138 protein-coding genes, 1 tRNA gene and 1 pseudogene (1 of these 140 only partly in view) are annotated in these 114274 nt (G+C 33.7%); 22 read left to right on the forward strand and 118 right to left on the reverse strand.

What is annotated here, in order from left to right; translation table 11 throughout:
- Positions 1-171: 171 nt before the first annotated feature.
- The 10 genes from ftsZ to bshC form a co-directional block, all read right to left on the reverse strand.
- Entirely contained in the window at positions 172-1356 is a 1185-nt protein-coding gene (gene ftsZ, locus JMUB898_RS08470; RefSeq protein ID WP_002442422.1) for a cell division protein FtsZ, read from the reverse strand.
- Between the two features lie 32 nt (positions 1357-1388).
- Complete coding sequence (gene ftsA, locus JMUB898_RS08475) at positions 1389-2789, reverse strand: cell division protein FtsA (protein ID WP_002442420.1); 1401 nt, start codon at positions 2787-2789, stop codon at positions 1389-1391.
- 103 nt (positions 2790-2892) lie between these two features.
- Positions 2893-4308 (reverse strand): cell division protein FtsQ/DivIB, encoded by a 1416-nt coding sequence (locus tag JMUB898_RS08480; protein WP_044466292.1) that lies wholly within the window; start codon positions 4306-4308, stop codon positions 2893-2895.
- Positions 4309-4323: 15 nt separating this feature from the next.
- The gene (gene murD / locus JMUB898_RS08485) at positions 4324-5673 is read right to left on the reverse strand and encodes a UDP-N-acetylmuramoyl-L-alanine--D-glutamate ligase (protein WP_002442417.1); all 1350 of its coding nucleotides are present in this window, start codon (positions 5671-5673) and stop codon (positions 4324-4326) included.
- Between the two features lies 1 nt (position 5674).
- On the reverse strand, positions 5675-6640 hold the full coding sequence (gene mraY, locus JMUB898_RS08490) for a phospho-N-acetylmuramoyl-pentapeptide-transferase (RefSeq protein ID WP_044466293.1): 966 nt from the start codon (positions 6638-6640) through the stop codon (positions 5675-5677).
- A 181-nt stretch (positions 6641-6821) separates the two neighbouring features.
- Positions 6822-9158 (reverse strand): penicillin-binding protein, encoded by a 2337-nt coding sequence (locus JMUB898_RS08495; RefSeq protein WP_126501976.1) that lies wholly within the window; start codon positions 9156-9158, stop codon positions 6822-6824.
- Entirely contained in the window at positions 9139-9540 is a 402-nt protein-coding gene (gene ftsL, locus JMUB898_RS08500; protein WP_002442411.1) for a cell division protein FtsL, read from the reverse strand. The genes JMUB898_RS08495 and ftsL overlap by 20 nt, the downstream gene beginning before the upstream one ends.
- A 12-nt stretch (positions 9541-9552) precedes the next feature.
- Positions 9553-10488 (reverse strand): 16S rRNA (cytosine(1402)-N(4))-methyltransferase RsmH, encoded by a 936-nt coding sequence (gene rsmH, locus JMUB898_RS08505; RefSeq protein ID WP_037541375.1) that lies wholly within the window; start codon positions 10486-10488, stop codon positions 9553-9555.
- Positions 10489-10502: 14 nt separating this feature from the next.
- Entirely contained in the window at positions 10503-10934 is a 432-nt protein-coding gene (mraZ, locus tag JMUB898_RS08510; protein ID WP_002442408.1) for a division/cell wall cluster transcriptional repressor MraZ, read from the reverse strand.
- A 143-nt stretch (positions 10935-11077) separates the two neighbouring features.
- Entirely contained in the window at positions 11078-12691 is a 1614-nt protein-coding gene (gene bshC / locus JMUB898_RS08515) for a bacillithiol biosynthesis cysteine-adding enzyme BshC (protein ID WP_002442407.1), read from the reverse strand.
- Positions 12692-12879: 188 nt separating this feature from the next.
- On the opposite strand from bshC, the gene JMUB898_RS08520 reads away from it, so the two are divergent.
- The gene (locus JMUB898_RS08520) at positions 12880-13320 is read left to right on the forward strand and encodes an N-acetyltransferase (RefSeq protein WP_002442405.1); all 441 of its coding nucleotides are present in this window, start codon (positions 12880-12882) and stop codon (positions 13318-13320) included.
- Positions 13321-13554: 234 nt separating this feature from the next.
- On the opposite strand, the gene JMUB898_RS08525 is transcribed toward JMUB898_RS08520, so the two are convergent.
- The 5 genes from JMUB898_RS08525 to JMUB898_RS08545 all read right to left on the reverse strand — a co-directional run bounded on the left by JMUB898_RS08525 (position 13555) and on the right by JMUB898_RS08545 (position 15036).
- On the reverse strand, positions 13555-14241 hold the full coding sequence (locus JMUB898_RS08525) for a YjjG family noncanonical pyrimidine nucleotidase (RefSeq protein ID WP_002442403.1): 687 nt from the start codon (positions 14239-14241) through the stop codon (positions 13555-13557).
- Positions 14242-14360: 119 nt separating this feature from the next.
- On the reverse strand, positions 14361-14495 hold the full coding sequence (locus JMUB898_RS08530) for a beta-class phenol-soluble modulin (RefSeq protein WP_002442402.1): 135 nt from the start codon (positions 14493-14495) through the stop codon (positions 14361-14363).
- Positions 14496-14543: 48 nt separating this feature from the next.
- Complete coding sequence (locus tag JMUB898_RS08535; protein WP_002442400.1) at positions 14544-14678, reverse strand: beta-class phenol-soluble modulin; 135 nt, start codon at positions 14676-14678, stop codon at positions 14544-14546.
- Between the two features lie 53 nt (positions 14679-14731).
- Entirely contained in the window at positions 14732-14866 is a 135-nt protein-coding gene (locus JMUB898_RS08540; RefSeq protein WP_002442398.1) for a beta-class phenol-soluble modulin, read from the reverse strand.
- Positions 14867-14901: 35 nt separating this feature from the next.
- Positions 14902-15036, reverse strand: a complete 135-nt coding sequence (locus JMUB898_RS08545; protein WP_126501978.1) for a beta-class phenol-soluble modulin — start codon at positions 15034-15036, stop codon at positions 14902-14904.
- A gap of 372 nt (positions 15037-15408) precedes the next feature.
- Here JMUB898_RS08545 and JMUB898_RS08550 point away from each other — a divergent pair.
- Both JMUB898_RS08550 and JMUB898_RS08555 read left to right on the forward strand, forming a co-directional pair.
- Positions 15409-15482: transfer RNA gene (locus tag JMUB898_RS08550), tRNA-Arg, on the forward strand.
- A gap of 311 nt (positions 15483-15793) precedes the next feature.
- On the forward strand, positions 15794-16966 hold the full coding sequence (locus JMUB898_RS08555) for an MFS transporter (RefSeq protein ID WP_002442393.1): 1173 nt from the start codon (positions 15794-15796) through the stop codon (positions 16964-16966).
- 200 nt (positions 16967-17166) lie between these two features.
- Here JMUB898_RS08555 and JMUB898_RS08560 read toward each other — a convergent pair whose 3' ends face one another.
- From JMUB898_RS08560 to JMUB898_RS08820, 59 genes and pseudogenes are all read right to left on the reverse strand, one after another.
- The gene (locus JMUB898_RS08560; RefSeq protein WP_002442391.1) at positions 17167-18549 is read right to left on the reverse strand and encodes an N-acetylmuramoyl-L-alanine amidase; all 1383 of its coding nucleotides are present in this window, start codon (positions 18547-18549) and stop codon (positions 17167-17169) included.
- Positions 18549-18815: a phage holin gene (locus tag JMUB898_RS08565; RefSeq protein ID WP_002442389.1), complete on the reverse strand. Its 267-nt coding sequence runs from the start codon at positions 18813-18815 to the stop codon at positions 18549-18551. Before JMUB898_RS08565 ends, JMUB898_RS08560 begins: the two co-directional genes overlap by 1 nt.
- Positions 18816-18866: 51 nt before the next feature.
- Positions 18867-19262: a hypothetical protein gene (locus JMUB898_RS08570; RefSeq protein WP_002442387.1), complete on the reverse strand. Its 396-nt coding sequence runs from the start codon at positions 19260-19262 to the stop codon at positions 18867-18869.
- Positions 19249-19671, reverse strand: coding sequence for a hypothetical protein (locus JMUB898_RS08575; RefSeq protein ID WP_002442385.1), 423 nt, complete (start codon positions 19669-19671; stop codon positions 19249-19251). Before JMUB898_RS08575 ends, JMUB898_RS08570 begins: the two co-directional genes overlap by 14 nt.
- A gap of 37 nt (positions 19672-19708) precedes the next feature.
- Positions 19709-19849, reverse strand: coding sequence for an XkdX family protein (locus JMUB898_RS08580; protein ID WP_002442383.1), 141 nt, complete (start codon positions 19847-19849; stop codon positions 19709-19711).
- Positions 19833-20189: a hypothetical protein gene (locus tag JMUB898_RS08585; RefSeq protein ID WP_002442381.1), complete on the reverse strand. Its 357-nt coding sequence runs from the start codon at positions 20187-20189 to the stop codon at positions 19833-19835. Before JMUB898_RS08585 ends, JMUB898_RS08580 begins: the two co-directional genes overlap by 17 nt.
- 14 nt (positions 20190-20203) lie before the next feature.
- Positions 20204-21922: a BppU family phage baseplate upper protein gene (locus tag JMUB898_RS08590; RefSeq protein WP_126501979.1), complete on the reverse strand. Its 1719-nt coding sequence runs from the start codon at positions 21920-21922 to the stop codon at positions 20204-20206.
- Positions 21922-24585 (reverse strand): peptidase G2 autoproteolytic cleavage domain-containing protein, encoded by a 2664-nt coding sequence (locus tag JMUB898_RS08595; protein ID WP_002442377.1) that lies wholly within the window; start codon positions 24583-24585, stop codon positions 21922-21924. Before JMUB898_RS08595 ends, JMUB898_RS08590 begins: the two co-directional genes overlap by 1 nt.
- 11 nt (positions 24586-24596) lie before the next feature.
- Complete coding sequence (locus JMUB898_RS08600) at positions 24597-25040, reverse strand: hypothetical protein (RefSeq protein WP_002442375.1); 444 nt, start codon at positions 25038-25040, stop codon at positions 24597-24599.
- Positions 25033-26604 carry a phage tail protein gene (locus JMUB898_RS08605; RefSeq protein ID WP_126501980.1) on the reverse strand — a complete coding sequence of 524 codons (1572 nt, stop codon included), beginning with the start codon at positions 26602-26604 and terminating at the stop codon, positions 25033-25035. The genes JMUB898_RS08600 and JMUB898_RS08605 overlap by 8 nt, the downstream gene beginning before the upstream one ends.
- Positions 26605-26612: 8 nt before the next feature.
- On the reverse strand, positions 26613-27449 hold the full coding sequence (locus JMUB898_RS08610) for a phage tail domain-containing protein (RefSeq protein WP_002442372.1): 837 nt from the start codon (positions 27447-27449) through the stop codon (positions 26613-26615).
- A gap of 14 nt (positions 27450-27463) precedes the next feature.
- A complete protein-coding gene (locus JMUB898_RS12830; RefSeq protein ID WP_044466295.1) occupies positions 27464-33640 on the reverse strand; it encodes a phage tail tape measure protein in 6177 nt (2058 codons plus the stop codon).
- Between the two features lie 14 nt (positions 33641-33654).
- Positions 33655-33813, reverse strand: coding sequence for a hypothetical protein (locus JMUB898_RS12655; protein WP_002442368.1), 159 nt, complete (start codon positions 33811-33813; stop codon positions 33655-33657).
- Between the two features lie 50 nt (positions 33814-33863).
- Positions 33864-34205 (reverse strand): phage tail assembly chaperone G, encoded by a 342-nt coding sequence (gene gpG, locus JMUB898_RS08620; protein ID WP_044466296.1) that lies wholly within the window; start codon positions 34203-34205, stop codon positions 33864-33866.
- 41 nt (positions 34206-34246) lie between these two features.
- Entirely contained in the window at positions 34247-34474 is a 228-nt protein-coding gene (locus tag JMUB898_RS08625) for a hypothetical protein (protein ID WP_002442364.1), read from the reverse strand.
- A gap of 11 nt (positions 34475-34485) precedes the next feature.
- Complete coding sequence (locus JMUB898_RS08630) at positions 34486-35142, reverse strand: major tail protein (RefSeq protein WP_044466297.1); 657 nt, start codon at positions 35140-35142, stop codon at positions 34486-34488.
- Between the two features lie 41 nt (positions 35143-35183).
- Positions 35184-35579 (reverse strand): DUF3168 domain-containing protein, encoded by a 396-nt coding sequence (locus tag JMUB898_RS08635; RefSeq protein ID WP_002442358.1) that lies wholly within the window; start codon positions 35577-35579, stop codon positions 35184-35186.
- Position 35580: 1 nt separating this feature from the next.
- Positions 35581-35982, reverse strand: coding sequence for a hypothetical protein (locus tag JMUB898_RS08640; RefSeq protein WP_044466298.1), 402 nt, complete (start codon positions 35980-35982; stop codon positions 35581-35583).
- Complete coding sequence (locus JMUB898_RS08645; protein WP_002442353.1) at positions 35979-36341, reverse strand: hypothetical protein; 363 nt, start codon at positions 36339-36341, stop codon at positions 35979-35981. The genes JMUB898_RS08640 and JMUB898_RS08645 overlap by 4 nt, the downstream gene beginning before the upstream one ends.
- A complete protein-coding gene (locus JMUB898_RS08650) occupies positions 36322-36621 on the reverse strand; it encodes a hypothetical protein (protein WP_002442352.1) in 300 nt (99 codons plus the stop codon). Before JMUB898_RS08650 ends, JMUB898_RS08645 begins: the two co-directional genes overlap by 20 nt.
- A gap of 68 nt (positions 36622-36689) precedes the next feature.
- Complete coding sequence (locus tag JMUB898_RS08655) at positions 36690-37826, reverse strand: phage major capsid protein (protein WP_002442350.1); 1137 nt, start codon at positions 37824-37826, stop codon at positions 36690-36692.
- A 28-nt stretch (positions 37827-37854) separates the two neighbouring features.
- Complete coding sequence (locus JMUB898_RS08660; protein ID WP_002442348.1) at positions 37855-38604, reverse strand: head maturation protease, ClpP-related; 750 nt, start codon at positions 38602-38604, stop codon at positions 37855-37857.
- Positions 38591-39751 carry a phage portal protein gene (locus JMUB898_RS08665; protein WP_002442346.1) on the reverse strand — a complete coding sequence of 387 codons (1161 nt, stop codon included), beginning with the start codon at positions 39749-39751 and terminating at the stop codon, positions 38591-38593. Before JMUB898_RS08665 ends, JMUB898_RS08660 begins: the two co-directional genes overlap by 14 nt.
- A gap of 15 nt (positions 39752-39766) precedes the next feature.
- Positions 39767-41407, reverse strand: coding sequence for a terminase large subunit domain-containing protein (locus JMUB898_RS08670; RefSeq protein WP_002442344.1), 1641 nt, complete (start codon positions 41405-41407; stop codon positions 39767-39769).
- Entirely contained in the window at positions 41404-41706 is a 303-nt protein-coding gene (locus JMUB898_RS08675) for a P27 family phage terminase small subunit (RefSeq protein WP_002442342.1), read from the reverse strand. The genes JMUB898_RS08670 and JMUB898_RS08675 overlap by 4 nt, the downstream gene beginning before the upstream one ends.
- Positions 41707-41854: 148 nt before the next feature.
- Complete coding sequence (locus tag JMUB898_RS08680; RefSeq protein WP_002442340.1) at positions 41855-42190, reverse strand: HNH endonuclease; 336 nt, start codon at positions 42188-42190, stop codon at positions 41855-41857.
- Positions 42191-42324: 134 nt separating this feature from the next.
- Positions 42325-42759 carry a transcriptional regulator gene (locus JMUB898_RS08685; RefSeq protein WP_002442338.1) on the reverse strand — a complete coding sequence of 145 codons (435 nt, stop codon included), beginning with the start codon at positions 42757-42759 and terminating at the stop codon, positions 42325-42327.
- 12 nt (positions 42760-42771) lie between these two features.
- Positions 42772-42918, reverse strand: a complete 147-nt coding sequence (locus JMUB898_RS12660; protein ID WP_002442336.1) for a hypothetical protein — start codon at positions 42916-42918, stop codon at positions 42772-42774.
- A 17-nt stretch (positions 42919-42935) separates the two neighbouring features.
- Positions 42936-43535, reverse strand: coding sequence for a hypothetical protein (locus JMUB898_RS08690; protein WP_002442335.1), 600 nt, complete (start codon positions 43533-43535; stop codon positions 42936-42938).
- Positions 43536-43691: 156 nt separating this feature from the next.
- Positions 43692-43862 carry a transcriptional activator RinB gene (gene rinB / locus JMUB898_RS08695; protein ID WP_002442333.1) on the reverse strand — a complete coding sequence of 57 codons (171 nt, stop codon included), beginning with the start codon at positions 43860-43862 and terminating at the stop codon, positions 43692-43694.
- Between the two features lie 36 nt (positions 43863-43898).
- Positions 43899-44324 (reverse strand): dUTP diphosphatase, encoded by a 426-nt coding sequence (gene dut / locus JMUB898_RS08700; protein WP_002442331.1) that lies wholly within the window; start codon positions 44322-44324, stop codon positions 43899-43901.
- A complete protein-coding gene (locus JMUB898_RS12665) occupies positions 44324-44494 on the reverse strand; it encodes a hypothetical protein (protein ID WP_153227380.1) in 171 nt (56 codons plus the stop codon). Before JMUB898_RS12665 ends, dut begins: the two co-directional genes overlap by 1 nt.
- 43 nt (positions 44495-44537) lie before the next feature.
- Positions 44538-44630, reverse strand: a complete 93-nt coding sequence (locus JMUB898_RS08705) for a DUF1024 family protein (RefSeq protein ID WP_126493813.1) — start codon at positions 44628-44630, stop codon at positions 44538-44540.
- 1 nt (position 44631) lies between these two features.
- The gene (locus JMUB898_RS12670; protein WP_002442327.1) at positions 44632-44808 is read right to left on the reverse strand and encodes a hypothetical protein; all 177 of its coding nucleotides are present in this window, start codon (positions 44806-44808) and stop codon (positions 44632-44634) included.
- A complete protein-coding gene (locus JMUB898_RS08710; RefSeq protein ID WP_002442325.1) occupies positions 44795-45073 on the reverse strand; it encodes a hypothetical protein in 279 nt (92 codons plus the stop codon). The genes JMUB898_RS12670 and JMUB898_RS08710 overlap by 14 nt, the downstream gene beginning before the upstream one ends.
- Positions 45074-45151: 78 nt before the next feature.
- Positions 45152-45529 carry a YopX family protein gene (locus JMUB898_RS08715; RefSeq protein ID WP_002442323.1) on the reverse strand — a complete coding sequence of 126 codons (378 nt, stop codon included), beginning with the start codon at positions 45527-45529 and terminating at the stop codon, positions 45152-45154.
- On the reverse strand, positions 45526-45963 hold the full coding sequence (locus tag JMUB898_RS08720; RefSeq protein ID WP_002442321.1) for a DNA N-6-adenine-methyltransferase: 438 nt from the start codon (positions 45961-45963) through the stop codon (positions 45526-45528). The genes JMUB898_RS08715 and JMUB898_RS08720 overlap by 4 nt, the downstream gene beginning before the upstream one ends.
- The gene (locus JMUB898_RS08725; protein WP_002442319.1) at positions 45960-46367 is read right to left on the reverse strand and encodes a hypothetical protein; all 408 of its coding nucleotides are present in this window, start codon (positions 46365-46367) and stop codon (positions 45960-45962) included. Before JMUB898_RS08725 ends, JMUB898_RS08720 begins: the two co-directional genes overlap by 4 nt.
- Positions 46368-46380: 13 nt before the next feature.
- Positions 46381-46539 (reverse strand): hypothetical protein, encoded by a 159-nt coding sequence (locus JMUB898_RS12675; protein ID WP_002442318.1) that lies wholly within the window; start codon positions 46537-46539, stop codon positions 46381-46383.
- A gap of 2 nt (positions 46540-46541) precedes the next feature.
- A complete protein-coding gene (locus JMUB898_RS08730) occupies positions 46542-46730 on the reverse strand; it encodes a hypothetical protein (protein ID WP_002442316.1) in 189 nt (62 codons plus the stop codon).
- A pseudogene (locus tag JMUB898_RS08735) lies at positions 46720-46938 on the reverse strand (DUF3310 domain-containing protein); the annotation flags it as partial. The pseudogene JMUB898_RS08735 and the gene JMUB898_RS08730, both read right to left, overlap by 11 nt.
- A gap of 212 nt (positions 46939-47150) precedes the next feature.
- Positions 47151-47516, reverse strand: a complete 366-nt coding sequence (locus JMUB898_RS08745) for an SA1788 family PVL leukocidin-associated protein (RefSeq protein ID WP_049388114.1) — start codon at positions 47514-47516, stop codon at positions 47151-47153.
- On the reverse strand, positions 47517-47711 hold the full coding sequence (locus JMUB898_RS08750) for a hypothetical protein (RefSeq protein ID WP_002442308.1): 195 nt from the start codon (positions 47709-47711) through the stop codon (positions 47517-47519).
- Positions 47704-48111, reverse strand: a complete 408-nt coding sequence (locus JMUB898_RS08755) for a DUF1064 domain-containing protein (RefSeq protein ID WP_002442307.1) — start codon at positions 48109-48111, stop codon at positions 47704-47706. Before JMUB898_RS08755 ends, JMUB898_RS08750 begins: the two co-directional genes overlap by 8 nt.
- Before the next feature lie 8 nt (positions 48112-48119).
- The gene (locus JMUB898_RS08760; protein WP_002442305.1) at positions 48120-48365 is read right to left on the reverse strand and encodes a hypothetical protein; all 246 of its coding nucleotides are present in this window, start codon (positions 48363-48365) and stop codon (positions 48120-48122) included.
- A gap of 2 nt (positions 48366-48367) precedes the next feature.
- On the reverse strand, positions 48368-48523 hold the full coding sequence (locus tag JMUB898_RS12680; RefSeq protein WP_002442304.1) for a hypothetical protein: 156 nt from the start codon (positions 48521-48523) through the stop codon (positions 48368-48370).
- Complete coding sequence (locus JMUB898_RS08765) at positions 48517-49287, reverse strand: ATP-binding protein (RefSeq protein ID WP_037541374.1); 771 nt, start codon at positions 49285-49287, stop codon at positions 48517-48519. The genes JMUB898_RS12680 and JMUB898_RS08765 overlap by 7 nt, the downstream gene beginning before the upstream one ends.
- Positions 49288-49297: 10 nt before the next feature.
- Entirely contained in the window at positions 49298-50107 is an 810-nt protein-coding gene (locus JMUB898_RS08770; protein ID WP_126514793.1) for a conserved phage C-terminal domain-containing protein, read from the reverse strand.
- Positions 50094-50855, reverse strand: a complete 762-nt coding sequence (locus JMUB898_RS08775) for an HNH endonuclease (protein WP_002442301.1) — start codon at positions 50853-50855, stop codon at positions 50094-50096. Before JMUB898_RS08775 ends, JMUB898_RS08770 begins: the two co-directional genes overlap by 14 nt.
- Positions 50848-51054, reverse strand: a complete 207-nt coding sequence (locus JMUB898_RS08780) for a helix-turn-helix domain-containing protein (protein WP_037541373.1) — start codon at positions 51052-51054, stop codon at positions 50848-50850. The genes JMUB898_RS08775 and JMUB898_RS08780 overlap by 8 nt, the downstream gene beginning before the upstream one ends.
- Before the next feature lie 5 nt (positions 51055-51059).
- The gene (locus tag JMUB898_RS08785) at positions 51060-51290 is read right to left on the reverse strand and encodes a helix-turn-helix transcriptional regulator (RefSeq protein WP_002442299.1); all 231 of its coding nucleotides are present in this window, start codon (positions 51288-51290) and stop codon (positions 51060-51062) included.
- Positions 51287-51955: a putative HNHc nuclease gene (locus JMUB898_RS08790; protein ID WP_126501983.1), complete on the reverse strand. Its 669-nt coding sequence runs from the start codon at positions 51953-51955 to the stop codon at positions 51287-51289. Before JMUB898_RS08790 ends, JMUB898_RS08785 begins: the two co-directional genes overlap by 4 nt.
- Complete coding sequence (locus JMUB898_RS08795) at positions 51956-52504, reverse strand: NUMOD4 domain-containing protein (RefSeq protein ID WP_002442297.1); 549 nt, start codon at positions 52502-52504, stop codon at positions 51956-51958. It abuts the gene before it with no gap.
- A 12-nt stretch (positions 52505-52516) separates the two neighbouring features.
- Complete coding sequence (locus JMUB898_RS08800) at positions 52517-53071, reverse strand: single-stranded DNA-binding protein (protein WP_002442296.1); 555 nt, start codon at positions 53069-53071, stop codon at positions 52517-52519.
- Between the two features lie 26 nt (positions 53072-53097).
- Positions 53098-53874, reverse strand: coding sequence for an ATP-binding protein (locus tag JMUB898_RS08805; protein WP_002442295.1), 777 nt, complete (start codon positions 53872-53874; stop codon positions 53098-53100).
- Positions 53875-54360: a siphovirus Gp157 family protein gene (locus JMUB898_RS08810; protein WP_002442294.1), complete on the reverse strand. Its 486-nt coding sequence runs from the start codon at positions 54358-54360 to the stop codon at positions 53875-53877.
- Positions 54326-54607, reverse strand: a complete 282-nt coding sequence (locus tag JMUB898_RS08815) for a hypothetical protein (RefSeq protein ID WP_002442292.1) — start codon at positions 54605-54607, stop codon at positions 54326-54328. The genes JMUB898_RS08810 and JMUB898_RS08815 overlap by 35 nt, the downstream gene beginning before the upstream one ends.
- 61 nt (positions 54608-54668) lie before the next feature.
- Positions 54669-54842: a hypothetical protein gene (locus JMUB898_RS12685; RefSeq protein ID WP_162837223.1), complete on the reverse strand. Its 174-nt coding sequence runs from the start codon at positions 54840-54842 to the stop codon at positions 54669-54671.
- A gap of 13 nt (positions 54843-54855) precedes the next feature.
- On the reverse strand, positions 54856-55065 hold the full coding sequence (locus JMUB898_RS08820; RefSeq protein WP_002442287.1) for a hypothetical protein: 210 nt from the start codon (positions 55063-55065) through the stop codon (positions 54856-54858).
- 88 nt (positions 55066-55153) lie between these two features.
- Between JMUB898_RS08820 and JMUB898_RS08825 the strand changes: the two genes are divergently transcribed.
- Positions 55154-55630 carry a hypothetical protein gene (locus JMUB898_RS08825; protein ID WP_002442285.1) on the forward strand — a complete coding sequence of 159 codons (477 nt, stop codon included), beginning with the start codon at positions 55154-55156 and terminating at the stop codon, positions 55628-55630.
- Here the strand turns inward: JMUB898_RS08825 and JMUB898_RS08830 are convergent.
- Genes JMUB898_RS08830 through JMUB898_RS08840 form a run of 3 tightly spaced genes read right to left on the reverse strand, consistent with a single transcriptional unit; the run spans position 55593 to position 56850 of the window.
- Positions 55593-55826 carry a hypothetical protein gene (locus JMUB898_RS08830; protein ID WP_002442282.1) on the reverse strand — a complete coding sequence of 78 codons (234 nt, stop codon included), beginning with the start codon at positions 55824-55826 and terminating at the stop codon, positions 55593-55595. The genes JMUB898_RS08825 and JMUB898_RS08830 overlap by 38 nt on opposite strands.
- 38 nt (positions 55827-55864) lie before the next feature.
- Positions 55865-56656, reverse strand: coding sequence for a phage antirepressor Ant (locus JMUB898_RS08835; RefSeq protein WP_002442280.1), 792 nt, complete (start codon positions 56654-56656; stop codon positions 55865-55867).
- On the reverse strand, positions 56656-56850 hold the full coding sequence (locus JMUB898_RS08840) for a helix-turn-helix domain-containing protein (RefSeq protein ID WP_009382133.1): 195 nt from the start codon (positions 56848-56850) through the stop codon (positions 56656-56658). The genes JMUB898_RS08835 and JMUB898_RS08840 overlap by 1 nt, the downstream gene beginning before the upstream one ends.
- Positions 56851-57113: 263 nt before the next feature.
- Here JMUB898_RS08840 and JMUB898_RS08845 point away from each other — a divergent pair, with 263 nt between their 5' ends.
- The 6 genes from JMUB898_RS08845 to JMUB898_RS08865 all read left to right on the forward strand — a co-directional run bounded on the left by JMUB898_RS08845 (position 57114) and on the right by JMUB898_RS08865 (position 61166).
- On the forward strand, positions 57114-57452 hold the full coding sequence (locus tag JMUB898_RS08845) for a helix-turn-helix domain-containing protein (RefSeq protein WP_002442276.1): 339 nt from the start codon (positions 57114-57116) through the stop codon (positions 57450-57452).
- 13 nt (positions 57453-57465) lie between these two features.
- A complete protein-coding gene (locus JMUB898_RS08850) occupies positions 57466-58137 on the forward strand; it encodes an ImmA/IrrE family metallo-endopeptidase (RefSeq protein WP_037541370.1) in 672 nt (223 codons plus the stop codon).
- Between the two features lie 26 nt (positions 58138-58163).
- On the forward strand, positions 58164-58739 hold the full coding sequence (locus JMUB898_RS08855) for a hypothetical protein (protein WP_002442272.1): 576 nt from the start codon (positions 58164-58166) through the stop codon (positions 58737-58739).
- 233 nt (positions 58740-58972) lie between these two features.
- Positions 58973-59404 (forward strand): Abi family protein, encoded by a 432-nt coding sequence (locus tag JMUB898_RS12835; protein WP_269471251.1) that lies wholly within the window; start codon positions 58973-58975, stop codon positions 59402-59404.
- Positions 59334-60056 carry an Abi family protein gene (locus JMUB898_RS08860; RefSeq protein ID WP_269471252.1) on the forward strand — a complete coding sequence of 241 codons (723 nt, stop codon included), beginning with the start codon at positions 59334-59336 and terminating at the stop codon, positions 60054-60056. The genes JMUB898_RS12835 and JMUB898_RS08860 overlap by 71 nt, the downstream gene beginning before the upstream one ends.
- Before the next feature lie 63 nt (positions 60057-60119).
- Positions 60120-61166 (forward strand): tyrosine-type recombinase/integrase, encoded by a 1047-nt coding sequence (locus JMUB898_RS08865; protein WP_002442268.1) that lies wholly within the window; start codon positions 60120-60122, stop codon positions 61164-61166.
- A 258-nt stretch (positions 61167-61424) separates the two neighbouring features.
- On the opposite strand, the gene JMUB898_RS08870 is transcribed toward JMUB898_RS08865, so the two are convergent.
- The 12 genes from JMUB898_RS08870 to zapA form a co-directional block, all read right to left on the reverse strand.
- Entirely contained in the window at positions 61425-61934 is a 510-nt protein-coding gene (locus JMUB898_RS08870) for a YfcE family phosphodiesterase (RefSeq protein WP_002442266.1), read from the reverse strand.
- Entirely contained in the window at positions 61927-62514 is a 588-nt protein-coding gene (locus JMUB898_RS08875; RefSeq protein ID WP_037541367.1) for an XTP/dITP diphosphatase, read from the reverse strand. Before JMUB898_RS08875 ends, JMUB898_RS08870 begins: the two co-directional genes overlap by 8 nt.
- A gap of 21 nt (positions 62515-62535) precedes the next feature.
- The gene (gene racE, locus JMUB898_RS08880; RefSeq protein WP_002442262.1) at positions 62536-63336 is read right to left on the reverse strand and encodes a glutamate racemase; all 801 of its coding nucleotides are present in this window, start codon (positions 63334-63336) and stop codon (positions 62536-62538) included.
- Between the two features lie 222 nt (positions 63337-63558).
- Positions 63559-64395, reverse strand: a complete 837-nt coding sequence (gene sdhB, locus JMUB898_RS08885) for a succinate dehydrogenase iron-sulfur subunit (RefSeq protein ID WP_002442260.1) — start codon at positions 64393-64395, stop codon at positions 63559-63561.
- Positions 64395-66161, reverse strand: a complete 1767-nt coding sequence (gene sdhA / locus JMUB898_RS08890; RefSeq protein ID WP_002442258.1) for a succinate dehydrogenase flavoprotein subunit — start codon at positions 66159-66161, stop codon at positions 64395-64397. The genes sdhB and sdhA overlap by 1 nt, the downstream gene beginning before the upstream one ends.
- A gap of 57 nt (positions 66162-66218) precedes the next feature.
- Complete coding sequence (locus JMUB898_RS08895; RefSeq protein WP_002442256.1) at positions 66219-66833, reverse strand: succinate dehydrogenase cytochrome b558 subunit; 615 nt, start codon at positions 66831-66833, stop codon at positions 66219-66221.
- Positions 66834-67225: 392 nt separating this feature from the next.
- Positions 67226-69010 (reverse strand): excinuclease ABC subunit UvrC, encoded by a 1785-nt coding sequence (uvrC, locus tag JMUB898_RS08900; RefSeq protein WP_002442255.1) that lies wholly within the window; start codon positions 69008-69010, stop codon positions 67226-67228.
- A 104-nt stretch (positions 69011-69114) separates the two neighbouring features.
- The gene (trxA, locus tag JMUB898_RS08905; protein ID WP_002435174.1) at positions 69115-69429 is read right to left on the reverse strand and encodes a thioredoxin; all 315 of its coding nucleotides are present in this window, start codon (positions 69427-69429) and stop codon (positions 69115-69117) included.
- A 199-nt stretch (positions 69430-69628) separates the two neighbouring features.
- A complete protein-coding gene (locus tag JMUB898_RS08910; RefSeq protein WP_002442252.1) occupies positions 69629-71977 on the reverse strand; it encodes an endonuclease MutS2 in 2349 nt (782 codons plus the stop codon).
- Between the two features lie 9 nt (positions 71978-71986).
- Positions 71987-73699 (reverse strand): DNA polymerase/3'-5' exonuclease PolX, encoded by a 1713-nt coding sequence (polX, locus tag JMUB898_RS08915; protein WP_044466299.1) that lies wholly within the window; start codon positions 73697-73699, stop codon positions 71987-71989.
- A gap of 73 nt (positions 73700-73772) precedes the next feature.
- Positions 73773-74294, reverse strand: a complete 522-nt coding sequence (locus JMUB898_RS08920) for a CvpA family protein (protein ID WP_002442248.1) — start codon at positions 74292-74294, stop codon at positions 73773-73775.
- Positions 74295-74561 (reverse strand): cell division protein ZapA, encoded by a 267-nt coding sequence (gene zapA, locus JMUB898_RS08925; RefSeq protein ID WP_002442246.1) that lies wholly within the window; start codon positions 74559-74561, stop codon positions 74295-74297. It abuts the gene before it with no gap.
- 294 nt (positions 74562-74855) lie between these two features.
- Between zapA and rnhC the strand changes: the two genes are divergently transcribed.
- Positions 74856-75791, forward strand: coding sequence for a ribonuclease HIII (gene rnhC / locus JMUB898_RS08930; protein WP_002442243.1), 936 nt, complete (start codon positions 74856-74858; stop codon positions 75789-75791).
- Between the two features lie 120 nt (positions 75792-75911).
- Here the strand turns inward: rnhC and pheT are convergent, their stop codons facing one another.
- The 10 genes from pheT to isdC all read right to left on the reverse strand — a co-directional run bounded on the left by pheT (position 75912) and on the right by isdC (position 86117).
- Positions 75912-78314: a phenylalanine--tRNA ligase subunit beta gene (gene pheT / locus JMUB898_RS08935; RefSeq protein WP_002442240.1), complete on the reverse strand. Its 2403-nt coding sequence runs from the start codon at positions 78312-78314 to the stop codon at positions 75912-75914.
- On the reverse strand, positions 78314-79372 hold the full coding sequence (gene pheS / locus JMUB898_RS08940) for a phenylalanine--tRNA ligase subunit alpha (protein ID WP_002442238.1): 1059 nt from the start codon (positions 79370-79372) through the stop codon (positions 78314-78316). Before pheS ends, pheT begins: the two co-directional genes overlap by 1 nt.
- 401 nt (positions 79373-79773) lie before the next feature.
- Positions 79774-80514 carry a TrmH family RNA methyltransferase gene (locus tag JMUB898_RS08945; RefSeq protein ID WP_037541359.1) on the reverse strand — a complete coding sequence of 247 codons (741 nt, stop codon included), beginning with the start codon at positions 80512-80514 and terminating at the stop codon, positions 79774-79776.
- Between the two features lie 236 nt (positions 80515-80750).
- The gene (locus JMUB898_RS08950; protein ID WP_002442234.1) at positions 80751-81074 is read right to left on the reverse strand and encodes an antibiotic biosynthesis monooxygenase; all 324 of its coding nucleotides are present in this window, start codon (positions 81072-81074) and stop codon (positions 80751-80753) included.
- Positions 81075-81093: 19 nt separating this feature from the next.
- On the reverse strand, positions 81094-81822 hold the full coding sequence (srtB, locus tag JMUB898_RS08955) for a class B sortase (RefSeq protein ID WP_002442232.1): 729 nt from the start codon (positions 81820-81822) through the stop codon (positions 81094-81096).
- Entirely contained in the window at positions 81815-82597 is a 783-nt protein-coding gene (locus JMUB898_RS08960; protein WP_044466301.1) for an ABC transporter ATP-binding protein, read from the reverse strand. Before JMUB898_RS08960 ends, srtB begins: the two co-directional genes overlap by 8 nt.
- Positions 82587-83555 carry a FecCD family ABC transporter permease gene (locus JMUB898_RS08965; protein WP_037541355.1) on the reverse strand — a complete coding sequence of 323 codons (969 nt, stop codon included), beginning with the start codon at positions 83553-83555 and terminating at the stop codon, positions 82587-82589. Before JMUB898_RS08965 ends, JMUB898_RS08960 begins: the two co-directional genes overlap by 11 nt.
- Before the next feature lie 11 nt (positions 83556-83566).
- Positions 83567-84448: a heme ABC transporter substrate-binding protein IsdE gene (gene isdE, locus JMUB898_RS08970; RefSeq protein ID WP_002442228.1), complete on the reverse strand. Its 882-nt coding sequence runs from the start codon at positions 84446-84448 to the stop codon at positions 83567-83569.
- The gene (locus JMUB898_RS08975; protein ID WP_002442226.1) at positions 84445-85512 is read right to left on the reverse strand and encodes an NEAT domain-containing protein; all 1068 of its coding nucleotides are present in this window, start codon (positions 85510-85512) and stop codon (positions 84445-84447) included. The genes isdE and JMUB898_RS08975 overlap by 4 nt, the downstream gene beginning before the upstream one ends.
- Complete coding sequence (gene isdC / locus JMUB898_RS08980) at positions 85512-86117, reverse strand: heme uptake protein IsdC (RefSeq protein ID WP_037541354.1); 606 nt, start codon at positions 86115-86117, stop codon at positions 85512-85514. Before isdC ends, JMUB898_RS08975 begins: the two co-directional genes overlap by 1 nt.
- A 247-nt stretch (positions 86118-86364) precedes the next feature.
- On the opposite strand from isdC, the gene JMUB898_RS08985 reads away from it, so the two are divergent.
- The 3 genes from JMUB898_RS08985 to JMUB898_RS08995 all read left to right on the forward strand — a co-directional run bounded on the left by JMUB898_RS08985 (position 86365) and on the right by JMUB898_RS08995 (position 91632).
- A complete protein-coding gene (locus tag JMUB898_RS08985) occupies positions 86365-87633 on the forward strand; it encodes a YSIRK-type signal peptide-containing protein (RefSeq protein ID WP_126514794.1) in 1269 nt (422 codons plus the stop codon).
- Between the two features lie 178 nt (positions 87634-87811).
- On the forward strand, positions 87812-89293 hold the full coding sequence (locus JMUB898_RS08990; protein WP_095323390.1) for an NEAT domain-containing protein: 1482 nt from the start codon (positions 87812-87814) through the stop codon (positions 89291-89293).
- Between the two features lie 182 nt (positions 89294-89475).
- Complete coding sequence (locus JMUB898_RS08995) at positions 89476-91632, forward strand: NEAT domain-containing protein (protein WP_002442222.1); 2157 nt, start codon at positions 89476-89478, stop codon at positions 91630-91632.
- A gap of 145 nt (positions 91633-91777) precedes the next feature.
- Here the strand turns inward: JMUB898_RS08995 and rpmF are convergent, their stop codons facing one another.
- Positions 91778-91951 carry a 50S ribosomal protein L32 gene (gene rpmF, locus JMUB898_RS09000; RefSeq protein ID WP_002442221.1) on the reverse strand — a complete coding sequence of 58 codons (174 nt, stop codon included), beginning with the start codon at positions 91949-91951 and terminating at the stop codon, positions 91778-91780.
- A 76-nt stretch (positions 91952-92027) separates the two neighbouring features.
- A complete protein-coding gene (locus tag JMUB898_RS09010; RefSeq protein WP_002442220.1) occupies positions 92028-92585 on the reverse strand; it encodes a YceD family protein in 558 nt (185 codons plus the stop codon).
- A 126-nt stretch (positions 92586-92711) separates the two neighbouring features.
- On the opposite strand from JMUB898_RS09010, the gene JMUB898_RS09015 reads away from it, so the two are divergent.
- A complete protein-coding gene (locus tag JMUB898_RS09015) occupies positions 92712-93845 on the forward strand; it encodes a nucleotidyltransferase (RefSeq protein ID WP_002442219.1) in 1134 nt (377 codons plus the stop codon).
- A 78-nt stretch (positions 93846-93923) separates the two neighbouring features.
- Here JMUB898_RS09015 and coaD read toward each other — a convergent pair whose 3' ends face one another.
- Both coaD and rsmD read right to left on the reverse strand, forming a co-directional pair.
- Complete coding sequence (gene coaD / locus JMUB898_RS09020; protein ID WP_037541352.1) at positions 93924-94409, reverse strand: pantetheine-phosphate adenylyltransferase; 486 nt, start codon at positions 94407-94409, stop codon at positions 93924-93926.
- Between the two features lies 1 nt (position 94410).
- Positions 94411-94953, reverse strand: coding sequence for a 16S rRNA (guanine(966)-N(2))-methyltransferase RsmD (gene rsmD / locus JMUB898_RS09025; protein WP_002442216.1), 543 nt, complete (start codon positions 94951-94953; stop codon positions 94411-94413).
- 68 nt (positions 94954-95021) lie between these two features.
- Here rsmD and JMUB898_RS09030 point away from each other — a divergent pair, with 68 nt between their 5' ends.
- Positions 95022-95411, forward strand: coding sequence for a DUF7147 family protein (locus tag JMUB898_RS09030; RefSeq protein ID WP_002442215.1), 390 nt, complete (start codon positions 95022-95024; stop codon positions 95409-95411).
- Positions 95412-95422: 11 nt separating this feature from the next.
- On the opposite strand, the gene JMUB898_RS09035 is transcribed toward JMUB898_RS09030, so the two are convergent.
- Positions 95423-95674, reverse strand: coding sequence for a DUF2129 domain-containing protein (locus JMUB898_RS09035; RefSeq protein WP_002442214.1), 252 nt, complete (start codon positions 95672-95674; stop codon positions 95423-95425).
- 219 nt (positions 95675-95893) lie between these two features.
- Between JMUB898_RS09035 and JMUB898_RS09040 the strand changes: the two genes are divergently transcribed.
- Positions 95894-96820, forward strand: a complete 927-nt coding sequence (locus JMUB898_RS09040; protein ID WP_002442213.1) for a lysophosphatidylglycerol phospholipase D — start codon at positions 95894-95896, stop codon at positions 96818-96820.
- 314 nt (positions 96821-97134) lie between these two features.
- Here the strand turns inward: JMUB898_RS09040 and JMUB898_RS09045 are convergent, their stop codons facing one another.
- The 6 genes from JMUB898_RS09045 to JMUB898_RS09070 all read right to left on the reverse strand — a co-directional run bounded on the left by JMUB898_RS09045 (position 97135) and on the right by JMUB898_RS09070 (position 100309).
- On the reverse strand, positions 97135-97563 hold the full coding sequence (locus JMUB898_RS09045) for a DUF1433 domain-containing protein (RefSeq protein ID WP_037541351.1): 429 nt from the start codon (positions 97561-97563) through the stop codon (positions 97135-97137).
- 65 nt (positions 97564-97628) lie between these two features.
- Complete coding sequence (locus JMUB898_RS09050) at positions 97629-98066, reverse strand: DUF1433 domain-containing protein (protein ID WP_002442210.1); 438 nt, start codon at positions 98064-98066, stop codon at positions 97629-97631.
- A gap of 65 nt (positions 98067-98131) precedes the next feature.
- A complete protein-coding gene (locus JMUB898_RS09055; RefSeq protein WP_002442209.1) occupies positions 98132-98569 on the reverse strand; it encodes a DUF1433 domain-containing protein in 438 nt (145 codons plus the stop codon).
- A gap of 296 nt (positions 98570-98865) precedes the next feature.
- A complete protein-coding gene (locus JMUB898_RS09060) occupies positions 98866-99303 on the reverse strand; it encodes a DUF1433 domain-containing protein (RefSeq protein WP_002442208.1) in 438 nt (145 codons plus the stop codon).
- A 67-nt stretch (positions 99304-99370) separates the two neighbouring features.
- Positions 99371-99799: a DUF1433 domain-containing protein gene (locus tag JMUB898_RS09065; RefSeq protein WP_037541350.1), complete on the reverse strand. Its 429-nt coding sequence runs from the start codon at positions 99797-99799 to the stop codon at positions 99371-99373.
- A gap of 69 nt (positions 99800-99868) precedes the next feature.
- On the reverse strand, positions 99869-100309 hold the full coding sequence (locus JMUB898_RS09070; protein ID WP_002442206.1) for a DUF1433 domain-containing protein: 441 nt from the start codon (positions 100307-100309) through the stop codon (positions 99869-99871).
- A 40-nt stretch (positions 100310-100349) separates the two neighbouring features.
- Here JMUB898_RS09070 and JMUB898_RS09075 point away from each other — a divergent pair, with 40 nt between their 5' ends.
- Together JMUB898_RS09075 and JMUB898_RS09080 are read left to right on the forward strand one after the other, a co-directional pair.
- Positions 100350-101885 (forward strand): hypothetical protein, encoded by a 1536-nt coding sequence (locus JMUB898_RS09075; protein ID WP_002442203.1) that lies wholly within the window; start codon positions 100350-100352, stop codon positions 101883-101885.
- Positions 101886-101898: 13 nt separating this feature from the next.
- Complete coding sequence (locus tag JMUB898_RS09080) at positions 101899-102198, forward strand: hypothetical protein (protein ID WP_037541348.1); 300 nt, start codon at positions 101899-101901, stop codon at positions 102196-102198.
- Positions 102199-102369: 171 nt separating this feature from the next.
- Here JMUB898_RS09080 and JMUB898_RS09085 read toward each other — a convergent pair whose 3' ends face one another.
- The 4 genes from JMUB898_RS09085 to cyoE all read right to left on the reverse strand — a co-directional run bounded on the left by JMUB898_RS09085 (position 102370) and on the right by cyoE (position 105455).
- Positions 102370-102804 (reverse strand): YlbF/YmcA family competence regulator, encoded by a 435-nt coding sequence (locus JMUB898_RS09085; RefSeq protein ID WP_002442199.1) that lies wholly within the window; start codon positions 102802-102804, stop codon positions 102370-102372.
- A gap of 18 nt (positions 102805-102822) precedes the next feature.
- Entirely contained in the window at positions 102823-103866 is a 1044-nt protein-coding gene (locus JMUB898_RS09090; protein ID WP_002442198.1) for a CAP-associated domain-containing protein, read from the reverse strand.
- 190 nt (positions 103867-104056) lie between these two features.
- Positions 104057-104518, reverse strand: a complete 462-nt coding sequence (locus JMUB898_RS09095; RefSeq protein WP_037541344.1) for a DUF420 domain-containing protein — start codon at positions 104516-104518, stop codon at positions 104057-104059.
- Between the two features lie 25 nt (positions 104519-104543).
- A complete protein-coding gene (cyoE, locus tag JMUB898_RS09100; RefSeq protein ID WP_037541341.1) occupies positions 104544-105455 on the reverse strand; it encodes a heme o synthase in 912 nt (303 codons plus the stop codon).
- Between the two features lie 333 nt (positions 105456-105788).
- On the opposite strand from cyoE, the gene JMUB898_RS09105 reads away from it, so the two are divergent.
- Positions 105789-106697: a COX15/CtaA family protein gene (locus JMUB898_RS09105; RefSeq protein ID WP_037541339.1), complete on the forward strand. Its 909-nt coding sequence runs from the start codon at positions 105789-105791 to the stop codon at positions 106695-106697.
- Positions 106698-106904: 207 nt separating this feature from the next.
- Here JMUB898_RS09105 and JMUB898_RS09110 read toward each other — a convergent pair whose 3' ends face one another.
- From JMUB898_RS09110 to JMUB898_RS09120, 3 genes are all read right to left on the reverse strand, one after another.
- Positions 106905-110354: a pyruvate carboxylase gene (locus JMUB898_RS09110; RefSeq protein ID WP_037541338.1), complete on the reverse strand. Its 3450-nt coding sequence runs from the start codon at positions 110352-110354 to the stop codon at positions 106905-106907.
- Between the two features lie 387 nt (positions 110355-110741).
- Positions 110742-111965, reverse strand: coding sequence for a cell division peptidoglycan polymerase FtsW (gene ftsW, locus JMUB898_RS09115; RefSeq protein WP_002442184.1), 1224 nt, complete (start codon positions 111963-111965; stop codon positions 110742-110744).
- A 329-nt stretch (positions 111966-112294) separates the two neighbouring features.
- Positions 112295-112570, reverse strand: coding sequence for an Fpa/YlaN family protein (locus JMUB898_RS09120; RefSeq protein ID WP_002435383.1), 276 nt, complete (start codon positions 112568-112570; stop codon positions 112295-112297).
- A gap of 144 nt (positions 112571-112714) precedes the next feature.
- Between JMUB898_RS09120 and JMUB898_RS09125 the strand changes: the two genes are divergently transcribed.
- Both JMUB898_RS09125 and JMUB898_RS09130 read left to right on the forward strand, forming a co-directional pair.
- Complete coding sequence (locus JMUB898_RS09125; protein WP_002442182.1) at positions 112715-113197, forward strand: hypothetical protein; 483 nt, start codon at positions 112715-112717, stop codon at positions 113195-113197.
- Position 113198: 1 nt separating this feature from the next.
- Entirely contained in the window at positions 113199-113411 is a 213-nt protein-coding gene (locus JMUB898_RS09130) for a YlaI family protein (protein ID WP_002442179.1), read from the forward strand.
- Between the two features lie 58 nt (positions 113412-113469).
- On the opposite strand, the gene typA is transcribed toward JMUB898_RS09130, so the two are convergent.
- On the reverse strand, positions 113470-114274 hold the final stretch of the coding sequence (gene typA, locus JMUB898_RS09135; protein ID WP_037541334.1) for a translational GTPase TypA. 1043 nt of this gene lie beyond the right edge of the window; 805 of the gene's 1848 nt are visible here — the last part of the coding sequence; its start codon lies beyond the right edge, outside the window; it ends in the stop codon at positions 113470-113472.

The raw sequence follows: 114274 nt of genomic DNA on the forward strand, positions 1-114274 counted from the left end.
ACTGCAAGTATATGTATGAGTTTACTTATTTTTAAAGGATGACATCTTACTCACTATTTAAACAAATATTATTTGCTAACCTTCTTCAAATTTGTAAAAAGTAAAAAGCACAAACTAAAAAGCCATCAGACATTTAACTGATGGCTTTTTAAGTGAGTTGTTAAGTATATATTAACGTCTAGTTCTTCTAGAACGTCTTTCTTCTCTATTTCTAATAAAGCTAGGAATATCGTCATCTTTAGTAGTATGACTTCTTTCGCTTACACCTTCTGAAGCTTGTGAGCTAGAAGAATTTGTAGCAAATGAATCCTCTTTCGGTGTAGAGTGACTTTGGCTTGTAGAACCACTGTTCACGCTTGAACCGAAACCAGTGCTTGTAGACTTACGACCTTGAGAAGAAGGTTTATCTTCAAAGCCTGTTGCAATCACTGTAACAACAATTTCATCTTGTAGTTCAGGATTAATAACTGTACCAAAAATCATGTTTACATCTTCATCAGCTGCATCTTGAACAATATCCGCTGCTTCTTGAGCTTCGAATAATGAAAGTGATTCTCCACCTGTAATATTCATTAGCACACCTTGTGCACCAACAATTGAAGTTTCTAATAATGGAGAAGAGATTGCTTTTTTAGCTGCTTCTACTGCTCTATTTTCACCAGAAGATACACCGATACCCATTAATGCAGAACCTTGATTTGACATAATTGTCTTAACGTCAGCAAAGTCTAAGTTCACTTCACCAGATACTGCGATTAAATCTGAGATACCTTGTACACCTTGACGTAATACGTTATCTGCTTCTTTGAATGCTTCCATCATAGGTGTTGATTTATCAACGATATCTAATAAACGATCATTAGGGATAACGATTAATGTATCTACTGCTGCTTTCATAGCTTCAACACCAGCTGCTGCTTGTGTTTGACGCTTACGACCTTCGAAGCCGAATGGACGAGTAACAACACCTACAGTTAAAGCACCCATCTCTTTAGCAATTTTAGCAACAACAGGAGCTGCACCAGTACCAGTACCGCCACCCATACCAGCAGTTACGAATACCATATCTGCACCTTGGATAGCATCTTCAATTTGTTCACGAGATTCTTCAGCTGCTTTTTTACCAATTTCAGGGTTAGCACCTGCACCAAGACCACGTGTCAATTTTTCACCGATTTGGATTTTTGATTCTGCTTTAGATAAGTTTAAAGCTTGTCCGTCTGTATTGATTGCGATAAACTCAACGTTATTCATACCATGGTCAATCATACGATTAACAGCGTTGTTACCGCCGCCACCTACACCGATGACTTTCAATGTAGCTAAATGATTAAATCCTTGTTCAAATTCTAACATTTAAATTTCCTCCTAGTCTTAATGGCCAATAATCATTCAAATAGAGATTTCATTAATTTTTTAAATTTACCTTCTTCTTTTTCTTTACCTTCTGATTGATGATGTTCATCTTCGTGTTGATTTACGCGGTCTTCGTATGTTTCTTCATGAGGTGCTTCAGGCTCTTCCTCATAAGTATCTTTCTTATTTGATTTACGTTTAAACCAATCAAAACCGCTTGATTTAGATTCGTTATCTTTATCATTAGACTCGATAACTTCCTCTTCAAATTCTTCATTATCATGATAACTAATTGTAACATAATCTAATAACTCGTCAAAAGCGATACTACTAGAAATTGTTGAAATTGCAGAAGAGAATTCAGGTTTTCTAATTCCCATTTGTGAAGGTGTATGAATTCTAACTTTTTCACTTACCATATCTTGTAATAATTCTTTTACTCCAAGTAGGTTAGCAGAGCCACCTGTCACAATAAATCCGCCATTTACTTTTGTTAAACCAAGTTCTTGAAGAACATCGAATACTTCAAAGAATATGTCTTCAACGCGTTGCTCAATAAAATCGCTTAAGTCCTTTTGAGTATATTGAACATGTTCTTCACTATCAATTTGGTCTACTGAAAATACATCCTGCTCTGAAGCTGAGTCATAGAAAGCATGACCATATTGATGTTTAATCTTCTCGGCAGTATCATATGTAGTATTTAAGCCTTGAGCAATATCATCTGTAATATCACGTCCAGCCATTTCAATAGAATCTGCATCTACTAATTCGCCACGTTCATAAAATGCGATTTGAGTTAAATCTTCACCAATATCGATGACACATGCGCCTAACTCTTTTTCAGTAGCTGTCAAAATAGATCCATAGTTATAAGCATCAGAGTAAACATCTAATACGTCAACACCACATGCTTCAACACATTTAATCATATTGATTAAAATAGATTTTTGAATGGCTATCACGCCTGCATCTACTTTTAAAGAGTGTCTTGCAATTAATTCTTTAGGGTCTGAAACTTCATTATCTTTATCTACCACGAATCGGATAGGAAAGACATTGATAACTTCTGTCTCAGCTACATCATTTTTATCACGGATACCATCTAACACCGTTTCGATGTGTGTTCCATTAATTTCAGTATCTTCATAAAATTCAATTTCATTTGATTCATCGTATACTTCGGTACCAATGATAGGTAACTTCAAGAATACTTCTTTTATATCTACACCTGAGGCAATTGAAGCCTTCTTAATCGTATCTTTAATTGCTTGTCTCGCAATATCGAAATCGTCAATCAGACCATTTTTGATACCGCTAGTGTAGGTTTGTCCTGTACCTATCACATTTATTCCATTGTGAAATTTTTCGCCTACTATTGTTTTTACACTTGATGAACCTATATCTATACTTACATAGTAATGTTCCTCCATAGATAGGCACCTCCTGACAAATTACTATTAAAATACACTATGTTTAGTTTACAATACGTTGAATAGCTTGTGAACTATAAACACATACTATTACCGAATTTTTTTAATTATTATCTTTTGATTGTTTATTAATTTTATTCAATACACTTTGTAACTCTTCTTTTGCTTCACTTTCTTGTTGTGTCGATTTTGTTACATTCTGATCAGTTTCTGATTCAGCTCCTGATGAACCTCCATAAGGAATAAATGATGCACCTACTGATAAATCAATGTATCCATCCGTTTTAAGGTTACCAGAATCGTCTCTACTTAGCGATTGAGACATCTGCGGATAATATTTCATTTTATTAGCAATTGTTGTAATATCTCCTACAACTTGAATATCATCCTTTGTAAAAATCTTTATTCTATTTTGCTTATTCTTTGCTGGGGCATAGCTTACTTCAGCAATCATGCTCCTAACTTCTGGAGACATTTCAGATAAAGCTTTAATCATATTTGTTTTTTTGTTGCCTTTGAAACCGTCAATGATTGGACCATCGTGTGAAACATCATCACTATAGTCTTTTAATTCTTTACCGTCTTCGATGATTGGCACATAATTATCTTTGTTTTTTTCTAAACCGACTACCTGATACTCTGTCACTTTAACATTTAAAGTATTAGGTAATTGTTTATGAATTTCTACGTCTTTGATTAAAGGGTTTTTCTTTAAATTATTAATTGCTTTACGTTTACTAAACGTATACATTCTAGAATGAGAAGTAACATGAAGTTCTTTATTAATTTTACTAGTACTCACGTTATTATTACCCTTTACATTCACATTTGAAATCTTGCTCAGTGGTGTGAACATATATAGTAAGAAAATAACAATCAATAGTACTAATAGCGTAATAATTGTATATTGAATCCTCTTATGTCGTTGTCGACGTAACGCTCTTTTTTCTTCAAGCGTCATAGGTCTATTAGGCTCGACCTGTTGATCTTTATTACCTGACGAACGCTTATTTTTATTTATAAACGGTAATGAGCCAAGCAAACCTTTCTTTTTATCCTCTTTTTTATCTTGCGCATTGTCCTCAGTTGATTTGAGTTCATTATCGCTATCAGAAGAAGCCTCTTTATCTTCTTGTTGATCAGTCTCGTTCTTCTCTTCAAGATTGTCGTTATGTGCTTGTGATTCATTGAGATTGTCATCACTATCCACATCGATCGTCTCATCTTGTTTAGTATCATTACTTTTATCTAAGGCATCATGAGGTGAATCTTGATTTGAACTATTCTCAACATTTCGTTCTAAATGCTTATCTTGAGTATCGTCCTCTCTTTGATGTTCATGATTTGCCAATTCCTCTTCGTTCACTTTATCGCCGAAACGTTTTCTTTTACGATTTCGAAAGTCTTTATTTCTTCTGAAAAGCCCTAAATCATCGTTATCGTTTTCTTCTCTTTGATGTGAAGTGAAATCTTCTATACGCGACACTTTATCATTACTATGTTTATTTTTTTCATCCATGAGCATTCACACTCCTTAATAAGATGGCAAGTGTGCTCGGAATCTTTCGATAAATTTCTCACCACGTTCTTCAAATGTATTATATTGATCCCAACTTGCACAAGCTGGTGATAGTAACACCACATCATTTGGTTCAATTACTTCTTGAATCTTATCAACAGCATCTTCAACGTCTGTAGCTTTGATTACGTATTTACCTTGGCTATTACCTAGTTTAGCAAACTTTTCCTGAGTTTCGCCAAAAACAACCATAATACGAACGTTATTCATATATGGAATTAACTCATCAAAGTCATTGCCTCTATCTAATCCACCACATAACCATATAATAGGTTGTTTAAATGAATTTAAAGCAAATTGTGTAGCTAAAGTATTAGTTGCTTTGGAATCATTGTAGTATTTATTCGTACGATTTGTACCAATGTATTGAAGTCTATGATCAATTCCTGAGAAAGTTGTCAGACTATCAACGATGGCTTTAACTGGTACGCCTGCCAAAATGGCAGCTAATACTGCAGCCAAAATATTTTCTAAGTTGTGCTCGCCTGGTAAAACTAAATCTTTAACATTTATGATACGAATGCCATTATATACAATGAATCCGTCTTTAATATAAATACCGTCCACTTCTTGCTGAGTAGAAAAATACATGGTTTTCGCCTTAAGATTTTCTGACTCAATTAAATGTCTTTGATGATAATTGCAAATTAAGTAATCATCTTTAGTTTGGTTTTTATAAATTTGTTTCTTCGCGTTTTGATAGTTCTCTAATGTTTCATGATAATCGAGATGTGCTGAGTAAATATTAGTAATAATTGCAATGTGAGGTTTATACTTTTCAATCCCTAATAATTGGAAAGAAGAAAGCTCTGTAATTAAATATTCATCAGGACGAGCCTCTTGAGCGACTTTAGAAGCAACATATCCAATATTTCCAGATAGACGACCTGTTAATACACTTTTTTTAAACATATCACCGATAAGTGACGTGACAGTTGTCTTACCATTTGTACCAGTTACTGCAATAATTGGCGCTTCTGATATAAGATAACTTAATTCTACTTCAGTTAATATTTTTAATCCTCTACGTACAGCTTCGTCGATAATTGAAACAGTGTAAGGTATACCAGGATTCTTAACAATAATTGGATTATTATCTAGCAAAGATAAAGGATGTCCGCCGCTTACAACTTCGATGCCCATTGATTCGAGATCTTTAGCGTGTGCATCCTGTGAAAGATCCTTGCCATCATTCACGATGACATTCGCACCTAATTTAGCTAATATTTTTGCTGCTTCATATCCACTTTTAGCTAATCCTACTACTAGAACATTTTTATTTTCTAATTCTGTGTAATTTAGCATTCTAATGCACTCCAATCCATAATCCGATTAATCCTGAAATTAAACCTACCGTCCAAAATACAGTTACAACTTTCCATTCTCCCCAACCACTTAATTCGAAATGATGGTGAATTGGACTCATTTTGAAAATGCGCTTTTTAGTTAATTTATAAGAAGCAACTTGTAACATCACTGATAAGGTTTCAATAACGAAAACTAAACCGATAAATATAAGTGACAGCTCTTGATTAAGCATGATTGAAATGGTAGCAAAGATACCACCTAAAGCTAAACTACCTGTATCACCCATAAATACCTTTGCAGGATTTAAGTTATAAGGAAGGAATCCTAATAAAGCAAACACCATGATAATACAGAATATACCAATAGCTGGTGAATCAAGAATAAAACTCATAATCGCATACATTGCAAATCCTATAATAGATAATCCTGTAGCTAATCCGTCTAATCCATCAGTTAAATTCACCGCATTTGAAAATCCAACTTGCCAGAAGACAATGAATAAGACATAGGCAAATGATAATGGGATATCGAAGTTAGAAAATGGAATATGTAAATTTGTAGTAAAATTGATTAAATGAAATACGTCACTTAATACAAAGAAAATAACTGCAATTATTATTTGAGCTAAGAATTTTTGTTTACTTGTTAAACCTTGGTTGTTCTTTTTAACTACAATAATGTAATCATCAATGAATCCGATTAATCCAAAGCCTATAGTAACAAATAATAACAAGATGATTGGATTTGATTTATCAACAAAAATAATCGCAATCACAGAAGTAATAATGATACTAATTAAAAATGTAAGCCCACCCATCGTAGGTGTTCCTGTTTTTTTCATGTGGCTTTGTGGACCTTCTTCTCTAATGCTTTGTCCAAACTTCATTCTTTTTAAAGTTGGAATAAGCACTGGAACTAATATAAATGTTATGAGTAGTGCGATGATCGCATATATAAAGAACATATGAATCTCCTTTTCTTCACTTTCTAATTTTTACTCGTTTGATTGTAAATAACCTTTAATAGTTTATCAGTTTTCTCTTTGTTTTCATATAAAACTTAAAATATTAATAAATAAGGTTGGGACCATTTCTAAGTTAATCCCTAAAATGATAATCCCAACCTCATTTGTTTACTCAGTTCCATTAACTATCGTCATTGGAACTTGATTTATTATTTGAATTGCTATTGGAGTCTTTTTTAGAGTCAGAACTTGAACTATTCTTTGAATCTGATTTTGAAGATGAGTCTGATTTATGCTTATCTGATGATTTATCGTCAGATTTTGATTGTTTATCAGAACCCGTATCGTCAGACTCGTCATCGTTTTCATCTGTCTTGTCTGCTGATAAAGTTACTTCAATTTTGTCTTTACTTTTCAATGTTTGACCTTTAGTTACATTTTGATTTGTAACGAAACCATTACCTTTAGTTGAAACTTTGATGTGGGTCAGGTCTTCGAATGCTAACACATCTTCCTTAGTCCAACCTGTCATATCAGGCATTGTTACATCACCATCAGTGAGTAATAATACTTTACTGTGTGGCAATATTTTAGTGCCTGCTTTTACAGATTGCGCTTTAATTTGTTTGCCACTACCGATTGTAACTGGTTTAAGCGATTGAGCATTCAAGCTATCCTCTGCTTTTTGCATTTCTTGACCTTCAACATTCGGTACCTTGCTGTAATCTGCTTTTGATGTAGAGTCGCTTGATTTACCAACATTTAGATACTTAAGTGTATTCTCCATGATTGGTTTAAATGCTTTACTTACACCCATTTCATAAGCTTCTTCATCATTTTTCTGAGCTAAACTCATACCAGCATAAACAATGACTTTCGGGTTCTTCTTAGGTGCATCACCGATAAAGCTTACAAAGTATGGATTTTCACCTTTAACGTAACCTCCACCATTTGAATCGGCCACTTGTGCTGTACCTGTTTTACCCTCAATATCATAGCCTTTAACACGATAATTCATTGCATGACTTTGTTTACTGTTAACAACTTTATCAAGTTCGTTTTCTACTTTTTTGGCTGTATCTGCAGTCACTGGTTTACCTGCATATTGTTTTTCCCCACTATAGTAATTTTTCTTAGTGACAGGGTTGTCAATACTACTAACAAACCAAGGTTTTAGCATATTTCCTTTATTAAAGAAAGCTGATTGCGCTTGAATCATTTGTACCGGCGTTACTGTCGTAGATTGTCCAAATGCAGTTGTTTTTTGTTGCAATTCATTAGACCAACCAATATGCCCAGCTGCTTCGCCATCAAACATTCCACCTGTTTTTTTACCAAATCCAAAGCGTTCATACCAAGATTTCATTTTATCTGCGCCTACTAAGTCTTGTAAGTGCATCATCAATGTATTGGATGAATAAGTAAATCCTAGTGACATTGGGATTCTACCCCAACCTGTTTTATTCCAGTCTGAAATCTCGGAGCCCATGATGTCTCGATGTCCTGACTTATATTTTTCATCTGGTTTAAACTTACCTTCTTGAATTGCTGCAGCTAAACCGTATGTTTTAAATGTTGAACCAGGTTCATACGTGTTTTGATATAAGTCATTTGCCCACTTTTTACCAAAGTCTTTTCCTGTTTCTGGATTAAAAGTAGGACGCTGACTGTAAGCGAGAATTTCTCCTGTTTTTGCATCCATCACTACAGCGAATAAGTCTTTAGGAGCATATTTTTCTACCATACCATCGAGCGCTTCTTCGACGAAGACTTGAATATTAGAATCAAGTGTTAAATGAACGTCATCTCCACGCTTAGGTTGTTGTTCCTTTTTAGTATTAGGAGCAATATAACCCCAAATATCTTGAATATATTTAAGTGCGCCTTGTGTACCGTTTAAATAACTATTGAAAATCTTTTCAACACCTAATGCTCCGTTTAATTGGCCAGTGTCTGGATCTTTTTGTGCCATTCCAATTAAATGGGAAGCAAAATTGCCATTAGGATAGAAACGTTCTGTCTCTGGATATAGTGAAATACCAGGCATATCCATTTTTTCAATTTTTTCTTTATCTTGATAAGTCAGATTTGTACCTTTTTGACCGAATTCCACTTGGAAGGCTTTTTTCTGATTTAAACGTTTTTCAATTTCACTAGGTTTCATATCTATAACTTTAGATAATTGTTTTGCTGTTTTCTTTTTATCAACGACATGACGTGGTTTTTTACTATTCTGACTCGCCTTTTTATCCACGACTGCTACTACCTTGTATCTTTCGACATCTTCGGCTAGAACTTTACCATTTCGGTCATATATCTTTCCTCGTTCTGGTTGTTCCGAATTTTTTACTAAATACTTTTCATTTGCCTTCATCACTAAATCCTGACCATTAGAATGACCAGTAATCATAATGTATGAGAACCTTAAAACCAATATAAAAAAGAGCAGTCCGAATAAACCAACTAGTAGGACTGCCCCTATTTTTTTTTTTTTAATTTTAATTTTTCGCTTCGCCATTATTACGCACTACCTTTACATTGTCGTTCTGTAGGCTCATACCTTGTTTTTTAGCCTTATCGTAAATGCGTTCATAAGAAGAGTTTTTCTTGATTTCAGATTTTAATGCGCTGTTTTCACTAGATTGTTTCTCTATTTTTTGATCTAAATCTGCAATTTTTCCTCGCGTGTCGTACGCATCCATTTTTAAAGATAGCATATATATACTAATCATGGCAATTACAGTAATAAGTGTTATGTATAAAACTTTTTCGAATCTAGTTAATTGTACAACCACTTTTCTTTTGACTGTTTGTTTCTCAGGACGAGATTGCGGTTGTCTTTGTGGGATACTGGTTTGTGTTGCTTCATCATAGGGTTGATAAATTTTTTCTACAGCCATTTCAATTACTCCTTATTTTAAAATTTCTGCAACACGTAGTTTTGCACTACGCGCACGATTGTTTTCGTCTAAATCTTCTTCAGTAGCGGTTATCGGTTTGCGATTTACACGTTTTAATTTCGGCGAGTATGCTTCAGGAATAATTGGTAATCCTCTCGGAACTTCCGGTCCTTTTTCGTACTCTTGAAAGATTTGCTTACATAAGCGATCTTCCAATGAATGGAACGTGATGACCGAAATTCTTCCGTTCACCTTTACATTTTCAATTGCTTGTTCAATTGAATCTTCAAACGCGGATAATTCATCGTTAACAGCTATTCGAATTGCTTGAAAAACTCTCTTAGCAGGATGACCGCCTTTACGTCTTGCTTTCGCGGGTATGCCTTCTTTGATGATATCGACAAGTTGTAAAGTCGTCTCAATCGGTTGTTGTTCACGATTCGCTTCAATTCTTCTAGCAATTTGCTTTGAGAACTTCTCTTCTCCATAACGATAAAAAATCTTAACTAATGCTTCGTAGGACCATTCATTCACTACTTCGTATGCAGATAATGATTGAGTTTGATCCATACGCATGTCTAATTTCGCATCATGATGATAACTAAATCCTCTTTCAGGGACATCTAATTGTGGACTCGAAACACCGAGGTCATAATAGATGCCATCTACCTTTTCAATGTTGAGTTCTTTTAAAATATTCGTTAATTCTCGAAAGTTGTTATGAACAAAAGTGACTTTGTGCAAATGTTCTTTTAAAACTTCCTTTGCATTTTCTATGGCTGTTAAATCTTGATCAATCGCTATAAGTCTACCTTCATCATTTAATTGATTAAGTAAATAAAGGGCGTGCCCTGCACCACCAAGCGTACAATCAACATACACACCATCTTCTTTTATATTTAAATAATCAATGGTTTCGTTTAACATAACGCTGACGTGATGAAACACTTTAATTCCTCCATTTAAAAATCAAAATCTATTAAATCTTCAGCAATATCTTCGAAACTATCTTCAGATTCTTCATAGAAATCGTTCCAAGTTTCTCTGTCCCAAATCTCAATACGATTTGAAACCCCAATTACTGTACATTCTTTGGTTAAATTAGCGTATTTCCTTAAATTTTGAGGAATGTTAATACGCCCTTGCTTATCTAGTTCAACTTCAACAGCACCAGAGAAGAACATACGCATAAATTTACGTGCATCTTTTTTAGTCATAGGTAAGGTCTTCATCTTCTCTTCAATTTGTTGCCATTCTTCAAGCGTGTATCCAAACAAGCATTTATCAAGGCCTCTAGTGATAATAAAACGTTCATTTAAGTCATAACGAAACTTGGACGGTATAATCATACGTCCTTTTGTATCTAATTGATGATCGTATTCTCCCATGAACATTTTTTATCACCTCACCTTATTTATAATTTACCACATCTCCCCACTATCCTCCACTAATTATGCAAAAATAGTTCAAATTATTTGATCAAACACAAAAAAGCCCATTTTATCGAAAAGATAAAATGGGCTTAAACGCCGTTATATCAAGGTTTTATAATAATATGATCAAAAGTGTAATGAAGTGGTGGATAGGTGGAGGGACAGAACACATTTTTCCCAAAATCATTCATAATTTGTAATGAATTCCAAATTCTTTCTTGTAATCCACCCATTGGATGGAGAACTTCATTAATTTCTCTAAATTGACGCATGCTAATATCATTTTCTCTTTCTACATTTAGCAAATACCGTTTTAATAAGTAATCGTATTGTTTTTGATGAATTTCATTATTCTTTTCAATTAGCATTTCATTATCATGGTTTCCAGCAACTTGTAATTTGAGTTTATCTGTAAGTTGCTGTTGTTGAACTTTCATTTCTTCCACTTGTGAAATAAGTTCATTAGAAGCTTGTTCACGTACAAATCGTTGTCTATCATTCTCCACACCGTTTGAAATAATTGTTTCGGTAGTTAAATCATATTGAGAGAGCAATTTCTCAGTTCTTTCATACATATAACTTATTCTTAATCTTGGTAATACTATTGGCATTTCGACTTTTAAAAGTTGAAAAACTTCTTTAAGTTCGGCCCAATACTTAATTTCACTTGGTCCACCAATAAATGCCACTGTATTAAACAACCATTCTTCCATTATAGGACGTGTTACTACATTATTAGATATTCTTTCAGGTTCATTATCAATGATTTCTAATAATTCTTCTTTTGAGTAACTATTTTCAGATTTACTTGTAATAAACTTCCCATTTTTATAAGTTAGCAACTGTCTCATGTTATCTTCGTGAATGAATAAATGAGTATTTGTCTCAGTTTGAATCATAGGAGTTAAACCTTGCGCTTCTGTATTGTTTTGTGTCTCACGAAAAGCTTGATCTAACTCGTCGTGCTGTTCTAACATTTCCTTAAGAATTGGTCTTTCCATACGTCTTAAATCTGTATATTGTGCATCTATAAACAGAACGCCATATTCTTTAAACACCTCATGTAAAAGGCCTTTGAAAATATCGGTCCAGTTATTATAGCGATGAATTATGTTCTTGCACATTTCATATACTTCTAAACTATGCGTCGTCTCCTTTAATTCTTTAAAAAAGCTATCTAACGCATCAATCAAAGCATCTTTATCAGGAGTAAAACGAGAGACATTACTTTCAGGTGGAGTCATAGTATGATATTTGATTTTATTAAGAGAGGCTTTTTTATCATTGAATACATAGGTATGATTCACTTCATCAAAATCATGATCCTCTCCAGCAATCCAAAAAACAGGAACAATTTGTTTATGATATTGTTCTGACAATTCATTACACAGCGTTACGATTGAAAATATTTTATGAAAAGTATACAAAGGACCACCAAACAATCCTGCTTGTTGTCCACCAATGACTACTTTCGCACCATTTGCCAAGGCATCTATGTTCTCAATTTGTTGTTTTGTTAAATCCAAATCATTCATATAAGATTCTATGACTTGGGCTAACTCTGCTTCTCTTCCATTATTTGGCGTCGCTAATCTTCTTGCAAAGCTATCTTTCTTACTTGCATCGTATTCGAAAAATCGTGTGATTTGAGAATCGCCGTTTTTTATTTTATTGATAAACTGATTATCTTCATTTAACTTTATTACATTGCAATTCATGTTTTTACTCCTTCAGTAGCACTATTACTCATATAGTATAAAGACTAAGCGCTTTGATGACAATTTAACGGCTTAAAAGAATTTATATAAACACTTATTAAAACTTAAAATTTCTATTATTTTAAATAAATGAAACTTACCTTTAAAATAGGGTATAATAAAGAAAAGAAACAAAGGGGGATTAAAATATGAGTGAGGTAAAACATTTAGAGATCAATTATAAAACAGACGAACTTTTCGAAGATTTTAGAGAGTTCGGAAATAAAGATCTTTATATGGTTGAAGAGTTAAAAGGACAAATGATTGACGCAAGTTCTGACTCACCTTTTTATGGTATCTTTGTCGGAGATAAATTAGCAGCAAGAATGGCATTGCTTGATAAAGGTGAAGTTGAAGAAACCTATTTCCCAGATTGCGAAGACTATATTTTATTATGGAAATTAGAAGTATTAGAGAAATACCAAGGTCGCGGTTATGCTAAAAAACTCATCGACTTCGCTAAGGAAAAAGACAAACCAATTAAAGCAATTGCGCGTAATAATTCAAAGGATTATTTCTTGAAACAAGGTTTTGAAGATGTAGAAGCTAAAAATCCAGAAGGTCATGATATTTTAATTTGGAAACCGTAATTATAACTATGCCTTTGATTAAAGTGAACATTGTAATTTAAATTCTTTGTTCAAATGTCATTAAAAAACTGAATAAAAATGTCTTATTATTAATTGATAAATAACGCATTATTACAAAAATAGCCCTTAAAATGAACTTTTAAATACACTCACTTTATGGGCTATTATTTATGTGTAATAATCTTACGCTATCATTTTTTGTCGGAAAGAAATTAATTTTCATTTTCTCATTTATTATTCAACTATATCGATAAGTTCTGATAAATCACTTATTTCATAATGTGGTTGAATATCAGTTTGATTTATTTTATTCCGTTTATTAAACCAACACGTTGCAATATTTGCATTTAATCCTCCCATAATATCAGAAGTCAATGAATCCCCAACTATTATTGATTGTTCCCTTTCATTTTCTCCGATTTTTTCGAAAATGTAATCAAAAAACTCAGGCATAGGTTTTTGATAACCTGTTTGTTCCGAAATAAAAATCCCATCAAATATCTCATTAAAATTTGTCTGTGCAATTCGACGCTGCTGCGTTATTGTCACTCCATTAGTAACAATATATAAACAGTGATTGTGTTGAAGCTGTTCGATTGTTTGAATAGTATGATCAAAAAATTTTAAAGGTGCTTTGGCTAATTCGTCTCGAAATATTTCATCAGCTTCTTTACCATTAACTTCAATTTGATAGTCTTTAAAATAATTGATGAATCTGTGTGATAAAACTTGTTCTTTAGTTAATTTATTTTGTTGAAAAGCTTCCCAATGCGCTTGATTGACCTTTCGAAAATGTAGAAAATCTTTTTCACTAGGAAAATGGTGATACTGATGTGCCATATTATAAAAAGCCTTCTCCTCAGCATCAAAAAAATCTACAATTGTATCATCAAAATCTAAGAATATATTTTTATATGTCATTACTAATTCTCCTAGTCCAAATATGATTAAAGTAGTTCATACATTTCATATTATCAAATATTTTGACATTAAAAAAAAGACCAGAGCGCTTGCCCTGGTCCATTTATATATTAAGAAAATTAGAATCCGAATACTTTACCTAATAAGCTGATTCCATTTTCTGCAATTCCTACGATGCTTGTACCTAATTTTGCCCAGTCTTGATCTTGTCCTGCTTTAACTGCATTTGCAATTGCGTCTGCTAATTTTGTCATGAAAATCTCTCCCTAACTTTTAATAAGATTGATAATTTAGTGTGAAAATTAACCGCCAAATACTTTGCTTAATAAACCAATACCATTTTCAGCGATACCAACGATACTAGTTCCTAATTTTGACCAATCGTGGTCTTGTCCTGCTTTTACTGTATTTGCGATTGCTTCTGCTAATTTTTCCATTCTTATCTCTCCCTTTAGTAATTGATTATTGTAATATTTGTAATTTGTTTAACTTAGAATCCGAATACTTTACCTAATAAGCTGATTCCGTTTTCTGCGATTCCTACGATGCTAGTTCCTAATTTTGCCCAATCGTGATCTTGTCCTGCTTTTACTGCATTTGAGATTGCTTCTGCTAATTTAGTCATGAAAATTTCTCCCTTTCTTTATTTAAATTTATTTATTATCCACCGAATACTTTAGTAAGTAAGTTAACACCATTTTCTACGATATCTACAATGCTTGTACCTAATTTAGTCCAATCGTGGTTAATACCAGCATCTACAGTATTTTTAATTGCGTCGAATAATTTTTCCATTACAAACACTCCTTATAGTATATTAGAATAATGCGTGAGTTAATTAATTTAAAACGATGAATGAACTTGTGTTGTTTGTTTATCTATCGTTTTGTTACTTATACTATAAAGCCCATATGGCACAATTTGTTCATATTTTCTTAAGACGGCAATTAAAGGTCATAACTGTCGAATGTAAACGTTTACACAACAGTTTGGCATTCGTCACTGTATTGTTTGCAATTTAATTGTTAAAAATTCCTTGCATCTTTACAATTAATTAACATTTAAGGATAAAATGCACTACTATAGTGAAAAATATAAACATTTTTTATAAGTCAGCTATTGCTAAAAGCCTCCTGTTTAGATATAATAATTCTTGTGTTAAAAAATGTCCTGGTAGCTCAGCTGGATAGAGCAATGGCCTTCTAAGCCATCGGTCGGGGGTTCGAATCCCTCCCAGGACGCTATAGAATTTTTTAAAATAGCCGAAAAGCCTTTAAATAAAGGGTTTCGGCTATTTTATTTTATAAGTAAATCTAAAAAAATATAACTATTTTGACACGTATTTGACACGTGGCAATACATAAAAAGTGAAGCTATTATAATAAATGAGGGGGGATTCAACTTTAAATTATATATATTTTAAAGTTAGAACGCTGTAATAAAGGTGTTTATTTATTAAACTTAATACCAAACTATATAAAATGAATTTTTAGGAACCCGAGTCCATAAATTTTATAGAGTTTTATAATGATGTATAGGAAGGAGAATTCTTATGGAAAAAACAATTGGCTATAATAAAATTACTACTATTCTCTTTTTCTCAGGGATACTAGTAATGTGTAGTTTGTATACTGCACTTCCATTAACTGCTACTTTTTCTAAAGAGTTTAAGGTAACTGAAGGTTTTGCTGCTTTAAATGGTGTCGTTTTCTCTGTAATGTATTCAATTAGTTGTCTGTTCTATGGAACAATTTCAGAAAAGTTCGGACGTATAAAAACTATTGTTTTTAGCTTGGCTGGTCTTACTATCATTTGTCTTTTAATAGGCTTTGTTAATTCATTTACTTTACTTTTGTTACTAAGGGCGTTTCAAGGGGTTTTTGCAGCATCATTTTCTCCGATATCCATAACATATGTAACTGAAACTTATACTATATCTAAACGTGTTACCGCTATTAGCTTTATAAGCATAAGTTTTATGTTAGCTGGTATTATAGGTCAAAACTTAAGTGAATTTATCATAAGTTATTTTGATTGGCATGTTGTTTATTTTGTGTTGACAGCTTTCTATGTATTATTATCTATTTCTATCCATAAATATGTTCCTGAAAGTCCTATTAAAAATGCTGACATTAAAGTAACTCATTTTTTAAAAAACTTTAAGAGTTTTAAAACTAATCTTTATGTACTATTATGTTACGGAATTTCCTTAACTTTATTGATAATTTTTATAAGCATGTATGATGTTTTTAATAGATATATTTCTTCAAGCGATGTTGACGCTTCCGATATGTTAGAAAGTAATGCTAGACTGTTTGGTATTGTGGGGATGTTGATTGCATTATTAGCAGGTAGAATTAGTGAAAAGATTGGCGTTAAAAATCTTATAATAATGTCATTAGTAATGATTTCTATATGTTTAATTCTAATGCCGTTTTTAACAAATTTAGCAATGCTAGTTTTTTTAAGTGTCATTATAGTAAGTGGTGTAGCTTTTGCAATTCCTACTACTATTTCCGAAGTAGGAATTTTGGTTAATGAAAACCGAGGCTTTTTCCTATCAGTGAATACATTCATTCTATTTTTAGGAACAGCAATCGCTCCTGTTTTAAATATATTTTTACAAGGCTTGTCGAACTTCAAACTACAATTTATAGTTATTTTTATTATAAGTTTCATTGCACTCGTTTTCTCTATCTTTTTACCTAAACAAACTTCAAAATAAAAAATAACCACCCAAGTTTTAAATGGGTGGTTAAAAATATTGTCAAGTAAAAATAGCAGAGCCACGCTCAAAAAGAGCGTGGCTAGAAAGATTATTTAATGAGATAAATTCGAATGGAGAAAAGGTCTCCTCTTTAGATATAACAAAAATTTAGGGCAGTCGCTAGGACTACCCTTGTATAATAAACCCGCTTAATATAGTTATTTCCACTTTATCTTTCCGTATAATTTCTCCTCTTTTTTTATTCGCTCTTGTTTGTCGGTAATTTCACCCAAAGCGCAATAAAAATAACCAGCATTAGGGTTAGTAGGATATTTAAATTTACCCCACCACAACTTTTTCTTTGTGTCTTTGTATAATTGAACAACATCTACCCAATCATCTTTTCCGTACAACCAAGAACCTTTTTCCACAATTTCACCATTTGGTTTTTTTCTGACTTTAATTGTTGTATTCGGGTAAAATCTACCCTTCCAATCCCATGTTTTTTTTACACTTTTAACTTTACCAGCACTTGCGCCTCCAATTGGCTTACCATTAATAGCGCTTGCTATTGATTTAGTAAAAGGTTTTAAATTTTTCTTAATATACTTCATATCTTTATTTGAAGTAATGAAACCTAATTCGACAAGTCTATAGTCAATACCTATGTCATTAGCAACGTTACAGTTTAATAAATCGTTGCGTTGTGTTATACCTCTTATAACTCCAATACTTTCTTTTAGTGCGTTTTGAATGTTTTTATCTATTGTATTAGCCGGATAACCTGCAGGTATTATAGTGTGACCGCCTGTGGCTTTAGGTCCTGCGCTGTCTAAATGAAATTCAACAACAGTATCATAGCCTTGTGATTTTACCCAATATAAACCGTAGTCTTTGTGATTACCTACACGTTGACCATATGCCGTATCTTGATACATATCTTGTTTTTTACCGTATATTTTTACAGTATGTCCTGCGTCTTTAAGATAATTTGCTACGTTATCAACAATATTTTTTCTAATGAAGTCACGTTCATTAGTGTCGTTACCAACAGCTCCAGGATCATTGTATCCATGCCCTGCAACAATCATAATCTTTTTCTTTTTAACGTTCTTAATCGGTTTAGGTTTAACCATTCTCGCTTTAGTTTTACTTACAATAGTTTCTTTTCCGTATAAAGGCTCAATAAAATACATATCCTTGTGGTATTCGTGATAAATAGTTTGTGCTACCTCTGGTGGATTATTTTGAGCGCCCCCATACCAGTTTTGATCTAAACTATAGAAATAGTTTTGAGTTGCACTTTCAATAATTGCGACATGCCCTGAACCATTACCGTATTCATAAGGAAAAATAACTAATGTACCTTTTTTAGGTACATATGAGCTATAGTTTTTAACCACATTAGCATATCCGTCAAAGTTGTTTGCAAATGGTATATCTTTCGCATATAAACCTCTCAGTGCGTGACCAGTAACGTAGTACCAATATTGGTTTGCCAAATCGAAGCATTGTGCACCATATACTCCGTCGAAGTCCCACCAATAACCTTTTAACTTTCTTAAATAAGCATGTGCTTGTGCTCTTGTTTTATTAGTCACTATTCGTTACCTCCTATAGGTGCTTTGCCGTTTGTGTTTTCTGTCCCTGCTTTAACTTCATGTATTTTTTCTTGCCCTTTTTTAGCTGCATGAGTAAAGTTATTATTCTTCCACCATGCCCAAAGTGAGAACACGCCTGTAATCACAGTACTTATTGTCATCTCATCAACCGGAATAGGCGAAATGTGATTCATAGCTAAAATTTGGTTAACCCAAGCTAGTATTAATAAAATAGTTCTTACTAGTGTTCCGTTATCTATTTTCATTTTCCATAATCTCCCTTTAATAAATTAAAAAGCCGACGTATATACGCCGACTTAAAAAAGTAATTTTGCTAAACCGAAAGCTGCACTTATAACCGTTGCGCCTCCACCGATTAATGCAATTGTGATATTCGTATTATTCTTTTGTCTCTCTTTAACCGAGCCTTTGACTTCTTCAATATCTTCTTCATGGTTTTTAACCACAAATTTTATTTCTTTGATTGCGTCCCATTGTTTACCGTTGGTTTCGTTCAACTGTTTCATTTGTTGGTTTGTATCTTTTTGCACCTCATAAGATTGTTTCTGATATGCGTTGCCCTCTGCTATTTTCTCACTCAACTTACCATAATTAATTGTATGTTTAGAATCGACATTGTTTATTCTATCGATTAATTCTTCTCTTGATTCTTGCCACTTTGCTTCAGTGACGAAGTGCTTATTTTCGGTCATACAAATCTGCGCCCCCAAGGAAACCGATTATTCCACATACAATTGTAAAAATTGTGAATTGTAGTGTTGAAAGCCAATTGATTGCATGGTAAATACTAGCCGAGGTCATTAAGAAATATACAAACGCACTTCCAAAGCCACCTATAAACAATAACCAGTTACATGTATTATTGATATGATGTTTAGGAATAAAGTAAGCGGACAACCCTAAAATCAAACTCACTATCATCATAATAATGCCCCATATCCATATAGGTAAGATGTGATGTAGTGCTAAGTAGAAATCACTATCACTTAAAACATTTTCTTGTTCTTTTGCAAAAAAGAAACCTCTAGAGAAACCTAAACCTGCTATACCTTCTATAGCAACGAATAGTAGAAGTCCTTTTGTATCTTTTTGTTTATCCATATGCCACCTACTTTATTTAATAATAAAACCCCAAGCGTTAGGCTTGAGGTCGTTTATATTCTTCTCCTGTAATATCTTTATACTGGTCTGCAGTAATCCAGTTGTATTTAACCGTTTCTGCTAATTTTTCTTTAGTAAATAATTTCATGATATATAAATTTTTAAGAGTTACGTACATTTGTAATCTCCTCCTGTTGTTGAAGTAATTGGTTTGTTAAGCCTGCAATCGCTTGTTCTAACATTTCTAATCTAGCGTTATGCTCTAGATCATTCATGAGTAATTGTGCAATTGTTTCAGATGTAGCGTCTGGTTTAACTTCTACTGGCTTTTGTGATTTCAACCATTCTTCACGTGTAGCACACACCCATTTATTACCATCAAAGTGCATAGGCTGATATCCTCCAGCTGGTGGTGGTGTTTCAGTCCATTCATCTTTTGGATATTGATACTCTCCATCTTCACCCTTAAAAGCTAAGTAGGGTTGTCCGTTTGTAAGATATACTTGTTTAAAGTCCATTCTGTGTGCCTCCTTTATAATGGTATAACTGCATTGATTGGATAAAAGTCATCTGCAGTCATTAAACTATTTGAAAAACTGACTCCATCTAATCTTAGATCACCTGAAGTTGTAACACTCCATCGGGCAATTGTTGCATTACCACTTTTAACTGAACTGTTCTGTACAAACGCTGAATTCATCGTCACCTGACTTGCTATATTACTTGGTAACGTTGCTATAGCTACCCCACTAGTAGTTATGTTTTTAACTGCGCCTTTGAATTTTAAAGTTACATCCCCGTTGTTATTAACCAGCTTATATTGAGGTGTGTAACCAGTTGAATAAGGTTGAACACCGTTACTTAACACTAAAGGTAACCAACCTGTGTCAGAAAATGTAGGTTGTGCGTTCATTAATTGCCAACTCGACCACGTTGAGTTTGTATAAGTCATAACGTAAGTATCTTTTGTGTTATAAGGCTTCAACTCAATACGTTTGATAGTGTTGTCTGCTCTTGAAACTACCTCTAAGAAACCGGCAGGGACAGGCGCATTAATAAAGTTGTTGCCATAATACATTCCTGGCTTCAAACTATTTAAAACTGTAGTAGAACTTAAATCTAAACCACTCACACTTGTTAGCGTCCCATCATCATTTGTTAGTTTATATTTTTGCCAATTTAAAGTCTTACTATAGTCAGGGTTTACTAAAGACCAACCATGCCAAGTACTCAAATATTTCATATTAATATATAAGACATTTGAGTTGTATTCTCTATAAATAGCCCATCCTGCTGAACTGCCTTGATTATATACATTTATATATCCAAACTTACTTCTTCCGTCTGGGGTGTTAATTAAATTACTACAATAATAAGGACCTGTATTGCTTATATTATTCAATGTATTCATATCAACGACATCTTTAACTGTTACTATGGATCCATCATCATTAGTCAATTGAAATTTCTGCCATTTAAGTGCATTGAACTGATTAGGTAAATCGGCTGTCTTAACAACTTGATTGTTTTTAATGGCGTTCAACACATCATCTCTTGCTTGTGTAACGGTGTTAACAGCGTTATTACTAGTTGTTGTTATACTATTATTCGCATTTGTAGCTGTGTCGTTCACATCTTTTTTAGCTTGAGTGACAGTTGTGTTGATTTGTTTTAACCCGTCAGCTAAAACGTTTTTCATTTGTGCCACATAATCTGAGCCGTTTGCGATAGCGTCCTCAATATCTTTGACACGTTGCTTAATTTCGTCTTTCAACTTATCAAACATACGAATATATTCAATTTTCGTAACAGCTGAAACGCTATTGATCAATGCGTCTTTAACCGTGAACTTGAATTCATTCAATACAGCTGTGTCTGCTTTCGTTTCTGGCACTCTATTTCCTTTATGCACGCCAATGTACATTTGACCTGTAACAGTTGAGTTGTTGACTGCTTTTAAGTAATCATCTGGAACAGTTAAACGTACCAATCCTTTAAATGGGTCTACATACTCAACATCTAATTGTCGACCATAACTATTGCCGTTTTGGTCTGTACCTTCTAAATACACATAAGTATCAACGTTCTCATCACTGATTTGTAACGGGAAGTTATTTTTGCTTATCGTGAATTCTAGTACAGCCGTATTAATATCAAGATTATAAAAGACGATACCTGAATCAGATACCGTCTTTTCATAAGGCTCGTCATATAACGTTAAGCGCCCAACCTTTTTGATTTCATCTTGCATTAGCCTACACTCCCTTTATTGAATAGTGAAATTGGATGAACGTAACAAACTGCTACTCCGTACCCTTTTTCTTGTGAATAAGGTGTAGTGACTTGCATAACTCTGTAGAAGCCATTGACATTATCTTTTGTACCTACACCATTGTTAGGTTTAATATAATCATTAGCGCTTACTGTTTCATCCACACGAATAAATACTTGTCCGATTAACCCTATAATGTTCCATTCTGGACGTTCAGAGCGAGAGAGGTATTCTTCTTCATCATAGTTTTCGTTAAAGTCAGGGTTGGGTATAGGGCGTTCAACTTCTTCGGAATACACGTTACCTTCGTCATCTTCCCATGTGTGTTCCTCAGATTGTGTGAGCGTTACGCCGAATTCATCTTTTAGATATTTATCTTTGTGGTGGAACATTTGGTCACCTAATACAACGCCCGCTGTACCGGAAACAACACCAAGTGGAATATCATTTGTTTGTGCTTTTCTTACGTAACGACCGTCTAAGGTAACAATTGTACCAGTAGGGATAGGTTGTCCGGATTGTGATTCAAAATACTCGGCATAGTCACCAAAGTTTTGACCGGATTGTACAGTCCCTTTAGTTCTAATATTCCCGCTTGTACTCACCATATCAATCGTTGTAGCTGATTCTTTTGGTGTGCCGTCTGCGTTATAGCCCATTTGGAAATGATAGTTACCTAATGACTTCACACCTCGACTGTTTACAATAGTTTGTACATAGTTTGATGGATTAGTCATACTTTCAAGAGAGTTCATAATCCCTGAACGTGAGCCACTAGCTGTACTATTCGCACCAACACCTAATAACCATGAACGGTTACTTGTTGCAAAACTATTACCAGTTGTCGCCATAACTGCTGAACGTTGAGCAATTGCAGCACTCCCCGTTGCACCACCTGTAAAGCCACCTTTATGAACAGATGGAACATAGAAATATTCCTTTCCTGAAATCACTGCCGCACGATTATAGTTTTCTGCGTTCACACCGATAATCTCAGCTGTGTTGTTGTACATCTCAATTGCGTTACCTGTACCTGTACCTTGTAAGTTACCTCCGATGATTTTAGTGTCATACACACCGCCGCCACCTGCGATACCGATATTTTTAGATGATTCAACAATGTTTACATTGCTAATCGTAACTTTCTTAGGTCTGTTCGCACCACCGAAGATTTTAATATCAGCCATTGCATTACTAAAGCCACGAATATTAATATTGTTTAAATTAACGTTTTCAGCTCTGTACTGAACAACAATCACAGGCATACCTGCCATGAAGTTGCCATCTCCAATAGCTGTGAAGTTATTAATATTTACATTACGGTAAGCACAAACAACTAATGCACGTGGTGTAGCACCTTCATATGCGCCATTGTATTGTGGATATAAAGCAACACAGTTGTTAAGTGTGACGTTGTAAGCTGTTTTAGATTTAGCGTCTGTCGCTTTATGGTGTCCGATATGACGAATATTATAACTTCTAATGCTTCTAATATCTAAATGGTTATTAAATACGACATCACTTGCAGCACTTGTCGGCTCATGTGCTTTAATTTCTAAACCACCGAAACAATTTTCTGTTTTGTTATTTGCACCAAAGACATGTTGTGATCCGTCGTCAATCTCCATACCGTTATGGTTACCACTGTCAGGTGTAGGATCATGTGAATAGTTATTTGTAAGTAATAAATATCTACTATGGTGTGTCGTAATACCATCATCACCGAAACCTGTTGCTTCACAGTTATCGATATGAATATATTTACTTTCTAAGGCTTCTTTCACTCTTACACCGTCACCTGCGTAATAATAATCATCGCTAGCATATGTCACATCAAATGAATGTAATAAACTATCGTATGATTTAATGCGACGCATAAAGCCACCTTTAACACCTGCAAAACGAATGTTACTAGAACGTGAGCCCCCTGCAGGTTGTAATGATTTATTTTGTCTAAATTTATTACCGTCTATTGTAAAATCTTCTACACCAATATTCTCAGCTGTACCGTCCATATATAAGTTAGTGATACCAATCGTTTCAGCGGGTGCGTCATCTGCAATTCTTAAGAATGTAATACCCTTACCTTCACCACTTAATATAGTGTTGTTAGGAAGTTTCAAGCCTTTAATAACATACGTGCCTGCTGTCATATGAACGTGTACGTTACCTTTACCAAAAGCTTTAACAAATGCTTGTGTTGAATCTGTTTGACCTGTAGGATCACCGCCGAAATCATTCACATTAACAATACGTTCAATTTTAGTGTTTAATAAGTTATAATTTTCCTCAATTTTATTACTTAACTTACTAAAATCAGCGTCTAAACGTTGAGAAAGTAAATCTTTTGCCACTCCGTCAGTCGTAACACGTGAGTTTTTAACTTCTGCAATTCCGTCACCGTTAGCACCAATAACCATATTGTCATGTTCAGCTTTAAGTTTTTTAATAGCCTCATCAATTGTGTTCGAATAATCTGTTACATAATCAATCTGATTTGCATTGTGCGCGTGTTTGTCTGTTTTCTGATGATCAATTAATTTTTGTTTCGCTTCATCAAAGTAATACTTTAATTCTCTGAAATTCTCTATTGTATATCTTCTGAACACTTCACCTAATTCAATAGGAAAATTAAATTTCATTTCCTCACTCCTTATTCAATCCACGTGTATTGTGAATAGATGTAATCTGTTGTTGTCCAATTTGAATCTTTATTGTAGAAATATAGTGTGCCGTCAGGTCGTAATGTCACAATACCTGCTTGCCTTGTGCTAGGCGTACGTACATAAAATGATTGTGGTGTTAACGGTAAATCAAAATCATCTGACAGTGTAGTTAATAGTTGACCGTCTTTTACATTACTTGCATTAATTCGAATACTTTTCACTTTCAAATCAAATAGTTCAAGTGTCTTGTATGAACAATCAAAACCTTGTGGCGTTTCATCTTTAAAAGCTGTATTTTGTGTTGCTGGTTTGTCTAAGTTGAACTTAGTCCAGTCATCAACACTTGTACCTGCAATAGCGTCAACATGCGTGACGGGATAATACCTATCTCCGTCATTATCTTGTAAGTATCTAATATTAATCTCAGTCATCTGATAGCACCACTCCCACAATATCTGAATAGTTTTTAGGCATAGAAATAGTGGCACCTTTACTCAAAGCACCACTTTTAACTAAGCTATTTACATTTTTAATATTTCTATTAATTTGATTTTGTATCTGTACGATATCTTTACTTGCATTACTAAACTCAACTTGTACTGATTCATTCACATATGCATGTGGTGCCGATAGCTTCACAACTTTCAAATCTGTATTGAAACCTAACGGCTTGTGTATGAAACGTATCATGTTGTTATCTTTGATTTGTTCTAAACCTAAATAGTTTGTTGCAAGCTCCACTGTTGGTTGATCATTGAGTTGTGCTTTCAAACTTTTAAGCAACATATCATTGTCTAGTGCCGTATCATCAAACACAGTTGGAGCGACCATTTCCCCGAAAATATCATAATTTGGAGACTTGTACTCTTGATATGCGTAATACATGTCCTTTCCACTAAGTACTGCTGTTAAGTTAAGTACCGTTGATTTTTCAGTACCTACATACATGCACGGTTTAGACTTTTTATAATCCACACCTGATTTCTTACCAGTGAACACAACTTTAAAGGTATGTGTGCCTTTCGCTAAGTTTTTACTAATTGTGATTTGTTCTGATTGAGCCGACTTACTGTAACACTCATAACTACCAACCTTTTTATCATCTAGATAAACATCAACTAAACCACCTTTAGCCATTTTCTTAAGTGTCCACACTAGCGTTTCATTACCCCACTTACACTCAAATTGTTTCGAATAGCTAGCACCAACTGTTGTTGTCGACCACGTACCTGATTTATCAAATGTACCTGAATAGGTTAAGTCTTTAGGCTTAATTGGATTATAGTTTTTCGTGTCTGACTTCTCTTTCTTTTTACCATAACCTTTAATAACTGTTTTAGTATCTAAGGTGGATATCGTAGCGCTGACCTCATCTGTATTGTAGTGATAGATGAATGGTTCGTCTGACATTTCATAAAAACTTGCATCGTCATGAATGTAAACCGTTTTATTATCTGCATAGTAGATATAACCAAACAATTCAGCCCCTTCAGTTAAATACTCCATACCGTTTTTATTACCTAACTCATCGACTGCGACACGCTCTTTAAATGTCCCTTTAATGACAAAAGTAAAACCTAGTTTATTCCCTTTGAAACCAAAATCTAAGTATTGTTGTAAAGTGTATGTCGGTTTAGCTTCATCGTTATTTGAATCTTCATTGTCTGAGTTCATTTGTTCATCGTCTACATCTTTATCAATATAATGGTTTTGAAATTCCATAAAGATGTGTTTCGCAGTGACTTCATTTGAGATCATTACGCCATCATACTTAATTGCAGTGGACTTAATTACATATGTTTGAGTCTGATAAACTACATACATTTCATTTTTAACATTATTGAATATATCCTCATTCAAATTAGTTTTATAAATAGTGAAGGTGAGGGAACGTTCATTATTTTTTTCATAATCATATTTAAAGGTACTATAATCAATATCATTTAAGATTTCAGCATATGTACCTTCTTTGTTTTTTAAAACAACATGATCCATTCTCTCACCTACCTATAAATATAATTAAATACCCATTTAGAATTTGTCTTACCTAAGTTACTTCCTGTAATTTCAATCTCGTTATAGCCTGGTGCAAGTGTTAAGAAATTGAAATTCGTATCAATACCAACACGCTGACCATTTAAAATAGGATGTACACCCTGCAATATTAAAGTTTGCTTACTAGTAATAGGTTTTGTATATTCAAATACATCGCCTGTAGTAGTATTCGTTAGTTTAAAACCTTTGGGCGCATCCACATTTAAATATATATTGAGATGGTGCCTCATAATCGGATTGATTACATCGTCCGACCCATTATAAATTTTGAATCCTGAAGTTGTATGATTGTACTTAATTGAATCATCAACCACTAAACCACTCTCAAATTGCCATTTGCCATTAGATAAAGAAAAATTATCAGTGGCATATAGTGATTCAGAATAACCTTTATAAACTGAGAAAGTCAATTCAAACTTAACTGCCATATAATCCCCGTAATCTGGACTAATGTCAGGGTTTTTGACAGCATATTTAATGTTTGGATTGTCTGAAGTTATAACATAATAAGGTTTTCTCTTGTTGAATATACTTCTTAATTTATTTTCTGCTAAAGCTGCGTCAATGAGGTCTAATCCATCATATCCACATTTAACAACTAAACTAAAAGGTGCAAATGAAACAGAGCCCGGAAGCTCTCCATCTACACCTTTAATAGTTATATTGTCGTTATTTGAAGTAGGAAATGACGCTTTAGCTTCTAAAAATAGGAAGTTAGGAAGTATATCATTGATGTTAACTGTACCTTCATCAGTAATGATTTTTAACCATCTATTTTCATTCATTCTTTACCTCCGTTTTATAATCCCATATTAAAAGCTGTTTTTGAGTAACGATCGCCTTGCAATTGAGATAATAACTGTTCTGCTGTTCTTGGGTCTGTGCTTTTACTTGGTTGTTTAAGTAGCCCAACAATAGCTTCTGTTAAACGGTTATTTCTATCACTCATTGCTACCATTTGGCTTAATAGCTTTTCAATAAGTGAATTATCGTTGTTAACAGTTACATTTGTAGATTTGCTATCCATTCCTACATAACGCATAGCTTGTTCTATCAATTGAACAGCTCTGTTACGTTTTGTTAGAGGTACAACCATTTCTGGTTTGTTACCTTCTCCAATTTCAGCTATTTGATGCTTAGTAACTAGTCCGCCATTCTCATAACCGTGACCATGACCAATAACGCTTAGCATTCTACCGCCATACGTTCTTTTTGCATATCTTATTCCGGCGAGTAAGTTATCTAAACCATTTAAGATATTGCCATGACCTGGGAATTTATTAGCTCTAAATGTGCTAGGTACAACCTGTACTAAACCTTGAGCCTCATTACCTCCACTATTGATGTCAATTACTCCTTGATGCGCTCCAGCATTCCCTCCACTTTCAGATTGAATTTGTCTAATCCAAGCATTTACATACGCACTAGATGCCGGTAAACCATTCATTTTTAAAGCTTTGATGACTTCAGGTCGCCATGCACTTGCTGCACGACTTCCGCCACCTTTACTACCATTATGTGTTTTCAGCCATTTCACTGGGTCGATTGAATGGCCTGTCATAGAACCAAATCCGTGTTTATTCATTTCATAGTGAAGGTGAGGCCCTGTACTTGAACCTGTACTACCCGAGATACCTAATACCGTACCTGGATGTACATGTTCACCATTTTTAACTAGCCATTTACTTAAATGACCATAAATAACGTCGTATGGTTTACCTTCAACTACGATATGGTGACCGAAACCTACATTACCTGTATCTTTTGTTCGTGCAATACCTGATGTTGTAGATTGTACTTTCTCATAATGGTAAGGCAAGTCGATACCTGGATGAGCCCAATGGAATGCATAACCCGGAGGCGGACCATTAGGGCTATAAGGTGTAGTAATATTGTCTAGATATTTAATATATCCACCGTCACCATCGCCACCATAATCTTCAAACCATTGTTTTACTTTATCTACTAATGATTTTTTTAATTTTTCATATGATAGCTTAGCCATCGTAACTGTAGTGTTAGCGCCTTGGCCGAAGTTAACCTTCATGAAGTCCATCACTTTATCCACTAATTTGCCTGGATGTTCTAAGAATTCTCCAACGTCTTTAGTTACGCCTTTAATACCGCCCCATATACCCATTGCAGCATCTTCAGCACTTTCAAGGGCATCTGTGCCGATTTCTTTGGCCTTATCTATAACGTTTTTAGTTTTATCTTTGGCTACGTCTTTTGCATGACTAGTACCTTTAGAAGCACCTTTCAACATACTTTGCGCTACATCTTTAGCACTATCCGTAATATTCTCTAACCAGTTTTTCTTTTTAGATCCACCTGCAAATCGAGGTATCATACCCATATTCTGCATTTTCTTAGTGTCTCTAGCATTTATAACGCCATCACCTTTATTAAGGTGAACGATTGTGTTACGACCTTGAGGAGCTTCTAAACTACCATCAGCTCTATGAATGACTTCTTGAACGCCACCGCCTGCAGCGTTACCTGAGCCTCTATCATTAACAACTGCTAACGTTGGTGAAGATACGCCACCATTTGAGTCAGTCGCAACTGAGGCCCCGCTATAAGTACCTGTTGACAACGTAGGAATAGGTTTGATTAAGTTCTTATCAGTGATAGCTTTAGAAATCTTGTTAATACCACCAATCATTCCGTTTAATCCAGCTATCGCTTTATTGGCAACAGACTTACCTAAATCTGCTGCAGCATCTCCCATATCTTTTCCTACGCTTCTAATCCAACTAAGTGTATTGCTTAACCAAGTTTTAAAGCCTTTATATACAGATTTCGCATTTGACCATGCGTCTGATGAAATACGGTCAAAACGATCATGAGCTTTGTCATACATGCTTCCAGTCCAAGATTTCAAACTACTATAAGCGTTCCCAAACCATTTAGATGTACCTTTATACACTGATTTAGAATTAGACCAAGCTGTATCTGAAATTTTGTTCCATCTAGACCTTGCATTGCTTAACATATTTCCCATGTTGCCTTTTAAGCTTTTAAATGCATTACCAAACCATTTAGATGTACTTCTAAATACTGACTTGGAATTACTTGATGATGTATCTGAAATTCTATTCCAATACTTACGTGCATTACCTAACATGTTGGATAGATTTCCTCTAGCATTGCCTGATGTTTTACCAAACCAAGTTTTTACAGAACCAAAAATGTGCTTAGACTTACTAGCAATCGTACTACTCATTGACCCCCAATGTTTACCTGCGCTATTTTTAGCACTTTTAAAATTAGAGATTGCGTTTGAAGTTGTTTTACCTAGCCATGATTTAGCATGACCATAAGCAGTTTTTGTTTTGCTAGAAATAGTACTGCTAATGTTACCCCAATGCTTACCTGCACTGTTCCTAGCGTCTTTGAAATTGCTAACTGCATTTTTAGTAGTCTTGCCTAACCAGTTTTTAGCGCTATTGTAAGATGATTTGGAATGTTTAGCTATTGTAGCATTCACATTACCCCATGCTTTAGATGCTGAACTGCCTAAGCCTTTAAACCACTTTCCTGCACCTGACATGAGTTTTCCGAAGTGTTGAGCATTTTTACCCATCTTGTCCCAAGCTTTTTTGCTATCAACAGTTAAGCCGTGGAACCATTTTTGCATACCACTCATTACTTTACCGTTAGACAGGTTGATTTCTTTTTCTACATTCTTATTAGACTTTTTAACATTGTTTAAAGTGGTACGATGATGCGCATTAGCTTTCTTAACATCTTTGTTGTATTGGTCCTGTGCTTCATTAAGTAGCTTATTCTTTTCTTTCTTAGATAGACCAACCATTTGATTAATCTCATCTACTTTAGCATCATATTTCTTTTTCGCATCTTTAATAGCTTGCTTTCGAGCTTTAATTGATTCTTGGATTGTCTCAGAAGCTTCTTTAATCGACATTGCTCGACGGTTAGCCGACATACGCGACATAATACGTTGTTGTTCTTTTTCGCCTTTAGATAAAGACTTAACAGCTAAGTTGTTACGCTGTTCATATAAACGTTGTAACTCTTTAGTTTCTGACTTAGAAAGCTTTCCGTTTTTAGCTGCTTTTTCTTCTAGAGCCTCAATACGTTTATTTAATTCTTTAGCTTTTCTAATTCTGATGTTGCCTTCTTCAGTAGCTTTTTGCAAAATCGCTTGTTTACGTTTTTCAGATAACGCTTTAGATCCATCTAACACGTCATGGTCAAGTTTAAGCTCTTTGGCTTTTCTCTTTTCAAGCTGACTAATTAATTCTGAACTCATTTTTTTATTAATAGAGATTAATTCATTTGCTTGTTTCTTAGTAATTTGACCGTGATTATAACGAATTTGTTCGAATATTTTATCCGACTGATCTGAGTATTTAACGTATGTACCTAAAGCGCTTTTAGTTTCTTTAGAAACACCTTTACCTAACACGTTAACCTTATCTGAGGCTTTAGATGCTGCGGAATGTATTCCATTAAATAATTTATGAATACCTTTAAATAACAATCCATCTTGTAAGCCTTTAGCCATGTCATTTTTGAAATCGTCCCATGCTTTACCCATATTAGGAATCCAAGAAAAATCAATACTTTCTCCTACTTGATTAACAAGTTTTCCCATATCTGAAAAGCCTCTACGGAACCAGTCCATTTTTTCATAAGCTACGCCAAATATAGTAGTTGCAATAGTTAAAGGAATAGTTAACTTACCTAAAAATTTAATTCCTACTGAAATTGCTCTGCCTAGTCCACCAAATCGATCAATCGTTGTTAAAAGTGAGCCTCCAAGTCTACCAAACCAACCTGATGCACCTTTACTTGCTTTACCTGATAAAGCTAATGATCCAGCAGTTTGAGTATTGGCTTTAGCGTTTAATTTAGTTTCAACTGTATTAATAGCCATTTGTCTATTAAGAGAAGCATAGCCTTGTGCGGCTTTAGATACTGCACCAGCTAGCAAACCACCAGCTACTAACATAGGCCCAATTGTAGCGGTTAAAATAGTTAGGGCTATAGCTGATTTACGTACCCAACCAGGTAACGCTGTAAAGCCTTCAGTAAATTTCTGAACGAAGCCTGCCGCTCCTCTAATTGCAGGAGTTAAATCGCTACCGATTTTAATACCTAAAGACTCAAAAGCTCCTCCTAATTGTTCAAGTGCACCTTTTAAGTTGTCTCTCATTCGTTTAGCAGCTTTTGCACTTGCACCGTCTGAGTTTTGTAATGACTTACTATACTTATTGATTTTATTAGGTCCTGCATCAATTAACGCTAAGAAACCACTTGCCGCCTCTGTACCTACAATTTGAGCTACGTTAGCAAGTTTTTGTTCCTTAGTCATTCCTTTCATGCCATCTCTAAACTGCTCAATTAGTTTAGGCATGCCAACAAATTTACCTTTAGAGTTAGTTAAAGAAACACCTAACTCATCCATAGCTTTTTGAGATTTCTTAGTAGGATTAGATAACCTAATGAAAGAGGCACGTAATGCAGTACCAGCTTGAGAGCCTTCTAAACCTGCATTTGACATAACTTCGATTGCGGCTGACGTATCTTCTAGGCTTATACCTAATGAGTGTGCAGGCGTACCCGCATATTTAAGTGCATCGCCCATATAGTTAATATCTGCAGCACTATCATTTGCAGCAGTCGCTAATACATCGGCAACATGTCCTGAGTTTTCGGCTTTTAAGTTAAAGGAATTAATAGATGATGCCATAACTTGAGCTGTAGTCGCCATATCTGCACCACTTGCTTCTGCTGCACTAATAACACCGGGCATAGCTTTCATAACTTGGTTTGCATTAAAACCTAATTGTGCAAGCTCATTCATACCTTTAGCAACTTCTGAGGCTGATTTTGATGTTTTAGCACCTAACATGACCGCTTCATCTGACATCGCTTTTAGTTGTCTGCCACTAGCTTGAGAAACTGCACCGACTTTAGACATTTGTTCTTCAAAGTCTGCACTTTTCTTAACTGCTGCACCTAAACCTAAAGTTAAAGGCGTTGTCACACCAACCGTCATTGAGCGACCTGCTGAAGTCATCTTTTGACCCATCACACCAAATTTCTTACTTACATTATCAGCTTGATTGGCTGTTTTAGTAAAATGGCTATTTGATATAAGTTGTTCTTTATTAAACGCGCTCATATCCGCTTTAACTTTACCTAAAGAACGTTCTAAATTATTTAATGATGTACGTTCACTGTTGACTGCTTTTTCTGCTTTAGCTAAGTTCGCACTATGATTTTTAATCGTGTTGTTTAGTTGTTTATACTCATTCTCTGCTTGTTTTAATTCTGTATTCGTTTTATCATAAGTTGACTTAACTTTATCATTAGAATTCGATAATTCTTTATTTTGAGATCTAAGCTTTTGAACTTGCGCGCCTTCTTCTTTATATCTTTGCACTAGCTCTTTATGCTTAGTTGCCTGTTTTTGAACAGCATCATTGGCACGTTTAAGTTGAGATGTGGTCGCTTCAGTATTATTTTTTAAATCTTTTTCTGCTTGTCTAAGTTGTTTTAATTTTTGCCACGCTTCATTACGACGCTGATTTGTACGCTTATATTGGTTTTCTGCTTTTTTAAGCTCTGAATTGTTTTCTTTCAAAGCTTGATTGGATTTATCTAAAGCTACTTTATCTTTTTTATTCGCTTCGGCTAAATTAAGATAGGCTTTTTCTACGCCTTTAATCCTAGTTTGAGCTGTTTTATAATCCGAATTAAGTTTTTTAAGTTCACTTTCAGCTTGATTAAACATCTGCTTTTGAACTTCCAAACGATTAGATAAACCTTTTATTTGAGCTTCATACTTAGCCATAGACTTTTCAGACTTACCAAAAGCTGAAAGGTTAGCTTTCATTTCGCTATTTACAACGCCCAATTGACGTTTTAATCCTTTCATTCCTTCTTGTACGCCTAAAGAATCAAGCTTCATCTCTAAGGTTAAGCCTTGCAACTTTTCCTCCATGTTTGCCCTCCCTTCTATCCACCGAATAAGTATTTAAGGTCTGTGCCTGTATATACTTTTTGTTCGGCTTCAGATTTTTCTTCCTCTTTGTTTCCTTCATCTTGTAAGACTTCTAGCAATTGGAAGTATGGTTGTTCTTTTACTTCGGTGAGCGTCCATCCGTATTGCTCCATACAGAAACGTTGGATCTTTTTAATGTTTGATAAAATTTCTTGTGATGTTATTATTCTTCTGTCTTTCCCACTTCTTCTGATGCATCTTCTGAATCTGATTCATCTTCGCCTTGCACTTCTCGAAACAAGTCGTTTACAACTTTTGAATAAGTTTTTGTGCTCATATTTTCTAAAATAGATTCTTCAGTTAAGCCTTGATCTGCGAAGAAATCAACAACTAATTGACGTTCCATACCTCTTACTTTTTTAGTATCTGGATTAGATTTTTCATTTTCTTTTTCAACTTTAGCCATAAAATCCCAAAATTTTTCCGCTTCGCCCATAGTTACAAAATCTTTTTTATAGCTTTCAGTTTTTCCAGTTTTAGCGTCTTTAATTTCAAATTTAATCATTAATATTTCTCCTTTTTATCAAATAAAAAAGACACAGTGTATTACTGTGCCTTCGATTTGCTTTTAGATGGTTTAGTTTTAAATTCTGGTACGTCTATTAATTCTGATTGTGCATTATTTTCAACATGTGCAACTTTAAAAGTGCCTTTAGGGTAAGTTGTATCTGGCTCTAAGTCATGAATCGATACTTTAGTCGTACCATCTTTATTTAACTCTGCCTCTCCGACAACATTACCTTCTTTATCAAATACTTGTAATTTAGTAGACATATAAATCACCCTTACTGTTCTGAAGTAACTGTAGCACTATTTGTGTTACCTGTTGCGCTAACATTTGAAGGTGCTGAAACTGATCCGTCAAAACCAACGAATACTTTTTTCATGAATTCATCTGCACCTTGTTTACCTTCATGGTATCCGTAAACAATACCTTTAGTGTCTCCATCTACTTCGATGTTACGGTTCATCCAGTCACCAGTTAATTTAGTAGTTTCTGGTTGTTCCTCTTTTTCACCTTTAGTTTTGAATTCCATAGAATCTAAACTGAAAGTACCTTTCATTAATGCACAGTATACTGGCTCACCTGTCATACCGTCTGCTGATTCACCAATCACAGTAACATATGGTGCTCTAGTTTCTTCACCAACCCATGCTGTACCGTTTTTGTCTTTTGAACGTCCTAATACTGCGTTTAATTCTTCACTAGGAATATTGAATAGCTCAATATCAGATTTAACTTCGTTCGTACCTTGTTTTTTCATCCAAACACGTTTGTTTGAAGCAAACATATCAACCATATCAGGTGCTAAACCTGTTACGTTCATGTTTACTGTACCGCCGTTTTCATCTTCCCAAATATGTTTGCTAATTACTTTATCCGCTTTGTCATTGAATACACCGACATGTAATCTTTTAAAACCTGCTACATATGAACCCATAATGTAAATTCCTCCTAATTTTTGATATAAAAAAAGCACATCTAAAAGATGCGCTCACCTTTATAAAATTGATTTTTTGGTATGCCCCTATATCGTCGGGACATGACATATCGTTTTGTCTCTTTAAAATAATCGTCCAATTGGCTTGAGGTTTGGTACATATTCATTTGAAATAATAAATACCTAATCCTCTTAGTTACATCAATCGTAGTTTGATGTTTATACGTTTCTACATCAACTTGTACAAAATAGCTTTCGCTTAAATACTTATCAGAAACAAAGCTTGATGGATCATCATTGATAGGTGTCAAAACTACGAACGGTTTAGAAGTATCTGACGTTTCAGGGACTTCATAGTAATACACTCTAGAGCCTATAATCTCCTTGAGTTGAGCATCAGACACAATTAATTCTCTTAATATATTCAGTATATTCACTTTATCTGGTCAACTCCCTTTTAATTATCTCTCTATACCTGTATTGGCTCGCTTGTAATGCCTTCGCTATAACAGCGAAACCTCTAGGCGTGTATTTCTTACCATTTCTCGTATAGCCATGTTCATTTAAATGTATTATGTTTTTTCGGTTCATTGGACCGACCCACTCGATTAAAATAGCCCTATCATAGATAGAACCTTTAGAATATGGCTTTGTTTTTGTCATCTCATCAATTGAAGCTCCGGTATCTTTGAAACTTTCAAACTCTTTTTTTAAAGTATTTAAAAAATAATCGGAAGCCTCGTTTAAAGCTTTATCGCTTTTCTCACGCATTGCTTCTCTTCCGTATCGGCGCTCAATTTGTTTTAAAACTTCGGACACACCTTTTATTTCTACGCTCATGTTGTGCCTAGAACCATAGTAATGAAGCCTATTTCCGGAGTATCAAGTCGAATATCTTTAATGTTATAAATATCTTGCTCTAAACGGTAATCTTCTACTTTAACTTTATGTGTAGCTCTAGGTATATAAGTTTGTAACGGATCACGTATAACTATAGTTAACCCTACCTCATTATTTGCTACGTCTAGAACTTCACTATCACGCATAGAAGGTGCGTACGTTTCTGCAAAACATTTAAACAACTCATCCTTTTCAACTTCATCAGGATATGGGCCATCATTAACATATGTGAAGAATTGTACTGGCGTACGAAAATCTCCCGACTGTAGTTTTTTACGCTTATAAATCGTCGTCGCCATCGTTATAGTCCTCCTTCATCACTATGTTTTGTATTCCGAAGTTATTTAATTCAGTAGAAAAGTTTTTGAGGAAGTATTGAAGCTGTTCATTATAAACGTATCTTGTACGTTCAAACACAAGCTCTTTACCTTCCTCATTTGTGTTAATATCAAACTCACCGTAGTCTCTCTTTAAGACTGAATACGACATATCTAAGTCGTTTTTTAATCTCTCATCTTCAGCTGAATGAAAGATATGCATACGAGATTTAAATTGTTCTAAGATTTCGTCGCTTATCATTTCATCACCCCTATTCCGTAGTGACAACTGCTGATCTTGTGTTAGCAGTTACGTCAACGTTTTGGGGATTACTTGGGTGTAGCTGAAGATTTTGGCGCGTTAGCTAAATCTAATTTATGAACTGCAGCTGCTTTATTATCTTTTGCTTTACCATAAGCAAATTGTTTAGCAGTGTATAAGTCTAAATCTTCTAAAGCTAAAGTTTGGTCAAATTTCTTAACGTTAATTCCACCACCTAAGTAAGCATCGTAACGACCTTTAACAAATGTTAATACTTGGCCTGCTTCTTGAGCTACAGACTCAATTACATTTAAATTGAAAGGTAATGCAGTTACATAAACACCTTGAGCGTTTAAATGTGTGTATTGAGCTTGAATATCAAATGCGTCACTAGGGTTAACAACTAAGTTAACGTTGCCTTTAACTGCAACTGATTTTCCTTTTTCATCTGTAGAATGGTATTTAAATACTTGAGTTAACTCAGCTACAGTAGTGTCTGGATCTTTGAATGTTAAAGTAGAGAACGCTTCTTTAACTGGATAAACACCACCAGTTACAGATACACCATCTTGTACTTGACGATTTAATCCAATAGGTTGTTCTTTACCTGTACCTGCTAAGAATGCAGCTTCTAAAGCAACAGCGAACGCTTCTTCGATTTGTAAACGTACAAAACGTTCAATCCATGCAGGCCCGAAGTCTTCTAAGTCTTTAGGTAATACAACAAATGCTGTCAATTTGTTTTGGATAGCTGTTTCATCGCTGAATGCAGCATCTAATTGACCTTTAATTTCACCAAAGATTTGACCCCATACTGCAGTACCTGATGTTTCAGATTTTAAGAATTTTAATCTTAGTCCTGCATTTTTAAGACCAATTTCTGATAAAAGTGGATGTTCAGTTGTTAAATTCTCAAAAATACGGTCAATAGTTTCTTCAGGGATTAAAGTTTCCTCTTTATACCCTACATTTTTGTTAATTTCATTATAGAACTTACGGTCTGCAGCATTTAGTTGTTTATCATTAGTAGTTAATGATGCCACTTTTTCCGCTTCTTGAGCCGCTTGTTTTTTAGATTCTTCGAATAATTCGTTAAGCATACCTTCATATAATTTTGCTTGTGTTTCTTCTGACTCGCCATTTTTAATTGAGTTAATTAATTCTTGACGAGCTGACTTAAAGTCTTCCGATAAATTAATAGTCATTGATTATGACCCTCCTTATTTTTTGTAATTAAAAAACGAATCTACCAAAGCCATTTTTAGCCGATGGAGTTTTCTCCTCGTGCTTTTCAAGCTTTTTAGATTCGTCAATTTCTTTATTCATTAAATTGTATAGTTTCTCTGCGATTTCATCCGCATCGAAATTAACTTGTGGTGCTGTCGCCTTAAGTGATGAAATGCGATTTTTTGCATCTTCAGAAATCATCTGACCTGAGTTAGCAACAAGTTGTGGTGTGTTTTCTTCGAACATTTTCGCATCTGCGAAACCTTTTTCGACTGCGTCTTGTGCATTTAACCAAGTTTCTTCATTCATTAGATTTAAGATAGTTTCTTCTGATAAGCCTGTTTTAGCAATATATGCGTTTGCAATACCTCTGTTAGTACCGCTTAGCATTTCAGAAGCTTTGCTCATGCCGTTACTATCTCCAATTGCTACAGTCCATGCGTTATGAATCATCATTTGAGCAGTTGGGCTCATTTCTACATGGTCGCCAGCCATAGCAATCACAGATGCAGCACTTGCAGCAACACCTACTACTTTAACGTTCACTTTTCCAGGGTACGCTTTTAATGTTGTATAGATTTCACTACCTGAGTAAACGTCTCCGCCACCACTATTGATGATAACTTCTAAATCTTCATTGTCAGAAGGTAGCGCATCAATAACGTCATTCGGTGAAGTTGCGTCCATTCCTAAGAAATCATACACCCATTTATCATTATTTGGGATAATTGCGCCTTTTACGTTAATCTTCGTCATTTGTCTCACCACCTTTCAAAGCGTTCTCACTATTAGAAGTGGTATAGTTTTTCGTAACAAAGTATTTATCCATGTTAGGGTCATCTGATGGATCTTCACCTAACAAAATAAGCACTTGGTTTGGTGTAAATGTGCTAGATGACACTAACTTGTCTATGGCTTCAGCCATTTCTAGAGGATCTTTCTTGTCTATACTGATTGCTTTAATTCTTTTACCTTTTAAGAGTTTGTTTTTAGGTATCAATTTCGCATTCAATTCGTCCTCAATCTTCTTAAGTAAAGGTTTAATACAAAACTTAATGTATGACTCCATAGCATTTTCCAAATCAGCCATGTCACCATGTATTAATGACGGTGGAATACCAAGAATTTTAGCAACTTCATCAATCATTGCCTTTTTAAGATTTGTAATGTCACTGAATGGCGCCGAATTACCTTTGTTCGCATTACTTGACTCTGTGTAATCAAACATATTAGTTAAAGGTGCCACTGCGACTGAATTTTCCTCAAATACTTTAAGAAGTTTATTAACGTACTCTTGCACTTTTTCTTGTTCGTCTTTTTTACCTATCTTAGATGTGTCCATTTTAAGCACACCACGAATTTGATAGTTACGCATTTGTGCTTTTATCATACGCCCAAAGATTTCACCATAGTCACCGAACATATCTTCTATAAAGGTGTTTAATTGATTGTTGTTGTATGTAAGATATATAACATCATCCATCAAAAATGAACGTTCAAATTCATACTCACCAATCGTGACGCCTTTAAAAATGTCAGGGTACAAAGCATACTCAACACGTTCAAAACTATCAGCAATCAATAAATCTTTAGTGTCATTTACGACAATTAAAACTTCATTATTATAAATTAATTTGTATATTACCCTTTGCCAAAAATCTGCTGCTGACATATCGGTATTAGGCCTAACGTTTAACTTATAAAATGTATCGTCTTTTATAGCTTTATGATCTTGAGTCACTTTGAAATTAGTTTGCGATAATGTTCTTGCAATAAACTCAATACACGTTTGTAACGTTGTACGTTTCAAATATGCGTTTTTTGTATCATCTTCGAACATATCTAGGTCATACATCCAAGTTAGCTCTTTATTACGTCTAAGAATGTTGTCTAGTAAGCCCATGTTTTACCTCCTCCCTTAAAAATTAATTGCGTTTAAGAAATCTAAGCTATCATTCATATCAACTTCTAACAGCTCATCTGCTCTATATAACGCATGCACCAACGCTTGAAAACCATCTGTCTTACGTCTCACTTCATCTTTTTTAATATATTCTTTATTGCCATCTGGCTTTATCTTCACTGCAACGTTATTTGTGTACCAACGCATAAGTGGGTTGTCATCGAATACAATATGATGATTAGCGAACATGGTTTCAATTCGAGGTGCAAGTAATGATTGGATTGCTCTAGGATTTTTAATTACTTCAATTTCAATGCCATAATCTTCAAATAAAGGTCTCAGTAAATCCATTCTAAAGTTATCGGCTATAACTTTTTCTAGTCCATACGTTTCACGCATACGGTCGAACCATAGCACTATATGGAGAGGGTCTATTGATGGCTCATCAACAATTGTTAACAAACCTTGTTCTTCCCAATCGTGGATAGGTGCTTTCAACTTCACTGAATCTAAAAAGCCTTTACGTACAAAGGAATGAGATTTCCAAATGTAATCATCACCATCACGGAATAATAGTCCTACTGCTGCAAAGTCTTTAATACTTGCATAGTCTAAACCGCCTATACATTGTTTTCTTTCGAGAATTGGAAACGGTCGGTTTGTAGCTATAATTTCCTCCCATGGTGCGACAACTTTCTCTAAATCAACCTCAGGTAGATTCATCCGCTTTGTCATAAACTCTTGACGCTTCGTCGGACTGAATGACATTTCATTGTATTGGTTTTTAACCTTTCTAAATAAACCTTGTGCGTAATCACTCATAGGCTTACTAAACATTGGATTGGCTTTCTCCCACATTTCTGGATTATCAACCTCTAATGGATCATCTAATTTACAGATGAAAGGGAATAATCGGTCGTCTGGTGTTTCACCATTTAAAATAGACATTGAACGCTCTTTGAGTTTGTCTAAGAAGCCCTCACGCACATATCCATCTGTACCGATGAAAAATTCTCTAGGCCATTTAACTTTACCTAGCCCTGAACTAAATACATCAACGGTTTCACTATCCTCATATCTGTGTACCTCATCATAAATCACACAGCCTTCTCGTCCACCGTCTTTTGTTCCGGCGTTAGATGTTCTAAATCTAAAGCGTGATTTTGTTTCTGTATCAGTTATCACTAGCTTAGTTAAATAGAACATATCTTCTAATTCATTACGCTCAATCATATTGTAGGCTTCTTCAAATGACGTTTTGGCTTGATCTTCCGAATTGGCTACAACTGAAATATCGTAATTCGGCACACCGTGAAGATAACTTATGAAGTAGTTAGATAAAGCTGTAATTAATCCGTTTTTTCCTCCACCACGTCCAAGCGTAATAAAAAACTGCTCGTAGAATAAGAAGTTACCTTCTTTCTCGAACAGAAATACAAAAGGGACTATGAATTTTTGGAATGATTGCAATGGGAAGTACCATTTTTCAGTAAATTTGATGAAGTTTTCAATTTGTTCCTCATCAAAATATAGGTCGTCACGACTTAAAATGTGTTTTTCTAAATAAGCTATGAGCAAGATACGTTCTTTATTAAGAAGCACTTTGCCTGTTTTCCAAAGATTAATATAGTCATCAACGTGCTTATTACGTATCATACTAAACCACGTCTTGGTGATGGCTCATCTTCATTTTGCTTATTCAGTCCTAACGATTTTTCAATCGAAATTAGCGATGTATTGACTTTATTTTTCTCAGCAATAGCCGGATTAGGTTTTAGGAATGTTTGTGAAGCATTAACCGTCTCAACCATTAAGCCTTTTGCTTTAATATCTTTGTCTAAATCGTAGAAAATTGTAAGTAAATTTAAGTAGCGCTCAACTTTTTCGACTTGAACTGGATTGTCTTTTTCTATCTTTTCAAGCAGATAATTCTTGATTTTGGCTTTATTTTTCACTTTTTAACCCCCTTTTGTATAAATTTTTTATTTAAATCTGCGGAGTAGATTCCCTACCACCGGTTCCCCGCGCGGTTTTCTTCCCAAAACTTTTAGACCGGGGGGTATTACAGAATTAAACATTTATTTTATATAAGTTAAAAGTTTTTTACCATTTTTCATCATTCCATTTTGGAATTTTATTTTTATATTTTGTTTTAAAATTTCTGTCATGAATTTCATTGTGGCACTCAACACAAAGCGTTTCTAGGTTGTCACTATCCAATGCATATTCTGGATGGTCTGCTAGTTCTTTAATATGATGTACTACTAACTTTATCTTCTTACGGTTATTCTTCTTTATCTCTAGTTCATCTATAGTGACCTTACCTAGTCGTTTACATCGTTGGCATTCGAAGTGATCACGTTGCATGACCTCACTGCGTTTGTCTCGCCATGCCATTGAGTTGTAGAACGTACGACGTTGCTCTTTAGTCAGTGCCATTGACTTGCTCCTTTGTTATGCATAACAAAAGACACACCACGTTAGTGATGTGCCTCATGACTAAGAATATAATTTGTTGATACTATCATATTACTACAGATTTGTAAGCCTTTTGCACAATCTTTGCACAATGTTTATTTAATACCTGCATGCATAGCTACTGCTTTAACATAGTTCTTTCTTATTGTTGTTACTGTATTACGATGCATATGACATGCTTCACCTATCTGATCCATCTTAAGCTTATGGTCTTTGTTCCAATACTTCAATCGTATAACCTTCTTATGTTCTTCAGGTAGTTGCTCATACACATACTCCACTGCTTCAACCATTTCTTCTAAGTTACGTAACATCTTATTAGTTAGTAATCGTGTAGCCATTAGTTCTGTAGTTCTTACTGGCTCACCTTTCTGTAATGGTCCGTACACAATGTTTGTGTCTACCTCTTTAGTTGGATTAAGTATCTCTAGTCTTAATCTGTTAATCTCTTTCTTATTCTCGTGTAGATTATATATCTCTGATTCAATATACTTGAATGTTCCTGGTTTAATATCATATGCAGTACTCATCTACTACCTCCACTACTTACTTTTACTATTATGATTATTATAATATCTCAAAGCGTTAATATAATAATCACGTTCCTTTATCATCTTACGTTGTTCGTGTTGTACACCCATAGAAATGAGTAAGACTATAGCTAATAGTATTGAAGTAATCATCCACATATATGACTAACCTCCATTTATATTTTAAATTTTTTCTTGAATTCTTTATTAAAGTCGTCTAAGTAACGTTCGTATACTACTAATTTATCTTTGTAGCTTTGATTTATAATTTTATCTTCAACATCTGTTGAACCTTTTTCTAAGTGAGACTGTATTTCTTGATCTAACATATTCAAATCATCGCTCATAACCGAATCGATGCTTATCGTTTTCTTAATAAACTGTTCATCAAAACAAAATTGATTTACACTAAACAAGTTATTAAATTCCTTTTTTAAACCTCTCATTTTTTCCAAGTGATAAGAAAGGTTTATCAGATAACGAAAATCTATATATTCTTTGTAACCATTAATAATTTCTTTTTCTAATTCATACTTCTTTAGAACTTGAACATCTTCATATTTTAATGTTTCGGGTTGAAGTATAGGTGTTGCATATGATCCAATAAACATTTTCGCTGCCTTATACACATCTGAATATATCGGATATATATTAATGAGATTAGCTTGTTTACGATTTAAATTAGCATCTACAATAAATCTTATTATTTCTTTTACTGTGTACAAAGCGAAACCTCCAGCTAATGTGTATATCCCGCCTAACAATTCATGATTCATTTCACTCACCTCTAATTATATTTTCGACAAAGGAATCTATTAATTTATAAGTTCCAAATATAGCCAATGTATTGATTATAATTAAACTAGTACTAGAAATGAATAAAGTTATTATTAATGCTATCAATATTACGGTTAAATCGTAGACAAAGTTCACTATTCACTCACCTCTGCATTCAAATGAATATGATCATAATTTTTAAAATCTAGTGGCGCCTTATCCACTTCATCATTCGCGCTTAACTTGTAATACAACTCTCTACCCAACCACTTACCTAACTCATACACCGAGATAGTAAACCAAATCTTTAATATACGTTTAATCATTTCCCTAACACTTCCTTTATACGTTCCACTATATCTTTATTCTCCTGTGCTTCCGTATGCTCCTCTGTCGCTTTCATTTTCAAACTCCTTAACTTCTTTGGGTGTAGGATATACAACTGGTACTACAACTAACTGAGCTAGTCTTTCACCTTTTTCTACTGTGATGTCTTCATCACCTATATTGTCTGTGATGATACCTATTTCTTTATGATATGTTTTGTCTATTGTTCCTAGTGCTACACGTAATTTAGTTTTAAGTGATTTACCTGATCTAGGCCTTACTTGTGCCTCATATCCGTATGGTAAGTTGATTGCTATATCTGTTTTAACTATTGTTGTTGTATGCGCTGGAATAGTGATTGTTTCTGATACATATAGGTCTAAACCAGAGTCACATTCATTAGCACGCGTTGGCATTGTTGCGTTTTCTGATAATAATTTGATTTCTAGTTGATTAGTCATTATTCTTCCTCCAATTGAATTAGTATTTTAAAAAGTAATGCGTTGTTTAACAAATTAATTACAAAGCCGAATATTGCACTATAGATAATTATCTCCGCTGAATTTCTTATAATAAAATTACCTTTAGGTTTAGCTATATATTCTTTTGGTTTTACTACTTTTCGTTCCATCACTATCACACTCCTCATCGTATTTACTTGCTTTCTCATACACTCACTCTATCTCACTTAACAACGTCTCTGTATCTTCGCCTGTGAATGCACCTGTACTGATGATTGCCTGTTCAATTTGTTCGCGTTTACTCATTTTATTCGTCCTCCCAGTATTTGATTAAGATGTGTGAACAGTGTTGTTCATAACCTTCAACCCAAATAGATTGATACCCACAGACTTGATATTCTTTAATGTTATTTTCTTTTACAAACCTATTTACAAGATCGTCTGTTTTTGTTGCTTCCTGCTCAAACTCTTTAACTTTCCACATCACTATCACTCTCCAAATCGTTCATTTTATCTTCAATAACGTCTATTAAGTCACTATCCGAAAAATTATCTACATCATTGTAAATTTCTACAATCTCATCAAACGCCCTAGCCTTGCGTTTTAACTCTTTGACATATTCTGGGCTTGTAATACTGTGATTTTCAACATTGATTTGTTCTAAAAATTCATTTGTAACTGCGACATAACCTTCTCTTAAAACATTTCCGTTACCATCACTAAAAGTCATTTTTACTAATTCATCCACTTTTCATATATTCTCCTTACACAGTATGAAATACATGCACCAACTAAAAGCAAACATAATGTATGAAGTATATCCATTTTAATCACGCTCCAATAAGTGAGGGTGTCTGTAAGTGTTGCCAATAATTTGTATATCTTTATCAATTTCCCACAACTGTTCTGACACACCTCTGAAATTCACTTTAAATTGACCTTCATCGAACTCGACTACACCTAGTTCTTCACTATCAATATTTTTTACAATATCTTTGTCAAATATTTCTACACCATCAAAATCAGTTAATCCAGATGAATAAACCAGATGTTTTTTTGATGTTTCTAATACGATCATACCGTCAGAAACTTTAACATCACTATCTAATAACGGGCTAATTTTTAATAAAAAACCCCACTTATCACTATCGATCTGTAACCATTTATCTCCGTTTTTTACATACGCTCTTAATTTAGGCATCATTTTAATCCATCCCCTTTAGGTTTAAATACTACGATCGCACTTGGAAACGGCGCACTGTTTACCGCCCCTCCGAATTTTATACGACCTTTTAAAAATTTTATGTTATATGCATTGTTAAAGATGTAATCGTGCCAATACGTCGTGTCTGTTCTTGCTGGTATCAAACAAACAACTGTTGCACCTTTAACACTTTCCTCATATGCTTTCTTAATCCAATGTTTTATGTTGCGTCCATATGGTGGATTCATGAAAACTATATCTTTAGACCAATCTTTCGTTAAACCGTCGTCTTCAATAGTGAAATATTTATCACATTTAGCATTTTCATGACTTGCACACGGATCTAAGGTGAATTGATATTTTTCATTCAACTCGTCGAATAAGTATTGAGGTGTATACCACTCGTTCGACTTCGAACTAAAGTGAACGCTCATTCCACCATCTCCCCGTTACGCCATAGTAAAATCATTGTGCCGTCTACTTTCAAAATATGAAAAGATAGTATTTTAGTTAAAACGGGTGTTTCTTTTTGTATAATTTCGTTTATACTTGCATACCTATGCTGATAAATATGTTTACGTGGTTTTATTGTTTCCTCCTCAACAACTTGCACTAAATAAGGTAATATTGTATTTTCTGTAACTTCTATCTCATCCTCAACTGTGAAAGTATCATCTTCAGAAATCCAACCATGTGAACAAAATTTTCCTTCAGTATCAAATACTACTTCACCATTTTTATGTCGACATTTAAACACTCTTCTTTTTAAGCTGGTTTCTTTTGCATATTTTATTAATTCTTCTAGATTCATTTGCTTTTCTACTTTAATCTTTGGCATTATTTCTCCTCCTCTACGCTTGCGTATCTTCACTACTTAAAAAATTATATTCACTATCAATGCTGTATTGCTTGATTTCTTCAAATTCCTCTTTAGTGATGTTTATGGTGTTGTCATTGCTATCGTAAATAGTGTATGTGCCATCTGTTTGTATTTCTTTTATCTTGACCATATTTAATCCTCCAATTCCGCAATAGGTACTTTAATAGCGACAATCGTGCGTCTGTTCGATTTGTCTGCTTCATAAGCTCTTTTATGCGTTTCTGTGATACCCATCTTCTCTATAATTTCGTTTGCAGTTCCTGCGCTTAATATCTCATCACCTTTATAAACAACGTACTCATATTTTGCTTTAACGCCCATCGTCCTCACTCCATTTTTCAATTGCTCTGTCGATATACCAGCGTGCTTTTTTAAGATCTTCCACACCATTTTTATAAGGTGAACGACTAATATACTTGGTTGCATTACCTATCACAAAAGCTAATTCGGACGGATATTCTTTTGTTATCATCTCTATTACATCTATGATTTCTATATCTCCATACGTATAATGTGGTGGTTGATTTATCATGTCTGTCATTTCTTAATCCTCCCGAATAAATGTGTAGTTCTCATAAGCTCTTAGAACCGTTTCTACGCCCACTTTTACATTTACGTATGTTTACCCTCAAAATTAAAATTAAGGCTCTCTACGGTCCCCCAGTGGCTATATGAAGTATATGGACTTTTAAACCAAATACTATCTCCTACTTTAAGGTCCTGAAATAATGTGTTTTCCAATTATCTAGCCACCTTTTTAGGGAAAATATCGTTTTCCATTAAATGACTGCACCACTTACCCCTACCGTGTTTCTGTGGCACTGTGAATAAATGAGGTTTCTTACGTCTAAGTTCTTCCATTCTTCGTCTTTGGATACGTTCTTTTAAACTTTCGGCTTCTTCCATTTCATTTAATCGTTCCATTCTTTTTAATTTATCCCATTCCTTGCGACGCATACCTGCTGGTGCTTCTATAGCTTCGTTGTAATCCCAACCTTTTTTAATTCTTTGTCTAACAACGTAAATATCGATAAAGTTTTCTTCCATTTTTTTTTCATCTTTTTCAGTCATCACAAAAGTTTGTTTGCCCACTCTAATATTTTTCATTTACTCCACCTCAACTAAATCTATAAACTCAAAGTTCTCATTCATCAATTCTTTTTCTGGGTTCTCCGCAATCACATCGAGTAATTTCTCTTTTTCATCTTCTACAGTAGTATGCTTATTAAGCCATACCGGAAACTTGCATTTGATTTTCACTGTAGCGTTTACCGTGACGGTTTCCTCTCTAGGTTCAGTCATTCTTCTCCCTCTTTCTCTTTCGTCTGACTTTTATTAATTCGTCATATTCGATCCATTCAAGACCTGTATATTTAGGTGCTTTACATATCCATGTGAGCTTGACGTCAGGATATTTATATCTGAACAACTTAGCTTTCAACTTTGCTGTATCTGTTGCCATTCCTTTAACATCTATCACTTCGACTAGCTCTCCATCTAGGTATAAGGCAAAGTCTGCGATGTATTCTGTCTTGCGTTGTTTACCAAACTTAGGAATTAACTCGTACCTTGGTTGTAGTTCTATTCGGTTGTAATACACACCATTCATCTTGTTTTCTAAGTGTTTATAATAGTCACATTCGACTGCGCTATCGAATACTATTCCGTTGTATTCTGTTTTCTTAGCGTTGTATTTACTCATATGCCACCTCAAAATAAATAGTCATCAATCGTGGTTTGTTGTTGTAACTCTTCCTTGCGATACAATTTATATTTACGTTTTAACTTGTTAAGCTCTTCTTTGGTTACATTGCCATTGAACACCTTTTGAAAGTGCATACCTGCATAGTTGCCGATATTGAACATATCTTCTGCTAAAGGTATGACACTGCACATTTTCCAACCGTCTATGGTATATAAGTAATATTTGTCTTTATATCCCTCACGTAGTCCCATCACTACACCTCCACAATCGGTTGTCTGTAAGCTTTTTCTTCTAATTTGCTATTAATTAAGTTGTTCAATTCCTCATCATCTTTCGCCCAATCAATCATCTTTTGAGCATACAGATCACTGCATTTCAATATCTCTATGATGTTTTCTTTCGTTACCATGCGTCACGCTCCCTAAAGTCATCGCCTAGCACTTTTACTGTTCTAGCGTTATGTTTCATTCTTGAATTGATACGCTGCCAATTCATATCTTGATTTAAGTGTTTATCACTAAAGTTAGTAGTAAAGATGTTATTTTTGCCTACTCTGTTATCTACTATGCTAAATAGCTTATTGAGTGTATGTTCTGTGTTTTCTACGCCTACATCATCAAGTACAAGCAAATCTATATTACTTAATAACTTAACGAGTTCGTCTGTCGTCTCAGTCGCATTTTTGTTGTAAGTCGCTTTAATACGTTCCATAAGCATTGGAATGTGCATAAACGCCACCGAATAACCTTCATTTTTTATTGCCTTTGCTATGGCATAGGCTAGATGGCTTTTTCCGGTACCATATGAGCCCTGTAATATTAATGACTTAGGTTTATCCACTGAGAACGTTTTGACGTACTCTATAGCCGTATTTTTAGCGTGTGTTTGTTGTTCGTTTTGTGGTTTGTAACTGTTAACCGTTGCTCCTTGTAATGAATGGTTAACAGTGGATTGATTAAAGATATTGTTAATATATTTTTGCTTACGTTTTTTCTCTGCCTCTTTACCAGCTTGTATCATTGTACAGTCACAACCATGTCTGAATTCATGTCCGTTGCTAAATTTGTAATAGTCGTAGGTGTTACCACATTTATTACATTTAAGATTACGCTGTTCTTCTACGATGTTTTGGCTAGGTTTGATATTTCTAGCTAGACTTTCCATAGATTGCATTTCATCACTCCTAATCCCAATAGCTAGGATCGTATTTCATTCTTTCTAGTTGATCCATTCCACTCGGTTGTAATTCTTGGTTAAGGTAACCCTCAAACTTAGTCCCGAATAACGTTTCAGGTCTTAGGTACTGATTCATTTTTTCGTCGTTTAACCATTGTGAAGTCATATTATCTATGACCTTCCTAAATTCGTTTTCTGTAAACCCTTCGTTCCACCGAGCTTCTATACATCTTTTAGTTTTACCAGTAGAATGTTTATAATGTTTTCCAGTTTTCAAATTGAGATAGTCTACTATATTTTCAAAAGGTATATATTCTTCTTTCCTTTCTTTTTTCTTTCCTTTTTCTTTTTCTTTTTCTTTTTCTTTTTCTTTTTCTTTTTCTTTATTCCATAGACTATCTATACTGTATGGATAGTCTATGTGAGAGGTATTTTTTTCTAAACTATTCACATAGTCTAAATATTGTTCAATAAAGCTAATTTCTTTTACATTGTCTAATTCTTGTTTGATACGGTTAACAACTTTTTCCGAATTATTCCAATTAAACTTAGCCCAATTTAATATAAAAAGTTCTTTTGTATTCTTTGAATATTTTATCTTTCCGTATTCTACGAATCTGTTTAATAGCTTTTCTACAGTTTCGCGATTATATCCAGTTTCTAACTCAATAACCCTATATGATAATTCGTATATTCCACATTGAGAAGTTTTGCTGTTAGTCATGATATACAAGTAAAAATACTTTTCTTCTGGGGTGAGGTCTAAAACAAAAGCGTCTTGCCAAAATTCTACATTAACAAATCTATGCTTCCCCATTTCTGATCACCTCATCAATCTGATATAACAATTCCTCCTCGAAAACTTTATAAGTTTTGGCTTGTTTAGCTACATCAATAGGAATATCAAAACTGTCAAAATTTTCACTCCACATTCTCATAATTTCTTTTAACTCAAAATCTCTATAAAAAATGTTTCTATTTTTAAAAATTCCTCTTATATAACTACTTTTTTTAATATATTCTGCTACCGGGTGTTTTTCGTAGTAAGCAATTCTTTCGATTTTATCGAATACAATATTACTATCAGATTCTTCATAAGCTGCAAAAGCTTTATCAGTAGCATAGACTAAATCTTTAAAATCATACTTCATTAACCAGCGTTTTAGTTTTTTCTTACCTACTTCCGTTATTCTTGTTGATAGAGTTTCTTCAATATATTCGGTTAACATATCTACTTTATGATTATCTAAATTAATCAATTCTTTCTTCCATTCCATCATTTGTTCTAGTTGTTTTTTACGTTCATTCAATAAAATCAATTCGTTATGTTGTTTTTCTAATTCAGATTTATCACTTAGTTTTTTGTTTCCTTTTCCGTTATTACACTCGAAACATGAAGTGATAAGGTTAGATATATCGTTTGAACCACCTTTAGAAACTGGTTCTATATGGTCTACGTTCAATACAACTTCAGGCGCTGATTTTCCACAATATTGACATGTGAAATTATCTCTTTTAAATACTTCAAATCTTGTTTTATTAGAAACATTTTTTCTCTTACTCATCTTTCTCACTCCCTAAAAGCTCAGAAACAGTTATGTTCATATCATCAGCTATTATTCTTAACCGTTTAACGTTGGGTTTAGTTAAGTCTTTTTCCCACTTTGATACTATTGATTTATGTGCGTTAAATCGTCGTCCAAACTCTTCCATTGTTTCTCCTAGATTCAAACGATGTTCTTTAATTCTTTGTCCTGAAGTCATTTCTATCACTCCCCGTACAATATCCATTCTGGTGTTGTTTTGAATTCTTCTGCCATTCTTCTCACAGTTTTCATTGGTGGTAATTGCCAACGATTCTCCCAACGGTTTACAGATAATTCACTAACTCCAACTCGCTTACCAAATCCTTTTTGTGTCAAATTGTTATTGTTTCTTAATTGACTTATCCTAAATGCGATTTGTATTCTGTCATCAATTGTTATCATTCTTGATTTCATTCTTTCACTCCTTTCAGCATGTTATTTAATTTATCGTCAACTTTAATCCAGCTATTTTCTAAGTGATATAATTTATCGAATGTTTCTACACCAATGTTGTGCTGTTGTGAATGATGTTCGCGACAAAGTGCCAAAACTTCATAACCGTAATGATCCATTGATTTGCGATTAGCACCACGACCTATTGCGTAGTGATGTGCAAGGTCAGCGTTTGATTTCCCGCATAGTACACAGTTTCGATTGACCGTTGCCCAGTACAACATAGCTTTATCTCCACTTAGCAATTTGCTCGTTTCTACTCTCATTGGTATTTGATGATGGAACATAAAAGCTATAATCAACTCTATTAATTCGCTCGCTATTCTCATTGAACAATTACTTAAACTTATTTCGTTATAACCATTCATTATTTCTAATTCTGATTGAAATCTTTTCCTTAACGAATCAACAGGCTCTCCCCAATGAAGTTCAATATCTCTACATAAAGCAAAAATCTTTTTACGTTGTTCTATTGATAATTTTTTGTTATCAGGTACTTCAACTTCTGCAATGAGCGAGTAACCATTTTCTAATAAGTCGATATGACTTTGTTCTAATTCAACACCAGTAGCAACGACGGAGTAAGTCCCGTCGTTATCTCTTTGGTATCTTGTAATTCGTTGCATTTAAATCAACTTCTCTACTTTGTATTTATTGCCATCTGTATCCGTTAACTTTGAACAGTTGTCTTTTAAACGGCCACTTACATAACCATGATTGCGACCTAAAAACTTACTAGCTCTACTCATGCTGATAAATTCGTATTCAATACCTAAGTGGTTCGTTAGTTTTACAGCCATATTGCTAGTATTAAGACCGTTTTCAAACGCGTGATTAGTATTTTCTTTATAAGTACACCATTCAAGATTTTTAACGTTATTATTTTTAGGGTTGCCGTCTATATGATTAATACATTCTTTTCCTACAACAGCTGGTATGAAAGCGAAAGCTACTAATCTATGAACTAGAAAATCTTTACATTTACCACTCTTCCAAAGCGTTACTCTTACATCTCTACCATTAGGCGTTTTATCTTTTAAATAACGTTGTTTCCAATGTCTAACACCGTGTTTTTCGGTATAAGTTGTTTTATATTTATGAGTTCTAATTCTTCCTTTATTGCTGACTTCGTAAATGCCTTCGTAACCAACAACATCTTTCCAAATTTCTTTCATACAAACACCTCATCAGAAAGGAAGATCTTCCGAACTAATATCAATCGGTCCATTAGCATTGCCAAATGGGTTTGATTGTTGGCTCATTGGTGTTTGTTGTCCACTAGCTTGTTGCTCGCGTTGTTTCATTTCATCTGTTTTAGGTTCAGGTTTATTTACAATTTCGTCACCCTTGTTCCAAGTTTTTACAAAAGATAATCTGACAAAATATCTGCCTTGTTCTTCGTTGAATTTATTTTTAAGTACGATTGTTCCCATTTTGTTAATTAATCTGTCTGTATCGAAAGTTAAATCAGGTAAGTTAAGTTGAATTCCTAATCTACTTAATAATTCAATATACTGTCTTTCTTGGAAATCTTGTTGGAATGGTGGTACGAATTGATTGTGTTTGTATTGCTTACCTTCATTGTTTTCAAATACGATTGTGAAATATCTTCCTTCTTTGTCGTTAAATTCAACATCTTTAACTTTTACTGTGAATTCTCCTGCTCCTAAGAAGTCTCCACCTTTCATAAAAGCTTCTTGATTAGTTTCTTTAGTGTATTGCGCTTGTCCTGTAATTTTCATAATTTTATACCGTCCTTTTAATTTTTTTAGTTTCCGTTTCTAATTGCTTCTACTACGTCTGTAATGCTAGGGTTTGCAAATTTCTTATTATTAATTGTTATGTTGCTTGCATGTCTAATTTTTGTTTCAAACAAGTTAGAGGGTTCAGCATTAAGCACATATTCATATGACTTTTGACCGTTTTCCTCATGTTCTTCGATAGTCATTCTTGCTAGAACATCTGATTGACTTACAACCGCTTTTCTTATTTGATCTTGTGCTTCAATCGTGATAGTGGGATTAATCGTGCTGCCTTCATCGTCTTTATCTTTGTTGATACCTTCATGACCACTTATCGCTAAATGAAATTGATATTGTTCTTGTAACTTAGAAACATATCTGTACATATGCACAATGCGTGTTGCACACTCTCCCCAATCATTAAATGTAGGTTTCTTAGTCTTACCGTTCATGATGTCATCTATAGTGATGTCACGAAGTTTTTGTATCGTTTCGATTACAATGACATCGATTTTCTTTCCGTTATCTCTAAGTTTTTCGATGATTTGAGGTAACATTTTTATTACATAAGCAAAGTGTTTGTAATTTTTTATCTGTACAACTGCACCGTCTTCAGTTACTGTTGTTCCATCTTCATTAATATCAAGCACAAGTGCGTTGTTATCTTTGGTTAAAAAGGTTGTTTTACCTGTACCGAATTTTCCGTAGATAGCGAACTTATAAAATTTGTTAGTATTTTGTTTGCTGATATCTTTAACCCCTAGTTGAGTTAGGATATCTTGTTCTTGTTTTTCTTCAGTCATCTATCTCACCCTCAAACTTCTACTTTGTTTTAGTTCTACTCCTTTGAGTTCCAAACCACCTTTAATAGCTTTTAACAATTCTTTTTTATCTAGCTTAGGTTTTTGTTCAACGTAATATTGTTTAGGTATTAAACTTTCATCTGTGACATCTAAGCTAGGTGGATTGTTAGCGATGCTATAACTATTCAATGCTGTCTTGAATTTCTCTTTGCCTGTTTCTTCCATGACTTGTTGTAGTGTTTCTTTTAAACGTTTGATACCATTTTCATTAGATGTTTTACGTTGTTTTAAACGCTTGATTTCTTCATCTATTGCAATATTGTCAGTTTCTAATGATTTGATTACCGCAACATAACCGTCTGCTTTATCCTCTAAGGCGTCGTTGATACTATCTAAAGTATCTTTTAAAATTTGTTCATCTTCTTGTTCTGCAATAAGTTCATAAATTTGTTTATAGTTGTCTTTTAAGATGAATAAACTGCTCATTATTTAAAACACCCTCTCTTAAAATGCTGATTGATTCTTCCATAGTTTTAATCGTTTTATCTAAACGAATACATGATTGTATTTGTTCTGTATAATCTTTTCTTAACTCTGCGTATCTATCGCACATATCCTCGTACTGTCTATTTAAGAAATCATAATCGCTACGTAAAAAATCTAATTGAACAGATTTGGCAATAAGTTGAGAATATTTTTCTTTAGGCAATCTAATTGTGATAAACTCTTGCATTTCTTCTCCTCCAAAGGTATATTTGAATTGTGTATTTTATTATTGATTCGATTTTTGACTGTTAGACGTTGGTGCGTCTTTCAGTCTTTTTTATTTTTAACCACTCATTCCAAAAGAATGTACTTGCGATAAAAACTAAGATTGCAACGCCTATGATTGATGTGAAACCACCTCCTACAAGTAATGTGACGATCATCGCGAGTATCATAGTCATATAGCTCAATAGGTATTTCATTTAAAGTTCTCCTTTACAATGCCGTTTCCGATATCAATATATTTTGTTTAATAAACTCGATTCCTGTTTTAATTTCGATGTAACGTTTGTGATTCTTTCCGAATCGATACATACAAGATTGTTGAAACTCTCTGTTTGAATAAACGTGTTTTTCTAAGTCGTTCTTAGAAATTCCGCTCACTTTTACAAATTCGTTTGCATCTGCAAAGCCAATGTATTCCATCGCTATCACTCCTTGATTTGTTTGTTTGATTGTGGGTTAATATATAAATTTATCTTTCTGCTATACTCCTTATGAGGAGGTGATAAGTATGGATATTAAAGAATTAAAGAATATTGACGTTTTGTTAAAAATGATTAATAGTGATTTACAGACAAAGCACTCTTATAAGATTGTTTGTAGATATAAAGAATCGTTAGTAACTATAGACTTTGTCCTACCTTTTCAGTGGAACGATGAATTTTATTGTTACGAACCTAAAACTATAAACTCTCGTCAAGATGATAAAGAAAGAGTGTATATAGAATTAAATTCTCAATACCAAGCAACGAAAGATATTTCAAAATTTAAATTTAAACAATTGCTCGATCATTATAAAAACCAACAAACTAATCATTTAATGCTTTATCTATTAGAAAACTATGATTTTTACAATTTTGATATGAATTTCTCTGATTATGCATATAACATCCAATCTTTAGATGGAAAATGGAAACTACCAATTATAAAACTCGACAACAATTTAGAGTTCATATCTTTACATTTGATAGAACATGAACAAAATTAGACTCAAATTCCAACTTTGCATGAACAAGATTAAGGACCGCATATGCTTCCTCATATGTTGGTTCTTTTTTCTTTATAGATTGAAGAATTTCATTAGCAAGCTCCTGATGTTCTTGTGGGTAAAATTCTTCGAATGCTTGTTCTTTCAATTTGTAAACATTAAAAACCTGACTTCTACTCATCTTTTTTTCTTCCATCATTCCACCTCCTTTAAGTTGTTTGTTCGATTGTGGGGTTAAATTTCAATTGCCGATGGTCTAACATCTTTGATAAATTGAATTGCTAGATCTACGTCTTTACGTTTGATGTGGTTGTTAGGTGCGTTACCTTTCATGCCTAAATGTTTCTTAGATTTAACTAGCAATTTTGATTTAACTTTTCCTAGTTGGTGTCTGTACTCTTCTTTCGCTTTTTTGTTTGCTAGGGCTTGTTCGTACACATCTCCGATTAAGAACTCATCGAGTGTCACTTGAATACCAGCTTTACCTAGAATTTGTTCAGCTTTAGACTTGATAGCAAACTTAATAGCATCTATATCTTGTGGAGTTACATATTCTCCCTCGAATTTATTGTTTAATTCTTCTAATTTCTGATTGCTCACTTGACCTGTTGAGATTAAGTAGTCGAGTTTGTCACTCACTAACTGTTCAATGAGTTGGTTCATATCATCTAATGAAGTAATTCCATATGCACTTGCTAATTCGTTATGTTGTCTTTCTACTTTGATGAAGTAACCTCTGATTTTTCTTCCTATTTCGCTACGTTGTATCATTGAAATTTCTTTTGCCATGTCGAGTGTCATGATGTGATCGAGTTGTTCATAAGTACGTAGTCTTTTTTGACTTTGTACTTTTACACTTTGAATGATATAGTCGATATTTTCTTCAAAACCGTATGCAATCATTCGTTCCATCCATTTATCATATTGAGTTCCGATTTCTAATCCTTTGTGCAATTCACGACCACTTACTGCAACTGTTCCATCTTCATTACGTTTTAAATTGAATAGCTGTTGAATTTCATTCATTAACTTTTCACCTCTTCTTTGATTTCTAAGATTTTCGCAATTCGTTTCTTTTGTTCAAATGCATCTCTACGTCCACGTAAGATATCTGATAAGTAAGCACTTGAAATACCTAACATATCTGCTAGTTGCTTATTCGTGATGTTACGTTTAAGTAATTCCATTCTTACTTTCATGCCGAATTCTGTTGTTGCCATGATTACACCTCCATTAACTTTTTTACTAAGCATATAAATTATCCATTGAATTAAAATAACTTTTGTGCTAATATTTAAGCATAGCTTAATAAACCTATAACAACGCAATTAAGCACTGTTAAATCAGTTGCTGTCACTCGTTCCCCAACGAATATTTGTTATTTGTTTAATGGCTAAATTTAAAGCTTAAATACAGTATAATAACTTATATGCTATTTGTCAAACTAAAATAACAAATAAGTTAACTGTGATAGGAGAATTTTATGAATTTAGTACAAAGAATACGCAACTTATGTAACTCACAAAGCTTGACTTTTGCTGAATTAGAGAGGATTTTAGGTTTTTCTAACGGACAAATAAGAAGATGGGAAAAAACTAAACCAGGAATTGATAAAATTCAAAAAGTAGCCGACTACTTCGACGTATCTGTTGACTACTTATTAGGAAGAGAAAAAGATGAATACGCTGGCGAGCAAGAAGATGAAGAAATTCGTATTATGCATCGTGGCGTAAAAAACATGACTAAAGAAGATAGAGAAAAAGCATTAAAAATGTTTGAAACTTTCTTCGATAATTGGGACGAATACACTAAAGACAAATAAAGGGGATTTTATTTTGCATTTTGTATATCAAAATTCATTTTTAAAAGCAGCACGAGCTGTAAGTGCATTAATTGAAACTAATTATATAGATAGATTCCCTTTACCTATTAAAGAAATAATAGAGAATGATAGTAATGTGGAATTATTTACGTTTGAAGATTTTTGTAATATGACTGGATACACTTTAAATGAATTACAAACATATGGTGGTTCTGATGAGGCTTTTCATATTAAAAAAGGAAACAAGTTTGCCATTATTTACAATGATGATGTATATCACAGAAGATTACGTTTTACATTAGCCCACGAATATGGTCACTATATTATGGAACATGATGGAATGAGTTATAAAAACACTCCAATTTTCCAAGATGCACAACGAACTAATATAGAAGAATATGAAGCCAACTCGTTTGCTTCATGTCTACTATTTCCTCTTAATGTACGGTATAAATATCGTAATGTATTAAATGAATATGATGTGGCAGACCTATTCGAAATTAGTTATCAAGCAGCGAAAGTAGCATTAGATATCTTTGATGAACACATGGACAGTGGATTAGAAGATCATATTTCAATGTTTGAACATAGGCACATGGAAACTTATATGTCATTTCTTGAAGAAATGTTAGGAGAACAGTTGGCAGAATATAATCACATAATGAGAACAGAATATGGTTATTAAATAATATTAATTAAAGGAGTTTAAAAATGAAATTTAAATTATTAGGAACGGCAATATTATCATCAGCATTATTATTAACTGCATGTGGTCAAGATGGGGATAAGTCGAATAAAGATGATAATAAGAAGTCTGAAAGTAAGTCAGCTAAAAAGTCTAATGATCCAAAGAAAAATAAAGATAAAAAATCAGAAGACAATAAAAAGAAAGATAGTAACAAAGATAAAGGTCAACCAAGTGAAGACACACAACAAAATGAACAGTCTAATGAGCAACAAACTCAACAAAATAATACACAGAACAATTCAAATCAAATTAACCAACAACAAAACAATCAACAGGCACAACAATCTAATAGTAAAGAGCCTACAAAAGAAGAAATCGCAGAATGGGATAGACAAAACGTCAAGGGTGGTACCGATTACGGTTTAATAGACCCTAAAGAAGCTAATGAGTCTTCACAATCTCAAAATGAAGAACCTGATGAATGGGTTAAAGGTCAAGAAGAGTGGGCTAACGCTAACCAATCACAAAAAGAAGAAATACGTAAGCAAGACGCAGAAAAATATGGTTATGAATATGACCCTAAAAATTACGAGGAATAACAATCCACCCTTTTTTCATTACGGCAACTGCTCTATTACATTTGAACCGTTGAGGGTATATGGATATAAAAATATAGAACAAAGGAGGTTGAGGGATGGAGGAAGCTTGTTAGTTTCAAGAGCTATCTTTAATATTGACTAATAAAGAAAAAACATCTATAATGCAAGTATGAAATGGTCATTCTTGAAATGACTCGGAAAAGCCTTCATGCTATGCATGAGGGCTTTTTTCGTTGAAAGGATTATCTATGAGAGACATTGAATCAATAAAAACATTACTAGAAACTTCAATTTATAATAAACCACATTTAAGTTGTGAAGAACAATTAGTTTTATTGGAACATCGTGGAGTGAAAATAGAAAATAAAAAATTTGCTTTGGAACAATTAGAAACAATATCATACTACTCGTTAATAAACGCATATTCTCCTCTTTTCAAACAAGAAAATGGACAATACGAAGGAAATGTTACATTTAACGATTTTTATATGTGCTATAAATATGACACTCGTTTAAAGAATATAATTTTTAAGTATATAATACTAATAGAACAAACTTTAAAAACCAATTTATCTGCCACTGTTGCTAAAAATTATGGTGTTCAAGAACCCACTATTAAAAGAACGTTTACAAACAAAAAAAGGGAAGCAAATTACAGGATATGATATAAGAAATTCATATTTAGATGCTAAAAACTATGATAGAAACAACAGTTATAGATCTGGTCATTTACGCCACCTATCTAAATATAGAGATTATTTAAAAAACGATTCCATTAAGCACTATAGAAACAAACACAATCATATCCCTCCATGGATATTAATAATCCCCCTTAATTTTGGAGAAACGATTAAATGGTTTTCGATTTTAAAGCCTAAAGACAAGCAATCGGTCGCTTCAAAAGTATGTGGTTTGAAAACTGATAATTCATTAAAAGACGTTGCTATGCCAATATTAGAAATCCTTAGACAATATAGAAATGTCATTGCACATGGACAAAGGTTTTATTCGTTTAAATCCAATGAAGATACTGCTCATTTATCATTATCTTTTGTAAATTCGTTGCTTGAGTATGATTTTATAGATAAAACAAAATATAAAAAAGGGATTGGAAAAAACGACCTGTATTCATTAATTATTTCTATTATGATTTTTACCAAACCATCTGGAATTCGAAAAAAATTCATTGAAGAGTTAAACGTTTTATATAAAGAAATTGAAAAGTATTGTAAGTATAATTTGTTCGAAGTAATAGGTGTAACTCAATACGATTTAGAGAAATTATACACTCTAAATAGATTGCTTAAAGCGTTATAATATTTCAGGGTAGTTCACCTACCCTTATTATTTTTTTATCTTTTTAGGGGAGGAATAGACAAAATGGCAACATTCACAGTTAATAAACGTAAAAATAAAACAAGTTCATCGTGGCAGTACGACGTTAAACACCCTAGTTTAAAATCGGGGAAGAAACGTAAGTCTGGATTCAAAACTAAAGCAGAAGCCACTAATGCAGCGCAACAATTAATTAGAGATTTAGAAGATGGAAAGAAAGTAAATAACAATAAAAAATTCAAAACTTATTATTTAGAATGGCTTGTAGCTAACGGTAAAGATAAATTATCTATCAAACAACAATACTGGTACGAACATTCACTTGACTTATTTCTCGATCACTTCGGCGAAGATATCATGATCAAACACATTACTCGTAATGAATATCAAAAATTTCTTACTAACTTTGCCAATGGTAGAACGTCAGAAACGGTTAGAAAAGTTAATTTATTCTTATCTAATTGTTTAAAAGACGCCGTATATGACGGTTATTTGACTAAAGACCCCACTTACAACGTTAAAGCAAAAGGTACAAAAAGCGCTAAAAAAGAAGATGTTAAATTTTTAACAATTGAACAATATGAGGGGTTGAGAGAATATTTCAAACTAAAAAGTGATAAGAGTAGCATTATGCTGTTTATTCTTCTGATTACAGGCGGACGCTTTTCAGAAGTTAATAGAATGACTTATGACGATCTAATCTATCAAGATAACGCTATTCATTTACCAGGAACAAAAACAGTCACATCAGATAGAATTGTTGAAGTGTCGAAAAGTGATTTGCTTTATATTAAATCCGCTTTGCTACATCACCCAAGACGTAGAGATAATATTATTTTTAATCTATCGCACAACGCAATTTCAAAAGTGTTTAGAAAAGCCAAAGGCAAATTTGAAATAGATAATGAAGTAACCCCTTATTCTTTAAGACATACACACGCTAGCTATCTATTAAGTAAAGGTATACCAATTGAATATATAAGTAAGAGATTAGGACACTCTAACATTGGAATTACTCTCGATGTATACACACATTTACTCGACGAACATAAAAAAGAACAAGGTGCACGTGTCAGAGAATTATTTTCTTGACACATATTTGACACGTGACGTGTTAAACCATTGTTATATCAAAGTTGTTATATGGACTCCCAGGACGCTAATTGATTTCATAACAGTTTACGAAGTCCGCCATCGCGGGCTTCTTTTTTATGTCTTATTTTTTATAAAAGTGTTTATTTAACTTTAACTTTTATCCCTAACTGTCGTTTAAAGTTGCAAAAGTGTATGCCTAATAAAAAAGTTACCTACTCCTTTTTGGATTAGGCAACTTCTACCATGCTTAACTGTTTAAATAACTATCTTAACTGTATCGATAACTTTATTTTCTCTATTTCTAAAGTTTAGTTTTGCTTGCTTATTCGTATCATCAATAAGCAGTTCGGCAAATGTCTCTTCTATATTACTTCGTGATTGTGAAATACTACCTGGATTAATGACGTGAATTCCACCAATATTTTCATATTTAGCTATATGAGTATGTCCATAAAATGCAAATTGACAAGCGAGAGATTTAGCCTTTTCAGCAAGTTTCATGCGTGTGCGATTAACATCATAAAAATGACCATGTGTATAAAAAGCTTTAATACCGCTATTTTCAATTATTTCTTCCTCAGGAAACTCAGGATAAAAATCACAATTGCCTTTTACTCTATGATATAAACTTAATTCCGTATCATCATATTGAAATTGAGAATCTCCTAGATGAAGAAATACATCTGCGTCTTTGTGCGCTTCAAACACTTCATATAGAATCCCTGCTTCATTATGATTATCACTCACTATAATCCATTTAGACATGGTTCTCACCTTCTAAGTATGCATTCAACTTTTGAATCGCATTACTTCTGTGACTTATTTTACTTTTTTCTTCATTAGATATTTCTGCCATAGTACGATCTTTATCAGGTACAAAGAAAACGGGATCATACCCGAAGCCATTCTCTCCTCTTCTTTCGCGAGTTATTTCACCAGAAACTGTTCCTTTAAACGTTTTGGTTTCTTCATCTGGGGCACTCATGCTAATAACACAAACAAATTGCGCACGACGGTCGGACTCATTTTCCAAATTAGATAATAACTTATCAATATTGGCATCGTCGCTCTTATCTAAACCTGCATAACGTGCGGAATATACGCCAGGCTCCCCATCAAGTGCGAAGACTTCAAGACCACTATCATCAGCAATCACTCGTTTATTAAGTGCTTTAGCCGCTGCTTCTGATTTTAATATTGCATTCTCTTCAAACGTCGTACCAGTTTCTTCCACATCGAAGTCTTGAATCAGTTCAGAAATACCAATCACGTGATCATCTTTAAATATAGCTTTAAAGTCATTAATTTTACCTTGGTTATTTGTAGCAATGACAATATCTTCCATAGTCATCGGTTCCCCCATTATCTAGTTATCTAAAGTAATTCGTTCAACATGTACATTCATCTTTAGCCATTCAGCAATAATGTTCTCGATATGTGTCGTATCTCCAGTAGCGAAGAAACGGTGTTTTGGATGTTCAGTATAACTTGCATGTTCGTTACTGAATGTTAATAATGCGCTCACTTCACGTGCCGTTTCTAGTCCAGAAGAAATAACAGTTTTTGTACCGTCAAAGTAATCATAAATTGGTTTATAAAGTAATGGATAATGCGTACAACCTAATATGACTGTATCTGCATCACTATTTCTCCATTGTTTCAATGTTTGGTGAATGACAATACTTGTAATCGTTGGGTCGTTGTATCTCATTTGTTCAACTAATGGAACGAAGCCTGGACAAGCAACACCGTATACATTCACATTGGGATTAATCTTTTTAATATGTGTACGATATGCTTCAGATTTAATTGTACCTTCCGTACCTAATACTAATACATTTTGATTTTTGGTCGTCATAATGGCTGTTCTTGCACCAGGTTCAATAACGCCAATAACAGGGATAGGCAGTAATTTTTGTAAATGTTCCAATGCGACGGCAGTTGCAGTATTGCATGCAATCACTAACATTTTGATATTAAACTCCATTAATTTTTGAGCTATTTCAGTAGTAAACTGTTTCACTTCTTCACCGGGTCTAGGACCATATGGACATCGGCCGATATCACCAAGATAATAAATCGTTTCGTTAGGTAATTGTCTCATTATCTCTTTAGCTACCGTTAAGCCTCCTACACCGGAGTCAATAACACCTATAGGTTTATTCATATGTCTTCATCCTTATTTTTTCAGTTAACTTTCATTTTATCACAATGGACTTTCGCTGTTGATTATTACGATTTTTGCTTCAACATTTATTTTTTAAAATAACCGCAATATCGATGAATGTTATTTTTAATCATTCAATCTTTCAAGCCTTTATTTTCAAAATTAAATAAAAATACAAAAAACGACTAAGACTTGATAGCCTTAGCCGTTACATTATATATATTAATCTACTTTGTGATCAGAACCGAAGAATGATTTAAACATATGGAATGAAGTTTCTCGGTTTAATGCTGCAATTGAAGTTGTTAAAGGAATACCTTTAGGACAAGCATTCACACAGTTTTGAGAGTTACCACATTCTTGTAAACCACCTGTGCTCATTAATGCATCTAAACGTTCATCCTTAGTCATTGAACCAGTTGGATGTAAGTCGAATAGACGTACTTGTGAAATCGCTTGAGCACCTACGAATTTATTATTAGGTGTTACGTTTGGACATACTTCCAAGCAAACACCACAAGTCATACATTTAGATAATTCATATGCTGTTTGACGTTTTTTCTCTGGCATACGTGGTCCTGGTCCTAAATCATAAGTACCATCGATTGGGATCCAAGCTTTCATACGTTTTAAGTTGTCAAACATTCTTGAACGGTCTACTTGTAAGTCACGAATCACTGGGAATGTGCTCATTGGTTCTAAACGAATAGGTTGTTCTAATTGATCAACGATGGCAGAACATGATTGTCTCGCACGACCATTGATTACCATTGAACAAGCACCACATACTTCTTCAAGACAGTTCATATCCCAAGTTACTGGTGTTGTTTTTTCACCTTTTGCATTCACTGGGTTACGTCTGATTTCCATTAAACAAGCGATAACATTTAAATTTTCTTTATATGGAATTTCAAATGTTTCTTCGTATGGTTTAGATTCATTATTGTCTTGACGTTTAATAATTAATTTAACCGTTTTTTGTTTAGGTTGTTGATTCTTTTCTTCTGTTTGTTGATTACCTTGAGTGTCTGGAGTATTTTTTACTGATTGTTCAGCCATTATTTTTTACCTCCTTTAGACTTACTAGTGTAATCACGTTTACGTGGTGGGATTAAACTTACATCTACTGGCTCGTAAGTAAATTCTGGTTTTTCAGTTCTACCTTTGTAATGAGCCATTGTAGTTTTTAACCATTCATCATCGTTACGATCTGGGAATTCTGGTTTGTAGTGAGCACCACGAGATTCATTACGGTTGTAAGCCCCAATAGTAATAACACGTGCTAATACTAGCATATTCCATAATTGACGCGTGAAGAATACTGCTTGGTTACTCCAAGTTTGTGTATCTTCCATATCGATATCTTCATAGCGTTTCATTAATTCTTGAATTTTCTGATCTGTTTCTAATAATTTATCATTTTCACGTACTACTGTTACGTTGGCTGTCATAATTTCACCTAGTTCACGGTGAAGTTTATACGCATTTTCAGTACCACGCATATTTAACAATTTATCGAATCGTTCTTGTTCTTCTTTTACGCGTTTTTCGTAGATACTTTCATCTAATTCAGTATAAGATGTCTCAATATCTTGAACATATTTGATCGCATTTGGTCCAGCTACAGTACCACCATAAATTGCTGATAGTAATGAGTTGGCACCTAAACGGTTACCACCATGTTGAGAGAAATCACATTCACCAGCTGCGAATAAACCTTTGATATTCGTCATTTGATCATAGTCAACATATAATCCGCCCATTGAGTAGTGAACCGCTGGGAAAATTTTCATTGGTACTTTACGTGGATCGTCACCAGTGAATTTTTCATAAATCTCAATGATACCACCTAATTTAACATCTAATTCATGTGGATCTTTGTGAGATAAATCAAGGTATACCATGTTCTCGCCATTGATACCTAATTTTTGGTTAATACATACATCAAAGATTTCACGTGTGGCAATATCACGAGGTACTAAGTTACCGTAATCTGGATATTTCTCTTCTAAGAAGTACCATGGTTTACCATCTTTATATGTCCAAATACGTCCACCTTCACCACGAGCTGATTCACTCATCAGACGTAATTTGTCATCACCAGGAATAGCTGTTGGGTGGATTTGGATAAACTCACCATTTGCATAAATTGCACCTTGTTGGTAAACAATTGATGCAGCTGAACCTGTATTAATCATTGAGTTCGTTGTTTTACCGAAGATGATACCAGGGCCACCTGTTGCCATGATAACGGCATCAGAACCAAATGATTTAATTTCTGATGTTGTCATATTTTGAGCAACGATACCTCTTGCAGCATCTTCATCATCTTTAACGATACCTAGGAATTCCCAGCCTTCGTATTTCGTTACTAATCCATCTACTTCAAAAGAACGAACTTGTTCGTCAAGTGCATATAATAATTGTTGCCCTGTCGTAGCACCTGCGAATGCTGTTCTGTGGTAAAGCGTACCACCGAAACGTCTAAAGTCTAATAAACCTTCGTTTGTTCTACTGAACATAACGCCCATTCTATCTAATAAATGGATAATTTTCGGTGCCGCTTCAGCCATCGCTTTTACTGGTGGTTGGTTAGCTAAGAAGTCTCCCCCATAAACAGTGTCATCGAAGTGAATCCACGGAGAATCTCCTTCACCTTTCGTATTAACCGCACCATTGATGCCCCCTTGGGCACAAACAGAGTGCGAACGTTTTACAGGCACTAATGAGAATAAATCTACATGCGCACCTTGCTCTGCCGCTTTAATTGTTGACATCAGACCGGCAAGCCCTCCACCGACAACAATAACTTTTTTCTCTGCCATAGAAATGTCACTCCCCTGATATTATAAATCTAAGACTTAAGTTGAAATGTTTCTCAATTACATAAACGCGATAATAGCTGATACACCGATATATGAAACCACTAAGAATACAATTAATGAAATCCAAGTGAATACACGTTGAGATTTCTTAGATTGTAAAAAGCCCCACGTCACACAGAATGACCATAAACCATTTGCGAAGTGGAATACCACAGCAATAATACAAATGATATAGAAAATTGCCCATAATGGATTTTTCAATGTTTCATGCATCATATTGTAATCTACTGCTTTACCGAAAAATGCTTTCTGTAAGCGTGTTTGCCATAAGTGCATTGCAATAAATACGAACGCTAAAATACCACTAACACGTTGGAAAAAGAACATCCAGTTTCTGAATAAAGAATAATGTCCGATGTTTTCCTTAGCAGTAAATGCAATATGTAGTCCAAATAAACCATGGTATAACAATGGAATGTAGATAAGTACAAATTCAACCACTAAAAGAAATGGTAATGATTCCATAAAACCAGATGCTTTATTGAAAGCTTCTGCGCCTTGTGTTGCTTGATGGTTTACCAATAGGTGAACAATTAAAAATGCACCGATTGGGATAATACCTAATAACGAATGAAGTCGTCTAAGGTAAAATTCGTTTTTTGATTGAGCCAAAAGGAGTCCCCCCTGTGAAACAAATAATTAAATTTGCTAATTCCCCCAAAATTGTATGCAATATGCCCCGAAATTCCATATAAAAGACTAGCATACATTTACTTCTTTATTTTGTACTTGCACGCCAAAACATCACAAAGAAAGTAAATGAGTTATGAATCCACACACAAGTATTGCTTAAAAAAGTAAAAGGCTAGTGATTTAATAGAATTCTTTAATAAAGATGTGACGACTCATGGCTGTTGTTATCAATACCTAATTGATAACACTTCTCATTTAGAAAACGCTTCCACACAACCTTAAAAAAATTAGCTTTTTGTTAACCATATTGTAACATTATTTCTAGTATTTTTGGGCATGAGAATAATTCTCACACCCATTTTTTTAAATTTTTACTTATTTTGTAGGGCTTGTTGTAGGTTTTTCGCAACTTTTTCTGGTAAACCAGATTTTTTTAAATCATCTAAGCTGGCTTCTTTCATCTTCTTAATAGAGCCAAATGTTCTTAAAAGTGTAGTTTTTCTCTTGGAGCCGATACCATCTACATCATCCAATACTGATTTGAGTCCAGTTTTTTGTCTAGTTTGTCTATGAAATGTAATTGCAAAACGGTGTACCTCATCTTGTATTCGATGAAGTAAATAAAACGCTTGGCTATTTTTCTTTAATGGAACAACTTCTGCACTTGCACCATAGAGTAATTCTGATGTTTGGTGTTTATCATTCTTTTGGAGACCAGCGACAGGAATATCTAATCCTAATTCATTTTCAAGGACATCCATTACCCCATTCATATGACCTTTACCACCATCAACAATAATTAAATCTGGTAATGGAAGACCTTCATTTAATACACGCGTGTATCGACGTCGAACAACTTCGCGCATTGACTTATAATCATCAGGGCCTTCTACTGTTTTAATCTTATATTTACGGTAGCCTTTCTTATCTGGTTTACCATCTACGAATGTAACCATCGCAGAAACTGGATCCACGCCTTGAATATTAGAATTATCAAAAGCTTCTATTCTAATAGGTGTTTGAATTCCCATACGTTCACCTAATTCTTCAATCGCTTTTACTGTACGAGATTCATCTCTCGCAATCAATTCAAATTTATTCTCTAATTGGACCTCGGCATTATGATTGGCTAAATCAATCATTTCTTTTTTGCTACCACGAGATGGTTGAACAATTTTGGTATCAACCACTGATTTAATAATATCTTTATCAAGATTTTTCGGTACATGAACTTCTTTCGGAAGGATATGTTGATTGAGACTATAAAATTGACCAATAAATGTATAGAACTCTTCTTCTTCCGTCTGCTGAATGGGTATCATCGTTGCATCGCGTTTAATCATATTTCCCTGTCTGATAAAGAATACTTGGACACACATCCAACCTTTGGACACGCTATAACCAAAGACATCTCTAATCGTATTATCCGTAGACATAATTTTTTGTTTCTTAGTTAAATTATGAATATGTTGAATCATATCACGATACTCTTTCGCTTGTTCGAAATCGAGAGATTCACTCGCTTTAGTCATTTTATCTTCGAGATTATTAATAATGGTTTTATCTTCACCATTTAGAAAGTCCGTAATTTCTTTAGTCATTTGAGCGTAGACATTTAAATCAACATCATACACACATGGACCCATACATTGCCCAATATGATAATATAGGCATAATTTATCCGGCATATTATCACATTTTCTAAATGGATAAATACGGTCTAGTAATTTTTTAGTCTCTTGTGCCGAATAAGCATTGGGATAAGGTCCAAAATATTTCCCTGTCCCTTTCTTTACCGTACGAGTCACTATAAGACGCGGATGCTTCTCTTTTGTAATCTTAATAAATGGATAACTTTTATCGTCTTTAAGTAATATATTGTATCGTGGCTGATACTGTTTAATTAAGTTTAGTTCCAATAACAACGACTCTGTTTCACTAGACGTGACGATAAACTCGAAATTTCTTATTTCACTTACGAGTCGGGTTGTTTTAGCATCGTGCGCACCAGTAAAGTAAGAACGTAGTCGGTTTCTTAACTTTTTCGCTTTCCCCACATAAATAACCTGAGCATTTCTATCCTTCATTAAATAGCAACCAGGTTCTAAAGGTACGACATTGAGTTTTTCTTTAATTTTCTTTTGATAATCCTCCAATGGCCTCCTCCTTTCTTCAATTTTTTGAAAATAAATGTTCCAATAACATAATAAAGCTGGAGCATTTACTTAATGAAATGCCCCAGTCTTCAGTCATCTATTTCTTATAGGTGTTTATCTAATACTTCTGCTAAGTTTTCTTTAGGTTGGAAACCTACAACTTTATCAACTGGTTGACCATCTTTAAATACGATTAAAGTTGGAATACTCATTACTTCGTATTTCGCAGCAGTTGATGGGTTTTCATCAACATCTAATTTTAAAATATCAGCTTTACCATCATAGTCCCCAGCTAATTCTTCTAAAACTGGAGCGATCATTTTACAAGGTCCACACCAAGTAGCCCAGAAATCTACTAATTTAACGCCAGATTCAATTTTTGTATCGAAATCAGAATCAGTTACTTTTACGATTGCCATAAATGCCAATCCTCCTTAATTTTTCAATGATGAGCAAATTATAACAGACTTTAAGCGTAACTGCATTGCTATTGCTCAATTAAAGTATTGTTATCGTTTTGCTCTATCATATCATTTTTAATTATCAATAATACTGCGTTCATTGTACGTTATTTTCTCAAAAAATCAAATGCAGTGCTCTCTCAAAATCAACAACACTTTATTTAAGTTCTGCTACAGTAACACCAAATCCACCTTCACTTGGCATACCACCTCTAAAGTTGCTTACACTTTTATGTTTTTTTAAGTGCTGTTGCACACCTTTTTGAAGTGCGCCGGTACCTTTACCATGTATTATATAGACTTGCTCGTAATTACTTAACACTGCTTGATCGAGGTATTGATCCAATTCCGTTAACGCTTCTTCATAACGATAACCTCTTAGATCAAGTTCAGTTTTGATCGTTTGTCTATTTTGGCGAGTGACCATTTTCGTCGGTTTTTCTTTTTTCTTCTTCGTTTTCTCTAAATCTTCAATAGGTAATTTCATTTTAATAATACCCATTTGTACTACTGCTTCATCTTCGCCTACGAGTTCTAGCACTTCCCCTTTTTGACCATAGGATAGTACTTTCACTTCATCACCAGCGTTGATCTTATCGTATTTCTTCTTCTGAACATTTTGTTTAATTGATTTTTCTTCATATTGTTCATCCAATTGCTTTTTCTTATCAATTAATTCATGTTCTTTAACCTCAACGCCTTTATTATCCCTTAAATCTCTTAATTCTTTAAGAATTGAGTCCGCTTCTTTAGTTGCTGATTTCACGCGTTGATTTGCTTTTTCCTTAGCTTCGTCCATTAATGATTTTTCGTAATTTTGGTATTGCTGATATTGTTTTGATAGTGCATCGTGCGTTTCTTGAGCTTCACGTACAAGTCGATCTAACTCAATTCTTTGTTCATCCACACGTTTAGAATTTCTCTCCAATGATTCAATCATTGAATTGATTTCTTGTTCATCTGTACCAATCATTGTCTTCGCTTTATTAATGATGTTGAGGCTGAGACCTAACTTTTTAGAAATATCGAATGCATTAGAACGTCCAGGTACACCCATCAATAGTTTATAGGTCGGACTTAACGTATCCACATCAAATTCAACACTCGCGTTCATCACACCTTCACGATTGTAACTATAAGCTTTCAATTCAGGATAATGTGTTGTCGCCATGACAAGTGATCCTAAGTTGCGAACGTAATCGAGTATACTCATTGCTAAGGCAGCACCTTCACTCGGATCTGTTCCAGCTCCTAATTCATCAAATAATATTAAGCTATTTTTATCTGCTTCATGTAAGATCTCGACTATATTTTTCATATGAGAAGAAAATGTTGATAGTGACTGTTCTATCGACTGTTCATCGCCAATATCGCAGTACACATTTTCGAAAACACTTAACTGACTGCCATCTAAAGTAGGTACTAATAACCCTGATTGCGCCATCACAATAATAAGCCCTAGCGTTTTGAGTGTAACTGTTTTACCACCTGTATTCGGTCCAGTAATAATGACCGTTTCCACATCATCAATAAATTCAATCGTGTTCGCAACGACTGTTTCCTTATTTAATAATGGATGAAACGCATTAGGTAAATAAACCGTTCGTTCCTTTTTAAAAGTAGGTTTCGTCCCCTTAATTGAACGTGCATAGCGCGCTTTAGCCGTTAAGAAATCGATTTGGCCCATCACTGATTCAGCAATGAGTAACGCATCAGCCTCTGCAGCTACTTGCCCAGTCAGTTCAGTAAGAATTCGTTCTCGTTCTACCGCCTCATCATTACGTAAACGGCTGATTTGATTATTCATTTCAACTACAGAACTCGGTTCGATGTAAAGTGTCTGTCCAGAAGCTGATTGATCATGAACAATACCATTGAAATCTTGACGATATTCCGCTTTGACAGGAATCACATTGCGATCATTTCTAACTGTTACAATCGCATCAGATAATTTCTTTTGATTACTTTGACTTTTAACAATACGGTCTAAATTTTGACGAATGCGTTGATTTGTACTAGAAATTTTACTTCTAATTCCCTGTAATGCATAACTTGCATGATCAAATAAATCATATGTGTCACATTTATCTTTAATTTCTTGGAATAAATCACTCAATACAGGTAGCTGATTCATTTTTTCGTCTAAAATAGGATACTTTACTTCTTCATCTTCTTCTAAAAGTTGGTTATAGAATGTCTTGAATTGATTTTGTACTTGAATCAATCGTTTAATCACATTGAGTTCTGTGACATTCAGTACGCCACCAATATTCGCTCTATGAATGAGTGGTGAGACCTTTGCTAGGCCACTCAAACTTGGTAAACGATGTTTATTGTAGATTTGAGAAATTTCATCGGTTTCATTAATTTGAAATTCTACCGTATCAAAATCTGTCGCCGGAGCCATTTGCTCTACCTTTTCACGACCTAAATCACTTATCGTTTCTTCAGCGACGAATGATTTAATTTTATCGAATTCCAAGACATCTAATGTTTTCTGTCTCATGCAATCCCTCTATTTCTTCAATTTAATATTATTTTCAATGAATGATTTAAACGCTTCTCGTGATAACGTATTAATCACTCTATCTTTTTTAACAAAACCTTTTTGTGCAGTCGCAACCCCATATTTCATAAATTCCAAATGATTCGTATGATGAGCGTCCGTATTGATAGTTAACTTCACATTTGGGTATTTACGTACCGTTTCAGCATTGAGATCTAAACGCTTAGGGTTCGCATTTATTTCTAAAATGGTATGAGTTTCCTCAGCAAGTTGCATCAATTTCTCTATATTAGGTTCATAACCAGGACGTCGTCCAATAATTCGGCCTGTTGGATGAGCGATATGACGAACATATGGATTTCTACATGCCGTTTCTAATCGTTTCATAATTTCTTCTTCAGATTGATTAAAACTTTGGTGAATCGCGGCAATAACATAATCAAGTTGTTTTAGAACGTCATCTTCATAATCTAATGAACCATCTGGCAAAATATCCATTTCCGTACCTGAATATATATCAATGTCTTTATATTCTTCATTTAACTTTTTAATTTCTTCATTTTGGCGTAGAAGACGCTCAACCTGTAATCCATTTGCAACTTTTAAACTTTGAGAGTGGTCTGTAATAACCATAAACTGATAACCTTTAGCAATATTTGCCTCAATCATATCTCTAATTGAAAAAGCACCATCACTATAGGTTGTATGCATATGAATATCACCATTAATATCATTTAATTGAATGATATCGCTTAAATCTTTATCAAATTCACTACCATCTTCACGCATCGCTGGTGCAATCCAATTCACATTAAAGTGTTGATATATTTCTTCTTCACTCTGGTACTGTAATAAATTTCCATCCGCTTGTTCAATTCCGTATTCACTTACTTTTTCATTACGTTCCTTAGCTAATTGACGGATACGGATATTGTGATCTTTTGAACCAGTGAAATGTTGAAGCGTATGATAAAAAGCTTCAGGTTCTATCAATCTGAAGTCTACACCAATCGTCTCATCGTCATATGATAACTCTAAAGATACCTTCGTATCTCCTACCGCCACTTCTTTTATTTTATTAGGGATTTCAAGCAATTGTTGTTGTACCTTTTCCGGAGCGCGCGTGCTAATAATAAAATCTAAATCCTTACTCATTTCTTTGTAACGTCTAAAACTACCCGCTGAAGAATAATTATCAACATCATCCAATTGTTTAATAAATTCAATGATTTCATTGTTTAATCCTCTCATTTGGTCAATCGGGTAGCGTTCTTTTTTAGCCCCCAGAGCTTTAGCCGCTTCTAAAATATTTTGTTCTGTTTTCTTAGCGAATCCACTTAATTCACTTACTTTTCCCTCTTCACAAGCCTTTTGTAAACTTGCTTTATCAGTGATATGAAGCTCTTTATATAATTTAGCTATTTTCTTACTACCTAAGCCTTGAATCTTCAATAACGGGACTAAACCTTCAGGCACTTCCTTTTGTAGTTCTTCTAGAGCTGTAGATTGACCTGTTTCTCTATATTCATTAATAACGTCCCCCACACCTTTACCAATACCTTTAAGCTCTGTAACATCCTCAATTTCATCCAGTGGACGTTCATCAATTTCTAAACTTTGTGCTGCCTTTCTATATGCAGATACTTTAAAGGTATTTTCACCTTTTAATTCCATATAAGTTGCTATTTTCTCTAATAATTGAATTACATCTTTTTTAGTCATATACATCTCTCCATAAAAAGAAGACCAGGACACAACATCAAAGTTCGCTCTTGTCCTGACCTCATATCATAGTTTATAAATTTAAAATAAAATGCGATACAAACGGCATATTTAAAATCCATCGTTTACATAATAGTGATTGTGAAATTTGGTTCTGTATAAACGTATCTGGATACAGAGAAATTAAATAAAGTCCAATTTGAATGACAATCAAACTCATTAATATCCCTAAGATCACTCCCATTATACGACTTACTAAATGTAGTTTCTTATACGCCACTATCTTATCAAATGTAACAATAATTAGATACAAAATAAGCTTGACCAAAATCACTAATAAAATAAAAGCGACGATATTTTCAAACCTTTGTTGCAATGAATTAAAATGAATTGCATACTCTGTATCATAGGCAACTGTTTTAGGAAACGGTAAAAAAACAATCAGCCTCTTTGCAATAGGTTGATAGAATTGATATGCAATCCATAATGATACAATTGAAGAAATAAAATGTAATGTCGACAACCAAATGCCTCTTCGAAAACCAATCACCATGAAATAAGCAATGATGATAATAACGATGAAATCAAAAATCATCTATTCTTCACTTTGTTTTAATTGATTGATTTCTTGTTGTAATCGACGATTTTCTTCTTCTAGTAAAACCTTTTCATGCATAATATTTACTGCTGTTAAAATCGATTTGCGTGTTGTATCTAAGCCTGCTGATTTTTGACCTAACTCTTGCATCTTCTCATCTACAAGATGTGCAACATAACGGATATGTTCAGGACTATCTTCGCCAATAATTGTGAAATGTTTATCGTTAATCGTAACATTTATTCTATTTTTAAATTCACCCATATTTAATTGCTCCTGACCTTATATTTAAATGATTTTAACTTTCTTTAGTTGATTTCTCAAAGAGGTTCGAACATCACCGTTTATCATGACCTCATATGAGATATGTACTTTTTTACTTATCAACACACATTATACATGAGAGTATTTAATTATGTAAGTAGCTGTTAACAAAACATTGAAACGACCAACTCGTGTTGATGATGTAATCTAAAATTAAGTTGTTTGGCTTAAATGTTTTCATTAGTAAAATTTGATAAAATGTAGAAATACGTAGTTAAAAGTGAGGATTGAAAAATGGGAAATGTCGTTCATAAATTAACACAAAACGAAATTCAAAATTTAATGTCTAAAATACAATTTGAAACGAGCAATTTGCCTCAAGGAATGAAAGCAAGAACGAAACATCAAAACACAACGATTAACATTTATAACTCAGGTAAAGTGATGTTTCAAGGGAAAAGTGCTGAAACAGTAGCGCTACAATTGTTGCCAAATGACGCTTCAGCTACTCCGACAGCTTCAACTAAGCCATCAACTAACGTTTCATCTACTATTAAATACAATTCACATAATTGCATTGGCAGTGACGAAGCCGGTAGTGGCGATTACTTTGGGCCTTTAACTGTCTGTGCAGCCTATGTTTCAGAAAAAAACGCTCAAGTATTAAAGACACTTGGTGTCGATGATTCGAAAAAATTAACCGATACTAAAATTGTAGAAATTGCAGAGCAATTAATTACATTTATTCCTCACTCATTGCTTACACTTGATAACGTTAAATATAACGAACGTCAAAAAATGGGCTGGTCACAAGTTAAAATGAAAGCAGTTCTACATAATGAAGCAATTAAAAATGTTACTCAAAAAATTGAAATCGAAGACTTAGATTATATCGTTATTGACCAATTTGCTAAACGAGAAGTGTATCAACATTATGCGCTTTCTGAACTACCGTTTCCTAAAAAGACTAAGTTCGAGACGAAAGGTGAATCTAAATCTTTAGCTATTGCAGCCGCAAGTATTATTTCTCGCTATGCTTTCGTAAAACATATGGATCATATCACACGCCAAATTAATATGGATGTTCCAAAAGGCGCAAGTAATAAAGTAGATTTATTCGCAGCAAAGGTCATACAAAAGTATGGAATTGGTAAACTAGATGCTATTTCTAAAAAGCATTTTAAAAATCGAGACAAAGCACTCGCTTTAATCGATAAAAAATATAATTAAACAGATAAAAGCTGAGATATCACTCGATATCTCAGCTTTTTAACATATTGGCAGTGATAACTGAAAGTGCGCTTATGCGCTTATATGAAGCTTCTTTCAATTCTAGTCATCACGCTCCAATTATCTAATTGTTGCACCTTGTTGTTGAAGTGCTTCTAAAATTTTATCGTGTACAGCAGTGACACGTTCATCTGTAAGTGTATTTTCTGTATCTAAATAACTCAATCTAATCGCAACTGATTTCTTACCTTCCTCTAAATGTTCACCTTCGTAAACATCAAATACCAACGTATCGTTTAAGATATCTTCACCATTTTCATGAATTGTAGATAATAGTTCAGATGCTGGGACTTCATGATTCACTTCTAAGGCAATATCTCGAGTGACACCTGGGAATCTAGGAATAGGTTCATAATTGATATAACCTACAGAAACGTTCATTATTGCATCATAGTTAAGTTCAAACACATACGTACGTTTTAAATCATTGTCTGCCGCTAATGTTGGATGCAATTCCCCGATAAATCCAATATCCTCGCCATTTAAAGAGACGATGGCAGTTCTACCTGGATGTAATCCATTGATTTTACCTGCGCGATAATCAAATTTGAGGTTTAGTTTTTCAGCAACACGGTCCACGACACCTTTAGCTAAGTAGAAATCAACAGTTTCTTTCTTACCTTGCCAAGCATGATTCACATATTGACCTGTTAAGATACCACTTAAGTATTCTACTTCATCAGGTAATTCTCCTTCTCCATTACCAAAGAAGACACGACCAATTTCATATAATTTTACGTCTGTATTTTTACGAGCAACATTATATGCTACAGCTTCAATTAAATGTGGTAAAAGACTTTGTCTCAAGGTAGAATGCGCTTCACTCATTGGCATCAATAGTTCTATAGTTGAACGATCTTGTAATGCAAAATCTTTAGCATGGTCTTTAGATACTAATGAATATGTGATGGCTTGATCAAGCCCCGCACCTTCTAAAGTGTCTTTAACGGTACGTGTTTTATACTGACGGTCCGTAAGAGAACCACTCGTTACATCATCAAAGACTGGAAGTGTAGACGGAATATTATCGTAACCGTAAATACGTGCAACTTCTTCAATTAAATCTTCTTTAATTGAGATGTCTTTACGACGTGACGGCACATTCACTATCAATTGACCATCTTTATTTTCAGTGTCAAAACCGAGTTGTTCAAAGATATTAACAATATCTTCATCACTTAGACTAAATCCAATTGTTTGATTAACCTTATCAGCAGTAATTTCAATTGGAGTAACAAATGAACCTAAATCGCCAGCTGATACTCTATCGCTTAGGACTGTTCCAGAAGCATACGTTTCTAGTAAATAACAAGCTCTGTCTACAGCTTCATCTACAAATTCTGTTGCTATACCCTTTTCAAAGCGACTTGAAGATTCGCTTCTTAAATTTAAACGACGAGATGTATGACGAATTGACACTGGGTCAAAAATGGCACCTTCTACTATAACATTACGTGTTTGATCCGTTACTTCAGAGAAATCTCCGCCCATCACACCACCTAAAGCAATCGGTTCACGGCCGTTTGTAATAACGATGTCCGTATTTAAAAGTTGACGCTCTACATCATCTAACGTTGTCATCTTCTCATCTTCATTCGCTTGTCGTACTTCAATCATTTTTGAACCAATTTGATCTTGGTCAAACATATGAAGAGGTTGACCATATTCTAATAATACATAATTAGAAATATCTACTACATTATTAATTGGTCGAATGCCTGCTTTCATTAAACGTGCTTGCATCCAGATTGGTGATGGTGCAATTGTGACATCATGAACAACTCTTGCACTATAATAAGGTACTTTGTCCTCATTTTTAACGGAAACTGATAATTCATCTTTCGCAGAAATACTACTTTCTTGACTAGAAGTTTGAGGTTTCGCCATGTCCGTTTGATATAATGCAGCAACTTCATATGCTGTTCCTACCATGCTTAACGCATCCGCACGGTTAGGTGTTAAATCAAATTCCATGACTTGATCATTAAGATATAACGCTTCAAGGGCATCTGTACCTGGTGTGACTTCTGTAGGGAAGACGAAAATGCCATTTTCAAATGCTTTTGGCGTCACATGACTTGAAATACCAATTTCTTGTAAAGAACAAATCATACCTTCAGAACGTTCACCACGTAACTTCGCTCGTTTTATTTTAACGCCACCTGGTAAACGGCCACCTACTTTTGCGACAATCACATATTGACCTTCGTCAACATTTGGCGCACCACATACGATTTGAACTGGTTCGTCCTCACCTAAATCAACCTGGCAAATATTTAATTTGTCGGCATCTGGGTGTGGGGATTTTGAAACGACATAACCTACCACTAAATTTTTAATATCTTTTGTATAATCAATAATATCGTCTACTTCGATACCAGTTCTTGTAATTTTTTCAGCTAAATCTTGAACTGATTGGTTTACATCTACGTAATCTTTTAACCATTCATTTGAAATCAACATTACTGGTCACCTCTATCTTCCACTGCTTTAAATTGATCTAAGAAACGTACATCATTTGTGTAGAAATGACGAATATCTTCAATACCATATTTCAACATTGCAATACGATCTGGACCCATACCGAATGCAAATCCTGAATATTCATTAGAATCAAATCCAGCCATTTCGAGTACATTAGGGTGTACCATTCCTGCACCTAAAATTTCAATCCAACCGGTATGCTTACATACGTTACATCCTTTTCCTTTACATTTAAAGCAAGAAATATCTACTTCAACAGAAGGTTCTGTGAATGGGAAATAACTTGGGCGCAAACGAATTTCGCGTTCTGGACCAAAAAGTTTTTTCGCAAGTAGGTCTAATGTCCCTTTCAAGTCACTCATTTTAATATTTTTATCGACGACTAAACCTTCAATTTGTGTAAATTGGTGACTATGTGTGGCATCATCTGAGTCACGGCGATACACTTTACCAGGACAAATAATTTTAACCGGACCTTTGCCTTCACGTTTTTCCATTGTTCTCGCTTGAACTGGAGACGTATGTGTACGCATTAAAATTTCTTCAGTAATGTAAAAACTGTCTTGCATATCTCTTGCAGGATGAGATTTAGGCAAATTCAAAGCTTCAAAATTGTAATAATCTTGTTCAACTTCATAACCATCAACAATTTCATAACCTAAACCTAGGAATAAATCTTCAATTTCTTCGACCGTTCTTGTTAACGGATGTTTAGAACCAATTTCAATATGTCGACTAGGTAAAGTCACATCAATAGTTTCTTCTGCAAGTTGTTGATTTAATTTTTCTTCTTTAAGTATATTTTGTCTTTCATCTAATTCATTTTGAATCGTTTGACGTAGTTCATTCACTTTTTGTCCGTAAGCAGGCTTTTCTTCATTAGGTAAATCTTTCATATTCTTCATTAATCCACTTACAGAGCCCTTTTTACCTAAATACTTAACCTTCACATCTTGTAATGCACGTTCATCATTAGCTTCATTAATATCGACAAGCGCTTGTTGTTTTAACTCAGCCATCGTATCATTTTGAGTCATGACCAAACTCCTCCTTTTTAAATGCCACTTTTCAATTTTGATTTCGGAAAATAAAACACTCAAACTTCAACATCAAAAAAAGCTTCCACCCCAAATCAAACTGGGACGAAAGCTTTCCGTGGTACCACCCAAATTTATGCATAAGCATACACTTGTAAATCTATTGATAACGGAATGACAATTCCGACTTAAATTTCTTTAAGTAACCAAAAAGATGAAAAAAATTATTTCAGGTTGGAATAACTTTCAGTCGCGGTCATTCTCCCTTGGCAACCCTTTAAATAATTTACGTCTTTTTATTGGCAGTTCATTTAGTTGTTTAAGTGATGTTCAAATTGATGATGATTGCTTTAATTCTTATAAATTTCATTCATTATTATAGCCGAACTTTGAACATAGGGTCAACCTTTCAACTGATATAACAGTATACTTCCAGCAATAGCTACATTTAAACTTTCCGCTTTACCGTAAATTGGAATAATTAAATTTTTCGTTGTTTGTTGTAACAATTCCTGATTAACCCCTTCGCCTTCATTGCCTAATAGCAAAGCGAAAGTTGATTGAGCTTCTATTTCTTTAAAGCTCACCGCATTTTCAAGTGCAGTACCGTAAACTGGACCATCAAAATTGTTCATGTAGGTCGCCAAATCTTCCGTTACAACTGGAATATGGAAGATGCTTCCTTGACTTGCACGCATGACTTTATCTTGATAAGGATCAGCAGTGCCCTTTTCCATTACAATTAAATCTAAACCTGCAGCATCAGCCGTACGAATGAGCGTGCCTAAGTTACCTGGATCTTGAATGCGATCAATTAATAACACTTGTTGTGCTTTCGACACATCATATTGTGGTTTATCAATCACTGCAAAGAAACCTTGTGGCGTAACAGTACCTGATAGCGCCTCAGCAACTTTCATATTAATTTCATACGTTTCATTCGCATAGTTTAAAAGCGCCTCATCGGTTCTGTCTGGTTCTATGACAAATAATTGTTGAATCGTAATACCGCTTTGCTGAGCCTCTTCAATAAGATGAATACCTTCAATCAAAGCCTGTCCTGTTTTATCACGGTCACGTTTCTTTTTTAATTTATTGGCATTTTTTATTTTATTATTTTGAGCAGACGTAATTTGTTCCATTATACAGACTCTCCAACTCTTAAAGTGATGTATATATTGTAATTCAATTTGAGCGGATTTCAAACCATACATTCATTCTATTATCAACTCAATGGTAAAAAATAAAAGCAAATCGGGAGCCTATTCAATTGGAATGACTGCATCGACTTGCTTCATAGGATTGCATTTAATATTTTGAAAATAAGTGTATGTAATTTAAGCTATAACTTGAACTATATACATACTCATTTAAATGATTACTTAAAATATTGATACCCTATATCGTATTTTTTTACGACATTTTCAAGAATTGGACTCGTAGCATCTGCAGATTGATGACGCACATTTTTGTGTGCTTTCCTAAATACGTCAGATTTCAACCAGTCTGTAAATGCTTGCTCAGATTCCCATAAAGTTAAGATTTTCACTTCATCAAAGTCGTCTTGTTCTTGCGTTTTAGTAACAAACATTCCTTTGAAACCTTCTAATGTTTCAATGCCATGCCTCGTGTAGAATCTTTCTATAATACCAGTTGCTGTACCTTTGTCTAATTTTAATTTGTTTTCTGCCATAAATTTCATGATGTTTTCCTCTTTTCTGTTAATTTATTTTGACTAATTTTGCGACCACAACGATTCTTCCAGATGTTTGATTATAAGCATCCTCACATGTTGATAAGGTCACTAACTTATCTTGATTACTGACTTCAACATGAGATTGAATCACTGATTTTTGTTTTGTTTTATTTATAAATTGTTGAAACTCTGAGCTTGATGCGAAATCTGTTTGAATATAGTTATCTTTGGTCGTAGTTTGATAAGCACTAAATACTTGTAGCTTATATTTACCATATTTCGTATCATATTGAATGTCTTGATGACGATGATAATATTCTTGTTTTAAATATTTTTCTAGAACATCAAACATCGTGTCATCACCCATATGATGACCATAAATAATTGTATTTAAGTTTGGATTCTTCACAGAATTCCTATAATCCATGAAAATACTGCCCTTACGACTCTTCTCATGTTCGAAATCCTGCCTCAAATATTCATGATTTGTTTTACCTTGTAGCACAGGATAATTTAACGTAGTCCCTTTAAGCTGAATCCAACCCACAATATCTTTATTAATTGCTTCTAATTTATTAAATTGAGGTCTTGTTTCACTTTTAGAAGTTAAAGACTCAAATTGAAATTCCTTCTGAAGTTCAGCGTAACGCTTAGCTGAAGCCTTATCTTCAAGATACGTTTTCACTAATTGATAACTAAAAATAATGATGACCACAATTAATATGATTTGAACGATTCTTATGATTTTAGTCACTTGATGGTATCACCCTTTTTCTACAAATAATCATGCCACATTCATCATCCTGAATAATTTTAGTGTCTATTTGGTACATTTCTTTTAAAATCTTTTCATTAATTACTTGGATTGGTTTACCTTGTGCAAGCACACCATCGGTACTCAAACATATGACTTCATCACTGTACTCAATCGCTTGATTAATATCATGAAGTACCATAATAAATGTAATGTTATAGCGTTCCTTCAAAAGTCGAATTGTATCTAAAACTTGATATTGATAATGAATATCTAAATACGTCGTTGGTTCATCTAGTAATATGTATTGTGGCTCCTGAACGAGAGCTGTAGCCAGAAATACTCTTTGAGCTTCTCCACCTGACAAAGTAATTAACTTTTTATGTTGTAGATGTTCCAAATTTAATTGTTGAATAGTATATTGAATAATCCTTTCTTTATGTTGATCTCTATTCAACACACTTCCATAACTATAACGACCTAATTCAATATATTCTCTCACTGTAAAACCTTCAGGAATTTTCATCGTTTGATGAACCGTTGCGAGTTCATGTGCCAACGCCTTTTTACTAAACTTTTTTAAATCCTGTTGATTAAGATAAATTACTCCAGACGAAGGTTTCAAATTACGAGAAAGTAATTTCAATAATGTTGATTTACCACAACCGTTGGGACCTATAATTGAAGTGATGGCATTTGAGCTAAATGTTAATGAAAGATTTTTAATGATTTCTACTTCATTCTTATATTGAAAATGAAGTCCCTCAGTACGCATCATTAACCGCTCCTTTACAAATGAGATAAATTAATACGGGGCCTCCAATCAACATCATGATGACATTAGCCGGTATTTCAAGAGGTGGATGAATCGTTCTACCTAGCAAGTCAGTCAATACTACAAACCATGCACCAATAATCATGGATAGTGGAAGGACTTGCTTATAATTTGCGCCTATAAGTTTCCTTACTATATGAGGAATGATTAAACCGACAAATGCAAGTGGCCCTACAATCGCAGACGATGCACTTGCTAGAAATACTGCAACCATTCCAACTATTAATCGATATTTTGTAATATGGAAACCTAAATTATTCGCTTGTTTCTCCTCTAAAGCTAATAAATTTACCTTAGACATTAAAATGATTGTCATGGCTAAACCTATCACTGCTGAAAGCACAATCATTTTGACATCATTCCATGTTTTCATAGTGAAACCTTGAGGCATTTTCAAAAATGGATTCTGAGCAAATAAATCTAACAAACCAGTTAACATTGCAAACATGGCTATCCCAATCAATATCATTCGTGTCGGTAGAAGTTTAAACTTAACACTTAAAATGAACAACATTAAAAATGGTAGCATCCCTCCAACAAAACTAAGTAAAGGAATATAGAAAAAGAGTTGCGGTGCAAGTAATAATAAAACCGTTCTAGCTACCAAAGCTCCGGAAGATACTCCGAGTAGTTGCGCTTCAGCCAAAGGATTCTGTAATACTGCTTGTAGTAAAGCTCCAGAAGCTGACAACATGGCTCCTACACATAAGGCAATCAATATTCTAGGTAATCTTAAATCTATAATGGTATCTATATTCGACGCTTCCCCAGTTGAAAGCTTCTGAAGTATGTCTTTAAAATGGATTGGTATCGTACCTATTACAAACGAAATATAGATGGTAATACAAAGTAAGATAAGTGAAATAATAACTAATACTCTAGGATGTTGTTGAAACATAATTATCTCCATTACTTTTTATAAAATAGATTATAGAGTTGTGTCATGGCATCATCAGCATCTACATTCGCAGTGATGCCAAATGGAATTTCTTCCAAATCATAGACTTGGTTGTTCTTTACAGCTTTAAAGTGTTTCCAAATATCATTTTGTTTAAATTCTTTCTGGAACATTTTTTTAACTTCATCGGGCATACCATGTGGGAGTCTCAATATGATATCTGGATTGACGTTGACAAGGTGCTCTGTATTCGAAGAAATATATTGCTTTGAGTGATCTTGAATGACATTTTCTCCCCCGGCAATTTTCACAAGGTCTCCAATATAAGATTGATCTGTAGCTACTAAATAACTTCCTGGAATCCCCATAAGAATCAATACTTTAGGATGTTTCTTCTCTTTCGCAACTTTACTTTCAATATTTGCCTTTACAGTATTAAGATGATCAATCAATTCTTTAGCTTTTTTCTCTCTATTAAATTGCTTCCCTAATTCAGTTATAGATTTTTCCATCCCATTTAGACTGTCATAATCATAGAAATAACCCTTCATATTCAACTGTTTGTAAAATGGTTTCATCTCATCTTTAATAGTAGAAACACTTAATACATGTGTTGGATTTACTTTTTTAACCGCTTCTACACTCGGTTCCATTGGTTGCCCTACTTCAGGTACATTTTTATAACGTTCTGGTAATTTCTTATATGAAGTTGGTTTACCGACTATTGGCAAATCGAGTTTATCAAGTGTCATTGTTAATGCTACTGTAGTTGGTACGATTCGAAATTCTTTTGTTTGCGCACTATCTTTCTTTTTATCTTTACCACTAGAGTCACAACCGCTTAGTAAAATGATAAATATTATTAAAGTAGTAATTAACCTGGTTATTTTCATTTTTTAGACTCACTCTTTCTATTAACAAAATATGTAGCTATTAGTACTAATAATGCCAATAAAATTAGTGAACCTAAAATTACATATGTCTTTGTATGATGCGAAGGTTTCATTTCTTTAAATTCCTTTTTAGGTTGAGGTTTCTTATCGGCATCTCTATTGAAATTCGGATTTGGTTTATCTTTTTTACTTTGAAAAGGATTTAACTGAGTTGGATGACTTGGTTTAGACTTTGTGTGAGTATTTCCAAATGAAGGTGTCATTGGAAAATGATTGTTAGTAGTTATTGCGTTAGAATTACCCATACTATCTTTGAACAATTGATGTTGATTTTCGGGCTTTAACGTTTCTTGAGAAATAGGTTTCTTTTGTTTTGAACTTACATTATCTTCTGGAATTAAAGTTTGGTTAGACAAAACGTCTGAATTTTTCTCAACATTATTATTTTCATCAAATTTATTACTATTTAAATTGCATTCTTTATCGTCACATGTATTTACTTTGTTTTTATGATTAATTTCCAATTTATCTTTATTAGTCATAACGATATACGTCACATAATGATGGTCATATTTTAATGAAGGTATATTGATATGGATACGAGACTTTATTTCTTCTTTTATGTCATTGATAGGCATACGTATAGTTATAGTATCTTTGTCTTTATCCTCATCAGTTGTAGTTATTTTTAATTCTTTATTTTTTTGATAAAAGTGAAAACTCTGCCACCATTTTCTATTTAGAATCGTTATTTCGAAATAGGTTTTCCCATCGATATTTACTAAAAATCCAGGATGATCAACATAGTCGTTCATGTGCGAAGGTTCCTTATCATTTTGACGTCGCACATAAAATTGCACAGCTTGTTTCTTTATATCTTTATCATTATGTATTGTGGTATCAGTCTTACCATTTTTTATTTTTCTTTCTATATAAGAATCGGCTGATGATTGAGTCTCATCATCAGCCTTAGCTAGATATGTGTGATTTTCATTTATTAAAGTTACGCATAAAGTCAAAGCGATAATAAAGTTTTTCGCCTTTATACGGCCCCATTGATTCATTATTGGTTACCTTTTTTCAACTTAAATGTCATAACTGAAATTGTAATCAATGCAAATAAAGAAACAATTGGAATCAAATATGTATATGTTGGAATTCCACCACTAGTTTGAGGATTTTCTACATTGGATTTATCTTGCACGATATTTGGTGAGCCAGTAGCTCCCGAATCTTTCCCATCAAATTTAAAAGTAATATTGTAATGATGGTCATATTTAAAAGGTTTACCATTTACTGGTTCATTAATATAAACAGAGATTGTACCATTCACTTTACCTGAAGCTTTGCTTACTTCAAATTCTGACGTTCTAATATCTTTACTGGCATCTTTATTAATGATTTTTTCTTTGTGACCATCGATACTCATTCCAGTAATCCAATGACTATGATTGACTGTAATTTGAAGTACCTTTTTACCGTCTTTTTCAATTAATTTTGCTGGCTTTTCAAAATAATCATTCGCCATTGAAGTATCATTCGTATTATATTTGAGAACTTCGAAATTGATTGATTTCCCTTCAGCCGCATGACTTACATTTGGAACCCAACTAAATAAAAATATAAATAAAACTAGGATAAAACTTAGTGATTTATATGTCACTTTCAATTCAATAACCTCCATGAGAGTGATGAATGTAAACACTTTCCACTCTAATTCTTGTTAAAAGAATAAATGATAATAGTTATCAATGTCAACAAAAATTTGATAATATTTTTAATTAGTTGTTTAATGCTTGTGAAATATGCTAATATATTGTTTGTCCATTATCATTTGATAATGCTCTATTTCACTCTAATTCTATAACTTCTCAAAACACAACTGAGAGAACTACTTATCAAAGGAGAGAAAAGTTATGAACAAACCTAATCATTTTTCTAACAACACCCCCACAAAGAAAAATCATTACTCAATCAGAAAATTTACAGTTGGTACTGCCTCAATTATTGTAGGTTCATTCTTATTCTTCGGACAAGCACATGCTGAAGAAAATCCTCAAGGTACGACTGGTACTGGTTTCCAAAGAGAAACTGTAGGAACAGTTGAAACAACTGGTCAACCTGCTGCTGGTAATCCTGGAACTGCTACACCTGCTCAAGGCGCTCAAAACGATCAAAATAATCAAGCTGGCGGAGCACAAACAGGTACACCTAATAATGCGCAAGATACTGGTGCACCTGCTCAAGCTAAACCAGAAGCAGGAACAACTCCAGCAGGTAATCAAGCTGAACAAAATGCTGGTACACCTCAAAATAATCAAGCAGACGCTTCAGTAACGCCTGCTCAAAGTGCTGGTCAACAAGGTCAAGGTACACCAGGAGCTGATCAAAACGCTACTACTGGTCAACAAACTGGTACAGCTGCTCAAGGTGCTGATACTAAACCAGGTGAAAATGGTGCTGGAACTGCAGTAACGCCTGCTCCAACAACTGGTAATAACAATCAACAAGATCAAGCCGGAGCAACAGGAGGCACTCCAGCTAAACCTGATACTACTGCAGGTCAAGACACTGCTAAACCAGGTAACACTGACGCAAGTCAAACTCCAGGTAACAACCAACAAGGTCAAGATACTACACAAGCTGGCGCATCAAAACCTGATGCTTCTACTCCAAATACAAATGCTGAAGCTAAACCTACGCCAGGCACACAAGGTCAACAAACAGATCAAAACAATCAAGCTGGCGCTGGTACTACAGTAACGCCTGCCCCTGAAAATAATACTCAAGCTGGTCAAGGTGCAACTGGAACTCCTGCCCAAGGTACTGAAGCTAAACCGGGTAATGACCAAAACGCAGGTACTGGTCAACAAGAAGGACCAACTCCTGATAAAAATAACGGTGGAGATACTACAGTTAAATCACCTACTAAACCTGATACTCAAACTAAACCAAGTACTACAACTACTCCTGATAAAAATGACACTGACGACCAAGATGTTAAACATCACGTAACAACTGTCGGCGATGACAAAACAACAACTACAAATATTAAAAAAGAAAAAACTGAATTACCTGATACTGGTGTAAGTAGTGAAGCTGCTTATACTACAACTGTATTCGGTACAATCTCTTTAGCATCTGCACTACTTCTATTCAGAAGACAAAGAAAATCATCTAAATAGTTAGATAATCATAGAGACGAGTTAATCATTTGAAAGATTAGCTCGTCTTTTTATTTGGCGTAATATAATAAAAAAATAATATAAAAACTATTCACTTAATTTTCAGTTAGTGTATAATATCTATGTATTAATTGATAAATGCTATCAATTGAAAAATTACATAGGAGTTGTTAACAACATGAAAAAACAGCATAGGAAAAATACTTTTATTTTCAAGAATAACTTTTCAATTAGAAAACTTAAATTTGGTGTAGCTTCAATCACTTTAGGTTCAGCACTCATTATCGGTGCTCATCAAGAAGCTAAAGCCGATGAAAATTCAGGAAACCAAAATGATAATGTATCTACAAATCAAAATGTTCAAAATAAAGATCAATCAACTCAACAAGTACAAAACCAACCTAAAAATACATCAGCTACACAAAATTCAAATACTCAAAATAATCAACCTACTACTGTTCAAGACCAAAACGCTCAAGCTAACAATACAAAAAGCGATTCTTCACAATCAGCTGAGCTTTCAGAATCATTAAATTTCCAAGTTCAGAAAGATAAAACGAATGAAGTTTCTCACATGGATCAATACGTTCAACATCCTGGTAAAGTAATTAAGAAAAATGATAAATACTATTTCCAAATTACGCTAGAGAATGCTTCTTGGTGGAAGAGTTTTCAATTTTTTGATGAAAGTGAGACAGAATTACCTACTACAGTGGTAGATGATAATACTGAAAAAGACACTAAAACAGTTAACATAGAAGTAACTCCTGGTATGAATAATATTATTAGTAAAGTACATATTGTAATACCAGCATTAAAATATGATCACGAATATACAACACATATTGAATTAGAAAGTGTCATTCCTACTATTGAGGATCCAGAACCAACAACTCCTCAAGAGCAACCTAAACAAAATGACACTACCCAAGATCAACAACCTGCTACTGATAAAACTGAAAGCTCTACTCCTGAAAAACCATCAACTTCAGTAAGCAATACTGAGACTCAAAAACAAGATACAAAAGTTGACGCACAGTCTAAGCAAGATGAAACATCTAAAAATCAACAACCTGCTACTGATAAGACTGAAAGTTCTACTCCTGAAAAACCTACAACTTCAGTGAACAATACTGAGACTCAAAAACAAGATGTTAAAGCTGAAACACCGTCTGAAACAGGTAAAAAAGACGACAATAAAGTTGAAAAACCTACAACAACTCAAACTGACACTACTTCTAAACAAAACAAATCGACTACTAACCCTTCAGAAAAGGATAGAAAGGATAAAAAAGACAAACAACCTAAAAAAGATAAGAAAGTCAAACAACCTAAAAAAGATGTTAAAAATCCCGTTACAGGTGGCAAAACAGGTAAAGATTCTGGTAAAGGAAGTAAGAATGGTAAAGGTGACGACAAAGACCGTAAAGGTGTTAAGAAAGAGAAAGGTAATGATAAAGACTATAAAAATAATCAAGTTTCAAAAACAGACACTGTAAAAGATTCTAAAGTTAATAAAAATGATAGTGATTCAAAATCTACAAATGAATTACCTCAAACTGGTTCTCATAAAGAATCTAATAACGGCGTAATATTTAGTCTAATTGCACTATTCTCATCATTATTCTTTATTAAAAGAAAAAGTAATAAAAATATTTAACATTATTTAGACCACTATAACAAGTACATCATTAAGCGATGTACTTGTTTTTTAATTGCACAAATAAAAATATAAAATATTTTAAAAATACTATTCAATTTAAAAATAAATAGTGTATAATAATCTTAAGCTAATTGATAAGGTTTATCATTTAGAAATCTATCTTAGGAGTTGTTAACAACATGAACAAACATCAGAAGAATCATACACTAAGGTATGCCAATTACTTTTCCATTCGTAAATTAACAGTTGGCGTAGCTTCAATCACATTAGGAACTGCCCTCTTCCTAAGTTCAAGTCACGATGCACAAGCAGCAGAAAATTCATCTACTCAATCAGATACTAAGACAACAACTACTACTGGTCAAAACAGCGACGGTACACCCCCTACTGGAACAGCTACAACGACTAATACGTCTAATCATAAAAACCAAGCAGATTCATCGCAAAACCAAAACAACATTCAACCATCGACTACACCAACAAACAATTCAAGTTCACAAACAACAACCAAACCTAACAGCCAATCAGACAAAAAGATTACCGCTAAGGACTATCAAGCTACAACTTACAAGAATCTTTACGACGATGTAGTCTACGATAAAAGTAAATTACATAAAGAACTTCCGCTCTTCGTAAGTGGTCACTTTAGAAATGCGATGAACAATGAAGAAACTTCTCTTTATGAAGGTGCGCTGAATCCTAACGTTAAAATTGAAAAAGTAAATGATTTATATAAATACACTGTACGCTTACACCCTGGAATTGCAGATGTGGGTGGCGAATTTTATGACTTTGACCTTTTCAAAATGGAATACAAAGACCAACCATTAGAATTAAGAACAATCAATGACAAGAATAGAATTAAAGAATTCTCTGTAACTTCAAAAGATTTATTAGAAAAAATCCAACTTACTGGTACGACTAAATATCCGGAAAATGTTAATAATCCAAGCAAAGGTCGAGACCAAGCACATGACGTAACACTTCAATTGTATTATGACAGTGCTCGAAAATTTAATGATGCGCTATGGAACGACCCTAAAGAAGTACCATCAAAGCCAGCTAAACCGGCTAAAGCTACACCTTCTACAACACAAACAAAACCAGCAAATCAAACAACAGCATCGACTCAATCATCTGTAGCAGATCATGAAGTCGAAGCAAACAAAGTTCCTAATGCATATCCAGTTACAATTCAAGGTGAATTAAAATATCAAAAAGATAATTCTCAAACTTCTACTTATGCTAATTTGTTTGAAAAAGACGTCAAAGTTGAAAAAGATGGAGACAAGTTCAAATATACTTTTAAAGTAAAAGAAGCAAACGGTAACACACTTATCACAAAGAGAACGAAGTATCAATTCTCTAAAATTACTCACAACGGTGAAAATGTACTATTAACTGAACAAGCTGATAAAGTGAAAGAAGCAGTTTTAACTACGGATAAATTATTAGATAAAATTCAACTTAAAACAACTGTAGTTTCTAAATATGACAAAGCTGGTAATGAAGTAGATACTACCCTTGATCTCGACTTCCCTATTGTGGAAAAACCGCAGACCGATACTACTAACAATGCAACTACAAATACAACTGAAGTCACTCCTGTCAAAACAGAGTTTGAAAATGCAACGCCAACGCCTACAGTATTAAAAGATGAAAAAGCCGTTGATTTCTCTGTACTGAAAAGCTTAAAAGATCAACCGTCAGTATTGGAGAATTATATTCAAAAACCTTTCAAAGTAGCCGTTGATGAAAAAGGTAATCAACTTGTTGTTCTTACATTAAACAATGATTCTTATTGGAAAGAATTTAAAGTTGAAGGTACACGTGCAACAACAATTGCTAAAGATAAAGAACATGATACACGTACTATCACGTTCCCTTACGTAGAAGGTAAGAAAGTCTATCAGGCGTTTGTAAGCGTTGAAGTACCTAAAATCGGTTATAAAGGAAATTACAAAATTAGAATTGTAAATAATGATCCGAAGAAAGAGCCTGAGAAAGTATCTGAAAGAATCCCGAATAAAGAACCTGAGACACCACACATGAAGGATCCGAATAAAACACCAACTACACCAACTCATAAAAAGGAAACAATCAAAATCACTAAAAAAGACGAGACAAAAGTGAAAGGTAAAAAGACTACTAATGATGACAAGTCTAGCACTAAAAATAAAAAGCATGAAACTAAACATCAATCAGATAAATCTAAAACATTACCTAATACTGGTGTTGATACAACTACACCAACAATTTGGGCAAGTGTATTATCATTCTTCGCAGGTGTATTACTGTTAAAACGTCAAACACGTAAAAGTAATAAAAAACACTAATTTCATAAAGCATTCATCATAATTTGATGATGCACAATGACCTACAGTTACCTCTATCTAAAGCTGTAGGTCATTCTTATAAATGGGTATAAAAAAATCCAACAACCTCATACAGATTGTTGGATAAAAATAAATAAATTCTATATTATTTAGACACGATTTCTTCACCATTGTAAGAACCACAGTTTTTACATACACGGTGAGATAATTTGTATTCGCCACAGCTTGGGCATTCAGTCATACCAGGTACTGAAATTTTGAAATGCGTACGGCGTTTATTTTTTCTAGTTTTAGACGTTCTTCTTTTTGGTACTGCCATGATTAATCCTCCTTAGAATAGACACTTAATTCAAAATGTCAGTTCAATTAATACTATTATATCATTAATTAAACTGCTATTGCTCTTTATCGTATAATTGTTGTAATTTCTGAAGCCTTGGATCAACTTGCTTACTTTCAGAATCATCATTATCTTGTTCTTGTTGAACTTCAATCAATTGATCTTCATCAATGACTTCCCAACCATTACCTTCTGTTAGCATATGATTGCTATTTTCAGAGAAGGCGCGCATAGGCTTTTCAATAATTACAAGTTCTTCAGCAATGTCTTTAATATTAATCATACCGTCGGAAACAAGATGATAATGTTCATCTTCTTGTTCTTCACTATCGATATAATCATTATAGCCCTCTAAGTCAAAAACTTCTGAAGTTGTTACATCTAACGGCACTTCAACTGGTACAAGTGTACGTGCACAAGGCATCGTATATGTTCCAGTCACATGCATATCAGCAATGACTTCATTGGATTTCACTGTTAATTGGCCTTCAACATTTATTTCTGATAGATCAATTAAATCTAATGATTCTTTCAAATGATCAAAATGAGCCGTTTGGTTAAACTCAAATGGCTTACCTTGATACTTTCTTAATTGTGTTATTGACCATTTCATATGGCTTCACCTCTAACAAGCACAAAATTTATTTTAACTTTCCCAACAAAAGTTGTCAAGATTTTTTCTTAACATATATAGTTCTGTTACAATACTAATGATGAATACTGAAAGGACGAATTGCAAATGAAAAGTGTTGGCCTCATTACTGAATATAATCCTTTTCATAATGGGCATTTATATCATGCTCAACAATCTAAACAACGCTCTAATTCAAATGTAACAATTGCGTTGATGAGTGGCAACTTTGTTATGCGTGGTGAACCTGCCATCTACAATAAATTCACTCGAACTGAAATGGCGCTCACAGGCGTTGATTTAGTGGTTGAACTTCCGCTTCTCGCTAGCCTATCTTCGGGTGATACTTTTGCGGAAATGGCTGTGAAAGTGGCGCAATACCTTGATATCGATACCATTTCTTTTGGAAGTGAAAGTGCAGATTTGAATGATCTTCAACAACTTGCAGATCAAATTTCAACTTTAGAAAGTCATCCTGATTTTAAAAGTAAACTTAAAGAAGGCAAGAGTTATCCTCGTATATTAAGTGAACTCACGGATAGCCATGAACTCTTACAATCCCCTAACAACTTGCTAGGAATGAGTTACCTTAAAGCAATCAATCAATTCGCGCCTCAAATAGAAGCGATGACAATTAAACGAGAAGGTTCACATCATCACCATTCAGAAATAACGCATCATCAATTTGCGAGTGGTACATCGATACGTCAGTCTCTGCTACAGGGAAATCATCATTGGCGAAACGTCGTTCCACAAGTAGCTCATAATTTATATAAATCACCACATGTTTCAGCAGAAGATACATTTCCGTTCATTAAATATCAATTAACCGTGCAACATCAAGAAGACTTGAAATCCATATATAATATAAATGAAGGATTTGAAAATCGATTGAAATCAATGATTCAACAGAGTCATTCATTTAAAGCGTTTATGCAGAATCTTAAAACTAAACGTTACACTTATACACATATTCAGCGCATTCTTATGACCATATTATTGAATATAAAGTCTCAAGATGTACATAAAGATATACATGCTGTAAGAATATTAGGAATGAACGACGTAGGTAGAAATTATTTAAAACATTTAAAAAATAAATTTCCTGAACGTCAATATATTACCAATATTAACCAAAAAAATGCCCACTATTTCCAAAATGAAATTAAAGCAACACACGTGTATAATTTAATGAGTCATCAAACACAAACCGATTTCAATACACCCATCATACGTAAATAAAACCATTTCAACCCGAACCATACAGCAATTTCAATAGTTATTGATTGCAAAGCTGGTACACGTTGAAATGGTTATTTTTTAAACATCAAACTTGTCTTTTAGCGCCTTCTCTACATGTGGCGGCACGAAAGCTGAAATATCCGCTTTATACGCTGCTACTTCTTTAACAATGCTTGAACTAATAAACGAATATTTAGTACTCGTCATCATATACATCGTTTCAATGTCACTATTCAGTTTTTTATTCATCGACGTCAATCGCAACTCGTATTCAAAATCACTGACCGCTCTAAGACCTCTAATAATTGTCTTAGCTCCAACTTGATCACAGAAATCGACGAGTAATCCATTAAAATGATGAACTTCAACATTCGATAAATGTTGGACTGAATCTTTGATTAAATCTATTCGTTCTTCTGAATCAAATGTTCCACCTTTGCTGCTATTCTTTAACACACAAACATGAATCTCATCAAAGCGATCGGCACTTCGTTCTATAATGTCTAAATGACCGTATGTAATAGGATCGAAACTACCGGGAATAACTGCTCTTGTCTTACTCATATTATTCTCCTTTTTCAAGTAACAAAGTATCTGTTAAACCATAATGATAACGCTTAATCAATTGGAATGGCTCATATTGAATATCCTCATGATTACTAAACTCACAAACGATAATACCATTTTCTTTTAATAAATTAAACTCCGAAATTCTCTCAATCGCCTCATCTATGAGTCCCTTTTTATAAGGTGGATCTAGGAAGATGATATCAAATTGTATCTCACGTTTAGCGAGTGCTTTAAGCGCTCTATCAGCATTGTTCTTATAAACTTCAGCTTGTGACATGAGATCTAATTGGTTTAAATTCGCCTTTATCACTTTAACTGCTTTAAAGTTTTGATCCACGAAAATGACTTTCTCCATACCACGCGACAATGCTTCTATACCAAGGGCACCGCTTCCTGCAAACAAGTCTAACCCCAAACCTGAAACCTCGTGCAAACTATTAAAGATGCCCTCTTTTACTTTATCCATAGTTGGACGGGTATTTCGCCCTTCTAGACTTTCTAAAGCTTTACTTTTATGTTTTCCTGCTATTACACGCATTTGCTCACACTTCCATTTCAATAGGTTATTTAATATAATTTGTTGTAACAAAGGAGAATGATAATCTTATGAAACAATCATTTATCAAAATCGGAGAAGGTTTAACCGACTTGTTCGAATTCACTACGCTCATCGAGTATAATCATCCCCGAATTAATCGCATCATTTACTTTCATTCACCACAATCTGAGAAACAATTATCCTCAGTAGCAATGGTTATGAATCCAACATCTGGCAATCATTTTCAAGCGATGTACATCATGGTTAATGCCCTTAACTATCCTTATCCAGATGGTAACAAGAAATTCGACATCATCAATACAGAAGCTGAAAAGTACGATATCCCAGTCGTCGGCATTGATGTACAACCGCCCGAGACCTATCCTGACTTAGATTTATACTTTAACTATCTAATCAGTGTCTTACGACTCCAACGTTGGATTCCACCTTTACAATAAACGATATTTTCTTAAAGCATTTCATGTTTTTCTTTCTCATACGTTTTCTTTAGAAATTTATAAGGTGATCCGTCGATTGCGCGAACGTATTTAAGTTGCATCAATTTATGAACAATGCTATCAGCATCCGCTTCGTCAACATACATGACGACATATTTTCTTTGTTTATTTGAATGAACTATATGTCCATATTTTCTAATTTGACGTTCATGCTTAATATGCTTTAAATAAATAATTAAACTTACTCTAGGAATTAAATTCATATCTCGCTCACTCCATTATTTATACATTTGTAATCATATCACGTCTGTGTGCGTATTGAAATCACTATGACACGTCTCTGAGTGTTGTTTATTTATACTATTTATAATTTTATTTTTGGAAAATGAATTCCCTCATCAACTATGACACGATATCGATATGATTTAATATTAGGATAATATTTGTTAAGCTAATTCTATTAAAAACGAGGAGGCTCACATATGAGTAACACTAAAAAATGGTTGATTAATGGTACCATAGCTACAGCTGGGATACTTGGCAGCTTATTCTACTTCAATAAGAATAAATCACCAAAAGAAGTTAAAACAATCCCTGAATTCTTCTCTGGTCAAGCACCCTACTTATTTGCGCATAGAGGTGGCATGGCTGTTCGACCTGAACAAACACAATTAGCATTTGACAATGCTGTGGAACACGGATTAGATGGATTTGAAACGGATGTACGTTTAACTCAAGACGGTAAATTAATCGTCTTTCATGACGCACTTGTCGACCGTACGACCAATGGTTCAGGTAAAGTGAGCGAACACACATTAGAAGAATTGAAACAATTAGATGCAGGGTATCATTTTACAGATATTAATGGGGATACACCATATCGTAACCACCCTCATGCTAAAATTCTTTCATTTGAAGAACTACTTCAAATGTATCCAAATATGTATATCAATGTAGATTTAAAAGACGCTCCAAATACGTACGAAGGACGTCTCGCTCCTGAAATCATGTACAACAATATTGTTAAACACCAAGCTCAAGACCGTGTGCTAGTCACAAGTTTCCATAAAACTCAAATCCAACGTTTTGTCGAATACAGTAAAGGAGAAATAGCAGTCGGTGCAAGCCAAGCTGAAGTTGCTGAAGGCTTCATTAAATTTAATTGCATGCTTGGAAACACATTTACTCCACAAGCGGATACGTTTCAAATGCCAACAGAATTTAAAGGCATTCCATTGACCTCTAAACGCTTTATCGATTGGCTAAATCTTAATAATATCGTACCAGGTTTCTATGGTATTAATAGTATTGATTTAATGACAGACTTGTATCATAAAGGCGTTCATACCATAGTCACTGACCGCCCTGACCTAGCAAAGCAATTTAAAGAAACCTTACTTAATAATTAAAACTGTATGAGGCAGGAACGGAAATATAATTTTGCAAAATTATATTTATTGTCTCACACCCAACTTGCATTGTTTACGGAACTTCTTAAAAAAGAAATTCTCTATGTTGGAGCCCAAGATGGCTACGATTGAAAGAACATTATATATGCGCACTTTCAATTCAACCATCTACAGCCAATTTGTTAAAAAGTACTGAGATAATCAATGATGCCTCAAATTTTGATCGATATAATTGGGATATGAAATAAAATGATGTGCACTCCTAAATCTCTTTAGAAGTGCACATCATTTTTGTTTTATATTTTAATGTACGGTTAAAACCAGAAAAATGCCGGAGGGTCTGCTTCATATTTCGATTTATCTAGATGTTCTTTTTTGATTATTTCATCAGGTGTCCAACTATCTTTAGGGTCTTCCTGATTAAAAATTTTCCCTAAAGTTTTAGGATTGTAGCTTATATTTCCAGTATATTGATTATTATCATCTATATATATGGGAGCCTTAAAATTATAATCTTTCTTACCATTGACATAACCATCTATAAAGTAGTCTCCCATTGGATTTTTCTCAACTTTAGTTATTTTCATAGCAGTATATTTTTTTAGGTTATATTTAAAATATAAATCAATTCTACTTTTTTGAGTTTCGATATAATGATTCTTTTTACTTACATGGGAAATATATCCTACAGCTATTAATATTGTCATAATTAAGATTATGAACAACAGTGTTTTCTTTCGCATTAATAATCTCTCTTTTCTATTTTAAGTTGACTAATATAGAAATCAAAGCTATAAAATTATATTAATTAAAACCAGAAAAATGCCGGAGGATCTGCTTCGTATTTTGATTTATCTAGATGTTCTTTCTTGATAATCTCATCAATATTTATCGAATCGCCTGTCTCTTCATTTTTTAATAACTTCCCAAAAGTCTTAGGATTATAGATTAAATCACCTATAAATTGAAGATTATCTACAGTAGATATTTGAGCTTTGAAATGATATTTTTTATTTTTATTAATATAACCACTTACAAAGTAAGCTCCCGTCGGATTCTTTCTAAATGAAGTTACATGCATAGAGTTATAATTTTTTAGATTATATTTGAAATATAAATTTAGGCGTTCCTCTTGAGTTTCTATGTAATTTTCTTTCTTATTTTTATGTAGAGTATATCCTATAGTTAAACAAATGATTGCAGCTATAACGATGAGAAGGATTATTTTATTTTTACTATTTTTCATTGATAACCTCTCTTTTTAATATATTTTCAGGATATTATATCTCAGGAAAATAACAAAAATGATAATCAAAAAATAAAAAACAATGGTGGATATGCTTCATATTTTGATTTATCTAAATGCTCTTTTTTGATTATCTCATCAGGTTTCCACTGATTTTTAGATTCATTTTCTTTAAATAGCTTTTTTAAAGTTTTACCATTATAACTAATTCTTCCATTAAATTGAAAATTACTATCATAAGAAACAGTTGCGCTAAAATTGTAATCTTTATCATGATTAACATAACCATAGAAAAAGTATCCTCCCATTGGATTTTTTTCAACTTTAACAATCTTCATAGAGTCATACTTTTTTAGGTTATATTTAAAATATAGGTCTATTCTTTTTTCTTGGGTTTCTATAAAATTATCTTTCTTATTTTTATGCAAAATATATCCTATAGTTAAACAAATGAGTACAGTTAAAACTGAGCAAAGGAGTATTTTCTTTTTTTTATTTTTCATAAATAACTTCCTTTTGTAGATTTTCTAATTAGAATATAAAGATTTTGAAAGTAGAAAAATACATTACCGATAATCAGTAAACAATTATAGATATACTTCAAATTACAATCTAACTAAATCAATCAAACTCCCTATATGTTTATAAAAGTTACTCCAAACCTCAAATCTATTAAATTTTAAAATATTAAACAAATTAAAAATGTTTCCATATTATTAATTTATAATAAATTAATATGCACCACTAAAGTTGGATTTTTATATAACTTTGTGTGTGCACATCAGTTCTTATAATATTTCTAAAACCATATAAATAATGGTGGATTAGCTTCGTACTTTGTTTTATCTAAATGTTCTTTTTTGATTATTTCGTCAGGTTTCCACTTATTCTTTGGTTCTTCCTCTTTAAATAACTTTCCCAAAGTTTTGGGATTATAGTTTATCATTCCATTATATTGATTATTATCTTCAATAGACAAGAAAGCTTTAAAATCATAATCTTTCTTACCATTGACATAACCATCTATAAAGTAGTCTCCCATTGGATTCTTTTCAACTTTAGTTATTTTCATAGAAGTATATTTTTTTAGGTTATATTTGAAATATAAATCAATTCTACTTTTTTGAGTTTCGATATAATGATTCTTTTTATTCACATGTGAAATATATCCTATACCTGTAATTAATAATACAATCACAAATATAATTATAGGAATAAGTATTTTCTTATTTTTCATCAATAATCTATCCTTTTGTCATTTTTAACGATAGCATAGCTATTAGAAATCATCATAAAATGTATGTCTAAAACCAGACCAACATTGGTGGATTAGCTTCGTACTTTGTTTTATCTAAATGTTCTTTTTTGATTATTTCGCCAGGTTTCCACTTATTCTTTGGTTCATCCTCTTTAAATAACTTCCCCAAAGTAGCTTGAGGATACCTTATGATTCCATTAAACTGAAAGTTATGCTCATAAAAGCAATATGCAGTAAAATAATAATCTTTATCATTATTAATGTAACCTTTTATTAAATAATCTCCCATTGGATTTTTTTGAACTTTAGTTATTTTCATAGAACCATATTTTCTTAAGTTATATTTAAAATATAAATCGAGTCTACTTTTCTGAACTTCTATAAAGTGATTCTTTTTACTTACATGGGCAATATATCCTACAGCCATTAATATTGTTATAATTAAGATTATGCACATCAGTACTTTCTTTCTCATTAATAATCTCTCTTTTCTATTTTAAGTTGAATAATATAGAAATTAAGCAAAGCTACAAAATTATATTAATTAAAACCAGAAAAATGCCGGAGGATCTGCTTCGTATTTTGTCTTATCTAAATCATGTTTTTTTATAATGTCACTTGGATTTAACATGTTTTTAGGATTATCCTTCTTAAATAATTTTCCTAGTGTTTTAGGATTGTACCCAACATCCCCATTAAATTGATAATTATTCGTACCTGTTATTAAAGCATGAAAATAAAACTTCTTCTTATTATTTATATAACCCTTAACAAAATACCCTCCCATTGGATCTTTTTTAAAACTAGTAGTTTTCATGGACTTATAATTATTAATATTGTATTTGAAATATAAATCTATTCTTCTTTCTTGAGTTTCCATATAGTTAATCTTATTTTTATGAGATAAGTATCCACATATCAAAATAAATGTTAGTATAGTAATTAATATAATTAAAATTATTTTTAGTTTCTTTGTTTTTTTCATAGTGTACCTCATTTCACTTTTAATTAAGGAGTTATTAATTATGAGACTTTTAGATGACGATTCTAAATCTATTTCACATTTATCGTATCAATCACTAAATTTAAATAGTTATTACAATATTAATGGAAAAAAAATGAAAGTAATTGAAAAACGTGATGACACTCAAAATGGATTACGTGCTTATGCTTTTGCTCCAGTAAAAAATGGTAAACCTGATAAAAAGCATATTATTATGGGATATGCTGGCACAGATCCTTTCAGTATTCATGATATATTTACAGATGCTCAACTTCGATTTTATAATAACACAAAAAAACCTAAAATTAATAATTATTATAAAAATTTAAATCATACTACAATCAATAAAAGCTATAATGACTTTTCTGATGATAATGATATTGTTAATAGTACCTATAATGTGACTAAAGAAGCTTTTAAAAATAGTTTTAGTTTGCAAAATACTTTAAATTCACCGAATTTATTAAAACGTAAGTTTCCAATTACAAATGCTTATGATTCTTCAAAAATGGTACCTACTCAAATGGCAGAGAGCGTTGCTTTTACTAAAGCGATAAAAGAGAAATATCCTAATAGTCACATTTACGGTGCTGCACATAGTTTAGGATCAGTACATGCTCAAATGAATACAGTATTTGGCAATATAGAAGGAGCCACTACGTTTGGTGCTCCAAATGTAAATGAAACGTTTTCTAAGAATTATCAAAATAAAATTGATTCCCGTCAATTTGAACAAACCGTGAGAAATATAGGACATCCAGATGACATGATTAATAATTTGACATTTGGAAAGGACCGAATTGGTTCAAATATTGTCGCCTTTCCTCATATTAATAAAGGATTATTTATACCATTTTTAGATCAACATTCTATTGCTAATTATGATGATTTTGTTAAAGGTGGTAACATTCATGAAATGTCAAAATCTGAGTTAGCTCAATACAGAAAAGCACAAAAATTAAGTTTATCGTATAAAACGTTTGGCATACCCATGAGTTACAATGATTATATCCAAATTATGAATAAGAAAGTTAAAGATGACAAAGACTCTACTACTAAGAGTAAAAATAAATCGAAAAGTTCCTTTTCTAAAAGCGTCAATCCCTTTTCTGATAGTATGGTTAGGATTGGACTCGGCGGTATCGGTGGTAATGGTAAAAAAATAAAAATCCACTCTGATAAGGTTAAGAATATTGCTAATCAACTTAGAGAAAAAATCAATATATATGATAAGTTACTAAGTAAATTAGAAGAATATCAAAGAGATACAGCACGTGAAGCACGGCAAATTTTAAATAGGTATGAAAGGGAATTATTAGCAGGTTCTCATGAATTTATTAGTCCTAGTGAGTTAGAAGATTATATGGAGATGCTCGCTAAAGGCGGTTCTGCTGCGAACTTAAGATTTTATGATAACGGATTAATGGAAGATGTGATTCAAGACATCAAACAAAATCAAAAAAGCTTAATACAATTTGCCGAAAAACTTGATGAAGCTGCAGATCAATTTGAAGATAAAGATAAAGAAGAGAGTGATATATTCGGTTTATTTAGTTAAAGGAGATGAAAGAATGAATTCTGATAAATCTAAGCAAATGTTTAAAGAAAAGGAAAGACTTAGAGAATTAAAGGAAAGAATGCGTGCCGAAACACAAGATATGGTACTTGATGCTAAATCACACGTCAAAAGAGAAGAAAGACTTATTGAGGAAATGCTTCATGAGATTAATCAAGCAGGTCAAGGTATTGAAGAAGCTTTTGAGGGTGAAGCTAGCGAAGCTGCAATTAAAAGTATTGATAAAATCAAACAAAATAATAAGACGTTAGACACAAATTTTCACTCGCTTTTGAACACGTTTGAAATCGATTAATCATCCATACTAAATAAATATGCATCTCCTGTTCTATTGTCTGTCATTCATCTCATTTACCTATAACTCCAATAATAAAAAACACTTTCGATGGGGGCTTCATTTGTCTACCATCGAAAGTGTTTTTATAGTTAAATTAAATTTTTATATCATCTCATCTGTTCTCAACCATTATAATGAACAGTTACATGAACCACCTGTTGCGCATCCGTTATGTCCTGTTTGGAAGAACGGGTTGCCTGCTTCAATTTTCACATTTTCAGAAACTGCAAATGCTATTTTTGTCACTACTTCATCGATTAGGTTTTGGAGTGCGACTTCCTTTGTTTTGTAATCCATGACAACTGGAAGCATTTCATATGCACGTTTACGTTGACGTGTTTCCATCATAATTCGTTTATAGTCAGGGTGATATTTGCCAAATCTCATAACATCATCGTATTGATCTTTCGACTTTAAGAATGCTTGATAAAGTAAATGTGCTTCATCATCATTTTCCAAATAATCTTTAGCATGTTGATACGATTGATACACCTCTGATTGAACAATCATATCAGAGAGATTTTCTATTTCATCTAAAATTGATAACGTTTCTTCAGTAATCATGTTTTCACCCTTTCGATTTTATTTTTCCAAGAATATTAATGAATAATAATCTTTCATCACTTCGCCGCCCATTTCATCATATTTATTATTTAACATTCGAGAGCGATGAATGTCAGAGTTCATCCAACTATGGATTAATGTTGGTACATCGTCAAAGTCATACCCAACGTTCTGACTTGTAGATTTATATGTCACATTGTTTTCGTCTAATTGTTGCGTAAGGGCATTCTCAGTAAATTCAACACTATCTGATCCATTGTCTGTGGCTTCATATAGATTAATAGAGGCGATATGTGCAATATCATTATTCGTTTTAAGAGGTTTTAGACCTTTAAGATGTCTCATCTCATTTGTCACTTCGTATAATGTAATCAGCTGATTGGGATTTTGTTCATAAGGAATAGACGCTTGGTCATTTGAACTACTATTTTCTTGCTTATTAATTTTATAAGGTTGAAGTGCTGTTAGTGTATCTGCATCTATAAAGCGTACAGCTAAAATTTTATTTGTTTCTTGATCTGAATACACTTGGGCGTAAATGTTACCGTATTTAATTAATGTTTGTGTCTTCATATCTTCATCGGACATTTCGAATCGATATGTTTTACCCTTTGATTGAATTGTTGGTTCAGGATTAATACTTGTATTTTCAAAAAGATGAGAGGCACTTTCACCAATCTTTAATGGATTCACTTTAACGTTGTCCCCTGTGGCGTACACTGACGTAATGATATCTTTTTTAGTGCTTACAATATAATATTGGTCACTTTTTTTAAATATGTAATTCTTATAACCATTTTTAAAAGGATATGTTCGATCTGCTTGTCCATAGTGTTTCGTCATAAAGTCAATATTCTTACCTATCCATGTACCGACACCTTGTTTGGGTTTAGGATTTTCAGTATGATTGTTGGACTTCTCAAATTGCTCAGTATGATTACTTTTATTACCTTTATTCGGGTTCTCTAAGACATCAAATTTGAGACGTGGTGAGTAAAATAAATAAATTAAAAAAGTAATTAAAAAAATGACGCCTACTACTTTGATAACTAACTTTTTCATTTCTCACCCACCTCTAAAGAATTATATTTATTGTACAAAAATATTCTGCTATTTATCAAGACAAGTGGTCATACTTGTCTGACTATTTCATTTTCGTCACGTTAATTTGGTTTAATTTTAATAAAAAAACTGATAAAACCTCATATGAAGTCTCATCAGTATTGTGAAATAGATTGAACTAGTTTATGAACTAAAGTCCTAATGTTGCTTTAATTAATGACGTTGTTTCTCCACCTGGATAAAGTACATATAAAAGAATGTAAACAGCTACGCCTGTAATCGCAGTGAAGAACCAAATAATTGAAGCAATAGGTCCAATCTTTCTATGAATATTGAATTTATCTTTAAATGCTAAAATAATTTGAATTAATCCTAGCACGCCACCAATCGTAGCTAAATTAATATGGAAAACTAAAAAGATAGTGTAGTAAATCTTCACTGAGTCTGGACCACCGAAAGCGGTATTTCCAATAAAAATTGTTCTACTTGCATAAATAATAAAGAAAGTTAATGCAAAAATTGCTGCCCATAACATGACTTTTTTATGTTTATCAATTTGACGTTTCCAGATTAATCTCCAACCGATAGCGACTAATATCGCACTAATGACAATACATGAAGTACTGATCGTGGGTAAAATGGGTACGCTCATAAGTTTCATCCTTACTTAAGTAATTTTATATCATTTTTATTAATGAAACGACAACAACGAGTACGAAAAATACGACTAAGTAGTTCAATGAATAGATGAACATTTTTGTCGCCCATTTCGTTTGGTCTGAATCCTTTTTGAAGGTTGTAAATCCTAAAGCTAACCATCCTAGGTTGAGTAATGTAGCAATGACTACAAAAGTGACACCTAAGTTTGATAATAAGAATGGTAACGGCAATAAGAATATTAACCAAATAAACATGCTTATTCTCGTACGTTTGAAGCCTTTAACGGATGGTAACATTGGAATATTCGCTAATGAATATTCGTCGCTTCGTTTAATGGCCAATGCGTAAAAGTGAACCGGTTGCCAACAAAATACGACTAAGAATAGTGCAATGGCAGCCAAGCTCATTTGACCATCTATTGCTACCCAACCAATTAATGGCGGTACAGCACCTGGAAAGCTTCCTACAACAGTATTCCAAGTTGTGTGTCGTTTAGACCAAATGGAGTAATAAGAAACATATCCTACGATACCAATTAAACCTAAAACGCCTGATGGCACGTTTAATAAGAATAGACAAGCTTCACCTATTAACATCATCCCGAAGCTTAAAATTAATAAGTTTCTGTCTGAGATTCTATCGTTTACAGTTGGTCTACCTTGTTTACTAGGCATGATGCTGTCAATATCTTGATCGTAATAGTTATTTAACGCACATGCGCCCCCCATGATTAGGGTAGACCCAACAATCATCATCAATATTTGAGGAATAGACGATAGGAAGGAATGGTTTGTCATTACAACTGCAAGCCAAGCGCCTGCAAATGCAGGAATTAAGTTACCTTGAACGAGACCCATCTTAATAATTTGTTGTAATTCTTTGAAGGTTACACGGCCCGTATCCTGTGACAAAGTTTGATCTTTGTTCATAGTTCCCCTCCTTGAATTTTTCATATAGTACAATGATATAGCAATTTTTATTAAAAGACTAGGTTTTATAAAATTAAATTGTGACACTTTAGCGACATTATAAATCGTCGATTTTGTGACACAATTAAAAATGGTATTCTTGTTATAATAGGTTAAAAGTAAAAATATGTACATTAATCTAAAGTACTGAATCATCAAGTGTCATCACAAGTGTCTCATGAAGTAGTTTAAGGCTTAACTTTGAAGTTAAACTCATCGTTTAATTGATAATAAAGCTAGTTTCTACATATCATTTAAAAGTGAGTACTTTAGTTAATGATGGGGTGTTTATCATTGTTTAGAAAGCAAAACCTTAAATGGTTAGGTGTTTTAGCTACGATTATTATGACCTTTGTTCAATTAGGTGGCGCCCTCGTAACTAAAACAGGATCAGAAGATGGCTGTGGTTCATCATGGCCATTATGTAATGGTGCACTTCTTCCTCAAAACTTACCAATTCATACGATTATTGAGCTAAGTCACAGAGCAGTATCAGGTCTTTCTCTTATTGTTGTCCTTTGGTTAGTAATTACAGCGTGGAAGAATATTGGGTATATTAAAGAAATAAAACCACTTTCAATCATCAGTGTTGCTTTCTTACTTATCCAAGCACTTATTGGAGCTGCCGCCGTGATATGGCAACAAAATGCATATGTCCTAGCATTACATTTCGGTATTTCTTTAATTAGTTTTTCATCTGTATTTGTAATGACTTTAATTATATTCTCTGTCGACCAGAAATATGAAGCTGATGAATTATTTATTAAAAAGCCGCTTCGTACGTTGACATGGTTAATGGCCATTATTGTCTATCTTACAATTTATACGGGTGCATTGGTAAGACATACGAAATCAAGTCTTGCTTACGGTGCTTGGCCTGTACCTTTCAATGATATTGTGCCTCATAACGCACATGACTGGGTACAATTTGCACATAGAGGTATGGCGTTTATTACTTTCATGTGGATCATGTTCACATTTATTCACGCGATTAAGAATTATTCAGATAATCGTACTGTAAGATATGGCTATACAGCAGCGTTTATTTTAGTTATTTTACAAGTCATTACTGGTGCATTATCAGTGATTACGAATGTGAATTTAATCGTTGCATTATTCCATGCATTGTTTATTACATTCTTATTCGGTATGATCGCTTACTTCATCTTGTTGATGTTAAGAACAACTCGCAGTATGAAGTAACCTCATTGATCGAACAAACACACACTAAAGTTCATAAGCTATTACACATTATAAATACGCGCCCTTCAAGGTATACTCACGTAAATTATCCTTGAAGGGCGCGTATTTATCTATGCTGAAGTACCAAACCGCTATCGTTGGCGAATACAGAAGCCCGCCCAATTGTGTAAACTGACGTATTGTCACACAATTGGACGGGCGGGCATGTTATGATAGCTTTTCTATTTCAACGAGTAAATCGCCTGTCGCAATCGCATCGCCACTGACTACATTCACTTGTTTAATTACACCATCAAAAGGTGCTTGTATAGTAGTTTCCATCTTCATCGCTTCAGTAATCAACAATGGTTGATTTGCTTTTACTTCATCGCCTACAGATACTTTCACTTCTGTTACTGAACCAGGCATTTGTGCCCCAATATGACTAGGATTCGTTTTATCAGCTTTTGGTTTTACATTCGCATTCGTCTTTACATTTTCATCTTTAATATAAATACGACGTGCTTGACCATTCATTGCGTAGTAAATAGTACGATTACCATTTTCATCAGGTTCACTAATCGTTTCAAGTTTAATAATTAAACGTTTACCAGTATCAATTTCAATTTCTACTGTTTCACCATTACGCATACCAAATAAGAATGTTGGTGTATCTAATAACGATAAATTACCATATTGAGCTTTCGTTTGAATATATTGCTCATAAACCTTTGGATATAAGACATAGCTAATCACATCTTGCTCAGTCACTTCGTCATGTTGTTTCTCAGCTAACGCTTCACGAATTGCTTCAAAGTCCACAGGTTCTAAATATTCTCCTGGTCTTTCAGTAAGTGGAACTTGTCCTTTAAGAATGACATCTTGTAACTTTTGATTAAATCCGTTTACCGGTTGCCCAATTTCTCCTTTAAAGAATGAGACTACCGATTCAGGGAAATCAAGTTTATGACCTTCGCTAAGTACTGAAGATTCATCCAAATCATTCTGTACCATGTAAAGCGCCATATCTCCGACTACTTTAGATGATGGTGTCACCTTGACAATATCTCCAAATAAGAAATTCACTCTACGATACATATCTTTAACTTCATCGAAACGCTCTCCTAAGCCTAAACTTTTAGCTTGTTGACTTAAATTTGAATACTGTCCGCCTGGCATTTCATGTTGGTAAATTTCAGTATTAGGTGATTTTATGTCACTTTCAAAGTCCGTATAATATGGACGAACTGTTGCCCAATAATGGCTCAGTTCTTCTAATCCTTCAATGTCTGTTCTTAAATTACGAGGGAACCCATTCAATGCGTAGTAAAGAGAGTTTGCGCTAGGCTGACTTGTTAACCCGCTCATAGACGCGACAGCTGTATCAATAATATCAACACCTGCATCAATCGCTTGTTTATACGTGAGTAAGCCATTTCCACTCGTATCATGTGTATGCAGATGAATTGGTAAATCGACTGCTGATCGTAATTCTCCAATTAATTCATTCGCTGCTTTTGGTTTCAGTAGGCCTGCCATATCTTTAATTGCTAAAATATGGAATCCTTCTCTTTCGAGTTCTTTAGCCATTTTCACATAATAATCTAATGTATAAATATTAGAACGTTCAACATTTAAAATATCTCCAGTATAACAAATTGCACCTTCAGAAATTTTACCTGCTTCTTGAACGGCCTCGTTTGCGACTTTCATTTGATCTACCCAGTTTAATGAATCAAATATACGGAATACATCTACGCCTGCTTTAGCACTTTCCTCTACAAACTTTTTAATGACGTTATCAGGATAATTTTTATATCCTACTGCATTGGATGCACGTAAAAGCATTTGGAATAATACGTTTGGGATTGCTTTACGTAGACGTTCAAGACGTTCCCATGGATTTTCCTTTAAGAAATTATAAGCAACGTCAAATGTTGCACCGCCCCACATCTCTAAAGAAAAGCTATCTTTAAATACTTCAGCCGTTTTAGAGGCGATATTCATCATATCTTTCGTTCTTACACGTGTAGCTAGTAAAGATTGATGTGCATCTCTAAAAGTTGTATCCGTAATTAATACATCTTCTTGTGCTCTAACCCAATCTGCTACGCCTTTAGGGCCCTGTTCATCTAGAATTTGTTTCGTACCAGATAAATGATTGATACGCTCTTGAGACACTTTAGGTATAGAAGTAGATTCATAATCTGGTTTAAGACGTTGCGCTACATTAGGGAAACCGTTAATCGTCACATTCCCAATATATTCCAGTGTCTTCGTACCTCTATCAAGCGTCGGTGCAATATCAAATAGTTCTGGCGTTTCTTCTATAAATTTAGTTGTATAATCGCCACTTCTGAATTTATCGTTACGCATCACATTAATTAAGAAAGGTATGTTCGTTTTCACACCACGGATACGCATTTCACGTAATGAACGTTCCATCTTCTCTTCGGCTTGCTTAAATGAAAATGCATGCGTAGAGAGTTTAACAAGTAATGAATCGTAATAAGGAGAGATTTCAGCACCTTGGAAACCATCACCAGCATCTAATCTTACACCAAAACCACCACTTGAACGATAAGCGATAATTGTACCTGAATCAGGCATGAAATCATTGGTTGGGTCTTCTGTTGTAATACGACATTGAATTGCATACCCAAGTGTTTGGATATCTTGTTGTTGTGGCATTGCTATTCTCTCACCAAATAACGATTCGCCATCAGCAACTAAGATTTGTGTTTTAACAATGTCAATTCCCGTAATCATTTCAGTAATAGTATGTTCAACTTGAACACGTGGATTCACCTCTATGAAGAAGAATTCATCGCCTGAAACTAAAAATTCAACTGTCCCAGCATTGACATATTTAATATTCTCCATGAGTTGAATAGCCGCTTCACAAATACGTTCTCTCAAACTTTCCGATAAACCAACTGAAGGTGCGACTTCTACAACTTTCTGATGGCGTCGTTGTACCGAACAATCTCTTTCATATAAATGTATGATGTTACCTTGTTCGTCACCAATTACTTGCACTTCAATATGTTTCGGATTATCAATGTATCTCTCAATATAAACTTCGCTATTGCCGAAAGACTTTTCAGCTTCTGACTTAGCACGGTGAAAGGCATCTTCAAGTTCACTCTCTTCACGAACAATACGCATCCCTTTACCACCGCCACCACTTGTAGCTTTAATCATCAGTGGAAAACCAGCTTCAAGAGCAAATTGCTGTGCCGCTTCAAAGCTTTCAATTGGCCCATCAGTACCTGGAATCACAGGTAAATTGGCGCGAATGGCTGTTGTTCTTGCCTTAACTTTATCTCCAAACATATCTAAATGTTCTAAATGAGGACCGATAAACTTAATACCTTCTTCTGCACAACGACGCGCAAATTGTTCATTCTCACTTAGAAAACCATACCCAGGGTGAATCGCATCGACACCTGCACGTTTTGCTACCTCGATAATTCGTTCAATATTTAAATAACTTTCAGCAGGACCTAAATCACTACCAACGAGATAGGACTCATCTGCCTTATATCTATGTAATGAACTTTTATCTTCATTAGAATATATTGCTACTGTACTGATATTTAATTCTGCTGCTGCTCTAAAAATCCTAATGGCAATTTCACCACGGTTAGCAACAAGTAACTTCTTTATATGTTTCAAAAGCTGAGACACCCCTCGTAATATTTTGAATTTTCTAACTAATTAGATAATAAAATTTTATCTTAAATGCTTGAATAATTCTATAGTAATTTACAAAGTTAAAAACAATTTATCGTTTTGTAACATTTTGTTGAATCAAAAATTTTCCCACCACTTCAAAATGAAATAACGATCATGTTTATGATTTAACTTCAATAAAACTTATTACTATTGATAACTTAATATTATCATCTATATTTCTCATATGCTAGTTTGACATCTTTCCTTTACAGAATTTTAAAATTTTCACCAGTCTAATTTAGTTTATAGACAAAAAAAGACAACCTATAGAGAAGTGATTCCTACATAGTAAGGACACAACTTCAATAGATTGTCTCTCTTTTATATTCAATTATAACGGCGTTTGATATCGATTTTACGTTGTTTAAGACGTTTATCATCTTGTTTGATTTGTTTAGCGGTAATTAATAAAAGTCCCATCGCAATACTTAAACTAATCATGGCTGAACCACCAAAACTAATAAATGGTAACGGGACACCTGTTAACGGAATCGTCGCAGAAATACCACCAATGTTTACAAATGTCTGACTTCCAATATAACTTGCGATACCGACACATACTAATTTATAGAAATGTGAAGGTGTTTTATTCGCTAATTGGAACGCACGATATACAATGAAATATTCTAAAATAATAACGATTAATCCACCCACAAGACCTAATTCCTCACAGATGACTGCGAAAATAAAATCGGTATGTGGTTCAGGTAGATACCCTAGTTTCATTATACTGTTGCCAAGTCCACGTCCGAATAAGCCTCCATTACCTATTGCCATTAAAGAGTTGGAAATATGATAACCCGTACCAGATTCCTGACCAAATGGATTAGTTAATGTGCTAAAACGCGCCTCTAAGTAACTTGGAACCATGTGTAAAATCAACATAAAGGTGGCGATGATAACAAAGCCTATAAATACTAATATTCCCCATTTCAACATGTTCTGTACACCGATGCCAGAATAGAAAATGATAGAGAAAAATATAATCAGTATTAACATTGTTTGTCCGACGTCTTTTTGGAAAAGTACAAGTACCAGACATGTTACTACAAATAGAATTGGACCTAAGATTAACTTGATGTTTTGTCTCACTGCCGGCATTTTCTTTTCAATCATAAAAGGTATGTAAAGAATAATGGCAATTTTAAGTAACTCTGATGCTTGTAGGTTCATAAATCCTAAATTAATCCAACTTTTAGAACCATTGATATTTTTACCAATAACTAATGTTAAAAGTAAAAGTAGGAATATACCAATCATCATTCCCTTTTGAACATTAGGTTTCTTCAGGATTTTCACATTCATGATGAATGCCATAAAGAATACGATGGCGAAACTCATAATGACGTACAGTAGCTGTCTATTATAAAAGTACGTTCCAGAAACGGCTACACCACCGGTTAAGGTACCTTTAGTCGCAGCGACCATACTTGCACTATAAACCATTACTAATCCAATCAAACAAAGGACTACATATGTAACCAACAATGGATAATCGATAAATTTAGAAGTTTTTCCAATATACCGCATTATATTTTTAAAATTATTCATATACTAGATCATCCAATTCTAAATTTTTAAAGTTAATCACTTCGTTGACTTAGTAAATTTATCTTCACTTTTTAAAAAGCTGTCTTACCTATTATATACTTGAATCCTTAGAATTAACAAATATTATTAGGTTAAGTGCGCATTTATTTTAAAAACAATTAAACAAAAATGACTGAGCAAGATATCGAATTAGATACCATCTCAGTCACTGATACGATAACGTATATGTACAATGGATGTTTATACGTGGTCGCGATTATATATTGAATCAACGCAATTATTTCGACACTTTAAATAAGTGCGTTATGTTATCTATGATAAATAAAACATTAAACGTTTGTGAAAGCTTCATGTAATTTAGAAAGTTCTTTTTCCAGTCTTAACATTAATTGCTTACCATCTTCTTTATCAACTAAACCAAGTTGAACAGCAAAATCAACCTCTTTTTGAAGGCCAAACATTTGTGTATCTAGCACTTCTTCATAAAGCGGACAAGAAGGTAAAGTTAAGTTATCCATTTGAACTTTAATAAGATGTAAAATTCTATCCGCATCTTTATTCAACTGGTCATATGCCGCATTATTTAATTTCGATTGGTTAGCCATGACATATTCCCCCTATCATTTCAATTAATATCTTCACATTAGAAGTTTATCTTAATAGATATTAAAAAGCAAGTGAATTTGAATTAAGTCGGTATGAATTTATGTTAAAATAATTGAAGATAAAAAATTAGGGAGTGGGCATATATGATTCAAATTAAAGGCGCAGTCAAGTTCCCTATCTCATTAGATAGTACAACTTGGATTTTTGATGACAGAAAGGTAAGTATCGACGATTTAGAACGTGGGGTATTCGACGGTACTCGTCCAGTTAAGTTTGAAGATAACACTGAATGGAATCGAGCAATTCTAGAAGGACAAACAAATCCGCCTACGCTTGATTCTGAAATTAAATATAAAAAACGTTCAGTTCTAGAAGGTACATTTGTGATTAATATGACTCCATTTTTCAAAAATGCTGAACCACAACAAGAAGCAAAAGCGATTAAATTATATAATGAAGAGCATTCTATTGAAGTACCAATGGATTTATTACCTTATTTATTCTTCCAATTCGCAAAAGATGGCAAACGTTTATACAGCGATAACGCAGTAGATAGCTTTGTTTACATTCCTGAAGAAGGGTATACATATGAATTTAAATATGTAACTCATATTGAGGTGATTTAATGTGTTAGAAGTTCAATGTATCATTTGTGAAACTAAAGTATTCATAGATGAGAATACTTTGGAAGCTAAACGTCTAAGAAATAACCCTATTCGCACTTTTATGTGTGATGATTGTAAGAGTCGTTTAGACACGCCTAAGCAACGCCAACCACAAGTGATCAATGAGAATCCTCAAAAGCAAGATAGTCACTCACAAAATAATAATGAATCGTAACTAATAAAAAGGTGCGACTCAAGTCATTTTAAAGCTTGAGTCGCACCTTTTCTATATCTTATTGATCTTCTTGCATCATTTGTTTAACACGTTTTGCTTCTTTTTCACGTGCGGATTTATTTAAGATTTTCTTTCTCAATCTAATACTTTCTGGTGTTACCTCTACTAACTCATCGTCATTGATAAATTGTAGCGCTTCTTCAAGCGTTAAAATTCTAGGACGATTCATCGTTTGTGTTTGGTCTTTCGTTGCTGAACGTACGTTAGTTTGATGTTTCGCTTTAGTGATATTAACTGTTAAATCATTTTCACGGTTATGCTCACCAACAATCATACCTTCATAAACTTCTGTACCTGGTTCCATAAAGTTTACACCACGGTCTTCTAAGTTAATAATCGCATATGATGTTGCTTGTCCTTGGTCCATTGAAATCAATGCACCATTACGACGTCCACCAATTTGAGCTTTAACACGAGGTCTGAACTCTTCGAAAGTATGGTTGATAATACCATAACCACGTGTCATAGACATGAATTCAGTTGTATAACCAATCATACCACGCGCTGGAACCATAAAGATTAAACGAGTTAGACCGTTATCTGTTGTCAACATGTCTAACATTTCACCTTTACGTGCACCTAATGATTCGATAACTGCACCGGCATTTTCTGAAGGAACCTCACATTGTACACGTTCAAATGGTTCGCTTAATACGCCATCAATTTCTCGTAAGATAACTTGAGGTTTAGAAACTTGTAATTCGAAACCTTCACGTCTCATGTTTTCAATTAAGATTGATAAATGTAATTCACCACGTCCAGCTACAACCCATGCATCTGGTTGGTCTGTTGGTGTAACCTTT

The sequence above is a fragment of the Staphylococcus caprae genome, assembly GCF_003966625.1.
Lineage (GTDB): Bacteria > Bacillota > Bacilli > Staphylococcales > Staphylococcaceae > Staphylococcus > Staphylococcus caprae.

What these genes read in the sequence shown, in the direction of transcription:
- ftsZ (WP_002442422.1), bottom strand. Translation starts at nt 1,356, where the DNA reads ATGTTAGAATTTGAACAAGGATTTAATCATTTAGCTACATTGAAAGTC.
- ftsA (WP_002442420.1), bottom strand. Translation starts at nt 2,789, where the DNA reads ATGGAGGAACATTACTATGTAAGTATAGATATAGGTTCATCAAGTGTA.
- JMUB898_RS08480 (WP_044466292.1), bottom strand. Translation starts at nt 4,308, where the DNA reads ATGGATGAAAAAAATAAACATAGTAATGATAAAGTGTCGCGTATAGAA.
- murD (WP_002442417.1), bottom strand. Translation starts at nt 5,673, where the DNA reads ATGCTAAATTACACAGAATTAGAAAATAAAAATGTTCTAGTAGTAGGA.
- mraY (WP_044466293.1), bottom strand. Translation starts at nt 6,640, where the DNA reads ATGTTCTTTATATATGCGATCATCGCACTACTCATAACATTTATATTA.
- JMUB898_RS08495 (WP_126501976.1), bottom strand. Translation starts at nt 9,158, where the DNA reads ATGGCGAAGCGAAAAATTAAAATTAAAAAAAAAAAAATAGGGGCAGTC.
- ftsL (WP_002442411.1), bottom strand. Translation starts at nt 9,540, where the DNA reads ATGGCTGTAGAAAAAATTTATCAACCCTATGATGAAGCAACACAAACC.
- mraZ (WP_002442408.1), bottom strand. Translation starts at nt 10,934, where the DNA reads ATGTTCATGGGAGAATACGATCATCAATTAGATACAAAAGGACGTATG.
- bshC (WP_002442407.1), bottom strand. Translation starts at nt 12,691, where the DNA reads ATGAATTGCAATGTAATAAAGTTAAATGAAGATAATCAGTTTATCAAT.
- JMUB898_RS08520 (WP_002442405.1), top strand. Translation starts at nt 12,880, where the DNA reads ATGAGTGAGGTAAAACATTTAGAGATCAATTATAAAACAGACGAACTT.
- JMUB898_RS08525 (WP_002442403.1), bottom strand. Translation starts at nt 14,241, where the DNA reads ATGACATATAAAAATATATTCTTAGATTTTGATGATACAATTGTAGAT.
- JMUB898_RS08530 (WP_002442402.1), bottom strand. Translation starts at nt 14,495, where the DNA reads ATGACAAAATTAGCAGACGCAATTGCAAATGCAGTTAAAGCAGGACAA.
- JMUB898_RS08535 (WP_002442400.1), bottom strand. Translation starts at nt 14,678, where the DNA reads ATGGAAAAATTAGCAGAAGCAATCGCAAATACAGTAAAAGCAGGACAA.
- JMUB898_RS08540 (WP_002442398.1), bottom strand. Translation starts at nt 14,866, where the DNA reads ATGACTAAATTAGCAGAAGCAATCTCAAATGCAGTAAAAGCAGGACAA.
- JMUB898_RS08545 (WP_126501978.1), bottom strand. Translation starts at nt 15,036, where the DNA reads ATGGAAAAATTATTCGACGCAATTAAAAATACTGTAGATGCTGGTATT.
- JMUB898_RS08555 (WP_002442393.1), top strand. Translation starts at nt 15,794, where the DNA reads ATGGAAAAAACAATTGGCTATAATAAAATTACTACTATTCTCTTTTTC.
- JMUB898_RS08565 (WP_002442389.1), bottom strand. Translation starts at nt 18,815, where the DNA reads ATGAAAATAGATAACGGAACACTAGTAAGAACTATTTTATTAATACTA.
- JMUB898_RS08570 (WP_002442387.1), bottom strand. Translation starts at nt 19,262, where the DNA reads ATGACCGAAAATAAGCACTTCGTCACTGAAGCAAAGTGGCAAGAATCA.
- JMUB898_RS08575 (WP_002442385.1), bottom strand. Translation starts at nt 19,671, where the DNA reads ATGGATAAACAAAAAGATACAAAAGGACTTCTACTATTCGTTGCTATA.
- JMUB898_RS08580 (WP_002442383.1), bottom strand. Translation starts at nt 19,849, where the DNA reads ATGTACGTAACTCTTAAAAATTTATATATCATGAAATTATTTACTAAA.
- JMUB898_RS08585 (WP_002442381.1), bottom strand. Translation starts at nt 20,189, where the DNA reads ATGGACTTTAAACAAGTATATCTTACAAACGGACAACCCTACTTAGCT.
- JMUB898_RS08590 (WP_126501979.1), bottom strand. Translation starts at nt 21,922, where the DNA reads ATGCAAGATGAAATCAAAAAGGTTGGGCGCTTAACGTTATATGACGAG.
- JMUB898_RS08595 (WP_002442377.1), bottom strand. Translation starts at nt 24,585, where the DNA reads ATGAAATTTAATTTTCCTATTGAATTAGGTGAAGTGTTCAGAAGATAT.
- JMUB898_RS08600 (WP_002442375.1), bottom strand. Translation starts at nt 25,040, where the DNA reads ATGACTGAGATTAATATTAGATACTTACAAGATAATGACGGAGATAGG.
- JMUB898_RS08605 (WP_126501980.1), bottom strand. Translation starts at nt 26,604, where the DNA reads ATGGATCATGTTGTTTTAAAAAACAAAGAAGGTACATATGCTGAAATC.
- JMUB898_RS08610 (WP_002442372.1), bottom strand. Translation starts at nt 27,449, where the DNA reads ATGAATGAAAATAGATGGTTAAAAATCATTACTGATGAAGGTACAGTT.
- JMUB898_RS12830 (WP_044466295.1), bottom strand. Translation starts at nt 33,640, where the DNA reads ATGGAGGAAAAGTTGCAAGGCTTAACCTTAGAGATGAAGCTTGATTCT.
- JMUB898_RS12655 (WP_002442368.1), bottom strand. Translation starts at nt 33,813, where the DNA reads ATGGAGCAATACGGATGGACGCTCACCGAAGTAAAAGAACAACCATAC.
- gpG (WP_044466296.1), bottom strand. Translation starts at nt 34,205, where the DNA reads ATGATTAAATTTGAAATTAAAGACGCTAAAACTGGAAAAACTGAAAGC.
- JMUB898_RS08625 (WP_002442364.1), bottom strand. Translation starts at nt 34,474, where the DNA reads ATGTCTACTAAATTACAAGTATTTGATAAAGAAGGTAATGTTGTCGGA.
- JMUB898_RS08630 (WP_044466297.1), bottom strand. Translation starts at nt 35,142, where the DNA reads ATGGGTTCATATGTAGCAGGTTTTAAAAGATTACATGTCGGTGTATTC.
- JMUB898_RS08640 (WP_044466298.1), bottom strand. Translation starts at nt 35,982, where the DNA reads ATGAGCGTAGAAATAAAAGGTGTGTCCGAAGTTTTAAAACAAATTGAG.
- JMUB898_RS08645 (WP_002442353.1), bottom strand. Translation starts at nt 36,341, where the DNA reads ATGGCGACGACGATTTATAAGCGTAAAAAACTACAGTCGGGAGATTTT.
- JMUB898_RS08650 (WP_002442352.1), bottom strand. Translation starts at nt 36,621, where the DNA reads ATGATAAGCGACGAAATCTTAGAACAATTTAAATCTCGTATGCATATC.
- JMUB898_RS08655 (WP_002442350.1), bottom strand. Translation starts at nt 37,826, where the DNA reads ATGACTATTAATTTATCGGAAGACTTTAAGTCAGCTCGTCAAGAATTA.
- JMUB898_RS08660 (WP_002442348.1), bottom strand. Translation starts at nt 38,604, where the DNA reads ATGACGAAGATTAACGTAAAAGGCGCAATTATCCCAAATAATGATAAA.
- JMUB898_RS08665 (WP_002442346.1), bottom strand. Translation starts at nt 39,751, where the DNA reads ATGGGCTTACTAGACAACATTCTTAGACGTAATAAAGAGCTAACTTGG.
- JMUB898_RS08670 (WP_002442344.1), bottom strand. Translation starts at nt 41,407, where the DNA reads ATGATACGTAATAAGCACGTTGATGACTATATTAATCTTTGGAAAACA.
- JMUB898_RS08680 (WP_002442340.1), bottom strand. Translation starts at nt 42,190, where the DNA reads ATGGCACTGACTAAAGAGCAACGTCGTACGTTCTACAACTCAATGGCA.
- JMUB898_RS08685 (WP_002442338.1), bottom strand. Translation starts at nt 42,759, where the DNA reads ATGAGTACTGCATATGATATTAAACCAGGAACATTCAAGTATATTGAA.
- JMUB898_RS12660 (WP_002442336.1), bottom strand. Translation starts at nt 42,918, where the DNA reads ATGTGGATGATTACTTCAATACTATTAGCTATAGTCTTACTCATTTCT.
- JMUB898_RS08690 (WP_002442335.1), bottom strand. Translation starts at nt 43,535, where the DNA reads ATGAATCATGAATTGTTAGGCGGGATATACACATTAGCTGGAGGTTTC.
- rinB (WP_002442333.1), bottom strand. Translation starts at nt 43,862, where the DNA reads ATGATTAAACGTATATTAAAGATTTGGTTTACTATCTCGGTGTATGAG.
- dut (WP_002442331.1), bottom strand. Translation starts at nt 44,324, where the DNA reads ATGACTAATCAACTAGAAATCAAATTATTATCAGAAAACGCAACAATG.
- JMUB898_RS12665 (WP_153227380.1), bottom strand. Translation starts at nt 44,494, where the DNA reads ATGGAACGAAAAGTAGTAAAACCAAAAGAATATATAGCTAAACCTAAA.
- JMUB898_RS08705 (WP_126493813.1), bottom strand. Translation starts at nt 44,630, where the DNA reads ATGAGTAAACGCGAACAAATTGAACAGGCAATCATCAGTACAGGTGCA.
- JMUB898_RS12670 (WP_002442327.1), bottom strand. Translation starts at nt 44,808, where the DNA reads ATGTGGAAAGTTAAAGAGTTTGAGCAGGAAGCAACAAAAACAGACGAT.
- JMUB898_RS08715 (WP_002442323.1), bottom strand. Translation starts at nt 45,529, where the DNA reads ATGATGCCTAAATTAAGAGCGTATGTAAAAAACGGAGATAAATGGTTA.
- JMUB898_RS08720 (WP_002442321.1), bottom strand. Translation starts at nt 45,963, where the DNA reads ATGAGCGTTCACTTTAGTTCGAAGTCGAACGAGTGGTATACACCTCAA.
- JMUB898_RS08725 (WP_002442319.1), bottom strand. Translation starts at nt 46,367, where the DNA reads ATGCCAAAGATTAAAGTAGAAAAGCAAATGAATCTAGAAGAATTAATA.
- JMUB898_RS12675 (WP_002442318.1), bottom strand. Translation starts at nt 46,539, where the DNA reads ATGGTCAAGATAAAAGAAATACAAACAGATGGCACATACACTATTTAC.
- JMUB898_RS08730 (WP_002442316.1), bottom strand. Translation starts at nt 46,730, where the DNA reads ATGGGCGTTAAAGCAAAATATGAGTACGTTGTTTATAAAGGTGATGAG.
- JMUB898_RS08745 (WP_049388114.1), bottom strand. Translation starts at nt 47,516, where the DNA reads ATGAAAAATATTAGAGTGGGCAAACAAACTTTTGTGATGACTGAAAAA.
- JMUB898_RS08750 (WP_002442308.1), bottom strand. Translation starts at nt 47,711, where the DNA reads ATGACTGAACCTAGAGAGGAAACCGTCACGGTAAACGCTACAGTGAAA.
- JMUB898_RS08755 (WP_002442307.1), bottom strand. Translation starts at nt 48,111, where the DNA reads ATGAGTAAATACAACGCTAAGAAAACAGAATACAACGGAATAGTATTC.
- JMUB898_RS08760 (WP_002442305.1), bottom strand. Translation starts at nt 48,365, where the DNA reads ATGGGACTACGTGAGGGATATAAAGACAAATATTACTTATATACCATA.
- JMUB898_RS12680 (WP_002442304.1), bottom strand. Translation starts at nt 48,523, where the DNA reads ATGGTAACGAAAGAAAACATCATAGAGATATTGAAATGCAGTGATCTG.
- JMUB898_RS08765 (WP_037541374.1), bottom strand. Translation starts at nt 49,287, where the DNA reads ATGCAATCTATGGAAAGTCTAGCTAGAAATATCAAACCTAGCCAAAAC.
- JMUB898_RS08770 (WP_126514793.1), bottom strand. Translation starts at nt 50,107, where the DNA reads ATGGGGAAGCATAGATTTGTTAATGTAGAATTTTGGCAAGACGCTTTT.
- JMUB898_RS08775 (WP_002442301.1), bottom strand. Translation starts at nt 50,855, where the DNA reads ATGAGTAAGAGAAAAAATGTTTCTAATAAAACAAGATTTGAAGTATTT.
- JMUB898_RS08780 (WP_037541373.1), bottom strand. Translation starts at nt 51,054, where the DNA reads ATGACTTCAGGACAAAGAATTAAAGAACATCGTTTGAATCTAGGAGAA.
- JMUB898_RS08785 (WP_002442299.1), bottom strand. Translation starts at nt 51,290, where the DNA reads ATGAAATCAAGAATGATAACAATTGATGACAGAATACAAATCGCATTT.
- JMUB898_RS08790 (WP_126501983.1), bottom strand. Translation starts at nt 51,955, where the DNA reads ATGCAACGAATTACAAGATACCAAAGAGATAACGACGGGACTTACTCC.
- JMUB898_RS08795 (WP_002442297.1), bottom strand. Translation starts at nt 52,504, where the DNA reads ATGAAAGAAATTTGGAAAGATGTTGTTGGTTACGAAGGCATTTACGAA.
- JMUB898_RS08800 (WP_002442296.1), bottom strand. Translation starts at nt 53,071, where the DNA reads ATGAAAATTACAGGACAAGCGCAATACACTAAAGAAACTAATCAAGAA.
- JMUB898_RS08805 (WP_002442295.1), bottom strand. Translation starts at nt 53,874, where the DNA reads ATGACTGAAGAAAAACAAGAACAAGATATCCTAACTCAACTAGGGGTT.
- JMUB898_RS08810 (WP_002442294.1), bottom strand. Translation starts at nt 54,360, where the DNA reads ATGAGCAGTTTATTCATCTTAAAAGACAACTATAAACAAATTTATGAA.
- JMUB898_RS08815 (WP_002442292.1), bottom strand. Translation starts at nt 54,607, where the DNA reads ATGCAAGAGTTTATCACAATTAGATTGCCTAAAGAAAAATATTCTCAA.
- JMUB898_RS12685 (WP_162837223.1), bottom strand. Translation starts at nt 54,842, where the DNA reads ATGAAATACCTATTGAGCTATATGACTATGATACTCGCGATGATCGTC.
- JMUB898_RS08820 (WP_002442287.1), bottom strand. Translation starts at nt 55,065, where the DNA reads ATGGAATACATTGGCTTTGCAGATGCAAACGAATTTGTAAAAGTGAGC.
- JMUB898_RS08825 (WP_002442285.1), top strand. Translation starts at nt 55,154, where the DNA reads ATGGATATTAAAGAATTAAAGAATATTGACGTTTTGTTAAAAATGATT.
- JMUB898_RS08830 (WP_002442282.1), bottom strand. Translation starts at nt 55,826, where the DNA reads ATGGAAGAAAAAAAGATGAGTAGAAGTCAGGTTTTTAATGTTTACAAA.
- JMUB898_RS08835 (WP_002442280.1), bottom strand. Translation starts at nt 56,656, where the DNA reads ATGAATGAAATTCAACAGCTATTCAATTTAAAACGTAATGAAGATGGA.
- JMUB898_RS08840 (WP_009382133.1), bottom strand. Translation starts at nt 56,850, where the DNA reads ATGGCAACAACAGAATTCGGCATGAAAGTAAGAATGGAATTACTTAAA.
- JMUB898_RS08845 (WP_002442276.1), top strand. Translation starts at nt 57,114, where the DNA reads ATGAATTTAGTACAAAGAATACGCAACTTATGTAACTCACAAAGCTTG.
- JMUB898_RS08855 (WP_002442272.1), top strand. Translation starts at nt 58,164, where the DNA reads ATGAAATTTAAATTATTAGGAACGGCAATATTATCATCAGCATTATTA.
- JMUB898_RS08860 (WP_269471252.1), top strand. Translation starts at nt 59,334, where the DNA reads ATGGTGTTCAAGAACCCACTATTAAAAGAACGTTTACAAACAAAAAAA.
- JMUB898_RS08865 (WP_002442268.1), top strand. Translation starts at nt 60,120, where the DNA reads ATGGCAACATTCACAGTTAATAAACGTAAAAATAAAACAAGTTCATCG.
- JMUB898_RS08870 (WP_002442266.1), bottom strand. Translation starts at nt 61,934, where the DNA reads ATGTCTAAATGGATTATAGTGAGTGATAATCATAATGAAGCAGGGATT.
- JMUB898_RS08875 (WP_037541367.1), bottom strand. Translation starts at nt 62,514, where the DNA reads ATGGAAGATATTGTCATTGCTACAAATAACCAAGGTAAAATTAATGAC.
- racE (WP_002442262.1), bottom strand. Translation starts at nt 63,336, where the DNA reads ATGAATAAACCTATAGGTGTTATTGACTCCGGTGTAGGAGGCTTAACG.
- sdhB (WP_002442260.1), bottom strand. Translation starts at nt 64,395, where the DNA reads ATGGCTGAACAATCAGTAAAAAATACTCCAGACACTCAAGGTAATCAA.
- sdhA (WP_002442258.1), bottom strand. Translation starts at nt 66,161, where the DNA reads ATGGCAGAGAAAAAAGTTATTGTTGTCGGTGGAGGGCTTGCCGGTCTG.
- trxA (WP_002435174.1), bottom strand. Translation starts at nt 69,429, where the DNA reads ATGGCAATCGTAAAAGTAACTGATTCTGATTTCGATACAAAAATTGAA.
- JMUB898_RS08910 (WP_002442252.1), bottom strand. Translation starts at nt 71,977, where the DNA reads ATGAGACAGAAAACATTAGATGTCTTGGAATTCGATAAAATTAAATCA.
- polX (WP_044466299.1), bottom strand. Translation starts at nt 73,699, where the DNA reads ATGACTAAAAAAGATGTAATTCAATTATTAGAGAAAATAGCAACTTAT.
- JMUB898_RS08920 (WP_002442248.1), bottom strand. Translation starts at nt 74,294, where the DNA reads ATGATTTTTGATTTCATCGTTATTATCATCATTGCTTATTTCATGGTG.
- zapA (WP_002442246.1), bottom strand. Translation starts at nt 74,561, where the DNA reads ATGGGTGAATTTAAAAATAGAATAAATGTTACGATTAACGATAAACAT.
- rnhC (WP_002442243.1), top strand. Translation starts at nt 74,856, where the DNA reads ATGGGAAATGTCGTTCATAAATTAACACAAAACGAAATTCAAAATTTA.
- pheT (WP_002442240.1), bottom strand. Translation starts at nt 78,314, where the DNA reads ATGTTGATTTCAAATGAATGGTTAAAAGATTACGTAGATGTAAACCAA.
- pheS (WP_002442238.1), bottom strand. Translation starts at nt 79,372, where the DNA reads ATGACTCAAAATGATACGATGGCTGAGTTAAAACAACAAGCGCTTGTC.
- JMUB898_RS08945 (WP_037541359.1), bottom strand. Translation starts at nt 80,514, where the DNA reads ATGGAACAAATTACGTCTGCTCAAAATAATAAAATAAAAAATGCCAAT.
- JMUB898_RS08950 (WP_002442234.1), bottom strand. Translation starts at nt 81,074, where the DNA reads ATGAAATTTATGGCAGAAAACAAATTAAAATTAGACAAAGGTACAGCA.
- JMUB898_RS08960 (WP_044466301.1), bottom strand. Translation starts at nt 82,597, where the DNA reads ATGCGTACTGAGGGACTTCATTTTCAATATAAGAATGAAGTAGAAATC.
- JMUB898_RS08965 (WP_037541355.1), bottom strand. Translation starts at nt 83,555, where the DNA reads ATGTTTCAACAACATCCTAGAGTATTAGTTATTATTTCACTTATCTTA.
- isdE (WP_002442228.1), bottom strand. Translation starts at nt 84,448, where the DNA reads ATGAAAATAACCAGGTTAATTACTACTTTAATAATATTTATCATTTTA.
- JMUB898_RS08975 (WP_002442226.1), bottom strand. Translation starts at nt 85,512, where the DNA reads ATGAATCAATGGGGCCGTATAAAGGCGAAAAACTTTATTATCGCTTTG.
- JMUB898_RS08985 (WP_126514794.1), top strand. Translation starts at nt 86,365, where the DNA reads ATGAACAAACCTAATCATTTTTCTAACAACACCCCCACAAAGAAAAAT.
- JMUB898_RS08990 (WP_095323390.1), top strand. Translation starts at nt 87,812, where the DNA reads ATGAAAAAACAGCATAGGAAAAATACTTTTATTTTCAAGAATAACTTT.
- JMUB898_RS08995 (WP_002442222.1), top strand. Translation starts at nt 89,476, where the DNA reads ATGAACAAACATCAGAAGAATCATACACTAAGGTATGCCAATTACTTT.
- rpmF (WP_002442221.1), bottom strand. Translation starts at nt 91,951, where the DNA reads ATGGCAGTACCAAAAAGAAGAACGTCTAAAACTAGAAAAAATAAACGC.
- JMUB898_RS09010 (WP_002442220.1), bottom strand. Translation starts at nt 92,585, where the DNA reads ATGAAATGGTCAATAACACAATTAAGAAAGTATCAAGGTAAGCCATTT.
- JMUB898_RS09015 (WP_002442219.1), top strand. Translation starts at nt 92,712, where the DNA reads ATGAAAAGTGTTGGCCTCATTACTGAATATAATCCTTTTCATAATGGG.
- coaD (WP_037541352.1), bottom strand. Translation starts at nt 94,409, where the DNA reads ATGAGTAAGACAAGAGCAGTTATTCCCGGTAGTTTCGATCCTATTACA.
- rsmD (WP_002442216.1), bottom strand. Translation starts at nt 94,953, where the DNA reads ATGCGTGTAATAGCAGGAAAACATAAAAGTAAAGCTTTAGAAAGTCTA.
- JMUB898_RS09030 (WP_002442215.1), top strand. Translation starts at nt 95,022, where the DNA reads ATGAAACAATCATTTATCAAAATCGGAGAAGGTTTAACCGACTTGTTC.
- JMUB898_RS09035 (WP_002442214.1), bottom strand. Translation starts at nt 95,674, where the DNA reads ATGAATTTAATTCCTAGAGTAAGTTTAATTATTTATTTAAAGCATATT.
- JMUB898_RS09040 (WP_002442213.1), top strand. Translation starts at nt 95,894, where the DNA reads ATGAGTAACACTAAAAAATGGTTGATTAATGGTACCATAGCTACAGCT.
- JMUB898_RS09045 (WP_037541351.1), bottom strand. Translation starts at nt 97,563, where the DNA reads ATGCGAAAGAAAACACTGTTGTTCATAATCTTAATTATGACAATATTA.
- JMUB898_RS09050 (WP_002442210.1), bottom strand. Translation starts at nt 98,066, where the DNA reads ATGAAAAATAGTAAAAATAAAATAATCCTTCTCATCGTTATAGCTGCA.
- JMUB898_RS09055 (WP_002442209.1), bottom strand. Translation starts at nt 98,569, where the DNA reads ATGAAAAATAAAAAAAAGAAAATACTCCTTTGCTCAGTTTTAACTGTA.
- JMUB898_RS09060 (WP_002442208.1), bottom strand. Translation starts at nt 99,303, where the DNA reads ATGAAAAATAAGAAAATACTTATTCCTATAATTATATTTGTGATTGTA.
- JMUB898_RS09065 (WP_037541350.1), bottom strand. Translation starts at nt 99,799, where the DNA reads ATGAGAAAGAAAGTACTGATGTGCATAATCTTAATTATAACAATATTA.
- JMUB898_RS09070 (WP_002442206.1), bottom strand. Translation starts at nt 100,309, where the DNA reads ATGAAAAAAACAAAGAAACTAAAAATAATTTTAATTATATTAATTACT.
- JMUB898_RS09075 (WP_002442203.1), top strand. Translation starts at nt 100,350, where the DNA reads ATGAGACTTTTAGATGACGATTCTAAATCTATTTCACATTTATCGTAT.
- JMUB898_RS09080 (WP_037541348.1), top strand. Translation starts at nt 101,899, where the DNA reads ATGAATTCTGATAAATCTAAGCAAATGTTTAAAGAAAAGGAAAGACTT.
- JMUB898_RS09085 (WP_002442199.1), bottom strand. Translation starts at nt 102,804, where the DNA reads ATGATTACTGAAGAAACGTTATCAATTTTAGATGAAATAGAAAATCTC.
- JMUB898_RS09090 (WP_002442198.1), bottom strand. Translation starts at nt 103,866, where the DNA reads ATGAAAAAGTTAGTTATCAAAGTAGTAGGCGTCATTTTTTTAATTACT.
- JMUB898_RS09095 (WP_037541344.1), bottom strand. Translation starts at nt 104,518, where the DNA reads ATGAGCGTACCCATTTTACCCACGATCAGTACTTCATGTATTGTCATT.
- cyoE (WP_037541341.1), bottom strand. Translation starts at nt 105,455, where the DNA reads ATGAACAAAGATCAAACTTTGTCACAGGATACGGGCCGTGTAACCTTC.
- ftsW (WP_002442184.1), bottom strand. Translation starts at nt 111,965, where the DNA reads ATGAATAATTTTAAAAATATAATGCGGTATATTGGAAAAACTTCTAAA.
- JMUB898_RS09120 (WP_002435383.1), bottom strand. Translation starts at nt 112,570, where the DNA reads ATGGCTAACCAATCGAAATTAAATAATGCGGCATATGACCAGTTGAAT.
- JMUB898_RS09125 (WP_002442182.1), top strand. Translation starts at nt 112,715, where the DNA reads ATGATTCAAATTAAAGGCGCAGTCAAGTTCCCTATCTCATTAGATAGT.